Annotated in this window: 117 protein-coding genes and 2 tRNA genes (1 of these 119 running past the window's edge); 34 read left to right on the top strand and 85 right to left on the bottom strand. The window is 69.3% G+C overall.

What is annotated here, in order from left to right; all coding sequences use genetic code 11:
• The 4 genes from AC07F0_RS25780 to AC07F0_RS25765 form a co-directional block, all read right to left on the bottom strand.
• Nucleotides 1-352 carry the 5' portion of a hypothetical protein gene (locus AC07F0_RS25780; RefSeq protein ID WP_478982196.1) on the bottom strand. Its footprint begins 1007 nt before the window's first position, so only the first 352 of its 1359 coding nucleotides appear in the window; the start codon lies at nt 350-352; its stop codon lies beyond the left edge, outside the window.
• Nucleotides 342-905, bottom strand: a complete 564-nt coding sequence (locus tag AC07F0_RS25775) for a DUF6114 domain-containing protein (protein ID WP_243379332.1) — start codon at nt 903-905, stop codon at nt 342-344. Before AC07F0_RS25775 ends, AC07F0_RS25780 begins: the two co-directional genes overlap by 11 nt.
• A 118-nt stretch (nt 906-1023) precedes the next feature.
• The gene (locus AC07F0_RS25770; protein ID WP_478982194.1) at nt 1024-1656 is read right to left on the bottom strand and encodes a DUF6230 family protein; all 633 of its coding nucleotides are present in this window, start codon (nt 1654-1656) and stop codon (nt 1024-1026) included.
• Nucleotides 1657-2278: 622 nt separating this feature from the next.
• Nucleotides 2279-3256 carry a tetratricopeptide repeat protein gene (locus AC07F0_RS25765; protein ID WP_478982192.1) on the bottom strand — a complete coding sequence of 326 codons (978 nt, stop codon included), beginning with the start codon at nt 3254-3256 and terminating at the stop codon, nt 2279-2281.
• A 234-nt stretch (nt 3257-3490) separates the two neighbouring features.
• Between AC07F0_RS25765 and AC07F0_RS25760 the strand changes: the two genes are divergently transcribed.
• Nucleotides 3491-4126 carry a TetR/AcrR family transcriptional regulator gene (locus AC07F0_RS25760; RefSeq protein WP_436730606.1) on the top strand — a complete coding sequence of 212 codons (636 nt, stop codon included), beginning with the start codon at nt 3491-3493 and terminating at the stop codon, nt 4124-4126.
• 28 nt (nt 4127-4154) lie between these two features.
• Here the strand turns inward: AC07F0_RS25760 and AC07F0_RS25755 are convergent, their stop codons facing one another.
• From AC07F0_RS25755 to AC07F0_RS25730, 6 genes are all read right to left on the bottom strand, one after another.
• Nucleotides 4155-4499: a hypothetical protein gene (locus tag AC07F0_RS25755; protein ID WP_478982190.1), complete on the bottom strand. Its 345-nt coding sequence runs from the start codon at nt 4497-4499 to the stop codon at nt 4155-4157.
• Nucleotides 4500-4512: 13 nt separating this feature from the next.
• A complete protein-coding gene (locus AC07F0_RS25750; protein WP_478982188.1) occupies nt 4513-6213 on the bottom strand; it encodes an acyl-CoA mutase large subunit family protein in 1701 nt (566 codons plus the stop codon).
• A gap of 75 nt (nt 6214-6288) precedes the next feature.
• The gene (locus tag AC07F0_RS25745) at nt 6289-6627 is read right to left on the bottom strand and encodes a DUF3817 domain-containing protein (protein ID WP_436730603.1); all 339 of its coding nucleotides are present in this window, start codon (nt 6625-6627) and stop codon (nt 6289-6291) included.
• A gap of 43 nt (nt 6628-6670) precedes the next feature.
• The gene (locus tag AC07F0_RS25740) at nt 6671-7180 is read right to left on the bottom strand and encodes a MarR family winged helix-turn-helix transcriptional regulator (RefSeq protein WP_193502891.1); all 510 of its coding nucleotides are present in this window, start codon (nt 7178-7180) and stop codon (nt 6671-6673) included.
• A gap of 32 nt (nt 7181-7212) precedes the next feature.
• Entirely contained in the window at nt 7213-7524 is a 312-nt protein-coding gene (locus tag AC07F0_RS25735) for an antibiotic biosynthesis monooxygenase family protein (RefSeq protein WP_478982186.1), read from the bottom strand.
• 32 nt (nt 7525-7556) lie between these two features.
• The gene (locus tag AC07F0_RS25730; protein ID WP_478982185.1) at nt 7557-8816 is read right to left on the bottom strand and encodes a cytochrome P450 family protein; all 1260 of its coding nucleotides are present in this window, start codon (nt 8814-8816) and stop codon (nt 7557-7559) included.
• 83 nt (nt 8817-8899) lie between these two features.
• On the opposite strand from AC07F0_RS25730, the gene AC07F0_RS25725 reads away from it, so the two are divergent.
• Nucleotides 8900-10690: an FAD-dependent oxidoreductase gene (locus AC07F0_RS25725; protein WP_478982183.1), complete on the top strand. Its 1791-nt coding sequence runs from the start codon at nt 8900-8902 to the stop codon at nt 10688-10690.
• A 37-nt stretch (nt 10691-10727) separates the two neighbouring features.
• Entirely contained in the window at nt 10728-11705 is a 978-nt protein-coding gene (locus tag AC07F0_RS25720; protein WP_478982181.1) for an amidohydrolase family protein, read from the top strand.
• A 60-nt stretch (nt 11706-11765) separates the two neighbouring features.
• Here AC07F0_RS25720 and AC07F0_RS25715 read toward each other — a convergent pair whose 3' ends face one another.
• From AC07F0_RS25715 to AC07F0_RS25675, 9 genes are all read right to left on the bottom strand, one after another.
• Complete coding sequence (locus tag AC07F0_RS25715) at nt 11766-12107, bottom strand: TcmI family type II polyketide cyclase (protein WP_478982179.1); 342 nt, start codon at nt 12105-12107, stop codon at nt 11766-11768.
• A 26-nt stretch (nt 12108-12133) separates the two neighbouring features.
• The gene (locus AC07F0_RS25710) at nt 12134-12613 is read right to left on the bottom strand and encodes an SRPBCC family protein (RefSeq protein ID WP_478982177.1); all 480 of its coding nucleotides are present in this window, start codon (nt 12611-12613) and stop codon (nt 12134-12136) included.
• 1 nt (nt 12614) lies between these two features.
• The gene (locus AC07F0_RS25705) at nt 12615-12872 is read right to left on the bottom strand and encodes an acyl carrier protein (RefSeq protein WP_478982175.1); all 258 of its coding nucleotides are present in this window, start codon (nt 12870-12872) and stop codon (nt 12615-12617) included.
• A gap of 34 nt (nt 12873-12906) precedes the next feature.
• Nucleotides 12907-14157, bottom strand: a complete 1251-nt coding sequence (locus AC07F0_RS25700; protein WP_478982173.1) for a ketosynthase chain-length factor — start codon at nt 14155-14157, stop codon at nt 12907-12909.
• Nucleotides 14154-15422 (bottom strand): beta-ketoacyl-[acyl-carrier-protein] synthase family protein, encoded by a 1269-nt coding sequence (locus tag AC07F0_RS25695; RefSeq protein ID WP_478982171.1) that lies wholly within the window; start codon nt 15420-15422, stop codon nt 14154-14156. Before AC07F0_RS25695 ends, AC07F0_RS25700 begins: the two co-directional genes overlap by 4 nt.
• The gene (locus tag AC07F0_RS25690; protein WP_478982169.1) at nt 15419-15883 is read right to left on the bottom strand and encodes a cupin domain-containing protein; all 465 of its coding nucleotides are present in this window, start codon (nt 15881-15883) and stop codon (nt 15419-15421) included. Before AC07F0_RS25690 ends, AC07F0_RS25695 begins: the two co-directional genes overlap by 4 nt.
• A 59-nt stretch (nt 15884-15942) precedes the next feature.
• Nucleotides 15943-17061: a SchA/CurD-like domain-containing protein gene (locus tag AC07F0_RS25685; RefSeq protein WP_478982167.1), complete on the bottom strand. Its 1119-nt coding sequence runs from the start codon at nt 17059-17061 to the stop codon at nt 15943-15945.
• Nucleotides 17062-17291: 230 nt separating this feature from the next.
• Complete coding sequence (locus AC07F0_RS25680; RefSeq protein WP_478982165.1) at nt 17292-17585, bottom strand: MTH1187 family thiamine-binding protein; 294 nt, start codon at nt 17583-17585, stop codon at nt 17292-17294.
• Nucleotides 17582-17926 carry a DUF3817 domain-containing protein gene (locus AC07F0_RS25675; RefSeq protein WP_478982163.1) on the bottom strand — a complete coding sequence of 115 codons (345 nt, stop codon included), beginning with the start codon at nt 17924-17926 and terminating at the stop codon, nt 17582-17584. Before AC07F0_RS25675 ends, AC07F0_RS25680 begins: the two co-directional genes overlap by 4 nt.
• 209 nt (nt 17927-18135) lie before the next feature.
• Between AC07F0_RS25675 and AC07F0_RS25670 the strand changes: the two genes are divergently transcribed.
• The 4 genes from AC07F0_RS25670 (at nt 18136) to AC07F0_RS25655 (ending at nt 20810) form a co-directional block, all read left to right on the top strand.
• Nucleotides 18136-18768: an AIM24 family protein gene (locus tag AC07F0_RS25670; protein WP_010048561.1), complete on the top strand. Its 633-nt coding sequence runs from the start codon at nt 18136-18138 to the stop codon at nt 18766-18768.
• 1 nt (nt 18769) lies between these two features.
• Nucleotides 18770-19420 (top strand): AIM24 family protein, encoded by a 651-nt coding sequence (locus AC07F0_RS25665; protein WP_436728398.1) that lies wholly within the window; start codon nt 18770-18772, stop codon nt 19418-19420.
• Nucleotides 19417-20217, top strand: a complete 801-nt coding sequence (locus AC07F0_RS25660; RefSeq protein WP_478982161.1) for an AIM24 family protein — start codon at nt 19417-19419, stop codon at nt 20215-20217. The genes AC07F0_RS25665 and AC07F0_RS25660 overlap by 4 nt, the downstream gene beginning before the upstream one ends.
• 116 nt (nt 20218-20333) lie before the next feature.
• Nucleotides 20334-20810 carry a MarR family winged helix-turn-helix transcriptional regulator gene (locus AC07F0_RS25655; protein ID WP_354741957.1) on the top strand — a complete coding sequence of 159 codons (477 nt, stop codon included), beginning with the start codon at nt 20334-20336 and terminating at the stop codon, nt 20808-20810.
• Nucleotides 20811-21003: 193 nt separating this feature from the next.
• Here AC07F0_RS25655 and AC07F0_RS25650 read toward each other — a convergent pair whose 3' ends face one another.
• Both AC07F0_RS25650 and AC07F0_RS25645 read right to left on the bottom strand, forming a co-directional pair.
• Entirely contained in the window at nt 21004-22413 is a 1410-nt protein-coding gene (locus AC07F0_RS25650) for a sensor histidine kinase (RefSeq protein WP_478982159.1), read from the bottom strand.
• Nucleotides 22410-23078: a response regulator transcription factor gene (locus AC07F0_RS25645; protein ID WP_478982157.1), complete on the bottom strand. Its 669-nt coding sequence runs from the start codon at nt 23076-23078 to the stop codon at nt 22410-22412. Before AC07F0_RS25645 ends, AC07F0_RS25650 begins: the two co-directional genes overlap by 4 nt.
• Before the next feature lie 116 nt (nt 23079-23194).
• Here AC07F0_RS25645 and AC07F0_RS25640 point away from each other — a divergent pair, with 116 nt between their 5' ends.
• The gene (locus tag AC07F0_RS25640; protein ID WP_478982155.1) at nt 23195-23833 is read left to right on the top strand and encodes a PepSY domain-containing protein; all 639 of its coding nucleotides are present in this window, start codon (nt 23195-23197) and stop codon (nt 23831-23833) included.
• Nucleotides 23834-24187: 354 nt separating this feature from the next.
• Here AC07F0_RS25640 and meaB read toward each other — a convergent pair whose 3' ends face one another.
• Together meaB and AC07F0_RS25630 are read right to left on the bottom strand one after the other, a co-directional pair.
• A complete protein-coding gene (gene meaB / locus AC07F0_RS25635) occupies nt 24188-25144 on the bottom strand; it encodes a methylmalonyl Co-A mutase-associated GTPase MeaB (RefSeq protein ID WP_478982153.1) in 957 nt (318 codons plus the stop codon).
• Between the two features lie 56 nt (nt 25145-25200).
• Nucleotides 25201-26400 carry an acetyl-CoA C-acetyltransferase gene (locus AC07F0_RS25630; RefSeq protein WP_478982151.1) on the bottom strand — a complete coding sequence of 400 codons (1200 nt, stop codon included), beginning with the start codon at nt 26398-26400 and terminating at the stop codon, nt 25201-25203.
• 148 nt (nt 26401-26548) lie between these two features.
• Here AC07F0_RS25630 and mce point away from each other — a divergent pair, with 148 nt between their 5' ends.
• From mce to AC07F0_RS25595, 7 genes are all read left to right on the top strand, one after another.
• Nucleotides 26549-26989 carry a methylmalonyl-CoA epimerase gene (gene mce, locus AC07F0_RS25625; RefSeq protein ID WP_059417187.1) on the top strand — a complete coding sequence of 147 codons (441 nt, stop codon included), beginning with the start codon at nt 26549-26551 and terminating at the stop codon, nt 26987-26989.
• A gap of 232 nt (nt 26990-27221) precedes the next feature.
• On the top strand, nt 27222-31202 hold the full coding sequence (gene scy, locus AC07F0_RS25620; protein WP_478982149.1) for a polarized growth protein Scy: 3981 nt from the start codon (nt 27222-27224) through the stop codon (nt 31200-31202).
• 183 nt (nt 31203-31385) lie between these two features.
• Nucleotides 31386-32321, top strand: coding sequence for a coiled-coil domain-containing protein (locus tag AC07F0_RS25615; RefSeq protein ID WP_391088240.1), 936 nt, complete (start codon nt 31386-31388; stop codon nt 32319-32321).
• 86 nt (nt 32322-32407) lie between these two features.
• Nucleotides 32408-33367, top strand: coding sequence for an ABC transporter ATP-binding protein (locus tag AC07F0_RS25610; protein ID WP_436728390.1), 960 nt, complete (start codon nt 32408-32410; stop codon nt 33365-33367).
• Nucleotides 33368-33369: 2 nt separating this feature from the next.
• Nucleotides 33370-34140, top strand: coding sequence for an ABC transporter permease (locus AC07F0_RS25605; RefSeq protein ID WP_478982147.1), 771 nt, complete (start codon nt 33370-33372; stop codon nt 34138-34140).
• Nucleotides 34141-34285: 145 nt separating this feature from the next.
• On the top strand, nt 34286-35683 hold the full coding sequence (locus AC07F0_RS25600; RefSeq protein ID WP_478982146.1) for an ABC transporter ATP-binding protein: 1398 nt from the start codon (nt 34286-34288) through the stop codon (nt 35681-35683).
• A gap of 88 nt (nt 35684-35771) precedes the next feature.
• Nucleotides 35772-36641: an ABC transporter permease gene (locus AC07F0_RS25595; RefSeq protein WP_478982144.1), complete on the top strand. Its 870-nt coding sequence runs from the start codon at nt 35772-35774 to the stop codon at nt 36639-36641.
• Nucleotides 36642-36646: 5 nt separating this feature from the next.
• On the opposite strand, the gene AC07F0_RS25590 is transcribed toward AC07F0_RS25595, so the two are convergent.
• Entirely contained in the window at nt 36647-36979 is a 333-nt protein-coding gene (locus AC07F0_RS25590) for an ATP/GTP-binding protein (protein ID WP_478982142.1), read from the bottom strand.
• 262 nt (nt 36980-37241) lie between these two features.
• Between AC07F0_RS25590 and AC07F0_RS25585 the strand changes: the two genes are divergently transcribed.
• Nucleotides 37242-38270, top strand: a complete 1029-nt coding sequence (locus tag AC07F0_RS25585) for an LLM class flavin-dependent oxidoreductase (RefSeq protein WP_478982140.1) — start codon at nt 37242-37244, stop codon at nt 38268-38270.
• An 83-nt stretch (nt 38271-38353) separates the two neighbouring features.
• Here the strand turns inward: AC07F0_RS25585 and AC07F0_RS25580 are convergent, their stop codons facing one another.
• Nucleotides 38354-38746 (bottom strand): SCO5389 family protein, encoded by a 393-nt coding sequence (locus tag AC07F0_RS25580; RefSeq protein WP_010040113.1) that lies wholly within the window; start codon nt 38744-38746, stop codon nt 38354-38356.
• A 256-nt stretch (nt 38747-39002) separates the two neighbouring features.
• Here AC07F0_RS25580 and nucS point away from each other — a divergent pair, with 256 nt between their 5' ends.
• Complete coding sequence (gene nucS, locus AC07F0_RS25575) at nt 39003-39674, top strand: endonuclease NucS (protein WP_010040116.1); 672 nt, start codon at nt 39003-39005, stop codon at nt 39672-39674.
• Nucleotides 39675-39744: 70 nt separating this feature from the next.
• On the opposite strand, the gene AC07F0_RS25570 is transcribed toward nucS, so the two are convergent.
• The 4 genes from AC07F0_RS25570 to AC07F0_RS25555 all read right to left on the bottom strand — a co-directional run bounded on the left by AC07F0_RS25570 (nt 39745) and on the right by AC07F0_RS25555 (nt 44593).
• A complete protein-coding gene (locus AC07F0_RS25570) occupies nt 39745-42237 on the bottom strand; it encodes an ATP-binding protein (RefSeq protein ID WP_478982138.1) in 2493 nt (830 codons plus the stop codon).
• 266 nt (nt 42238-42503) lie between these two features.
• Nucleotides 42504-42827, bottom strand: coding sequence for an STAS domain-containing protein (locus AC07F0_RS25565; RefSeq protein WP_003993003.1), 324 nt, complete (start codon nt 42825-42827; stop codon nt 42504-42506).
• 149 nt (nt 42828-42976) lie between these two features.
• Nucleotides 42977-43825: a 3-hydroxyacyl-CoA dehydrogenase family protein gene (locus AC07F0_RS25560; RefSeq protein WP_436728384.1), complete on the bottom strand. Its 849-nt coding sequence runs from the start codon at nt 43823-43825 to the stop codon at nt 42977-42979.
• A 126-nt stretch (nt 43826-43951) separates the two neighbouring features.
• Nucleotides 43952-44593, bottom strand: coding sequence for a TetR/AcrR family transcriptional regulator (locus AC07F0_RS25555; RefSeq protein ID WP_478982136.1), 642 nt, complete (start codon nt 44591-44593; stop codon nt 43952-43954).
• A 79-nt stretch (nt 44594-44672) separates the two neighbouring features.
• Between AC07F0_RS25555 and AC07F0_RS25550 the strand changes: the two genes are divergently transcribed.
• Genes AC07F0_RS25550 through AC07F0_RS25540 form a run of 3 tightly spaced genes read left to right on the top strand, consistent with a single transcriptional unit; the run spans nt 44673 to nt 46808 of the window.
• Entirely contained in the window at nt 44673-45455 is a 783-nt protein-coding gene (locus AC07F0_RS25550) for an ABC transporter ATP-binding protein (RefSeq protein WP_478982134.1), read from the top strand.
• A 17-nt stretch (nt 45456-45472) separates the two neighbouring features.
• Complete coding sequence (locus tag AC07F0_RS25545; protein ID WP_478982132.1) at nt 45473-46222, top strand: ABC transporter permease; 750 nt, start codon at nt 45473-45475, stop codon at nt 46220-46222.
• A 13-nt stretch (nt 46223-46235) separates the two neighbouring features.
• On the top strand, nt 46236-46808 hold the full coding sequence (locus AC07F0_RS25540) for a cob(I)yrinic acid a,c-diamide adenosyltransferase (RefSeq protein WP_354741921.1): 573 nt from the start codon (nt 46236-46238) through the stop codon (nt 46806-46808).
• Between the two features lie 3 nt (nt 46809-46811).
• Here the strand turns inward: AC07F0_RS25540 and AC07F0_RS25535 are convergent, their stop codons facing one another.
• Complete coding sequence (locus AC07F0_RS25535; RefSeq protein WP_478982130.1) at nt 46812-47000, bottom strand: DUF5708 family protein; 189 nt, start codon at nt 46998-47000, stop codon at nt 46812-46814.
• Entirely contained in the window at nt 46997-47575 is a 579-nt protein-coding gene (locus AC07F0_RS25530) for a hypothetical protein (RefSeq protein WP_478982128.1), read from the bottom strand. The genes AC07F0_RS25535 and AC07F0_RS25530 overlap by 4 nt, the downstream gene beginning before the upstream one ends.
• Nucleotides 47576-47727: 152 nt before the next feature.
• Here AC07F0_RS25530 and AC07F0_RS25525 point away from each other — a divergent pair, with 152 nt between their 5' ends.
• The 3 genes from AC07F0_RS25525 (at nt 47728) to AC07F0_RS25515 (ending at nt 51516) form a co-directional block, all read left to right on the top strand.
• Nucleotides 47728-48921 (top strand): sensor histidine kinase, encoded by a 1194-nt coding sequence (locus AC07F0_RS25525; RefSeq protein WP_478982126.1) that lies wholly within the window; start codon nt 47728-47730, stop codon nt 48919-48921.
• Entirely contained in the window at nt 48918-49559 is a 642-nt protein-coding gene (locus AC07F0_RS25520) for a response regulator (RefSeq protein WP_436728376.1), read from the top strand. The genes AC07F0_RS25525 and AC07F0_RS25520 overlap by 4 nt, the downstream gene beginning before the upstream one ends.
• Before the next feature lie 133 nt (nt 49560-49692).
• Complete coding sequence (locus AC07F0_RS25515; RefSeq protein WP_478982124.1) at nt 49693-51516, top strand: glycosyl hydrolase family 18 protein; 1824 nt, start codon at nt 49693-49695, stop codon at nt 51514-51516.
• Nucleotides 51517-51526: 10 nt separating this feature from the next.
• On the opposite strand, the gene AC07F0_RS25510 is transcribed toward AC07F0_RS25515, so the two are convergent.
• The 26 genes from AC07F0_RS25510 to AC07F0_RS25385 all read right to left on the bottom strand — a co-directional run bounded on the left by AC07F0_RS25510 (nt 51527) and on the right by AC07F0_RS25385 (nt 79763).
• A complete protein-coding gene (locus AC07F0_RS25510; RefSeq protein ID WP_478982122.1) occupies nt 51527-51973 on the bottom strand; it encodes a DUF2550 domain-containing protein in 447 nt (148 codons plus the stop codon).
• Between the two features lie 130 nt (nt 51974-52103).
• Complete coding sequence (locus tag AC07F0_RS25505) at nt 52104-52481, bottom strand: F0F1 ATP synthase subunit epsilon (protein ID WP_053670581.1); 378 nt, start codon at nt 52479-52481, stop codon at nt 52104-52106.
• Nucleotides 52482-52611: 130 nt separating this feature from the next.
• The gene (gene atpD, locus AC07F0_RS25500; RefSeq protein ID WP_086601185.1) at nt 52612-54048 is read right to left on the bottom strand and encodes a F0F1 ATP synthase subunit beta; all 1437 of its coding nucleotides are present in this window, start codon (nt 54046-54048) and stop codon (nt 52612-52614) included.
• A complete protein-coding gene (locus AC07F0_RS25495) occupies nt 54049-54966 on the bottom strand; it encodes a F0F1 ATP synthase subunit gamma (RefSeq protein WP_478982121.1) in 918 nt (305 codons plus the stop codon). It lies immediately after the preceding gene.
• 21 nt (nt 54967-54987) lie between these two features.
• Nucleotides 54988-56577: a F0F1 ATP synthase subunit alpha gene (atpA, locus tag AC07F0_RS25490; protein WP_150483051.1), complete on the bottom strand. Its 1590-nt coding sequence runs from the start codon at nt 56575-56577 to the stop codon at nt 54988-54990.
• 126 nt (nt 56578-56703) lie between these two features.
• A complete protein-coding gene (locus AC07F0_RS25485; RefSeq protein ID WP_478982119.1) occupies nt 56704-57519 on the bottom strand; it encodes a F0F1 ATP synthase subunit delta in 816 nt (271 codons plus the stop codon).
• Nucleotides 57516-58064 (bottom strand): F0F1 ATP synthase subunit B, encoded by a 549-nt coding sequence (locus AC07F0_RS25480; RefSeq protein ID WP_478982117.1) that lies wholly within the window; start codon nt 58062-58064, stop codon nt 57516-57518. Before AC07F0_RS25480 ends, AC07F0_RS25485 begins: the two co-directional genes overlap by 4 nt.
• Before the next feature lie 44 nt (nt 58065-58108).
• Nucleotides 58109-58339, bottom strand: a complete 231-nt coding sequence (gene atpE / locus AC07F0_RS25475; protein WP_030049631.1) for an ATP synthase F0 subunit C — start codon at nt 58337-58339, stop codon at nt 58109-58111.
• 76 nt (nt 58340-58415) lie between these two features.
• On the bottom strand, nt 58416-59186 hold the full coding sequence (gene atpB / locus AC07F0_RS25470) for a F0F1 ATP synthase subunit A (protein ID WP_478982258.1): 771 nt from the start codon (nt 59184-59186) through the stop codon (nt 58416-58418).
• A 273-nt stretch (nt 59187-59459) separates the two neighbouring features.
• The gene (locus tag AC07F0_RS25465) at nt 59460-59897 is read right to left on the bottom strand and encodes a hypothetical protein (RefSeq protein ID WP_478982115.1); all 438 of its coding nucleotides are present in this window, start codon (nt 59895-59897) and stop codon (nt 59460-59462) included.
• A gap of 315 nt (nt 59898-60212) precedes the next feature.
• Nucleotides 60213-61556 carry an MraY family glycosyltransferase gene (locus AC07F0_RS25460; RefSeq protein WP_478982113.1) on the bottom strand — a complete coding sequence of 448 codons (1344 nt, stop codon included), beginning with the start codon at nt 61554-61556 and terminating at the stop codon, nt 60213-60215.
• Nucleotides 61557-61685: 129 nt separating this feature from the next.
• On the bottom strand, nt 61686-62924 hold the full coding sequence (locus AC07F0_RS25455) for a serine hydroxymethyltransferase (protein WP_478982111.1): 1239 nt from the start codon (nt 62922-62924) through the stop codon (nt 61686-61688).
• 71 nt (nt 62925-62995) lie between these two features.
• A complete protein-coding gene (locus AC07F0_RS25450) occupies nt 62996-63676 on the bottom strand; it encodes an arsenate reductase/protein-tyrosine-phosphatase family protein (RefSeq protein ID WP_478982109.1) in 681 nt (226 codons plus the stop codon).
• On the bottom strand, nt 63673-64320 hold the full coding sequence (locus AC07F0_RS25445; RefSeq protein WP_020272587.1) for an L-threonylcarbamoyladenylate synthase: 648 nt from the start codon (nt 64318-64320) through the stop codon (nt 63673-63675). The genes AC07F0_RS25450 and AC07F0_RS25445 overlap by 4 nt, the downstream gene beginning before the upstream one ends.
• 70 nt (nt 64321-64390) lie before the next feature.
• Nucleotides 64391-65230, bottom strand: coding sequence for a peptide chain release factor N(5)-glutamine methyltransferase (gene prmC / locus AC07F0_RS25440; RefSeq protein ID WP_356924559.1), 840 nt, complete (start codon nt 65228-65230; stop codon nt 64391-64393).
• 77 nt (nt 65231-65307) lie between these two features.
• A complete protein-coding gene (prfA, locus tag AC07F0_RS25435) occupies nt 65308-66384 on the bottom strand; it encodes a peptide chain release factor 1 (protein WP_436730594.1) in 1077 nt (358 codons plus the stop codon).
• A gap of 106 nt (nt 66385-66490) precedes the next feature.
• Nucleotides 66491-66712, bottom strand: coding sequence for a 50S ribosomal protein L31 (gene rpmE / locus AC07F0_RS25430; protein WP_010040182.1), 222 nt, complete (start codon nt 66710-66712; stop codon nt 66491-66493).
• 211 nt (nt 66713-66923) lie between these two features.
• The gene (locus AC07F0_RS25425; RefSeq protein WP_478982108.1) at nt 66924-68060 is read right to left on the bottom strand and encodes an LCP family protein; all 1137 of its coding nucleotides are present in this window, start codon (nt 68058-68060) and stop codon (nt 66924-66926) included.
• 209 nt (nt 68061-68269) lie between these two features.
• Complete coding sequence (locus AC07F0_RS25420; RefSeq protein ID WP_478982256.1) at nt 68270-70063, bottom strand: trypsin-like serine protease; 1794 nt, start codon at nt 70061-70063, stop codon at nt 68270-68272.
• Between the two features lie 125 nt (nt 70064-70188).
• Entirely contained in the window at nt 70189-72270 is a 2082-nt protein-coding gene (gene rho, locus AC07F0_RS25415) for a transcription termination factor Rho (RefSeq protein ID WP_478982106.1), read from the bottom strand.
• A 402-nt stretch (nt 72271-72672) separates the two neighbouring features.
• The gene (gene thrB, locus AC07F0_RS25410) at nt 72673-73602 is read right to left on the bottom strand and encodes a homoserine kinase (RefSeq protein WP_436730590.1); all 930 of its coding nucleotides are present in this window, start codon (nt 73600-73602) and stop codon (nt 72673-72675) included.
• A gap of 293 nt (nt 73603-73895) precedes the next feature.
• Complete coding sequence (gene thrC, locus AC07F0_RS25405; RefSeq protein WP_478982105.1) at nt 73896-74954, bottom strand: threonine synthase; 1059 nt, start codon at nt 74952-74954, stop codon at nt 73896-73898.
• A 6-nt stretch (nt 74955-74960) separates the two neighbouring features.
• Nucleotides 74961-76253: a homoserine dehydrogenase gene (locus tag AC07F0_RS25400; RefSeq protein ID WP_478982103.1), complete on the bottom strand. Its 1293-nt coding sequence runs from the start codon at nt 76251-76253 to the stop codon at nt 74961-74963.
• Nucleotides 76254-76406: 153 nt separating this feature from the next.
• Nucleotides 76407-77798: a diaminopimelate decarboxylase gene (gene lysA / locus AC07F0_RS25395; protein WP_478982101.1), complete on the bottom strand. Its 1392-nt coding sequence runs from the start codon at nt 77796-77798 to the stop codon at nt 76407-76409.
• 13 nt (nt 77799-77811) lie between these two features.
• The gene (nrtL, locus tag AC07F0_RS25390) at nt 77812-79104 is read right to left on the bottom strand and encodes an ArgS-related anticodon-binding protein NrtL (RefSeq protein ID WP_478982100.1); all 1293 of its coding nucleotides are present in this window, start codon (nt 79102-79104) and stop codon (nt 77812-77814) included.
• Between the two features lie 155 nt (nt 79105-79259).
• A complete protein-coding gene (locus AC07F0_RS25385) occupies nt 79260-79763 on the bottom strand; it encodes a response regulator (protein WP_478982254.1) in 504 nt (167 codons plus the stop codon).
• A 184-nt stretch (nt 79764-79947) separates the two neighbouring features.
• Between AC07F0_RS25385 and AC07F0_RS25380 the strand changes: the two genes are divergently transcribed.
• A tRNA-Arg gene (locus AC07F0_RS25380) sits at nt 79948-80019 on the top strand.
• Nucleotides 80020-80251: 232 nt separating this feature from the next.
• Here AC07F0_RS25380 and AC07F0_RS25375 read toward each other — a convergent pair.
• The 10 genes from AC07F0_RS25375 to AC07F0_RS25330 form a co-directional block, all read right to left on the bottom strand.
• Nucleotides 80252-81658: a tyrosine-type recombinase/integrase gene (locus tag AC07F0_RS25375; protein WP_478982252.1), complete on the bottom strand. Its 1407-nt coding sequence runs from the start codon at nt 81656-81658 to the stop codon at nt 80252-80254.
• Complete coding sequence (locus AC07F0_RS25370) at nt 81655-81849, bottom strand: helix-turn-helix transcriptional regulator (protein WP_033314625.1); 195 nt, start codon at nt 81847-81849, stop codon at nt 81655-81657. Before AC07F0_RS25370 ends, AC07F0_RS25375 begins: the two co-directional genes overlap by 4 nt.
• Complete coding sequence (locus AC07F0_RS25365; RefSeq protein WP_478982250.1) at nt 81825-83141, bottom strand: replication initiator; 1317 nt, start codon at nt 83139-83141, stop codon at nt 81825-81827. Before AC07F0_RS25365 ends, AC07F0_RS25370 begins: the two co-directional genes overlap by 25 nt.
• Nucleotides 83142-83283: 142 nt before the next feature.
• Nucleotides 83284-83529, bottom strand: a complete 246-nt coding sequence (locus AC07F0_RS25360; RefSeq protein ID WP_478982098.1) for a SpdD protein — start codon at nt 83527-83529, stop codon at nt 83284-83286.
• Nucleotides 83530-83554: 25 nt separating this feature from the next.
• The gene (locus AC07F0_RS25355) at nt 83555-83749 is read right to left on the bottom strand and encodes a hypothetical protein (protein ID WP_030851899.1); all 195 of its coding nucleotides are present in this window, start codon (nt 83747-83749) and stop codon (nt 83555-83557) included.
• Between the two features lie 14 nt (nt 83750-83763).
• Entirely contained in the window at nt 83764-83955 is a 192-nt protein-coding gene (locus tag AC07F0_RS25350) for a mobile element transfer protein (RefSeq protein ID WP_020274974.1), read from the bottom strand.
• 10 nt (nt 83956-83965) lie between these two features.
• Entirely contained in the window at nt 83966-84634 is a 669-nt protein-coding gene (locus AC07F0_RS25345) for a DUF2637 domain-containing protein (RefSeq protein ID WP_478982096.1), read from the bottom strand.
• Nucleotides 84635-84718: 84 nt separating this feature from the next.
• Nucleotides 84719-86095, bottom strand: coding sequence for an FtsK/SpoIIIE domain-containing protein (locus AC07F0_RS25340; protein ID WP_478982094.1), 1377 nt, complete (start codon nt 86093-86095; stop codon nt 84719-84721).
• The gene (locus AC07F0_RS25335; protein WP_478982092.1) at nt 86095-86451 is read right to left on the bottom strand and encodes an SCO3933 family regulatory protein; all 357 of its coding nucleotides are present in this window, start codon (nt 86449-86451) and stop codon (nt 86095-86097) included. The genes AC07F0_RS25340 and AC07F0_RS25335 overlap by 1 nt, the downstream gene beginning before the upstream one ends.
• A 166-nt stretch (nt 86452-86617) precedes the next feature.
• Nucleotides 86618-87406: a GntR family transcriptional regulator gene (locus tag AC07F0_RS25330; protein ID WP_020274970.1), complete on the bottom strand. Its 789-nt coding sequence runs from the start codon at nt 87404-87406 to the stop codon at nt 86618-86620.
• Between the two features lie 107 nt (nt 87407-87513).
• Here AC07F0_RS25330 and AC07F0_RS25325 point away from each other — a divergent pair, with 107 nt between their 5' ends.
• Genes AC07F0_RS25325 through AC07F0_RS25315 form a run of 3 tightly spaced genes read left to right on the top strand, consistent with a single transcriptional unit; the run spans nt 87514 to nt 88773 of the window.
• Nucleotides 87514-87921, top strand: a complete 408-nt coding sequence (locus AC07F0_RS25325) for an NUDIX hydrolase (protein ID WP_030250141.1) — start codon at nt 87514-87516, stop codon at nt 87919-87921.
• Nucleotides 87922-87967: 46 nt separating this feature from the next.
• Nucleotides 87968-88393 (top strand): ATP-binding protein, encoded by a 426-nt coding sequence (locus tag AC07F0_RS25320; protein WP_478982090.1) that lies wholly within the window; start codon nt 87968-87970, stop codon nt 88391-88393.
• Nucleotides 88387-88773, top strand: coding sequence for a hypothetical protein (locus AC07F0_RS25315; protein ID WP_478982088.1), 387 nt, complete (start codon nt 88387-88389; stop codon nt 88771-88773). Before AC07F0_RS25320 ends, AC07F0_RS25315 begins: the two co-directional genes overlap by 7 nt.
• An 817-nt stretch (nt 88774-89590) precedes the next feature.
• On the opposite strand, the gene AC07F0_RS25310 is transcribed toward AC07F0_RS25315, so the two are convergent.
• The 6 genes from AC07F0_RS25310 to AC07F0_RS25285 all read right to left on the bottom strand — a co-directional run bounded on the left by AC07F0_RS25310 (nt 89591) and on the right by AC07F0_RS25285 (nt 97587).
• Nucleotides 89591-90484: a DUF4231 domain-containing protein gene (locus AC07F0_RS25310; RefSeq protein ID WP_478982086.1), complete on the bottom strand. Its 894-nt coding sequence runs from the start codon at nt 90482-90484 to the stop codon at nt 89591-89593.
• A gap of 726 nt (nt 90485-91210) precedes the next feature.
• A complete protein-coding gene (locus tag AC07F0_RS25305; RefSeq protein ID WP_478982085.1) occupies nt 91211-92650 on the bottom strand; it encodes a hypothetical protein in 1440 nt (479 codons plus the stop codon).
• A 757-nt stretch (nt 92651-93407) separates the two neighbouring features.
• Nucleotides 93408-94631, bottom strand: coding sequence for a DUF4238 domain-containing protein (locus AC07F0_RS25300; RefSeq protein ID WP_478982083.1), 1224 nt, complete (start codon nt 94629-94631; stop codon nt 93408-93410).
• Nucleotides 94632-94961: 330 nt separating this feature from the next.
• A complete protein-coding gene (locus AC07F0_RS25295) occupies nt 94962-95594 on the bottom strand; it encodes a response regulator (protein WP_478982082.1) in 633 nt (210 codons plus the stop codon).
• A gap of 461 nt (nt 95595-96055) precedes the next feature.
• Nucleotides 96056-96379 carry a hypothetical protein gene (locus AC07F0_RS25290; protein ID WP_478982080.1) on the bottom strand — a complete coding sequence of 108 codons (324 nt, stop codon included), beginning with the start codon at nt 96377-96379 and terminating at the stop codon, nt 96056-96058.
• On the bottom strand, nt 96376-97587 hold the full coding sequence (locus AC07F0_RS25285) for a Shedu anti-phage system protein SduA domain-containing protein (RefSeq protein WP_478982078.1): 1212 nt from the start codon (nt 97585-97587) through the stop codon (nt 96376-96378). Before AC07F0_RS25285 ends, AC07F0_RS25290 begins: the two co-directional genes overlap by 4 nt.
• Nucleotides 97588-97821: 234 nt before the next feature.
• Between AC07F0_RS25285 and AC07F0_RS25280 the strand changes: the two genes are divergently transcribed.
• Nucleotides 97822-97880: transfer RNA gene (locus AC07F0_RS25280), tRNA-Ser, on the top strand.
• Nucleotides 97881-98202: 322 nt separating this feature from the next.
• Here the strand turns inward: AC07F0_RS25280 and AC07F0_RS25275 are convergent.
• The 6 genes from AC07F0_RS25275 to AC07F0_RS25250 all read right to left on the bottom strand — a co-directional run bounded on the left by AC07F0_RS25275 (nt 98203) and on the right by AC07F0_RS25250 (nt 101783).
• Nucleotides 98203-98487 carry an XRE family transcriptional regulator gene (locus tag AC07F0_RS25275; protein ID WP_478982076.1) on the bottom strand — a complete coding sequence of 95 codons (285 nt, stop codon included), beginning with the start codon at nt 98485-98487 and terminating at the stop codon, nt 98203-98205.
• A 356-nt stretch (nt 98488-98843) separates the two neighbouring features.
• A complete protein-coding gene (locus AC07F0_RS25270) occupies nt 98844-99329 on the bottom strand; it encodes a DUF3618 domain-containing protein (RefSeq protein WP_478982074.1) in 486 nt (161 codons plus the stop codon).
• Entirely contained in the window at nt 99326-99745 is a 420-nt protein-coding gene (locus AC07F0_RS25265; RefSeq protein WP_478982072.1) for a phage holin family protein, read from the bottom strand. Before AC07F0_RS25265 ends, AC07F0_RS25270 begins: the two co-directional genes overlap by 4 nt.
• A gap of 151 nt (nt 99746-99896) precedes the next feature.
• On the bottom strand, nt 99897-100403 hold the full coding sequence (locus tag AC07F0_RS25260; RefSeq protein ID WP_478982071.1) for a phosphatase PAP2 family protein: 507 nt from the start codon (nt 100401-100403) through the stop codon (nt 99897-99899).
• Between the two features lie 94 nt (nt 100404-100497).
• On the bottom strand, nt 100498-101544 hold the full coding sequence (locus AC07F0_RS25255; protein WP_478982248.1) for a YihY/virulence factor BrkB family protein: 1047 nt from the start codon (nt 101542-101544) through the stop codon (nt 100498-100500).
• Nucleotides 101541-101783: a hypothetical protein gene (locus tag AC07F0_RS25250; RefSeq protein ID WP_478982264.1), complete on the bottom strand. Its 243-nt coding sequence runs from the start codon at nt 101781-101783 to the stop codon at nt 101541-101543. Before AC07F0_RS25250 ends, AC07F0_RS25255 begins: the two co-directional genes overlap by 4 nt.
• A 137-nt stretch (nt 101784-101920) precedes the next feature.
• Between AC07F0_RS25250 and AC07F0_RS25245 the strand changes: the two genes are divergently transcribed.
• The 4 genes from AC07F0_RS25245 (at nt 101921) to AC07F0_RS25230 (ending at nt 105165) form a co-directional block, all read left to right on the top strand.
• Entirely contained in the window at nt 101921-102535 is a 615-nt protein-coding gene (locus tag AC07F0_RS25245) for a hypothetical protein (RefSeq protein WP_478982069.1), read from the top strand.
• Nucleotide 102536: 1 nt separating this feature from the next.
• Nucleotides 102537-102968, top strand: coding sequence for a phage holin family protein (locus AC07F0_RS25240; RefSeq protein ID WP_478982068.1), 432 nt, complete (start codon nt 102537-102539; stop codon nt 102966-102968).
• Nucleotides 102944-103657, top strand: coding sequence for a DUF3618 domain-containing protein (locus AC07F0_RS25235; RefSeq protein ID WP_478982066.1), 714 nt, complete (start codon nt 102944-102946; stop codon nt 103655-103657). Before AC07F0_RS25240 ends, AC07F0_RS25235 begins: the two co-directional genes overlap by 25 nt.
• Before the next feature lie 428 nt (nt 103658-104085).
• Nucleotides 104086-105165 (top strand): YihY/virulence factor BrkB family protein, encoded by a 1080-nt coding sequence (locus tag AC07F0_RS25230; RefSeq protein ID WP_478982064.1) that lies wholly within the window; start codon nt 104086-104088, stop codon nt 105163-105165.
• A gap of 330 nt (nt 105166-105495) precedes the next feature.
• Here AC07F0_RS25230 and AC07F0_RS25225 read toward each other — a convergent pair whose 3' ends face one another.
• Nucleotides 105496-105627: a hypothetical protein gene (locus AC07F0_RS25225; protein WP_256363224.1), complete on the bottom strand. Its 132-nt coding sequence runs from the start codon at nt 105625-105627 to the stop codon at nt 105496-105498.
• A 368-nt stretch (nt 105628-105995) separates the two neighbouring features.
• Entirely contained in the window at nt 105996-106163 is a 168-nt protein-coding gene (locus AC07F0_RS25220; protein WP_399406622.1) for a hypothetical protein, read from the bottom strand.
• Between the two features lie 924 nt (nt 106164-107087).
• Here AC07F0_RS25220 and AC07F0_RS25215 point away from each other — a divergent pair.
• Nucleotides 107088-107729 (top strand): carbonic anhydrase, encoded by a 642-nt coding sequence (locus AC07F0_RS25215; protein ID WP_478982062.1) that lies wholly within the window; start codon nt 107088-107090, stop codon nt 107727-107729.
• A gap of 109 nt (nt 107730-107838) precedes the next feature.
• On the opposite strand, the gene AC07F0_RS25210 is transcribed toward AC07F0_RS25215, so the two are convergent.
• On the bottom strand, nt 107839-108810 hold the full coding sequence (locus AC07F0_RS25210) for an L-threonylcarbamoyladenylate synthase (protein ID WP_478982060.1): 972 nt from the start codon (nt 108808-108810) through the stop codon (nt 107839-107841).
• Between the two features lie 507 nt (nt 108811-109317).
• On the opposite strand from AC07F0_RS25210, the gene AC07F0_RS25205 reads away from it, so the two are divergent.
• On the top strand, nt 109318-109665 hold the full coding sequence (locus tag AC07F0_RS25205) for a helix-turn-helix transcriptional regulator (protein WP_478982058.1): 348 nt from the start codon (nt 109318-109320) through the stop codon (nt 109663-109665).
• Here AC07F0_RS25205 and AC07F0_RS25200 read toward each other — a convergent pair.
• The 3 genes from AC07F0_RS25200 to AC07F0_RS25190 all read right to left on the bottom strand — a co-directional run bounded on the left by AC07F0_RS25200 (nt 109623) and on the right by AC07F0_RS25190 (nt 110954).
• A complete protein-coding gene (locus AC07F0_RS25200) occupies nt 109623-109970 on the bottom strand; it encodes an STAS domain-containing protein (protein ID WP_478982057.1) in 348 nt (115 codons plus the stop codon). The genes AC07F0_RS25205 and AC07F0_RS25200 overlap by 43 nt on opposite strands.
• 376 nt (nt 109971-110346) lie before the next feature.
• Complete coding sequence (locus AC07F0_RS25195) at nt 110347-110478, bottom strand: hypothetical protein (RefSeq protein WP_478982262.1); 132 nt, start codon at nt 110476-110478, stop codon at nt 110347-110349.
• A gap of 65 nt (nt 110479-110543) precedes the next feature.
• Nucleotides 110544-110954, bottom strand: coding sequence for an SDR family NAD(P)-dependent oxidoreductase (locus AC07F0_RS25190; protein ID WP_478982055.1), 411 nt, complete (start codon nt 110952-110954; stop codon nt 110544-110546).
• Nucleotides 110955-110998 lie beyond the last annotated feature (44 nt).

The following is a 110998-nucleotide window of genomic DNA, read 5'->3' as shown; positions in this document are numbered from 1 at the left end:
CGCTGTCGTCCTTCGAGCCGTCGCTCGCCGAGGGGGACGGCGTGGGCGAGGCTGAGTCGTCGTCCTTGGGGTTCTTGGCGTCCTCCAGGGCCGCCACGCACTCCTTGTACTCGTCGGCCGTCAGGCTCTTGGACGTCGGCGTCGCCGGGCTGTCGCTGTCGGCGATGGCGAGCGTGGATGTGAAGCCCATGCCCATGAGGACCGCCGTCGGCATCGCGGCCATGGCTATCGCCTTGCCCGCGGGCCTGTTGAACCTGGTGAACAGCGGCTTCTTGGGTGCCGCGTGGCGCGGCCCGGTTCTCACACGGGACGCCTCCACATCAGCCCCGTGGGTCACCTCGTCAGCCGGCACTGTGCCTCCCGTTCGCCCCGTTGGCCGGGTTCGTTCCTGACAGATCGTTCGGCTCGCCCACCCCGTCCACGGGCCGCAGCACCGTGGTGTCGTGGTCCGTGCCGCCGGGAGCCTCGCCCGTGCCCGTCGTCGCGTGGCCGGCGAGCTGCCCCGCCGGCGGCGGGCCCGGCGCCCAGGCCACGGCCATCGCCCCGCCCACGAGGGCGAGGAGGAAGCCGATGAGGAAGCCGCCGAGGTTGGACACGGGGATGGACACCAGCGCCAGCAGGATCGCCGCGACACCCGCGAAGACGCGGACGTGCTTCTGGAACCAGAGGCTGACGCCCAGCACGACGAGCAGCACGCCGATGATCAGGGAACCGGCACCCGCGGTGGTCGCCATCGCCAGTGTCAGGTGACCGATCTGGAGGTTCGCGTACGGGAAGTAGGCGATGGGCAGTCCGCTGAGCAGGACGAACAGCCCGGCCCAGAACGGCCGCGTACCCCGCCAGGCGCGGAACTGCTGCCTCCGGAGAGTGAACTGGCCGTCTGCGGCAGGAGTCTCGGCGCTCATGGAAAAACAGCTCCCTGGTACGGCGTTGCTGTGGTGGTGATGTGGGCCGTCCGTGAAGGCCCGGCCGGAAGGTGGACGGGCGGGGGCGCCACCGGCTCCCCCGCCCGTCATCGAGTGCTTAGTAGCACTCCTTGACACCCGTCGACAGCGACATCTTCAGGCCGCTGAGCTTGAAGGTTCCGGCGGTGGTCGCCCACGCCGTCTGCTTCACGTCGGACAGGGTCGCCTTGTCGGCCTGCTGGGCGAAGCCGTACGGGTTCGCCGTCTCGCCCTTCCTCATGGCCGGACCCTTGTTGGCGTCCTTGGCGGCCACACCGATGTCGATGTTCTCGAACGTCGCGTCGGCACTGAGGTCGGCGACGTCGATGTAGAGGTTCTGGGCCTCGACCGGCTTCGCACCCTGACCCGCACGCAGGATCAGGCTGACGTTCCCGAGCACCGGAATGTTCGGGGTGACGACCGACTGGCACAGGTTCTTGATCGTCGCCTGCTTGAACGACGAGACCGCGACCGGGTGCACCGACTTCTTGCCGTCGAGCGTGTACCCCTCGTCGAGGGCGCCGTACTGCGAGAAGCCCGTACCGACGAGCTGGTCGGTCGTGACCTTGAACGACTGCCCGGAGACACTGAACGACGCGGCGAGAGCGCCCTGCGCGAGGGCGACACCTATCGCAGCCGTGGCGGCGACGCTGGGCACCATCACCACAGCGAACCGCTTCCATCTGGTCCCGCCACGCACCTGGGACTCCATATTTCCTCCTTCTCGGACGTACATCTCCTGACCTGGCTCGCCCCGAATCGCGGCTCAGCCGTGCAGGGATGGGAGAAGTGCTACGTCCTCGGGAAGGAGAGCGCCTGCACTCGGCGGCGCAACTAGCGCCCGAATCACCGGCGATCACCCCCGAGCGACAACCACTGGTCGCGCCTGACACGCATCACGCACAACCCTGCTGGACAGGCTTCGCCGGGTGGGCGAAGACCCCCCTGTCCAAGAGCCGGCGCCACTGCCGCCGGCTCTGCTCGGTGGGGACCCAGGACGTCCCGCGACCCAACCGGCTGCCGGGGTACGGGAATGGACCGAGCGTGGCCGATCGTGGTGCATTCTCGCCGCCCGCACAAGGGGGTTCGTTACTGGCTAGTAACGGCGCGATAACCGAACAACGACCCCCCGGTCTCGGACGGCGACACAGGGTGGTGCCGAAGGGAGGCACAAAGCTGTTGATCGCTGGACAGAAACCGACAGATCAACGCCCATGACTTACTCGTAGTAACAGCGGCCGCGATTACCAAGTTTTGGTAAAGCGCGGCCGCGGTGACGCTCTGTCGGCGAATCCTTCACATGGGTGCCACAGGCCCGTGCGTTTAACGACTGGTCAGAACAGGGCCCGGGCCAGGGCCCTACGGGCCGCGATCACGCGCGGATCCTCGGGCCCGACCACCTCGAACAGCTCCAGCAGCCGCATCCGTACGGTGTCCCGGTCGTCACCCACCGTGCGTCCCACCGTCTCGATGAGCCGGCCGAAGGCATCCTCCACATGGCCGCCCACCAGATCCAGGTCGGCGGCGGCGATCTGCGCCTGCACGTCGGCCGGCTTCTCGGCCGCGTCCCTGCGCACCTGCTGCGGGTCGACGCCCTGCACGCGCTGGAGCAACTCGGCCTGGGCGAGGCCCAGTTTGGCCTCCTCGTTGCCCGGGTCCTCGCTCAGTACGTTCTTGTAGGCCTGGACGGCACCGCTCAGATCGCCCGAGTCGAGCGCCTGCACGGCGGCTTCGAGGAGCGCGTCGTACGGGCCGGCCGGCCGCTCGGGGGCCGCCTGGGCGCCACCGCCCGGCTCGGCCTCGGGGTCGACGGCGAGGCCGGTCAGGCCGAAGCGCTGCTCGGCGACCTGCACCAGCTGGTCCAGCGTCTGCCGGATCTGCGCCTCGCCGGCGGCCCCCTGGAAGAGCGGCAGCGCCTGCCCCGCGACGACCGCGAACACCGCCGGGATCCCCTGGACGCCGAACTGCTGCATCAGCATCTGGTTGGCGTCGACGTCGATCTTGGCGAGCAGGAAGCGGCCGTTGTACTCGACGGCCAGCCGCTCCAGGACCGGGCTCAGCTGCTTGCAGGGCTGACACCACTCGGCCCAGAAGTCGATGACGACGGGCACCTCGGCGGACCGCTGGAGGACGTCCCTCTCGAATCCCGCCTCGTCGACGTCGATGACGAGATCGGCCGGGGAGATCGCCCCCGTGCCGCCCTCCCGGGCGGCTTGCGCACGCGCCTGCTCCGCCTTCGCCTTGGCCTCCTGGGCCGCCTTCACCGCGGCGAGGTCGACGACTCCGCTCATGGACATGTTCCGTGGCTGCATGCGTCTATCCTCCCCCGTACTGCGCGCGTGTGTGAAAAACGGTGTGAAAGCCGGGCCGGTCGGGTGCCCTTCGGCGCCGGGTCCCCACCCCACGCCAGATCGCTCGAGCCCGTGTACGTCCCTCACGGGCTTTCGCTACGAGTCGTAGCGTAATGCCACACCCGGCAGCCGGAACACCACCCCCCGGTGATCTCCCTCACGGCCGCACGGGAAACGCCGGTTTATGGTCATGTCATGCCGAGTCGCAGCCCAGCCAGCCGCACCGGGCGCCCGCGCAGCGCCACCGCGGACGCCGCGATCCTGGCCGCGACGCGGGCGGCGCTGGTCGAACTGGGCTGGTCCAAGCTCACCTTGGGAGACGTCGCGACGCGCGCCGGGGTTGCGAAGACGACGCTGTACCGCCGCTGGGCGGGCAAGAACGAACTGGTCGTCGACGCGGTCGCGGAGCTCTTCGACGAACTGGAGCTCCCGGACAGCGGCTCACTGGCCGCGGACATCGAGGGCGTCGTCCTTCAGTTCGCCGCCATCCTGGCCCGCCCCGAGGCCAAGAGCGGCCTGATGGCGGTGGTCGCGGAGGCCACCCGCGACGACGCCCTGCGCGAACGCATCCGCGCGTCGGTGGTCGACCGCCAGAAACGCCTGGTCGTGGAGGGCAGGTCCCGAGCCCAGGAAAGAGGCGAACTCCCGCCCGAACCGGACCCCGCCACAGCGTCCCGCACCGCGGACCTGATCTTCGACATGGTGGCGGGAGCGGTGGTCCACCGCACGCTGGTGAGCGGGCAGCCGGTGGACGGGGAGTGGGTCCGCGGCTTCACCCTGGTGCTGCTCAGGGGCCTGGCGGGAGAAGCCGCGCACGCGGCCGCCGGCTGAGCCGCACCCCTCCCCGGTCACCCCCGGGTCACCCTGGCGGCCCGCTCAGGAGAGAACCCCCGCCGAAGGCGATGACGCCGTGGATGTCCCGGCCCTGGATCAGCGTGCCCTGGGTCCCGCCGGAGATCTCGTTGTGCACGTCCCCGGCCCGTGACCCGGCCTCCGCGTCCGCCCGCCGCCGCCACATCTCCAGCGCGGCGGCGAAGTCCGGGTCCTGCCGGGCGCGTTCGCTGAGCAGCTCGGCGAGCTGCCCGGCCCGCCCCTCGGTGCGCGGGGCTCGGCGGGCACCGCCGGTTCCTCCTCCCCCGGGGCGGGACCCCCTCCGGGGGTTCGCGAATCGTCCACTGACGGGTGAGTGCGGACGCTGAACCACGCTGACGCGGGCCTCAGAAGCCGGCCGGCTCGGTGTACACCCCCCACTCGTCCCGCAGCACCCCGCAGATCTCGCCGAGCGTCGCCTCGGCCCGTACCGCCTCCAGCATCGGCTCGATCATGTTCGCGTCCGACCGCGCCGCGGCGACCAGGCCGTCGAGCGCCGCGCGGACCCGCGCGTCGTCCCGCCCGGCCTTCCGCTCGCCGAGCACCCGGACCTGCTCCCGCTCCACCTCGTGACTGACCCGCAGGATCTCCAGGTCCCCGGTCACCGAGCCGGTGTGGACGTTCACCCCGACGACCTTCTTGTCGCCCTTCTCCAGCGCCCGCTGGTACCGGAACGCCGACTCCGCGATCTCCCCGGTGAACCAACCGTCCTCGATGCCCCGCAGGATCCCGGAGGTGATCGGCCCGATCGGGTGCTGTCCGTCGGGGTGCGCCCGCAGTCCCCGCTCCCTGATCTGCTCGAAGATCTTCTCGGCGTCGGCCTCGATCCGGTCCGTGAGCTGCTCGACGTACCAGGAGCCGCCCAGCGGGTCGGCCACGTTGGCGACGCCGGTCTCCTCCATCAGCACCTGCTGCGTCCGCAGGGCGATCTCCGCCGCCTGCTCGCTGGGCAGCGCGAGAGTCTCGTCGAGCGCGTTGGTGTGCAGCGAGTTGGTCCCGCCGAGCACGGCCGCCAGCGCCTCCACGGCCGTCCGTACGACGTTGTTGTAGGGTTGCTGCGCGGTGAGGGAGACGCCCGCGGTCTGCGTGTGGAAGCGCAGCCACTGGGCCTTCTCGGACTGCGCGCCGTACACGTCCCGCATCCAGCGGGCCCAGATCCGCCGGGCCGCCCGGAACTTGGCGATCTCCTCGAAGAAGTCGACGTGCGCGTCGAAGAAGAAGGACAGACCGGGGGCGAAGACGTCGACGTCCAGCCCGCGCGACAGCCCCAGCTCCACGTACCCGAAGCCGTCCGCCAGGGTGTACGCCAGCTCCTGCGCGGCCGTCGCCCCGGCCTCCCGGATGTGGTACCCGGAGACGGACAGCGGCTTGTAGGCGGGGATGCCGGCCGCGCAGTGCTCCATCAGGTCGCCGATGAGCCGCAGATGCGGTTCCGGCTGGAAGAGCCACTCCTTCTGGGCGATGTACTCCTTGAAGATGTCCGTCTGGAGCGTGCCGTTCAGGACGGACGGGTCGACGCCCTGCCGTTCGGCGGCGACCAGGTACATGCAGAAGACGGGCACGGCCGGTCCGCTGATGGTCATGGACGTCGTCACGTCACCCAGCGGGATGTCCTTGAACAGGACCTCCATGTCGGCCGCCGAGTCGATCGCGACCCCGCAGTGCCCGACCTCGCCCAGCGAGCGCGGGTCGTCGGAGTCGCGGCCCATGAGCGTCGGCATGTCGAAGGCGACCGAGAGCCCTCCTCCGCCGTTGCGGAGGATCATCTTGTAGCGCTCGTTGGTCTGCTCGGCGTTGCCGAACCCGGCGAACTGCCGGATGGTCCACGTGCGCCCCCGGTAGCCGGTCGCGTACAGGCCGCGGGTGAAGGGGTACTCCCCGGGCCAGCCGATCCGCTCGAACCCCTCGTACCTGTCACCGGGCCGGGGCCCGTACACCGGCTCCACGGGATCGCCGGAGAGCGTCGTGAAGTCGGCGTCGCGCTTGCGCGCCGCGTCGTACCGGGCCTGCCAGCGGCGGCGGCCTTCCTCTGTGGCGTCAGCGTCCATACCATCGAATTTACTAGGACGTCCAAGTAAGTGTCGATGGCAGACCGCCGTACGTTCCTCCGTACGGCGGTGCGGTTACGCCTTGGCGGTCGCGGGCGAGTCCTCCGCGACCCTGGCCTCGAGCTCGCGGCTGATCCTGCGCTCCACGAAGAACGCGGCCGTCGGAATCGTCCCGGCGAGCAGCACCCAGATCTGCTTGGCGACCGGCCACTTCGCCTTGGAGCCCAGGTCGAAGGCGAAGATCAGGTACACGACGTAGAGCCAGCCGTGCGCGATGCTGACGACGCGCGTGAAGTCGGCCGCGCCGTTCAGGTCGAGCACGTACTTGCCGATCATGCCGAAGGTCAGCAGGACCAGCAGTACGCCGGTGACGTAGGCCATCACGCGATAGCGGGTCAGCACGCTCTTTTTCATGCCGTCGAGCGTAACCACCCGTTCCGGGAGATCTTGGCCCGGGTCACCCCTCCTCGAAGTCGCCCGCGGCGATCCGCAGCGGCCGCAGCATCGCGAAGATCTCGGCGCACTCCTCCGCGTCGTACACCCCGAGCCCGAAGTCCATCGCCATCAGGTCGCGGGTGGCCGCCTCGACCACCTCCCGGCCCTTGCCGGTGATGCTGGCCAGGGTGCCGCGCCCGTCGTTGGGGTTGGGCCGCTTGTCGACGAGGCCCGACTTCACGAGCCGGTCGACGGTGTTCGTCACGGACGTGGGATGCACCATGAGCCGCTCGCCGATCTTGGACATCGGCAGCTCGCCGGACTTGGAGAAGGTGAGCAGCACCAGCGCCTCGTACCGCGCGAACGTCAGCCCGTACGGCTTGACCACCGCGTCGACCTCGGCGAGGAGGATCTGCTGGGCGCGCATGATCGAGGTGATCGCCGCCATGGACGGCACGTTTCCCCAGCGCTGCTTCCAGCGTTCGTCGGCGCGCGCGATCGGATCGAAGGAGAGACTGAGCGGCTTCGGCACGAACCAGACCTTACCGGCCGGTCACATGGTGGTCAGCCCTGTCTCGCGCTTCGGTCAACAGGTGCCTCGGTCATGATCTCGAAGACTCCGGACCACCGGTCGTCGTGCAGACAGGCGTTCATCGGCCTGACCAGGGTGGTGTGATCGGGGTCGGTGCGCCACTGTTCGATCGCTTCGAGGCTGTCCCACTCACTGGTGAGCAACCACCGACCGGGATCGTCGACGGAGCGGCAGAGCTGTTCACGCCGATGTCCGGGAAACCGCATGGCGCCTTCGCGTACGCCTTGGTAGGCATCCATGAAGTCCGCTTCCCTTCCCTCCCGGACGCGCAGCAGGCGAACCACTCTCACCCGTGCCGGCGCCGGCGCCTCCCCCGTCACGACGGGTCGAGAACGACGGGGAGTTCCGCCAGCCCGCGGAAGGCGGGGAACGGCACGGTCAGCCAGCGAACGCTCTCCGGCTCCCCGACCAGAGTCGTGCCGGGGTGGCGCCCGAAGAGGGTGGCGAGGGCGATCTGCATCTCCAGACGCGCCAGAGGCGCGCCGATGCAGTAGTGCGGGCCGAGTCCGAAGGCGAGGTGCGTCGCCTGGACGTTCGGGCGCTCGACGTCCATGCGGTCGGGGTCGGAGAACACCTCCGGGTCCCGGTTGGCCGCCGTGAGCGAGATCTGGACGAGCGCGCCCTTGGGGATGAGTGTGTCGCGGATCTTGATGTCTTCCGTCGCGTAGCGGAACGTCGAGTTCTCCACCGAGGTCTCGAACCGGAAGATCTCTTCGACGGCTGCGGCCGTCGCCTCCGGGTCCCGGAAGGCCAGGCGCTTCTGCTCCGGCTGGCAGAGCAGGTGGTAGACGGCGTTGCCGACCTGGTACGCGGTCGACTTGTGACCCGCGAAGAGCAGCACCCACGCGGTGGAGACGAGTTCGTGGTCGGTGAGCGCGCCGTCCACGTCCTGCGCCGTGACGAGTGCACTGAGCAGGGCGCCGTCCGGCTCCTTCCGCTTCCGCGCGATCAGGTCCACCAGATAGTCGCGCAGGTTTCCCTCGGCGATTTCCAGCGCCTTTCTCGCCTCCGGCCCGAAGCCGGTCTGAGCGACGGTGGCGGACCACTCCTGGGCCTGCCTGCGCTCGTTCTCCGGGACACCGAGAAGCTCACAGATCACATGCAGCGGCAACGGGAAGCAGAACTCCTGGAGGAGGTTCACGGGCTCCGACGCCGGGCAACGGTCCAGCAGGTCGTCAGCGATCTTCTGGACCTTCGGACGCAGCGACTCCACCCTCTTGGGCGTGAAGGTGGTGCCGACGATTCTGCGGAGCCTGGTGTGCTTCGGAGGGTCCGAGAAGAGCATGTTGTCGTCCAGGGCGATCGACGAGTCACCGAAGATCCGGTGATAGGCGTCGATGGCGCCGTACATGTCCTTGCTCAGCCGAGGATCGGCCAGGGCGGCACGGGCGTCGTCGTACCGGGTGATGAGATACGTGTCGACCCCGTGAGGGGGCTTCAGCGGGCATACGGGGGCGGTCGCCCTGAGCGCGGCGTAAACGGGATGCGGGTTGGCGCGAAACTCCCGACTGCATGCCGAGGCCGCGGCAGCGGCCTCTTCGGACGACATTTCCTCGGCTGCGAACGCTTGCGTCATGGCTGGTCCCGGGGGTCGAAATCTCCGTCGGTCGGTCACACGATTTCCCGGCCGGTGCTCTGCCGCAAACACTGCTGGGCCATATGAGTTCGAGCGCCGCAGGATGTCCGCGGAATTGTTCCGGTTACCCGGCCGGCGTACCCCAGGGCGCCCCGGATCGCGCGCGTAAGTCCTGCTTGGTAGACATCGTGGACGGCCAGTCCACGATTCCGGGGCTGGGCAGTCGCCGGAGGACGAGGAAACCAGTGAGCGGACGCGAAGTGGAATCTGTACCAGTTCTCATCGTGGGCGGATCCCTGGTGGGTCTTTCCACCTCTGTGTTCCTGGGGCGTCTCGGAATCGAGCACATGCTCGTGGAGCGGCATGCCGGGACATCGACACACCCACGGGGCCGCGGGAACAACGTGCGCACCATGGAGATCTTCCGGACCGCCGGACTCGAGCAGAGCGTGCGGGAGGCCGCCTTCGCTCTCGCCGGGAACGACGGCGTCCTCCAGGTGGACACCCTCGTCGGGGACCAGCGCCGCTGGATCGTCGAGGACATCGCCGCAGGCATGGACGTCTCCCGGGTCAGCTCCTCGAACTGGTGCCTGTGCAGCCAGAACGATCTGGAGCCGGTCCTGCTGAACCGCGCCCGCCAGGGCGGAGACATCCGCTTCGGCACGGAGCTGCTCTCCTTCACGCAGGACGAAGAGGGGGTCCTGGCGCAGGTCATGCGCCAGGACACCGGCGAGACCCATACCGTGAAAGCTGATTTCCTGGTGGCCGCCGATGGCCCGAGAAGCCCCGTTCGCAAACGTCTGGGAATCGGCCAGTCCGGGCCCGGCGCCCTGTTCCACAACGTCAGTGTCACGTTCCGGAGCAAGACCCTCAAGGAATACGTGGGGCCGAAGCGCTTCATCGTCTGTTACACCACGGATCCACAGGGGGAAGGCGCTCTGCTGCCCGTGGACAACGAGGAACGGTGGGTCATCCATATCCCTTGGTCCCCTGATCGGGGCGAAGCCCTGGAGGACTTCGGAAACGAGCGCTGCGCGGCACATATTCGCGCGGCTGTCGGTGTTCCGGACATTGATGTCGAGATCACGGGGAAGGCACCCTGGCACGCTTCCCAGCGAGTGGCGGACAGCTACGGGCAGGGCCGGGCCTTTCTGGCCGGTGACTCGGCTCATGAAATGCCCCCCAACGGGGCGTTCGGCTCCAACACCGGGATCCAGGACGCCCACAACCTCGCCTGGAAACTCGCCGCGGTACTGCGCGGCTGGGCCGGCCTGCCGCTGCTAGATACGTACGAGTGTGAACGACGCCCTGTCGCCGTCGCGACGAGCGAGCGGGCCTCCCAGCAGGCCGCCGAGGAGCAGCACCCCGCATTCGGCCCGGGGGCGGGACGCAACAACGACGCGGCGGACCTCATGACGGTCGCGCTCTGCTACCGGTACGCCTCGGACGCCGTGGCGGGCGCCTCCCCTCAACGGCCGGTCATCCCGGAGGCCTTCCGGATCGACGGCGAGCCGGGGAGCCGCGCACCCCACATGTGGGTCCGCAGAGCAGGCGCCAGGATCTCCACTCTCGATCTCTACGAGCGTTCCTTCGTCCTGCTCGCCGGGGCCGAAGGCCACAAGTGGCGCCGCGCGGCGGAGCGGGCCGGCGAGAACCTGGGCGTTCCTGTCGAGGTGTATCTCGTGGGGGACGGCCCTGATCACGACCTTGTTCCCGAGCCGGATGCCGACTGGGCGGCGTTGCACGGCACCGCCACTGACGGTGCCGTGCTCGTACGCCCGGACGGTTTCGTCGCCTGGCGCGCGCCCACCCACCCGCCGTCCGCCGATCGTGTGCTGACGGACGTGCTGCGGACCGTGCTCTGCCGCGGCTGAGCACCACCCACCGAAACGACCACGCGAGGACATGCCCATGCCATACGAAGACGGACCCGTAGCGGGCCGAGTGGACGTCCACCACCATTTCACCGCGCCGGCCTGGCTGGACTGGGCGGCGGAACGCGGTGTCGTGAACCGCGAGAAGCTGCCCTGGTGGACACGCTGGGACCTGGACGCGGCCCTGGAGGTCATGGACAAGACGGGCATCAGCACCGCCGTCATGACCGTCGCGATGCTGGGACGGTTCCGCGAGCGCGCGGAGCGCCAGGAGAGCGCGCGGATCGCCCTGCGGGCGGCGGCCGACGTCGTCGAGGACCATCCCGCGCGCTTCGCCTTCTTCACTCCCGTGTTCCTGGACGACCTGGAGCTCTCGCAGTGGAGCCTGCGCTACGGTCTCGACGAGCTCGGGGCCGTCGGCGTGAGCACGAGAACGAGCATGGACGGTGTCTACCTCGGTGACGCCACCCACGACCGCCTCTTGCAGGAGCTGAACGACCGGTCCGCCGTCATCAGCACGCACCCCATGGAGGTGCCGGCCGGAAAGGACGGCGGTTCCGGACTACCGGGGATGCCGCCCTTCGTGTGCGACTTCCTCATGGACACCACACGCGCGGCCATCAACCTGATCCGGAACGGCACCCTGGACCGCTATCCGAATCTCAGCTTCGTCCTCCCCCACGGAGGAGGCTTCCTGCCGTACATGGCCACGCGGCTCGAACTCTTCGGCGGGCATCTCACCCCCGGGATCGAGCCTGGCAGGGTTCGTGACTACCTGCACCGGTTCTACTTCGACACGGCGGGCCCCATGTCTCCCTCCGCCACGCCCACTCTCCTGACCACGGTGGATCCCGGCCGTGTCCTCTTCGGCACGGACTGGCCGCCCACCTCCGCGCAGGTCGTCGCCGACGTCGCGGTGCCCGCCCTGGACGGCGATCCCTTCCTCTCACCGGAGCAGCTCAGGGGCATCAACCGGGAGAACGCCCTGCGTCTGCTGCCGGCACTGGCCCCCTGAGGCCGCAGATGAGAAGGCCGCCGCCCTCACGGGCGGCGGCCTTCTCATCTCTCCTCGGCGTCACCGGGCGGCCGGGGCGGTGTCCCTCTCCCAGTGGTAGAAGCACGTCGCCATCGCGTCCTTCGGACCGCGCCAGGTCTGCGGGTCGTACGGGCTGACGTACGCCTCGAGCTTGCTGCTGATGTCGCGGAACTCGGGGTGCCCGGCCACGCGCGCGATGGCGGGGGCCGGGTCCTGCTCGGCCTCGATGAAGTGCATGTACACATCGCCGAACTGAAAGAGGGAACGCTGGGTCACCCCGACGAGGCGGGGCAGGTCCCCGCGGTCGGAGGCCGCGAAGACCTCGGCGATGTCCGGAGCGGCGTGCGGGGCCATCCGCGCGACGATCAGGGCGTGGTGCATGGAGTCTCCTTACGCGGCGGCGCCGTTCAGGCGGGCGTGACGGGGGAGGTGCGCCGCTCGTCGGCGACCTGCTCGATGCGGTCGCGGATGAGGGCCATCTGGACGGGCGAGTTGCGGTTGATGATGTCCGTCATCCCGGCGTCGTCGACCGGCGCGTCCGGCCGCATGGCGAAGTCCTGGGTCCAGCGCATCCGGACGCCGTCGGGGGTCTCCTCGTACTCCCACCGGATGTTCATGTACTCGAACGGACCCGGTTCGACCCGGCGTGCCGTGACGGTGAGCGTGTCGCGGTCGGTGGTCCGTTCCGACACCCAGCTCCACACCTTGCCGTTCTCGTCGGGGTGCATGGTCAGGCGGAAGGTGACCGTGTCGCCCTGCCGGGACAGCACCTCTGCGGCCGCGTACTCGCTGAACAGCTGCGGCCATCTCTCGACGTCGTTGGTCATGTCCCAGACGAGGTCGAGGGGTGCGGCGATGGTGATCTCGTTCTCGGTGTGCCCTGCCATCTCAGGCTCCTGCCGTCATCGTGCTGTTGACGAAATCGAGGAAGTCGCGGGGGCTCTTGCACTTCTCCGCGTCGGTGGGGAGCGCCCGGGCGTGCCGGTTCTCCAGCTCTCCCACGATGCCCAGGAGGCCGAGTGAATCCAGCCCGAACTCGGCGAAGGGTGTGTCGATCCGGGCTTCGAGGTCGTGCGGGTCGACGGTGACACCGGCGGCCTTCTTCATCAGCGCGGCCAGCTCTTCGATGGTCACTTCACTGCTCATGCGCGTTCTCCTTGTCGTATCGGTGCTGTGGGCTTCACCGGGCGTCCGATCCCGGGTCGCGGCGCAGTACCAGCGCCGCGTTGGAGCCCATGAGTCCACGGCTGAGGACGAGGGCCGTGCTCAGCTCGGCCGGGCGCGCCGTCGACGTCACCAGGTCGATGTCGTGGCAGATGTCGAAGACGTTGGGCGTGGGCGGGATCAGCCCTTCCTCCATGGCCAGCAACGCGGCGGCGACGTCCAGCAGGGGTGCCCCGCAGTAGGACCGCCCGATACCGGTCTTGGGAGCCGTGACGGGCACGCGGGTGCCGTGCGGGCCAAGGGCATCGGCGAGGGCGAGGGCCTCGGCGCGGTCCGCCTCCGGGACACCCAGCGCGTCGGCGAAGACCACGTCGATCTCCTCCGGTGCGCAGCCGGCCTCGTCGAGGGCACTGCGGATGGCGTGGGCGAGTCCCTCCCGTGAGCGGTCCCAGCGCGAGGCGCCGGTGAACGTGGCCGCATGGCCCGCCACCGTGGCGCGGACGTCCGCCGCACGCCGGCGTGCGCGGTCCAGGTCCTCGACGACCAGCACGGCACCGCCCTCGGCCGGCACGAAGCCGCAGGCCCCGGAGGTGAAGGGGCGGTAGGCCCGCGCCGGGTCCTCGACCGTGCTGAGCTCGGGATATCCGAGCTGGCAGACCATCGAGTACGGAGCCAGCGGCGCTTCGGCCGCCCCGGCCACGACCACGTCGGTTCCCCGCCCCACCGTCCGGGCGGCGTGCGCGACGGCGTCCAGGCCGCCGGCCTCGTCGCTCGCGACCACGCCGCAGGGGCCCTTGAAGCCGCTGCGGATCGATATCTGACCCGTGCTGGCCGCGTAGAACCAGGCGATGGACTGGTAGGGACCGACGAAACGGGACCCCTGTCCCCACAGCTTCTGCAGCTCCCGCTGGCCGAACTCACCGCCACCGGATCCGGCGGCGGTGACGACACCTATGGAGTACGGGGAGTCGGCGGCGGCGTCGCCCAGACCCGCGTCTTTCAGGGCCGCACCGGCGGCAGCCATCGCGAAGTGGCTGAAGCGGTCGGTCTGGACTAGGAAGGTCTCCTCGATGAGTGCCGTGGGGTCGAATCCCCGGACCTCGCCGGCGACGCGGAGCGGAAGATGCCCGCAGCCCTCCCGGGTGATCCGGTCGAGTACGGACAGGCCCTCCTTGACGGACTTCCAGTAGGTCTCCGTGTGCAGTCCGTTGGGCGCGACCACACCGATCCCCGTGATGGCGGTGCGGCGGTTCGGATGAGCACTCATCGTTTCCTCCCGGCCGGCCCCGTCAGGAGCACCGCGGACTGGAACCCGCCGAAGCCGCTGCCCACGGACAGCACGTTGGCGAGCTTGCGCTGCCGCGCGGTGCGCGGCACGTAGTCCAGGTCGCACTCGGGGTCCGGAGTCTCGTAGTTCGCCGTCGGCGGGACCACCTGGTGGGCGAGGGCCAGCACACAGGCGACGACCTCGATCGCGCCGATCGCACCGAGCGAGTGGCCCACCATGGACTTGATCGAACTCATGGGCGTGTCATAGGCGTGGGCGCCCAGGGACCGCTTGACCGCGGCGGTCTCGTGACGGTCGTTCTGGCGGGTGCCCGAGCCGTGCGCGTTGACGTAGTCGATGAGTGAGGGATCCAGCCGGGCCTGTCCGAGCGCGGTGTCGATGGCCCTGGCCATCTCCAGGCCCTCGCTGGTCAGTCCTGTCATGTGGTAGGCGTTGCCGAACGTGGCGTAGCCGCCGATCTCGCAGTAGACGTGCGCGCCACGGGCACGGGCGTGTTCGAGCTCTTCCAGGACCAGCACCGCGGAGCCCTCCCCCATGACGAATCCGTCGCGGTGGGCGTCGAAGGGCCGGGAGGCGTGCGCCGGGTCGTCGTTGTTCGGCGACGTCGCCCTGATGGCGTCGAAGCAGGCCATGGTGATCGGGGAGATCGGGGAGTCCGACGCTCCGGCGATACAGATGTCGGCGCGGCCTTCCTCGATCGTGTGGAAGCCGTAGCCCACCGCGTCGAGTCCGGAGGTGCAGCCGGTCGACACCGTCTGCACCGGCCCTTGGGCGCCGAAGTGCTCGGCGACTTCGGAGGCCAGTGTGCTGGGGGAGAACGCCCGGTGCAGCTGCGGGCCGGCGGCACGGTGGTCGACGTCCCAGCGTTGCCCTCGCTCGCTGACCAGGACGTAGTCGTGCTCGAGGCGGGTCGTGCCGCCCACGGCACTGCCGAGCGAGACGGCCACGCGCCACGGGTTCTCGGCGCCGAACTCGATGCCGCAGTCGGCAACCGCCTCCGCCGCGGCGACGAGGGCGAACTGTATGTACCGGTCGGAGCGTTCGACCAGGTCGGGATCGAGCCCGTGCGTGAGCGGGTCGAAGTCGCATTCGGCCGCGATCCGTGATCGCAGTCCCTCGGGATCGAACAGGGTGATGCCGCGCGTCGCGGTGCGGCCGCCCGAGAGAAGGTCCCAGAAGGCCGGCACACCGATGCCGCCCGGGGCGACGACACCGATGCCGGTGACCGCGACCCGCCGGGTCACGAGGGCACCCCGCGTCGCTCGGGCTGCGCTCCGTCCTCCTGCACGGCCGGGTACGGTTCGCCGGTCGCGTTCCCCTCCACGGCCTCCGTGTCGACGTGGCCCATGCTCGGCTTCGGAGCCAGCGGACCCAGGTGGAAGACCATCCTGGCTTCCACGTCACCGACGTTGCGGAAGCGGTGCCGCATGCCGATGGGGACCATGAGGCCCTGGTCGGTGCGGATGGGGTGGGTCTCGTCGTCCAGGTCGACCTCCAGCTCGCCCTGGACGACGTAGACGAACTCCTCCGAGTACGGGTGGTAGTGCTCGCTGATGCGCTCACCGGGCTGCATGATGGCCAGGCCCATGAACCCGCTCGTGGAACCCACCGTGAGGGGCGTGAGCAGAGTGCGCAGGTCGCCGCCACGCTTGCGGTTGGGCTCGGTCTCGCTGAGGTCCACGATGCGCGGGCGCGTCTTGTCCATGGTCCGTCTCCAAGTCGGTCTGTGGGGGTTGTCCGCGGGCGGGCGCCGTCCATGACCGGTCAGGACGGGGCAGCTTTGCGATCGGTGATCAGCGTCATGTCGGTGTGCGCCAGGAGGCGGGTGGCGTCCCGGTCGTCGGACAGCGGCCCTTCGACGCCGAGTTCCGCACCGTCGAGCAGGCGGGCCAGTTCGGCGGCCGCCCCCGTGCCGTGCATGCCGAGCGCCCTGACCGGATCGGTCTCGGGATCCCGCGTATCGATCAGACGGACGACCAGGTCGTCCCGGTGGAAGACGGTGCTGCGGTGAACGGGGCCGGCGGGGTCGGCCGCGGCGGTCTCGTCCTGCTGGGCGAGCAGCCGTGCCAGCGCCAACCCACAGCCCTCGACGGCCGGGTAGTACAGGGCGTGTCGCCGCAGACCGGCCGGCTCCGGTCCGCCCCGCGCCACATGGTGGACGGCCGGCATGGCCGCGCGGATGAAGAAGGCCCGTGCCGACGCCGGGTCGGTGAGATCCCGGCTCTGCTCCAGGTGCGGATTGAGGGCTTCCTCAACGGCCCGCACCTCCGGCTGACGTGATACGTGGCGCAGCGCCGTCTGCAGATCGCCCTCCACCTCGACGGTGCGTACGACCCGGTTGCCGTGCATGAACAGCGTCGTCCGGCGCAGTCGTGTGGAGTCGTCGGCGCGGGCCTGGGGCGGCGCGTATGCGGCGAGGATGTCCGCGACCTTCGACTCGGAGCCGGGCTTGACGGTGAACGTCAGCGCATGGCGCGTCACTCCGTCGCCCACGCGCACCGGCGCCTGGACCTCGTCGGCGGTCCCGGCGGCGGCCGGGCGGGCCCGCCCGGTCTCGCGGACAACGCTGTACCGCATCGACCGGAGGTCCCGGATGCAGTCCTGCATGGGCCTGACGGTCTCGAGGTGCTCCTCGCTGTTCACCCAGGCGAGATACGGCGGCGCAGTCGCCCATTCGCTCGTGATGAGCCACTGGGACGGGTTCTCCGCGGACTGGCACAGCTGGTCACCGAGGTGACCGGGGACCGACGCGACCTGGTTGCGCATGTGCTCGTAGGCGTCGAGGAACCGTTCCTGGGCGCCTTCGTGGACGTCGACGAGCAGGATGACGCGCAGCCTGGAGCCGTCGAACGCCGACTGGGACGTATACGTCGAAGTGTTCACCGGCAGGCCCTTCCTTCGCTGGGCAGACGGCGGCCGCCGTGTCCGGCAGCGGGACGGCGGTCGGCCCTGAGCCCTCATCGTGGGTCGGGGTGTGGGACTTCGCATGCCGCACGGGTCATAAGGGGGAACGGCCCGGTGCGCAGGTCGCGCCGCTCCGGCGCGGATCCGGGCCTCGCCATGGCACAGCAAAGCCCCGGCTCGTCACGAGCCGGGGCTGTGGTCCTCGCGGCCTACTCGGCGAGGTGCCGCTCCACCGTCTCCACCTTGGAGGTGAGCCCGTCCGTCACTCCGGGGCGGATGTCCGCCTTGAGGACCAGGGACACACGCGGAGCCCGCTGCTCGACCGCGGCGACGGCGCGCCTGACGACGTCCATGACCTCGTCCCACTCGCCTTCGATCGAGGTGAACATCGCGTCGGTCCGGTGGGGCAGGCCCGACTCGCGCACCACGCGGACGGCGTCGGCGACGTACTCCCCCACGTCCTCGCCGACCCCCAGCGGCGTCACGGAAAAGGCGACGATCACGCGTTCACGACCCCCTCGTTGCGCGCCCGGGACGCGATGACGGCGTCCTCGGCCTCACGCCGCAGCTTGCGCTCCGCGAAGAACCCGCCGGTCGGCAGCACCGAGAGGACGAAGTACAGCGCGGCGGTCTGCACCGGCCACTTCGTCCGGTTCCACGCGTCGGCCCAGAAGATCACGTACAGGATGAACAGGACACCGTGCACCATGCCCATCACCGGCACGGCGTTGAAGTCCGTGGTCCGCTTCAGCACCGAGCAGATCAGCAGGAGCAGGAACGAGATCGCCTCGGGGGCCGAGACCAGGCGGAGGCGGCGGAGGGCGGTGGCGGTCTTGAGGTCCACGGGTCACCTTCGGTGAGAGAGACGCGGCGGTCTGGACTGTCGGAACGGGCTTGCAACGGTCTGACGGTTTGTGAACGCACGCACAAGCGTCCCGCCCATTGTGACAAACCGCCGCGGGCCCGCACCCCTAGGGGTGCGGTCAGGGTCGTTCTCCACCCACAGGCCCTGTCCGTGGCGCCCGGCCTGCGGCTACCTTCACATGCGTGGCGATGTTCCGACTTCAGAGCAGCAAGGTGCTCGCCGTCGACATGACCGGAGACGCCGTGAAGGCGAAGAACGGCTCGATGGTCGCGTACGACGGCGAGATGGCCTTCAAGAAGCTCAGCGGCGGCGGCGAGGGCATACGGGGCATGGTGACCCGGCGGCTGACCGGCGAGCAGATGACCTTGATGGAGGTGAAGGGGCGGGGGACCTGCTGGTTCGCCGACCGCGCCTCCGAGATCAACCTGGTGGGTCTCCAGGGCGACAAGCTCTACGTGGAGTCCAGCAACCTGCTCGCGACCGACGGCGGGCTGCGCACGGGGACGGAGTTCACCGGCCTGCGCGGCGCCTCTCAGGGCAACGGGCTGTTCACGACGACCGTCGAGGGCCACGGCCAGGCGGCGATCATGTCGGACGGCCCGGCGGTGGTGCTGCGGGTGAGTCCGCAGTATCCGCTGACCGTCGACCCGGGGGCGTATGTGGCGCACCAGGGGAATCTTCGGCAGTCCTTCCAGTCGGGTGTGACGTTCCGCACGCTGCTCGGGGAGGGCGGCGGCGAGGCCTTCCAGATGCGGTTCGAGGGGGACGGGCTGGTGTACGTGCAGCCGAGCGAGCGGAACACGATCGCGGGAGACGTGTGAGATGGCCTTCCGGGAGATCAACGCGAAGATGGTCGAGGCGACGATCGCGCCGGGCCAGCGGCTGTTCAGTCAGCGCGGCGCGATGCTCGCCTACCGGGGCGAGGTGTCCTTCACGCCCAACATGGCCGGCGGCCAGGGCGGGATCATGTCGATGATCGGCCGCCGGGTCGCCGACGAGGACACGCCCCTGATGACCGTCGAGGGCAGCGGCACCGTCCTCTTCGGGCACGGCGGGCACCACGTCCAGGTGATCCGGCTGTCCGGCGACACGCTGTACGTCGAGGCGGACCGCCTCCTGGCCTTCGAGGGCACCCTCCAGCAGGGCACGATGTTCCTGGGCTCGCAGGGCGGCGTCATGGGCATGGTGCGCGGGCAGGTCAGCGGCCAGGGGCTGTTCACCACCACGCTCAAGGGGCACGGTGCCGTCGCGGTCATGGCCCACGGCGGGGTGATCGAGATCCCGGTCACGCCCCAGCGGCCGGTACACGTGGACCCGCAGGCCTACGTCGCCCACCACGGCGACGTCCGCAACAAGCTGTCCACGGCCCTGGGCTGGCGGGACATGGTGGGCCGCGGCTCGGGCGAGGCGTTCCAGCTGGAGCTCAGCGGCAGCGGTGCGGTGTACGTCCAGGCTTCGGAGGAGAAGCTGTGAGCACATACGGAAGCCCCGGCGCCGGCCCCGCGGTCTTCGACCCGGCGACACTGCCGCCCGACGACAACGTCAACGCCTACACCTTCTGCGTGGAGCTCAAGGGGAGCCAGTGGTTCCTCCAGAAGGGGAAGATGGTCGCCTACTACGGCTCGATCGACTTCAACGGCGTCGGGCACGGCCGGCTGGACCGTCTCGTCCGTACGTCCTTCCATTCGCCACTGCACGCGAGCGACTGGGTCGTGGCGGAGGGCTCGGGCAAGATGCTCCTCGCCGACCGGGCGTTCGACGTGAACTCGTACGACCTCGAGGACGGCAATCTGACCATTCGCTCGGGCAATCTCCTCGCTTTTCAGCCAACTCTGTCGCTGAAGCAATCAATCGTGCCGGGTTTCCTCACCCTCATCGGAACCGGAAAGTTCGTGGCCGCGTCGAACGGTCCCGTGGTGTTCATGGAACCCCCGATCCGGGTCGACCCGCAGGCCCTGGTCGGATGGGCCGACTGCCCCTCCCCCTGCCATCACTACGACCATGGGTACATGACCGGTGTAATGGGCGGTCTACGTGCACTGACGGGCCTCGGCGGGGCCTCCGGCGAGGAGCATCAGTTCGAGTTCGTCGGCGCCGGCACAGTCCTGCTCCAGTCGTCAGAGACACTGATGACCGAGCAGGCTACGGGGGCTGTTCCGCACCAGGCCGGCGTGCCCGGCGGCGGGGCTCACGGACCTCAGCCCGGACAGTCCGGCGTACCGCGTCTTCCCGGACAGCTGGGGGACCTCCAGCGTCGCTTCGGGCTGTGAGCGGTAGTCTGCGGAGTGTGACATCGAACGTCTGCGCACCGATGTTCGGCGGGTGCGCTCCGTCACACGAAAACCCTCACTAGTTCGCCTTTCAACTTTTTAGGTAGACTTCATTCATGGAGACCGAGACGGCCACCCGCTGGCTGACCGATGCGGAGCAGTGCGCCTGGCGCACCCACCTGGAGGTCAACAGGCTGTTGACGTACCAGCTCGAAAAGGACCTGCAGCCGTTCGGCCTGACAATGAACGACTACGAGATCCTGGTGAATCTCTCCGAGTCGGAGGACCAGCGGATGCGGATGAGCGACCTCGCCTCCGCGACCCTCCAGTCCAAGAGCCGCCTCTCGCACCAGATCACGCGCATGGAGAACGCGAACCTGGTCCGGCGGGAGAACTGCGAGTCCGACCGCCGGGGGCTCTACGCGGTCCTCACCGACCACGGCATGGCGACGATGCAGAAGGTCGCGCCCCACCATGTGGCGTCCGTGCGGAGGCACTTCATCGACCTGCTGTCCCCCGAGGCCCTGACGGAGCTCGACAAGGCCCTCAAACCCATCGCTGAGCACCTGCGGGTCCAGCGCGGACGGCCGTAACCCCCGGACGGCACATCCACGGCTAGGGCCTGTCGTTTGGATCAGGTCGCAGGAAAGCGACCGTGCTGTTCAGCGCCGGTGAGCGGGGTCTGGTGCGTGCAGCTGCAAGGCGGAGCGTCGGCAACCGACGACAACGCGGCAGATGCGCGTGCCAGACCCCGCGTCTGCGGCGCGATCCAAACGACAGGCCCTACTAGGCGAGCGGCAGGCGGAGCTCGAACAGGGCTCCGCCTGCGGGTCCCTGGCCGGCCGTGAGCGTGCCGCCGTGCCGGACGGCGACGTCCCGGGCGATGGCGAGACCCAGCCCGGCACCGCCGTCGTCGCGGCTGCGGGCGGCGTCCAGCCGCACGAACCGCTCGAAGATCCGCTCCCGGTCGGCCTCGGGCACGCCGTCACCGTCGTCCGCCACCCCGACCACGGCCAGGTCACCCTCCCGCCGCACACTCACGGTGACGGCCGACCGGGCATGCCGCTGGGCGTTGTCGAGCAGATTGGCGAGCACCCGCCCCAACTGCCCGCGCGATCCGGCCACCTTCACCGGCTCCGCGTCCACCGTCACGCCGGTCCTCCCCTCGGCCTCCTCCCGGGCCAGCCCAGCGAGGTCGACCTTCGCGTCATGGGGCCGCTCCCCCGCGTCCAGCCGGGCGAGCAGCAGCAGGTCGGCGGCGAGCCGCTGGAGCCGCACGGTGTCCTCCACGGCCCCGTCGAGGTCCAGCAGTTCGGGATGCGCGGCGGCCACCTCCAACTGCGTGCGCAGCGAGGCGATCGGGCTGCGCAGTTCGTGGGAGGCGTCGGCGACGAAGCGCCGCTGCCGCTCCACGGACGTCTCCAGGGCCGCGAGCGTCTCGTTCGTCGTCAGGGCGAGCCGGGCGACCTCGTCGTGCGTCTGCGGCTCCGGGACACGCCGCGCGAGGTCCTGGGAAGCGGTGATCGCGGCCATCTCGCTGCGGATGCCCTCCACCGGCCGCAGCGCCCGCCGGGTGACCAGCCAGGTCACACCCGCGACGACGCCGAGCAGCAGCGGGAACCCGATCAGCATCACCGTCGTCGCGCTCCGCACGGCCCCGTGCTCGGCGGCCAGCGGGGCACCGGCGTAGACCTTCAGCCGCCCCCGGTCATGCGTCTCGACCTCGACGGCGGCGAACCGGTAGTCCTCCGTCTCACCGTCGATCGTCGCGGACCCGTTCCGGAAGGTGCTCTCCCCGGCGATCTCCCCGGGTTCGAGGGACTCCTCGTGATCATCGGAGTCGTCGTCATCGTCCCCCTTGGCCGCCGTCGGCGGCAGCGGCTTCACCCGGTCGGAGTCGGTGCCGCTGATCTTCTCCAGATCCTCGCTGACCGCGACCACCCGCTTCTTCCCGTCGAGCACCTGGACCGGCCCGTCGTCGCCGTCCAGCCCGGACAGCTTGTCGTACGGCCTCCCGGCGGCGAGCTCGGCGGCGACCGCCCGGGCGGAGCGCTCGGCCCGGGTTCCGGCCTCGCCCATCAGGTTCGACTTCAGGGACAGCAGAACGGCCGCCCCGGCGGCGACGAGCGCCACCGCGACCACGAGCGTGGCTCCCAGCGTGGCCCGCGCCCGGACGGACCCGAACAGCCGCCTCATGGCGACGTCTCCAGCCGGTACCCGGCACCGCGCACGGTCCGGATCAGCCCCGCCCGCAGCTTCCGCCGCAGGGTGCTGACGTACACCTCGACGATGTTGGGGTCGCCCTCGTACGCGAAGTCCCACACGTGTTCGAGGATGTCGGACTTGGACACGACCTCCCCGGCTCGCAGCACGAGGTGCTCCAGCACGGAGAACTCCTTGGCGGTCAGGGCGACCTCGTCCTCCCCCAGGAACACCCGCCGGGCCGCGGTGTCCACCTTCAGGTCCCCGTGCACATGCACGGGCGAGGCCCCGGCACCCACCCCGCGCCGCCGCAACAGCGCCTTGACCCGGGCGACGAGCACGACGTACGAGAAGGGCTTGGTCAGGTAGTCGTCCGCGCCGGTGTCGAGCCCCTCGGCCTCGTCGTACTCGCCGTCCTTGGCGGTGAGCATCAGGATCGGCACCTCGTGCCCCGCGGCGCGCAGGGCGGCGCAGACCCGGTAGCCGTTGAGGCCGGGCAGCATGATGTCGAGGATCACCAGGTCGTACGTGCCCTCCGAGGCCTGGTGCAGCCCCTCCCGTCCGTCGTGGACGACGTCCACGGCGTACCCCTCGGCCGTCAGGCCCCTGGCGAGCGACAGGGCCAGCCGCTTCTCGTCCTCCACGATCAACAGGCGCATGGGTAAAGAGTGGCAAAGCCAACCTGAAGATCCCTTCAGGGGCCTTCAGGTTCCTCTCAGCCTCGATCGGCCAGATTGGAACACGTCGAAAACGAAACGACTCGGGAGGAATCCGCATGAAGCGCAACATCGTGATCGCCGCTGTGACCGCTGCCGCTCTGGTCGGAGGCGGTACGGCCACGGCTCTCGCGACCACGGGAGACGACCAGGGCTCGGCGCGGCAGGCGGCGAACACCCGGCTGTCGGACGACGACGGCCGCGGCGACCAGGACGGCGCGGACGCGCAGGACGAGCGCGACGACGACGCGCGCGCTGTTTCCGCCGACGTGTCGGCGCCCGAGGCCATAGCGTCCGCGCTGAAGCACACGTCCGGCACGGCCGTGTCCGCCGAGTTGGACGACGAGGACGACAGCAAGGTGATCTGGAAGGTCGACGTCCTGTCCGGCGACAACAGCTGGCACAGCGTGAGCGTCGACCCGTCGAACGGCAAGGTGCTCGGCTCGCACACCGACGACGAGGACGACACGGCGCAGGTGCGGGCGGCGCTGAAGGGTGCGTCCGTGACGGCCGAGGAGGCCGCGAAGGCCGCCGGCGGCAAGGGCACGGTGACGTCCGTGGACCTGGACGAGGACGGCAAGAACAAGTCCTGGGAGGCCGAGACGCACAAGTCCGGCGGCGCCGAGCAGGACTGGAAGATCGACCTCCACACGGGCAAGGTCACGGCGGACCACGAGCAGGACGACGACCAGGACTGATCGGGTACTGCCGCATTCCTACCGCCCCGGCGTCGCTGCTGACGCCGGGGCGTCGCGCAGCCCGGCGCAGCGGGGTACCGCTGCGCCCACCCGTGCCGCCCCAGCGGCACGACTGCCCGCAGCTGAGGCGAGACGCGCCCGCACCCGCCGACGCACGGAAGGGGACGTGTCGGGGGGTGTCCGCCCGCAGCGGTTGGCGCGTCGACGGACAGTCAGTCGGTACGCAACCCCATCGCGCCGTTCCGAGGACGGACACCCCCCGGCGCGGCCCCGACCCACCGCACCCCGGCAGGCGCCACGCGCACCCCCACCACACCCGCGCAGGCCGCCGCAGGCACCCGCGGGCACAGCCGCTCAGCCCTCCGTCAACCCCGCGACCAGTTCGTCAGCCGCACGGTACGGATCCAGTTCACCCGCCACGATCCGCTCCGCCAGCGCCCCCAGCCGCCGGTCCCCGTGCAGATCCCCGATCCGCTCCCGCAGCGCCGTCACCGCGATCGTCTCGACCTCCCGCGCCGCACGGGCCATGCGCCGCTCCGCGAGCACCCCCCGCTCCTCCATCCAGGCGCGATGCTTCTCCAGGGCCTCGACGACCTCGTCCATGCCCTCCGCCCGCGCGGCGACCGTCTTCACGATCGGCGGACGCCAGTCCCCGGGCGCCCGGGCCTCCCCCAGCCCCAGCATGTGGTTCAGCTCGCGAGCCGTCGCATCCGCCCCGTCCCGGTCGGCCTTGTTCACCACGTACACGTCACCGATCTCCAGGATCCCGGCCTTGGCCGCCTGGATGCCGTCCCCCATCCCGGGGGCCAGCAGCACCACGGACGTGTCCGCCTGCGAGGCGATCTCCACCTCCGACTGCCCGACCCCCACCGTCTCGACGAGGATCACGTCGCACCCCGCCGCGTCCAGCACCCGGATCGCCTGGGGCGCGGCCCACGCGAGCCCGCCCAGGTGCCCGCGCGTGGCCATCGAGCGGATGTACACGCCCGGGTCCGACGCGTGCTCCGACATCCGCACCCGGTCCCCGAGCAGCGCACCCCCGGAGAACGGGGACGACGGGTCGACGGCGAGCACGCCGACCCGCTTGCCCTGCTTGCGGTACGCGGTCACCAGCGCCGAGGTCGACGTGGACTTGCCGACCCCCGGCGACCCGGTCAACCCGACCACGTACGCCTTGCCGGCCAACGGCGCCAGCGCCGCCATGACCTCCCGCAGCTGCGGGGACACCCCCTCCACCAGGGAGATCAGCCGGGCCACGGCCCGCGGCCGGCCCTCCCTGGCCTGGGCGACCAGCGTGGAGACGTCCTGCATCACAGCTCCGTTCAGATCGTTCGGCTGAGGAAGGCCGGAAGAGAAGAACCGGTTGCTCAGGCCTTCGGTACCCGCACGATCAGCGCGTCACCCTGACCACCGCCACCGCACAGCGCGGCCGCGCCCACGCCACCACCACGCCGCTTCAGCTCCAGCGCGAGGTGCAGCACGAGCCTCGCACCGGACATCCCGATCGGGTGACCCAGGGCAATGGCACCGCCGTTGACATTCACCTTTTCGGTGGACACCCCGAGGTCCTTCATCGACTGCACGGCCACCGCCGCGAACGCCTCGTTGATCTCGATGAGGTCGAGGTCCTCGACGCCCAGCCCCTCCTTCTTCAGCGCGTGCTGGATCGCGTTGGACGGCTGGGACTGGAGCGAGTTGTCCGGCCCGGCCACGTTCCCGTGCGCGCCGATCTCCGCGATCCACTCCAGGCCGAGCTCCTGCGCCTTGGCCTTGCTCATCACCACGACGGCGGCGGCACCGTCGGAGATCTGCGAGGCGGAACCGGCCGTGATCGTGCCGTCCTTGGCGAAGGCGGGACGGAGCTTGCCCAGGGACTCGGCGGTGGTGTCACCGCGAATGCCCTCGTCCTTGCTGAACAGCACCGGGTCGCCCTTGCGCTGCGGGATCTCGACGGGCGTGATCTCGGCCTCGAACAGGCCGTTCTTCTGCGCGGCGGCGGCCCGCTGGTGGGACAGCGCGGCGATCTCGTCCTGCTCGGCCCGCCCGATGCCGAGGCGCGTGTTGTACTTCTCCGTCGACTCGCCCATGGCGACGCCGTCGAAGGAGTCCGTCAGCCCGTCGTGGGCCATGGCGTCGAGCATCTCGACGGCGCCGTACTTGAAGCCCTCGCGGGACTTGGGCAGCAGGTGCGGGGCGTTGGTCATGGACTCCTGGCCGCCCGCGACGATCACGTCGAACTCACCCGCACGGATCAGCTGGTCGGCCAGAGCGATGGCGTCGAGGCCCGACAGACACACCTTGTTGATGGTCAGCGCCGGCACGTTCATCGGGATGCCGGCCTTGACCGCGGCCTGGCGCGCGGGAATCTGCCCCGCCCCGGCCTGGAGCACCTGGCCCATGATCACGTACTGCACCTGGTCGCCGCCGATCCCCGCACGGTCGAGGGCGGCCTTGATCGCGAAGCCGCCGAGGTCGGCTCCGGAGAAGGACTTCAGTGAACCGAGCAACCGCCCCATGGGCGTGCGCGCCCCCGAGACGATCACCGAGCTGGTCGTAGCAGAAGACATGAGCTGCGATCCCCTTACCGGCTGCACAGCCGAGGAGTGAACGAGGGTTTACTTCGAATGTACTGACCGGTACGCCACCCCGTCATCGGGCTGTCGGTGTGATCGCGCGCACGTTGCGTAACCACCTCCGGAGCGCTGCACTGAATCCATGCTGACGCGAATCGACCACATCGGAATCGCCTGTTTCGACCTCGACAAGACCGTCGAGTTCTACCGTGCCACCTACGGCTTCGAGGTGTTCCACTCCGAGGTCAACGAGGAGCAGGGCGTGCGCGAGGCCATGCTCAAGATCAACGATACGTCCGACGGCGGCGCCTCGTACCTGCAGCTCCTGGAGCCGACCCGCGAGGACTCCACCGTCGCGAAGTGGCTGGCGAAGAACGGGGAGGGCGTCCACCACATCGCTTTCGGTACGGCGGACGTGGACGCCGAGGCCGCGGACATCAAGGACAAGGGCGTACGCGTGCTGTACGAAGAGCCGCGACGCGGTTCCATGGGGTCACGGATCACCTTCCTGCACCCGAAGGACTGTCATGGCGTCCTGACAGAACTGGTCACTTCGGCGGCCGTTGAGTCACCTGAGCACTGACCCTCGTACATAGGGGCCGGTAGGGTTGGGGGCGGTCGCCGCTCAGCCAGGGTGACCGCGGTCCCGCCGTGCGACGGCAGGACCACCGGGGTCCGGGTTTCGGGGGACGAGCGTCGGGGCAGCAGCCTCTGCTCCGCCGATGATCTGACACCATTCCCCGGGGGCCCCGTTCGGCGGATGGACGGAGCTCGTTTGGAGAGAGTTGCGACCAGGGGACGGATGGGACCGCGCAGTGCGGGGCTACGAGAGCCAGGAGCGAGAGCCGGCGGCTGACGTCGACCACCTCTCTCGGTTCGAAGCCGAGATGAAGCGGCTGAAGACCGAGCGGGAAAAGGCGATCCAGCACGCCGAGGACCTCGGCTACCAGGTCGAGGTGCTGCGCGCCAAGCTGCACGAGGCGCGGCGCACCATCATGTCCCGGCCCTCCTTCGACGGCGGCGACATCGGCTGGCAGGCCGAGCAGTTGCTGCGCAACGCGCAGATGCAGGCCGACCAGATCCGGGCGGACGCCGACCGTGAGCTGAGTGAGGCCCGGGCCCAGACCCAGCGGATCCTCCAGGAGCACGCCGAGCAGGCGGCCCGGCTCCAGGCGGAGCTGCACCAGGAGGCCGTGACCCGGCGCCAGCAGCTCGACCAGGAGCTGGCCGAGCGCCGCCAGACGGTCGAGTCGCACGTCAACGAGAACGTGGCGTGGGCCGAGCAGCTGCGGGCCCGCACCGAGCAGCAGGCCCGCCGGCTGCTGGAGGAGTCCCGCGCCGAGGCCGAGCAGGCCCTGGCGACCGCCCGCGCGGAGGCCGAGCGGCTGACGACCGAGGCCCGGCAGCGGCTGACGGGCGCGGCCGAGGAGGCCCGCGCGGAGGCCGAGCAGATCCTGCGGCGTGCCCGGGCGGACGCCGAGCGGCTGCTCAACGCCGCCTCCACCCAGGCCCAGGAGGCCACCGACCACGCCGAGCAGCTGCGGACGTCCACGGCCTCGGAGTCGGAGTCCGCGCGCCGCCAGGCCCAGGAGCTGAGCAAGGCCGCCGAGCAGCGGATGGCGGAGGCCGAGGAGGCGCTGCGCAAGGCGCAGGCCGAGTCGGAGAAGCTGGTCGCGGAGGCCAAGGAGGCCGCCGCCAAGGCCCTGGCGAGCGCGGAGTCCGCGAACGAGACGCGTACGCGCACCGCCAAGGAGCAGGTCGCCCGGCTGGTCGAGGAGGCCACGAAGGAGGCCGAGAACACCAAGTCCGAGGCCGAGCAGCTCGTCGCGGACGCCCGCGCCGAGGCGGAGAAGATCGTCGCGGAGGCCGCCGAGAAGGCCCGCACGCTCACGGCTGAGGAGACGGCGACCCAGCTCTCCAAGGCGGCCAAGACCGCCGAGGAGGTCCTCACCAAGGCGTCGGACGACGCCAAGAAGACCACCAAGGCCGCGGCCGAGGAGGCCGAGCGGATCCGCAGGGAGGCCGAGGCCGAGGCGGACCGGCTGCGCGCGGAGGCGCATGACATCGCCGAGCAGCTCAAGGGCGCGGCGAAGGACGACACCAAGGAGTACCGCGCCAAGACGGTCGAGCTCCAGGAGGAGGCCCGTCGGCTGCGCGGCGAGGCCGAGCAGCTGCGCTCGGACGCGGTCGAAGAGGGCGAGAAGATCCGCGCCGAGGCCCGCAAGGAGGCCGTGGCGCAGATCGAGGAGGCCGCGCGGTCCGCCGAGGAGCTGCTCGCCAAGGCGAAGGCGGACGCGGACGAGCTGCGCACGACCGCCCAGACGGACAGCGAGAGGGTCCGCACCGAGGCCATCGAGCGGGCGACGACGCTGCGCCGGCAGGCCGAGGAGACCCTTCAGCGCACCCGGCAGGAGGCCGAGCGGCACCGCGAGGAGGTCGTCGAGCAGGCCGAGGCCCTCAAGGCGGAAGCCGAGCGTGCGGCGCGGGAGCTGCACGAGGAGACCGAGCGGGCCATGGAGGCCCGCCGCGCGGAGGCCGCCCAGGAGCTGACGCGGCTCCAGACGGAGGCGGAGGAGCGGCTGGCGGCCGCCGAGCAGGCGCTGTCCGATGCCCGTGAGGAGGCCGCGCGGATCCGCCGCGAGGCCGCCGAGGAGAACGAACGGCTGCGTGCCGAGGCCGCCGAGCGGATCCGTACGCTCCAGCAGCAGGCCGAGGCGGAGGCCGAACGGCTGCGCGACGAGGCCGCGTCCGACGCGTCGGCCGCGCGCGCCGAGGGCGAGGCCGTCGCCGTCCGCCTGCGGTCGGAGGCCGCGAGCGAGGCCGAGCGGCTGAAGTCGGAGGCGCAGGAGAGCGCCGACCGGGTCCGCGCGGAGGCGCAGGCCGCCGCCGAGCGGCTGGCCACGGAGGCGTCCGAGACGCTGACCGCCGCCCAGGAGGAGGCCAACCGGCGCCGCCGGGAGGCCGAGGAACTCCTCGGCAGTGCCCGGCAGGAGGCCGACCAGGAGCGCGAGCGGGCCCGCGAGCAGAGCGAGGAGCTGCTGGCTTCCGCGCGCAAGCGCGTGGAGGAGGCGCAGACCGAGGCCGTCCGGCTGGTCGAGGAGGCCGACCGGCGTGCCACGGAGATGGTGTCGGCTGCCGAGCAGCACGCGCAGCAGGTCCGGGACTCCGTCGCGGGGCTGCACGAGCAGGCGCAGGAGGAGATCGCCGGGCTGCGCAGCGCCGCCGAGCACGCGGCGGACCGTACGCGGCGGGAGGCGCAGGAGGAGGCGGACCGGGTCCGCTCCGACGCCTACGCCGAGCGGGAGCGGGCGAGCGAGGACGCCGGCCGGCTGCGGCGCGAGGCGCACGAGGAGTCCGAGGCCGCCAAGGCGCTCGCCGAGCGGACGATGTCCGAGGCGATCGCGGAGGCGGAGCGGATCCGCGCGGACGTCGCCGAGCACGCCCAGCGGGTGCGCACGGAGGCGTCGGACGCCATCGCGGAGGCCGAGCAGAGCGCCTCGCGCACCCGGGCGGACGCCCGCGAGGACGCCAACCGCATCCGCTCGGACGCGGCGACGCAGGCGGACACCCTCATCACCGAGGCGCGCAACGAGGCGGAGCGGCTCACGACCGAGACGGTCCAGGAGACCGACCGGCTGCGGATGGAGACGGTCGCCGAGGCGGAGCGGGTCCGTACGGAAGCCGTATCCGAGGCGGAGCGGGTCCGTACGGAAGCCGTATCCGAGGCGGAGCGCCTGCGTTCCGAGGCGGCCGCGGAGGCCGAGCGGGTGCGGGCCGAGTCGGTCGCCAAGGCCGACCAGCTGGTCGGGGAGGCCACGGACGAGGCGGAGCGGCTGCGGGCCGAGGCCGCGGAGACGGTCGGCTCGGCGCAGCAGCACGCCGAGCGGGTCCGCAGCGAGGCCGAGCGCGTCAAGGCGGACGCCGAGGCGGAGGCGGAGCGGCTCGTCAACTCCGCGCGCGAGGAGGCCGACCGGACGCTGGACGAGGCCCGCAAGGACGCCAACAAGCGGCGTTCCGAGGCGGCCGAGCAGGTCGACAAGCTCATCTCGGAGACCACGGCGGAGGCCGACAAGCTGCTCACCCAGGCGCAGCAGCAGGCGCACAAGACCACCGCGGAGGCCGAGTCGCAGGCCGACACGATGGTGGGCGCGGCCCGCAAGGAGGCCGACCGGCTCGTGTCCGAGGCGACGGTCGAGGGCAACTCGCTGGTGGAGAAGGCCCGTACGGACGCCGACGAGCTGCTGGTCGGTGCGCGCCGCGACGCCACGCAGATCCGGGAGCGTGCCGAGGAGCTGCGCGACCGCATCACGGCGGAGATCGAGGAGCTGCACGAGCGGGCCCGCCGGGAGTCGGCCGAGACGATGAAGTCGGCGGGCGACCGCTGCGACGCGCTCGTCAAGGCCGCGGAGGAGCAGCTCGCCAAGGCGCAGGCGAAGGCCAAGGAGATCGTGTCGGAGGCCAACTCCGAGGCGGGCAAGGTCCGTATCGCCGCGGTGAAGAAGGCGGAGGGGCTGCTCAAGGAGGCCGAGCAGAAGAAGTCCACACTGGTCCGGGAGGCCGAGGAGCTCAAGGCCGAGGCGATCCGCGAGGCCAAGCGCACGGTCGAGGAGGGCAAGCGCGAGCTGGAGGTCCTGGTCCGCCGCCGCGAGGACATCAACGCCGAGATCTCCCGTGTCCAGGACGTCCTGGAGGCGTTGGAATCCTTCGAGGCCCCGTCCCCGGCCAAGGACAACGGAGTCAAGGCAGGCGCAACAGTCGGCGCACCCCGTTCGGGTGGCAAGTCCTCAGATAGTTAGCGAATCGGGCGAAACTGGTGTGTGCTGGAGCCTTTGGACCACGTCTTTGGCAAGCGGTCCTGGGGTCAGCCACTCAAAAGGGGTCTCATTTTGCAGACCAAACGCGCATCCGCTCGATGACACACCGTTCCGGCCCCTAGGATTCCACCTATCACCTCACCGGTCTCATTCGACAGGAACCCCATGAGCGACACTTCCCCCTACGGCTTCGAGCTTGTGCGGCGTGGATACGACCGCGCTCAGGTGGACGAACGTATTTCCAAGCTCGTCTCCGACCGTGACAGCGCTCTCGCCCGCATCACCGCTCTGGAGAAGCGCATCGAGGAGCTCCACCTCGAGACGCAGAACGCCCAGGCTCAGATCACCGACTCCGAGCCGTCGTACGCGGGTCTCGGCGCGCGGGTCGAGAAGATCCTCCGCCTCGCCGAGGAAGAGGCGAAGGACCTGCGCGAGGAGGCCCGGCGCGCGGCCGAGCAGCACCGCGAGCTCGCCGAGTCGGCGGCCCAGCAGGTGCGCAACGACGCCGAGTCGTACTCGGCGGAGCGCAAGGCCAAGGCCGAGGACGAGGGCCTGCGGATCGTCGAGAAGGCCAAGAGCGACGCCGCCCAGCTGCGTTCCGAGGCGCAGAAGGACGCGCAGTCCAAGCGCGAGGAGGCCGACGCCCTCTTCGAGGAGACCCGCGCCAAGGCCGCGCAGGCCGCCGCCGACTTCGAGACGAACCTCGCCAAGCGCCGCGAGCAGTCCGAGCGCGACCTGGCGTCCCGTCAGGCCAAGGCCGAGAAGCGCCTGGCCGAGATCGAGCACCGCGCCGAGCAGCTCCGCCTGGAGGCGGAGAAGCTGCGCACGGACGCCGAGCGCCGCGCCCGCCAGACGGTGGAGACGGCCCAGCGTCAGGCCGAGGACATCGTGGCCGACGCCAACGCCAAGGCCGACCGCATCCGTTCGGAATCCGAGCGCGAGCTCGCGGCCCTCACCAACCGCCGCGACAGCATCAACGCCCAGCTGACGAACGTCCGCGAGATGCTCGCCACGCTCACGGGCGCCGCGGTGGCCGCCGCCGGCACGCCGGCCGAGGACGAGCCGATCTCCCGTGGGGTTCCGGCCCAGCAGTCCCGGTAACGACCCGGCATACGGAGTCTGAATCTCCGCAAAGCCCTCTGCCGCTCGGGTGGCAGAGGGCTTTGTCCCGTTCTAGCGTGGCGGGCATGATTGAGCTCGAGGGGCTGACCAAGCGGTACGGCGAGAAGGTGGCGGTCAACAACCTGTCCTTCACCGTCAGACCGGGCATCGTCACCGGCTTCCTCGGGCCGAACGGCGCGGGCAAGTCCACGACCATGCGGATGATCCTGGGTCTCGACCACCCGACCGCCGGCGACGTCCGTATCGACGGCAAGCACTACCAGCAGCTCAAGGATCCGCTGACGTACATCGGCGCGCTGCTGGAGGCCAAGGCCTGGCACGGCGGGCGCAGCGCCTACAACCACCTGCTGTGCCTCGCGCAGAGCAACGGCATTCCGCGCAGCCGGGTCCGGGAGGTGCTGGAGACGGTCGGGCTGACGGCGGTCGCGAAGAAGAAGACCAAGGGCTTCTCGATGGGCATGGGGCAGCGGCTCGGCATCGCGGCCGCGCTGCTCGGTGATCCGCGGATCCTGATGTTCGACGAACCGGTCAACGGCCTCGACCCCGAGGGCATCCACTGGATCCGCACCCTGATGAAGTCCCTGGCGGCACAGGGCCGGACCGTGTTCGTCTCCTCCCATCTGATGAGCGAGATGGCGCTGACCGCCGACCACCTCGTCGTCATCGGGCAGGGGCGGCTGCTCGCGGACACCTCCATGGCCGACTTCATCGCGCGCAACTCACGGTCGTACGTCCGGGTCCGCAGCCCGCAGCGGGAGCGGCTGCTCGACGTGCTGCACCAGGCCGGGATCGTGGCCGTCGAGAGCGGTGACGGGGTGCTGGAGGTGGACGGCGGCAAAGCCGAGCACGTCGGCGAGCTGGCAGCGCAGCACGGGGTGACACTGCACGAGCTGAGTCCGCAACAGGCGTCGCTGGAGGAGGCGTTCATGCAGCTGACCGCGGAGTCGGTGGAGTACCACGCGCACAGCGGGCCGAGTCCCGAGCCACCGGGGCAGCAGTGGGGCGACGGCTGGAAGAGGGGCTGAGCATGGCGACGACGCAGGTCGTACGGTCGGAGTGGACGAAGATCCGGTCGGTGGCGTCCACGGTGTGGACCCTGTCGCTGGTGGTGGTCGTGACGGTCGCCCTCGGCATGCTGATCTCGGCCCTGTCCAGGAACGAGTTCGACTCCATGGGCGCGCAACAGCGGGCGGAGTTCGATCCGACGTTCATCAGTTTCGCGGGGATGAGCCTCGGCCAGCTCGCGATGATCGTGTTCGGTGTGCTGGTGGTGTCGAACGAGTACAGCACCGGCATGATCCGCACCTCGCTGGCCGCGGTGCCGCAGCGCGGCTCCTTCCTGTTCAGCAAGATCGCGGTGGCCGGCGGTCTCGCTCTCCTGGTCGGTCTCGTCACCAGCTTCGCCGCCTTCTTCCTGGGACAGGCGATGCTGGGTGAGCACCGGGCGGAGATCGGCGACCCGGGGGTGCTGCGGGCCGTGTTCGGCGGGGGCCTCTACATGGCCCTCATCGCGATGTTCTCGATGGGCGTCGCCGCGATGCTGCGCTCGCCGATGCTGTCGCTGGGCATCCTGATGCCGTTCTTCTTCCTGATCTCCAACATCCTGGGCAATGTCGACGCGACGAAGAAGGTCGGCCGGTTCCTGCCCGACCAGGCCGGCAGCCGGATCATGCAGGTGGTCACGCCCGTCGACGACGACGTCCCGTACGGGCCGTGGGGCGGACTCGGGATCATGGGGTTGTGGGTGCTCGCGGCGCTGGTCGGGGGGTACGTGCTGCTGAAGAAGCGCGACGCCTAGGCAGGCGCGCCCCGGGGGCTGCCGGGGGCGCGTCACGCTCTCCCCTTTACTTTCATTTGAGCGGAACCGTCAGCGCCTCGATATCCTCCTAACCCTTACGGGGGCGTGTGCCCCGCTGTCCTGAACCTTGCGATGGGTGCGGAGCATGATCGAAGCAGTCGGCCTGACGAAGCGCTACGGCGACAAGACCGCTGTGTACAACCTTTCCTTCCAGGTGCGGCCGGGGGCCGTCACGGGCTTCCTCGGACCGAACGGCTCAGGCAAGTCGACGACGATGCGGATGATCCTCGGCCTGGACAACCCGACGGCCGGGCACGTGACGATCGGCGGCTACCCGTATCGCAAGCTGCCCAACGCCCCCCGTCAGGTCGGTGCCCTGCTGGACGCCAAGGCCGTGCACGGGGGCCGGGCCGCCCGCAACCACCTGCTGTGCCTGGCCCAGCTGTCGGGCATCCCGGCCAGACGGGTGGACGAGGTGCTCGGGGTCGTCGGCCTCCAGGACGTGGCCAAGAAGCGGTCCAAGGGCTTCTCCCTCGGCATGGGACAGCGGCTGGGCATCGCTGCCGCGCTGCTCGGCGACCCGCAGGTGCTGCTGTTCGACGAGCCGGTCAACGGCCTCGACCCCGAGGGCATCCACTGGGTGCGCAACCTGATGAAGACGCTCGCGGCGGAGGGCCGTACGGTCTTCGTCTCCTCCCATCTGATGAGCGAGATGGCGCTGACCGCCGACCATCTCATCGTCATCGGCCGCGGGCAGCTCCTGGCCGACATGAGCGTGACGGCGTTCATCTCCGCGAACTCCGCCGACTTCGCACGGGTCCGTACGCCGGACACCGAGCCCCAGCAGCGCGAGAAGCTGTCGGCCGCGCTCACCGAGTCGGGCGGGCACGTGCTGCCCGAGCAGGACGGCGCACTGCGCGTGACCGGACTGCCGCTCCCCCGCATCAGCGACATCGCGCACGACCACGACGTCCGGCTGTGGGAACTGTCCCCGCACCAGGCCTCGCTGGAGGAGGCGTACATGCGGATGACGCAGGGCGCCGTCGACTACCGCTCGACCATCGACCAGAAGGAAGGCCTGCAGCAGCCGCTGCCGCCCGGGGCACAGCCCCCGATGCCGGTCCCCGGCCAGGGCCAGCCCGGCTGGTACGCCCCGCCGCCGCCCCAGCCGGGCGCACACCCGTTCCCGACGCCGCCGCAGGGAGCACCTGGGGCCCCGGGAGCCCCCGGCCCCACTGCCGCCTCCGGCCCGGGAACCCCGAACCCGTACGCCCAGCCGGCGCAGCCCGCAGTGCAGATGCCGCCGATGCCCGCGCAGGGCGCACCGCAGGCGTCACAGCCCTCCGGCCAGACGCCGCCCCAAGCCCCGGCCATACCCGCCGCGCAGGCACCGCAGGCGAGCGCCGGGCCCGCGCAGCCCGCAGGCCGGGCACCGCAGGGCAGCCCCGAGGCCCCGGCAGGGCCCGCGGCCCAGGCGGGCGCGCCCACGCCGTCGGCCTCCGCACCGGCCCCCGACCTGACCAAGCCGGAGGACCCCCGATGAGCAGCCCCGCGGCATCACCGGCCCCCGCCACGTACACCGCGCCGGTCTCCTGCCCGGCCTCCGACCTGACCAAGCCCGAGGACCCCCGATGAGCAGCCCTCAGCCTCAGATGCCGCCGGCCGCGCCCACCTGGGAGGCGGCGCCCGGTTCTTCGTACTCCGGTTACACCTCGCCGATTCCGGTCGTGCGGACGCACCTCGGGAATGCCATCGCCTCGGAGTGGACGAAGATCAGGTCGGTGCGCTCCACGATGTGGACGCTCGGCGTGTTCGTCCTGCTCGTCATCGGCATCGGCACGCTGACCGGCGTGGTGGTGGCGAACTCCGACCCGGCCCTGTCCGGTGAGAGCCCGCTGGGCCTGGGCTTCTTCGGCCTGCTGCTCGGCAGCATGTGCATCATCACGCTGGGGGTGCTGACCACGGCCTCGGAGTACGGCACGGGCATGGTCCGCACCACGATGGTCGCGTGCCCGAGCCGGGGCCGGGTGCTCGCGGCGAAGGGCATCGTGTTCTTCCTGGTCGCGTTCGTGGTGACGCTGGTGTCCGCGTCCCTCGTCGCCTTCCTGCACGTGGCCATGCTGGAGGGCGAGGGCTCCAAGGACCCGTCCGGCGGGGAGTGGCTGAGGGGTACGGTCGGCATCTCCGCGTACGTCGCGCTGCTGGGCCTGCTCTCGCTCGCCGTCGGCTCGATCATCCGGCACTCGGCGGGCGCCATCACCATCATGATCGGCGCCGTGCTCGCCCCGCTGGTGATCGCGCTGTTCATGTTCTCGCAGTCCCTTGAGGACCTGCGCCAGGCCCTGTTCGAGTACTCCATCCCGAACCAGCTCAGCGTCTTCTACTCCAACTCCCTGAGCGAGTCGGGTCCGTCCGGCTGGGATCCGCTGTGGATCATCCTCGGCGCGACGGCCGTCGTGTTCGCCGCCGCCTTCGCACTGCTGGAGAAGCGGGACGTCTGAGTCCCTCAGAACCTCGGCGCGTTACGGGACCGCTGCACCCCGGGGGTGCGGCGGTCCCGCGCGTTCCAGCAGGCCTTGTGCCAGTGCCGACGGTCGTCGACGCCTGTGTGCTCGGACCAGGCCACCACGTGGGGCACACCGTCCGGGATCAGCTGGTCGCAGCCGGGACAGCGGTAGGACTTGCCCTGCGCGCTCGCGCCGGCCACATGCCGCACGCTCCAGTTCTCGCCCTGCCAGTTCTCCGAGGACTGCCAGCTGCCGTAACGGCCGGGGCGGTCGTCCTCGGCGCTCCGGCCGGACGTAGCGGCGCCCTTGGGTCGGTTTCGACGCGGGGACACGGGACACCTCTCGGGGCTATACAGGACACGGGATGTGTCCAGCCTACGCGGCGCGGACGGGGGTACACGTACGCCACCAATCGTCGCAAGTCCCTCGCCGGGCGGGGCGGGCCCCCGCCGGGGTCTCTCCCCGGGCTCCCGCGGAACGGCCCATTCTGCAGACAATCCGCAAATTGCCCCGACCAGCCGTGTCCTCGGCACGTGTCAGACGGTTATGCCCTGTGGGGGAGCTCCGTGTCGGAGCCAAGGAAGCAGGAAAGCAATGCGCGTTGGAAGTTTCGTGTTGGCGGCCCAGTTCCCCGGTCAGGGCGAGGGAGAGGCGCTGCATCGCGCGGTCCGCTCGGCCGAGGTGGCCGAGGAGGCCGGGCTCGACACGGTCTGGCTGGCCGAGCACCACTTCGTGCCGTACGGCACGTGCCCGTCGGCCATCACCCTGGCCGCCTTACTGCTCGGCCGCACCCGCCGCATCCGGGTCGGTACGGCGGTCAGCGTGCTGCCCACCGCCCACCCCGTGGCCCTCGGCGAACAGGCCGCGCTGCTGCACCACACGAGCGACGGCCGTTTCACGCTCGGCGTCGGGCGTGGCGGCCCGTGGGTCGACCTGGAGGTGTTCGGCGCGGGCCTGGAGGCGTACGAGAAGGGGTTCCCAGAGTCCCTGGACGTCCTGGTGCGCTGGCTGCGCGACGCGTCCGTGGCGGCCGACGGGGAGCGCTTCCGCTTCCGTGAAGTCCCGGTGGTTCCCCGGCCGTCGGAGGCCCTGACCGCGGCCGAGGGCCCCGAGCTGGTCGTCGCGTGCACGTCCCCGGCGAGCGTGCGACTGGCGGCCGAGCGCGGACTGTCGATGCTCCTCGGAATGCACGTGGGGGACGAGGAGAAGGCCGAGATGGTCGCCCTGTGGCGACAGCACGCGCGGGCGTGCGGCCGGCCGGCGGAGGAGATCCACCGCGCGTCCCACGTGTCGGCGGGCGTCTGCCAGATCGCGGACCGGCGGGTCGACGCGGCGGAGACGCTGCTGAAGGCGATGCCGGGCTGGCTGAAGCAGGGCCTGGAGGCGCATGTCACGGTCGACGGGCGCACGCGCCGGATGCGCGACCCGCTGGCGTACACCGAACTGCTCTGCGGGCTGCACCCGGTGGGCACCCCGCGACTGTGCGCCGACCGGCTGGCGGCGACCAGCGAGCGGACCGGCATCTCCCGCTTCGCCCTGCTCGTCGAGGGCTCCGGGGACCTGGCGGCGACGGAGGAGAACGTGCGGCGGCTGGGGGCCGAGGTGCTCCCCCAACTCGCCTGACGGCGCGGTGGGATCCTGGGGCTTGCCGCTCCGGTACTGAACCGCACCTCCCGCGTACGGAGCGGCAAGCAGACGGCGCCGCGTCAGCAGTCCCGGAACTCGGGCGACTGGTTGAGCACCTGGCTGCGGACCGACGTGAAGCGGCCCAGCGTCTCGTCGACCGAGGAGTCAAGCGGGAACACGGCCACCCGGTGGCAGTTCTGGAAGGCCAGTCGCACACCGAAGTGCCGCTGCAGCGCGCCGCGTATCGCGTCACTCGCAAGCGCACGCAGCAACTGACCGCGTGCCTGCTCGTCCGGCGGAGGCGTCTGGTTGTCGGCGAACGCACCGCCGTCCACCTTCAGCTGGGCCACCAGGGAGCTGATCATCTCCCACGCGTAGGGCAGGGAGGTCCGGACGCAGTCGACGAATTCCGCTTCGTCGACCTCGCCTCGCTCGGCCTGTTCGAGTAGGGCCGGTGAGACGTCGAGCGACATGAGTTCTCCTCTCGCACCCCCGCCCGGCGGGCAGGGGTTGCCGGACAGATAAGGGAGTTCGCGATACCGGACACGCTGCGTACACACATCGCGACCTCCCGCTCATACCGTAAGCAACCGACGGTGACGGCACCAGGAGAATGCGCAGATGAGACACTCTCAATGAACACACCCTGCACACAATCGGCCAATACCGAACACGTGTTTTCCAGGGCGAATCGCGTCGACACCCGCCTGTCGAGTAGCGTTGCCGACCATGCGTCTCGTCATTGCCCGCTGCTCCGTGGACTACGCCGGGCGGCTCACCGCCCACCTTCCCTCGGCCCCGCGCCTGATCCTGGTGAAGGCGGACGGCAGCGTCTCGATCCACGCCGACGACCGGGCCTACAAGCCCCTGAACTGGATGTCGCCGCCCTGCACGCTGAAGGAGGGCACCGGCGAGGACGAGGGCGTCTGGACCGTCGTCAACAAGGCGGGCGAGAAGCTCATCATCACGATGGAGGAAGTCCTCCACGACTCCTCGCACGAACTGGGCGTCGATCCCGGTCTGATCAAGGACGGCGTGGAAGCGCACCTCCAGGAACTGCTCGCCGACCGCATCGAGACACTCGGCGACGGCTACACCCTCATCCGCCGCGAGTACCCGACGGCCATCGGGCCGGTCGACATCCTGTGCCGGGACGCCGACGGCAAGACCGTCGCGGTGGAGATCAAGCGGCGCGGTGAGATCGACGGCGTGGAGCAGCTGACGCGTTATCTGGAGCTGCTGAACCGCGATCCCCATCTCGCCCCGGTCCGCGGCATCTTCGCCGCCCAGGAGATCAAGCCCCAGGCCCGCGTCCTCGCGACCGACCGCGGCATCGGCTGCCAGGTGCTCGACTACGACGCGCTGCGGGGCATCGAGGACGACAAGCTACGGCTCTTCTGACACACCGCGCGTACACGACCAACAGGGCCGGGTCCGGGCAACGGACCCGGCCCCGCTGTCTGTACGGCTGTCAGATCACCGGGTCGGGGCTGCTCTGCGACGCGCTCGCCGTGGTACTCGTGGGAGCGCTCGGCGCCGGGCCGCTGGCCGTGTCGGAGGTGGACGGCTGCGAGGTCGGCGCCTCGGACGTCGGCGGCTGGGAAGTGGGCGGCTGAGACGTGGGCGGCTGCGTGGTCGGCGGCTTGGAGGTCGTCGGCGGCTTCGACGTCGTGGGGGGCTTGGACGTCGTCGGCGGCCTGGACGTGGCCGGCGGCTTGGAGGTCGTCGGCGGCTTCGACGTCGGCCCGGAGTCGCTGGGGCTCGGTGAACCACTGGGACTGCCCGTCGGCGTCGGATCGTCCGGGGTGCCCGGCGTGCCGTCCGGACCCGGGTCGGTCGGGCGGCTCGTCGCCGCGCCCGAGTCGCCGTTGCTGTCGTTCGCCGGCCGGTCGGCGCCCAGGCTGCCGTCGTCGACCCCCTGGCTGGCCGAGGGGTTGACGCCGACCTGGTCGGACGGCGGGTTCGCCTCCTTGTCGGATGTGGCGCCGAGGGTCACCACCGTGCCGAGCACGGCGACGAGCAGGGCACCGGCTCCGGCGGCGACGAGGTTGCGCCGGGCCAGGCCCTTGAGTCCGCCCCGGGCCTTGTGCGAGGGCGCGGGCGGGCCCTGACGGGTGACCAGGGTCGGCGAGGGCGGCTGCTGGAGGGTCGGGAAGGCCGCCGGCACCCCACCGGCCGGGGACGGCGACTCCTCGTACCGGGCGTCGGGCACCTCCTCCCCCGCGGTCGGTCCGAGTCCGATCGGCGTGCCCGAGCGGTCGGCGACCAGGGCGAGGGCCCGACGCCCGGCGACGGTGCCGCGCTTGTCGGAGAGGGAACCGCGCAGGCCGATCGAGGTCTCCAGTTCGGCCCGGGCCCGGTCGAGCTGTCCGCCGCACAGGGCGAGGATGCCGAGCTCGTGGTGGAAGTAGGCCTGTTCGGCGACGTCGTCGGCGAGCCGGGCGGCCTCGGCGCCGATGTGCAGGGCGCGTTCCCAGGCGCCCCAGTGCAGTCCGGCGGCGAACGCCGGCGCGGCGGTGCGCGCCAGGTGCACGGCCGGGCTCTCCTCGCCCTCGGCGGCCGGGCCGGTGCGCGGCCCGAGCACGGCCAGGGCGGCGAGGAGGGCGTCGGCCTCGGCGCACACGCGTTCCGGGGTGACCGAGGGGTGACCGGCCCACCAGGAGTAGTGCTGGGCGGCGCTGCGGGCACCGGCCTCGGCCTCGTCGGCGTAGCCGGCGGCCTCCAGCTGGGTCAGGACACCGGCGGCGAGCCGGTACCGGGAGCCGACCGGGGAGACCAGGCCGCAGGAGGCCAGTTCGCCGAGGGCGGCGTCCGCGTGGGTGTCGCCGACCAGGGCGGGCAGATGCGCCTGGTGGGGCACCTCGCCGCCGAGGGCGACGGCGAACCGCAGGGTGGCGCGCGCGGAGGCGCTCAGCCGGGAGGCGAGCAGCGGCGCGGGCGCGGCGGCCTCGCCGAGCGAGGGCAGCGGTACGTCGTCCCCGTCGGCGTCGTACGCGTCGGAGGCGTCGGCCGGGGGTGCGTCCTCGAAGACGCCGAACGCGTCGACGGCGCTGGTCCCGGCGCGCAGCCGGTCGCGCTGCCGCAGCAGGGCGCCGGCCTGCACGAAGCGCAGCGGCAGGCCCTCGGACTCGAACCAGAGGTCGCCCGCCCAGTTGGACTCCTCGTCGGTGAGGGACCGTCCGACGGCGTGTTCCAGCAGGTCGAGGCCGGCGGCGCGCTCCAGGCCGCCGAGGAGGACCTCCTCGACGCCGGAGTCGGCGGAAGGGGCCGGCACGTCCGGCGTGACGCCGAGCAGGAAGGCGCACTCGGGGGTGGCCTCCAGCAACTCGTCGAGCGCGGCGCCGCCGAACTCCAGGTCGTCGACGACGACGACCGCGCCGATCTCCCGGACAAAGGTGAGCAGTTCGTCCCGTTCCGGGCGGTGCAGGGGGGCGTTGTACACCGCGTAGAAGAGGTCGTACAGCAGGTCGCCGGAGCTGCGGCCGAAGCCGTTCAGGCGGACGACGCCGTCGGGGGCGAGGTCGGCACAGTCCTCGCTCACGAGGTCGAGGAGGCGGGTGCGGCCGCAGCCGGCGGGGCCGGTGAGGCGGACCGAGCGGCCGCGGGCGAGCAGGCGCACCAGTCGCTCGCGTTCGTCCTGGCGGGCCAGCAGCGGCAGGCTGGGCTGCGCGGGGCCGGGCGGGACGGGCGGCCGGGCCGCGCGCTCGGCCTCGGCGCGCTCCGCCGCCGTGAGCTTCACGGGCCGGGCGGGCCGTTCGGCGGGCGGGCAGGCTTCTATCTCGCTGCCGTCGACGGGGTTGACGGTCAGCAGGAAGTCGCCGGAGACGAGCTGCACCGTGCGGGCGAGCGCGGGCGCGTGCTGACTGAAGTCGGGTGTGAGGGATTCCCTGGGCGGGCGCTGGCGCGGCGACTCAGTGTCGCCGTCGTGGCCGTACTCCTCGGGTCCCCGGCTGTTCGGGTCCATAGGTCAAAGCCCCCCAAAAGCGTGTGTGTGCTCTGAAAAGCCCCTCCCGGCCTTGCTGCACACCGCGCTGTCGCTTCTGGTCCGGGCCCGCAGATAGGGTTTCAAGGCAGCGGGCAGCCGAACCCTAAACCTTCGCACAGTATCTACGACAGTCCGGGGTACCGCGCCGTCCGAGACGTCACGGTCTCGTGAGGATTGTGCGCGTCGCACTTCGGCGATGTCCGTCCGGGTCTCCCCGGTCACCCGGTTCACACCCGCACAGAACGTCACACGCGAGGCAATGTCTCCACCCCGATGCCCCCCTCGATCGCCAGGATCCGGTGCAGGCGGGTGGCCACCAGCAGGCGCTGCATCTGCGGCGGCACGCCGCGCAGGACCAGGCGCCGGCCGCAGCGGCCGGCCCGCCGGTGAGCCCCCATGATCACACCGAGTCCGGTGGCGTCCCAGGAGTCCAGTTCGGACAGGTCCAGCACCAGGTCGCCGACTCCGTCGTCGACGGCCGAGTGCAGGACCGTACGGGCGTCCGCCGCGCTCCGGACGTCGAGGCGGCCCCCGACGACCAGCTCGGCGTGGTCGCCCCTGATGTGCATATGCGCTCCCCGTGCGTGCGTCTCGTGCTCCGCGTTCTGATGCCGGTGATGCAACCTCTGACTGCGTGAGGGGGGCAGAGGTTGCTTCTTGTAAGCGAACCGATACCGAATTCACCCGGGGGTGTGATGATCCCGGGGCATGTGCGGTTTCAGTGCTTGTAGAAGCCCTGCCCGCTCTTACGTCCGATGTCACCGGCGTCAACCATCCGGCGCATCGACTCGGGAGCCGCGAACTTCTCGTCCTGGGACTCGGTGTAGATGTTGCTCGTGGCGTGCAGCAGGATGTCGACGCCCGTCAGGTCCGCCGTCGCCAGCGGGCCCATGGCGTGGCCGAAGCCCAGCTTGCAGGCGAGGTCGATGTCCTCGGCGGTCGCGACGCCCGACTCGTGCAGCTTCGCGGCCTCGACGACCAGGGCGCAGATGAGACGGGTCGTCACGAAGCCGGCGACGTCGCGGTTGACGACGATGCAGGTCTTGCCGACCGACTCGGCGAACTCGCGGGCCGTGGCGAGGGTTTCGTCACTGGTCTTGTAGCCGCGGACCAGTTCGCACAGCTGCATCATCGGCACGGGCGAGAAGAAGTGCGTGCCGACGACCCGCTCGGGGCGCTCCGTCGCGGCCGCGATCTTGGTGATCGGGATGGCGGAGGTGTTGGAGGCGAGGATGGCCTCGTCCTTCACGAGCTTGTCGAGCGCCCGGAAGATCTCGTGCTTGACCTCGAGCTTCTCGAACACGGCCTCGACGACGACGTCCGCGTCGGCCACGGCGTCCAGGTCGGTGGTCGCGGTGATCCGGGCGAGGGCGGCGTCGGCGTCGTGCGCCTCCAGCTTGCCCTTGGCGACGAACTTGTCGTAGGACGCCTTGATGCCGTCGGTGCCCCGGGTCAGTGCCTCGTCGGTGACGTCGCGCAGGACCACGTCCCAGCCTGCCTGTGCGGAGACCTGGGCGATGCCGGATCCCATGAGGCCGGCTCCGATGACGGCGAGCTTCCGTGCCACTGTGCGACTCCCCTGACGCGCTGTTTATGTCTGCCTCTCGGGCGGACACTAGCGTTCGTGAGGGCCTGTGTGACCAGTAAGTAATGCGCGTCACGTCTCACATGACGGACATCACACCGGCAGGTGTCACCCCGCGCCCCGGACGGCGTAGTTGAGCACCTTCTCGCTCAACAGCTCCTCGATGTCGTCGAGGAGGACGAGCACCTCCCGTGACACTTCGTCCGGGTTGCGCCCCTTGGCCATCTCGCGGCCGATCGCGACGAAGACGGTGCCGTGGACCCAGCAGATCTGACCGGCGATCAGCCTGGGCAGCGGGTCGGCGTCCTCGGCGTCCGTCTCCTCGCGGAGGGTCGCCTCCAGGTTGTCCTGGACCTCCTGCTGGATGCTCCACAGCCGGGAGCGCAGCGGCGGCGCCTCCTCGATGCAGCGCATGAAACGGTCGTAGCCCTCGACGAGGCCCATCCGGGGCGAGACGGCCTCGATCTCGGCGCGCAGCTCGCGCAGCACCGCCCGGGCGGCCGACTCCCCCGCGTCCCGGCCGCGCACCCAGCGCGAGAGCCGGTCGACGACCCCCTGGGAGCGGTCGAAGAAGAGGTCCTCCTTGGCCGGGAAGTAGTTGTAGACGGTGTTCACGGAGACGTCGGCCGCCTCCGCCACGTCCGCGATCGTCACGGTCACGAACCCGCGCTCCAGGAACAGACCGGTGGCGATGTCCGAGATGCGCTGCCTGGTCTCGCGCTTCTTCCGCTCCCTGAGCCCCTCTGCCATGCATGAATCCTAGCTTCCTTGGGCTCGGTGAAAACTTGGTGTCATTGCAAATTTTGAGGGACTCTGTTTTTCTGGGGACATGGCAATCATCAGTACGTCCGCCCTGGCGCGTACCTTCCAGACCAAACGCGGCCCGGTCCAGGCCGTGCGCGGCATCGACCTGACCGTCCGCGAGAGCGAGATCCTCGGCTTCCTCGGCCCGAACGGGGCCGGCAAGACGACCACCCTTCGCATGCTGACGACCCTGCTGGAACCGACCGGCGGCACCGCCACCGTCGCGGGCTGCGACCTGGCGACCGACCCGGCCGGGGTGCGGCGGGCCTGCGGCTACGTGGCGCAGTCCGGCGGGGTCGACCCCCAGATCAGCGTGCGGGAGGAGCTGGTCACCCAGGGGCGTCTGTACCGGCTGAGCAAGGCGCGGGCCGCCGAGCGCGCCGGGGAACTGGCCCATGACCTGGGCCTCACCGAATTCCTCGACCGCAAGTGCGCGGCGCTCTCCGGCGGGCAGCGGCGCCGCCTGGACATCGCGATGGCGCTCACCCACCGCCCCGACGTGCTGTTCCTCGACGAGCCGACGACCGGTCTCGACCCGGGCAGCCGGGCCGACCTGTGGGACCTGGTGCGCCGGCTGCGCGACGAGCACGGCACGACCGTCTTCCTGACCACGCACTACCTCGACGAGGCCGACGCCCTCTCCGACCGGCTGGTCGTCGTCGATCAGGGGGTGGTCGTCGCCGAGGGCACCCCGAGCGCGCTGAAGCTCCGGTACGGCGGCTCGATCGACGCCTCGCTCCAGGACACCTTCCTCGCCATCACCGGCCGCAGTGCCGCGCCGGCCGACCAGACCCCCGTCGCCGTCTAGGACGCAGAGGACTCCTGATGCTGCTGCACGACACCGCGCTCGTCTACGGGCGCTATCTCCGCCAGTCCCTGCGCTCCCGCTTCGCGCTGCTCTTCGGTGTGCTGATGCCGCTGCTGTACCTGCTGTTCTTCGGTCCCCTACTGACGGATCTGCCGCTCGGCGGGCGGGGCAGCTCCTGGCAGCTGCTCGTGCCCGGCCTGCTGCTGCAACTGGGCCTGTTCGGAGCCTCCTTCGCGGGCTTCTCGATCCTCATCGAGAAGGGCCAGGGGGTGGTCGAGCGGATGCGCGTCACCCCCGTCAGCCGACTGGCCCTGCTGCTCGGCCGGGTGCTCAGGGACGCCACGGTGTTCGTCTTCCAGGCCGTGCTGCTGGTGCTCGCGGCGGTGGCGATGGGCCTGCGGGCCCCGCTGCCCGGCGTCCTCATCGGGTTCGGCTTCGTCGCCCTGCTCTCGCTCTCGCTGGCCTCGCTGTCGTACGCGCTGGCCATGAAGCTGCACACCCCGCAGACCTTCGGCCCGGCGATCAACGCGCTGACCATGCCGTCGATGCTGCTGTCCGGGCTGATGCTCCCCATGAGCCTGGGCCCGGCCTGGCTGGACGTGCTGTCGCACCTGATGCCGTTCCGCTATCTGGTCGACGCCGTCCGCGACGCCTTCGTCGGCTCCTACGCCACGGCGCACATGCTGTACGGCGTGCTGGTGGCCGTCGGTTTCACGGCCCTGTCCGTGACAGTGGGCACACGCGTGTTCCGAACGGCCGGAGCCTAACTACGCTGGCCACATGGTCAATCTGACGCGCATCTACACCAGGACCGGCGACCAGGGCACCACCGCCCTCGGCGACATGAGCCGGGTCGCCAAGACCGACCTGCGGATCGCCGCATACGCCGACGCCAACGAGGCGAACGCGGTGATCGGCACGGCGATCGCGCTGGGCGGCCTGGACGAGGAGGTCGTCAAGGTCCTCACCCGCGTGCAGAACGACCTGTTCGACGTGGGCGCGGACCTGTCGACGCCGGTGGTGGAGAACCCGGAGTTCCCGCCCCTGCGGGTCGAGCAGTCCTACGTCGACAAGCTGGAGGCGGACTGCGACCGCTTCCTGGAGGGCCTGGAGAAGCTCCGCTCCTTCATCCTCCCCGGCGGTACCCCGGGCGCGGCCCTGCTCCACCAGGCGTGCACGGTGGTCCGTCGGGCGGAGCGCTCGACCTGGGCGGCCCTGGAGGCCCACGGAGAGGTCATGAACCCGCTGACGGCCACCTACCTCAACCGGCTCTCCGACCTCCTGTTCATCCTCGCGAGGACGGCGAACAAGGAGGTCGGGGACGTGCTGTGGGTGCCGGGCGGGGAGCGCTGACCCTCAGGTCCTGCGCCGCGCCCCCTGCCACAGCCCGGCGGCGACCAGCACGCCGCCGACGCACATCATCACGGCGCCGACCTTCGTGAGGGTGAGGACGGGGATCTCCACGTCGCCGGTGAACAGCCACAGCCCCAGGCCGATCACGAAGGTGACGGCGCCTTCCACCAGGTTTCCGCGGGCCTTGCTCATCGCTGCACCTTCTCCTTCTCCAGCGTCATCTCGGACTCCCCCGCGGGCGCCTTCCGCGGCCAGATCGCATAGCTCAGGGCGATCAGGCCGTGGATCCCGGCCGCGCGCCAGGCCACATAGCGCCACCCCTCCAGGGACGTGACACGGCTCGGGTCGTCCACGTACCAGATGGCCAGCTGGAGCAGCCCCGTCGCCACGGCGGCGCCGATCAGGGTGCCCGTCCAGACCTTGCCCTCGTGACGGGCCCGGGCCATGCCGTAGCGCGGGGGCTTCGGTGGCGGCGGGGCACCGCCGAGGCGGTGGGCCGCGTGGCCGTCGAGCCACTGCACGGTGCGATGGCCGTGCCCCACGGTGTAGCCGATGTACAGCGCGGCCAGCCCGTGCGTCCAGTTCGGCTCGGCCCCGTTCTTCAGGTCCAGCGCGGTGACGACCAGCAGGACGACCTCCAGCAGCGGCTCGCACAGCAGCAGCGCCAGTCCCGTACGCCGCATGCGCAGCAGGTAGCGGAAGGCCAGTCCGGCCGCCAGCAGCACCCAGAAGCCGATCTCACAGGCGGCGATCAAGGCGACGATCACGATGCGCTCCTCTCGGTCACCCTTCCAGGCTCCCGGCCGGCGCGGCCGGAATCGTCGTCGCGACTGACGAACCCGCGGTACATCGAAAGATGCAGTCGGGGACCCTTCGTGGGGATCACGCGTGGGGCCCGGTGCCCGTGTTGGATGGGGCCATGGCCGTACGACTCACCCGCCCCCGCCGCTTCGACGTGTACGTCGCGCTGGGCGGTCTGCTCGGCGGGCTGCTGCTCTGGGGGCTCGGCCTGGCCACACGCCCGCACACCGAGGTGTACGTACTGCTGCCGGGCCGCTGGCCGATCCTGCTGCCGCTGTTGGTCATGGCCGGCTGCGAGCTGCTGCGCCGCACCGCCCCGCGCACCGCCCTGCTGATCGGCACGGCCGCGATCGTCCTGGACGTCGTCACGCAGGGCAACCTGGTCACGGTCCTGATGTACACGGACCTCATGTACGCGGCCGTCCTGTACGGCCCGCCCGCCTCGGCCCACCGCATCCCCAGGATCACCGGGCTGCTGTCGGTGGCCGGGACGGTGCTGCCGTTCGCGTTGTGGCGCGAGCCCGAGGCGCTGCTGATCGGCGTGGTCACCGGCGTTGTGGCCTTCGGGCCCGCCGCAACCGGCCTGATCGTCCGCAACCACCGCGACGCCGCCGAGGCGGCCCGGCTGCGCGCAGAGCAGACCGCGCTGCTCGCCGAGATGGACCGCACCCAGGCGGTCACCGCCGAACGCGCCCGGATGGCCCGCGAACTGCACGACATGGTCGCCAACCACCTGTCCGCGATCGCCATCCACTCCACGGCCGCGCTCTCCCTGGACGACCCGAAGACCTCCCAGGAGGCTCTGACCGTCATCCGTGAGAACAGCGTGGCGGGACTCGCGGAGATGCGGCGGCTCATCGGGATCCTGCGGGACTCCGCCGGCGATGTCGCCCCGGCCGCCGCCCCCACCCTCGACGGGCTCGGCGCGCTGGTCGCGGGCGCCCGCACCAACGGCCTCGACGTCACGCTCGACGCCGCTCACGACACGGTCCCCGCGCCCGTCGAGCTCGCCGCCTACCGCATCGTCCAGGAGTCCCTCACCAACGCCCTGAAGCACGCCGGACCCGGCCGGGTCGCGGTGTCCCTCACCCAGCGGGACGGCCTGCTCACCGTCGCGGTGACCAGCCCCTACGGCGACCGGGACGGGCCGAGCGCCCCCGGCTCGGGGGCCGGTCTGGTCGGCATGCGGGAACGCGCCGCGCTGCTGGACGGCACGTTCGAGGCCGGCCCGGAGGACTCGCCGGACGGCAAGATCTGGGCCGTACGCGCCACCCTGCCCGTCCACGACACCGTCGAAGGAGAACCCGAATGATCCGCGTCCTGGTCGCCGAGGACCAGTCCGCCGTCCGCGCGGGCCTGGTCCTCATCCTGCGCAGCGCGCCCGACATCGAGGTGGTCGGCGAGGCGGCGGACGGCGAACAGGCGGTGGCGCTGGCCCGTGACCTGCGGCCGGACCTGGTGCTGATGGACGTTCAGATGCCGCGGCTGGACGGAGTGTCGGCGACCCGGCAGGTGGTGGCACAGCGGCTCGCCGACGTGCTGGTGCTGACCACCTTCGACCTCGACGAGTACGTCTTCGGGGCGCTGCGGGCGGGCGCGTCCGGCTTCCTGCTCAAGAACACCGAGGCGAAGGACCTGCTGGAGGCGGTACGGACGGTGGCGCGCGGGGAGGGGCTGATCGCCCCGGCGGTCACGCGGCGGCTGATCGCGGAGTTCGCGGCGAAGCCCGCCCGGGAGCCCGCGGCCGATCCGGCCGTCCTCGACCGGCTGACCCGGCGCGAGCGCGAGGTGCTGTCCTGTCTCGGCGAGGGGCTGTCCAACGCGGGGATCGCCGAGCGGCTCGACATGGCCGAGGCGACCGTGAAGACGCATGTCAGCCGCCTGCTGGGGAAGCTGGAGCTGCGCAGCCGGGTGCAAGCGGCGGTGCTCGCCCAGGAGTTGGGGATCTGACGGGCCGCGGACCGCCCCAGGTCGTGGTGGTCCAGTCCTATTGACCGGTGGTCCAGACCTTTCTATTCTCACCGCACCATCAGTGGGCGTGAGGCTCAGTCACGCCCCCACAACTCCATCAAGGAGGCGCAGCATGCGCTTCAGACACAGAGCCGCGGCAGGGTTCGCGACCCTGTTGCTCCCGCTGGCCGGTCTCGTCGGCCTCGCGAGCCCGGCCCAGGCCGCGACATCCGCCACCGCGAGCTACACCAAGACGCAGGACTGGGGCTCCGGCTTCGAAGGCAAGTGGACGGTGAAGAACACCGGAACCACGACCCTCAGCTCCTGGACCGTCGAGTGGGACTTCCCCTCCGGCACGTCCGTCACCTCCGCCTGGGACGCCGACGTCACCTCCTCGGGCACCCACTGGACCGCGAAGAACAAGTCCTGGAACGGGACCCTCGCCCCCGGTGCCTCCGTCTCCTTCGGCTTCAACGGCAGCGGCACCGGCTCCCCCGCGAACTGCAAGCTCAACGGTGGCAGTTGCGACGGCGGCACCACCGAACCGGGCGACAGCGCGCCCAGCGCCCCCGGCACCCCCACCGCCTCCGACATCACCGACACCTCGGTGAAGCTGACCTGGTCCGCGGCCACCGACGACAAGGGCGTCAAGAACTACGACGTCCTGCGCGACGGCACCAAGGTCGCCACCGTGACGGGCACGTCGTACACCGACACGGGCCTGACCAAGGGCACCGACTACTCCTACTCCGTCCGGGCGCGTGACACCGCCGACCAGACCGGCCCGGTCAGCGGCGCCCGCGCGGTGCGCACCACCGGCGGCACGACCGAGCCGCCCAAGGGCGACAAGGTCAAACTCGGCTACTTCACCGAGTGGGGCGTCTACGGCCGCAACTACCACGTCAAGAACCTGGTGACCTCGGGCTCGGCGTCGAAGATCACGCACATCAACTACGCCTTCGGCAACGTCAAGAACGGCCAGTGCACGGTCGACGACACCTACGCCGCGTACGACAAGGCGTACACCGCCGACCAGTCCGTCAGCGGCACCGCCGACACCTGGGACCAGCCGCTGCGCGGCAACTTCAACCAGCTGCGCCAGCTCAAGGCGAAGTACCCGCACATCAAGGTGCTGTACTCGTTCGGCGGCTGGACCTACTCGGGCGGCTTCGGCCAGGCCGCGGCGAACGCCGCCGCGTTCGCCAAGTCCTGCAAGGCCGTCGTGGAGGACCCGCGCTGGGCCGACGTCTTCGACGGCATCGACATCGACTGGGAGTACCCGAACGCCTGCGGCCTGACCTGCGACACCTCGGGCCCGGCGGCCTTCAGGAACCTGATGTCCGCGCTGCGCACCGAGTTCGGTCCGGACTACCTGGTCACCGCGGCCATCACCGCCGACGGCTCCTCCGGCGGCAAGATCGACGCGGCCGACTACGGCGGTGCCGCGCAGTACCTCGACTGGTACAACGTGATGACGTACGACTACTTCGGCGCCTTCGACAAGGACGGCCCGACCGCCCCGCACTCCCCGCTCACCTCGTACCCCGGCATCCCCCAGGCCGGGTTCAACTCGGCCGACGCGATCGCCAAGCTCAAGGCGAAGGGCGTGCCGTCCGCCAAGCTCCTGCTCGGCATCGGCTTCTACGGCCGCGGCTGGACCGGCGTCACCCAGTCCGCCCCGGGCGGATCGGCGACCGGCGCGGCACCGGGCACGTACGAGGCGGGCATCGAGGACTACAAGGTCCTGAAGAACTCCTGCCCGGCCACCGGCACGATCGCCGGCACGGCGTACGCGCACTGCGGCAGCAACTGGTGGTCCTACGACACCCCGGCGACGATCGCCGGGAAGATGTCCTGGGCCAAGAACCAGGGGCTGGGCGGCGCCTTCTTCTGGGAGTTCAGCGGCGACACCGGCAACGGTGAGCTGGTGACCGCCATCGACAACGGGCTCGACTGACCGGGCGAACCTAGGCGACGTTCACGCGCTGACCGGGCGGGGCTGCCTCAAGCCACGCGAGGAAACCGGTCAGCGCGTCCTCGCTCATGGCCAGCTCCAGCCGGGTCCCCCGGTGCAGACACGCCAGGATCACGTGGTCGGAGAGGAGCGCCAGCTCCTCCTCGCCCTCCGGGACCCGGCGGCCGGCCACCTCGATCGCGGAACGCTCCAGGATCCGGCGCGGGCGCGGCGAGTAGGAGAAGACCCGGAACCACTCGACGCGGTCGCCGTTGTAGCGGGCCACCCCGTACGCCCAGCCCTTGCCGCTGGTGTCGCCCTGCTCCGGGGTGTCCCAGCGCAGGCTGGCGTCGAAGGTGCCGCCCGAGCGCTGGATGAGCCGGCGGCGCAGACCGAAGACGAACAGTCCCACCACCACGAGGGCCACGACAATTCCGCACACAGTCAGAGCGAGGACCATCGACACCGACCTCCTCGTCTCCTAGGTAACGGAACGTAAAAAACACCCACATCCGCCTCAGCCGCGGCTGGGTCCGGATCTCTCCGGTACCCAGCCGCGGCTGAGTGACGTCATCACACGACGGGCTAAGTCAGCGCGCCGCCGTGGCCGCACGCAGACGGACGTCCGCGCGGCGCTGGGCCTCCGCGTCGTCCTCCGCCTTCGCGCGCTCCAGCTCCTGCTCCGCGCGCTGGACATCGATCTCGTCCGACAGCTCCGCGACTTCGGCCAGCAGCGAGAGCTTGTCGTCCGCGAACGAGATGAAACCGCCGTGGACCGCGGCGACGACCGTCCCGCCATCACTCGTACGGATGGTCACCGGGCCCGACTCCAGCACACCGAGCAGCGGCTGGTGACCGGGCATGACGCCGATGTCGCCGGACGTGGTGCGCGCGACGACCAGGGTGGCCTGGCCGGACCAGACCTCACGGTCGGCCGCGACCAGCGCGACGTGCAGCTCAGCAGCCAAGGGTGGCTCCTCGGGTCACCACCCGGCGGGAGTGCCGGGTGTTGGTTACAAGTCTAATGGGCGTGCCAGAGGGGGCGGGACGAACCCCGCCCCCTCCGCCGTGAGCACAGGCTCACATCGAGCGCGAGGCTCAGGAGACGCCCAGCTCCTTCGCGTTCTTCTTCAGGTCCTCGAGACCACCGCACATGAAGAACGCCTGCTCCGGGAAGTGGTCGTACTCGCCGTCGCAGATCGCGTTGAACGCGGCGATCGACTCGTCCAGCGGCACGTCCGAACCGTCCACGCCGGTGAACTGCTTGGCGGCGTGGGTGTTCTGGGACAGGAAGCGCTCCACGCGACGGGCGCGGTGGACGACGAGCTTGTCCTCCTCGCCGAGCTCGTCGATACCGAGGATCGCGATGATGTCCTGGAGGTCCTTGTACTTCTGCAGGATGTTCTTCACGCGCATCGCGGCGTTGTAGTGGTCCGCCGAGATGTACCGCGGGTCGAGGATCCGGGACGTGGAGTCCAGCGGGTCCACGGCCGGGTAGATGCCCTTCTCGGAGATCGGACGGGACAGCACCGTCGTCGCGTCGAGGTGGGCGAAGGTGGTGGCCGGGGCCGGGTCGGTCAGGTCGTCCGCAGGGACGTAGATCGCCTGCATCGAGGTGATCGAGTGACCACGGGTCGAGGTGATGCGCTCCTGGAGGACACCCATCTCGTCGGCCAGGTTCGGCTGGTAGCCCACCGCGGAGGGCATACGGCCGAGCAGGGTCGACACCTCGGAACCGGCCTGGGTGAAGCGGAAGATGTTGTCGATGAAGAACAGCACGTCCTGCTTCTGGACGTCACGGAAGTACTCCGCCATCGTCAGGCCGGCCAGGGCCACGCGCAGACGGGTGCCCGGGGGCTCGTCCATCTGACCGAAGACCAGGGCGGTCTTGTCCAGAACGCCGGACTCTTCCATCTCCGCGATGAGGTCGTTGCCCTCACGGGTGCGCTCGCCGACGCCCGCGAAGACGGAGACGCCCTCGTGGAGGTTGGCGACACGCATGATCATTTCCTGGATCAGCACGGTCTTGCCGACACCGGCGCCACCGAACAGACCGATCTTGCCGCCCTTGACGTACGGGGTGAGAAGGTCGACGACCTTCAGGCCCGTCTCGAACATCTCGGTCTTCGACTCGAGCTGGTCGAACGCGGGGGCCTTGCGGTGGATGGACCAGCGCTCGCCCTCGTAGGTCTCGTCGCTGTTCAGCACCTCACCGAGGGTGTTGAACACCTTGCCCTTGGTGAAGTCACCGACCGGGACGGAGATGCCCGCGCCGGTGTCGACCACCGGGGCCTGGCGGACCAGGCCGTCGGTGGGCTGCATGGAGATCGCGCGGACCAGGCCGTCACCCAGGTGCTGGGCGACCTCCAGGGTCAGCGTCTTCTTCTCGCCCGCGAGCGCCGGGTCGGCGACCTCGACGTGCAGGGCGTTGTAGATCTCGGGCATCGCGTCGACGGGGAACTCCACGTCGACGACCGGGCCGATGACCCGGGCGACGCGGCCCGTAGCCGTCGCGGTCTCAACAGTGGTGGTCATTTATCGGTCACTCCCCGCGGTCGCGTCGGCCAGGGCACTGGCGCCACCGACGATCTCGCTGATTTCCTGGGTGATTTCGGCCTGGCGGGCCTGGTTGGCAAGCCGGGTGAGCGTCTCGATGAGCTCACCGGCGTTGTCGGTGGCCGACTTCATCGCGCGCCGCGTGGCGGCGTGCTTGGAGGCGGCCGACTGGAGCAGCGCGTTGTAGATCCGGCTCTCCACGTAGCGCGGCAGCAGGGCGTCCAGGACGTCCTCCGCCGAGGGCTCGAAGTCGAACAGCGGGAGGATCTCGCCCTTGGGCTTCGCCTCCTGCGCGACCTCGTCGAGGCTGAGCGGCAGCAGCCGGGCCTCGATCGCCGTCTGCGTCATCATCGACACGAACTCGGTGTAGACGATGTGGAGCTCGTCCACGCCGCCCTCGGCCGTCTCCGTCTCGATGGCCTCGATCAGCGGGGCCGCGACCTTCTTGGCGTCCGCGTACGACGGGTCGTCGGTGAAGCCCGTGAACGACTCCACGATCTTGCGCTCGCGGAAGTTGTAGTGGGCGACACCACGGCGGCCGACGATGTAGATGTCGACCTCCTTGCCCTCACCTTCGAGCTTCGCCGTGAGCCTCTCCGCGGCCTTGATGGCGTTGGAGTTGAAGGCGCCGGCCAGACCGCGGTCGCTCGTGAGGAGCAGGACCGCGGCACGGGTCGGGCTCTCCGCCTCCGTCGTCAGCGGGTGCTTGGTGTTCGATCCGGTGGCGACCGCCGTGACCGCCCGGGTGAGCTCGGTCGCGTACGGCGTCGACGCCGCCACCTTGCGCTGCGCCTTGACGACGCGCGAGGCGGCGATCATCTCCATCGCCTTCGTGATCTTCTTGGTCGCGGTGACGGAACGGATGCGACGCTTGTAGACCCGGAGCTGGGCTCCCATGAGTCAGGTCCCTTCCTTACGTCACTTGCCGGCAGCCGGGGCGTCCTCGCCGAGCAGCTTGCCGTCGGAGGTCTCGAACTGCTTCTTGAACTCCGCGATGGCGTCGGCCATGGCCTGGAGGGTGTCGTCCGACATCTTCCCGCCCTCGCGGATGGAGGTCAGCAGGCCCTGCTCCTTGCGGTGCAGGTACTCCAGCAGCTCCTTCTCGAAGCGGCGGATGTCGGCGACCGGAACCTCGTCCATCTTGCCGGTGGTGCCGGCCCAGATGGAGACGACCTGGTCCTCGGTGGCCATCGGCTGGTACTGCGGCTGCTTCAGCAGCTCGACCATGCGCTGACCACGCTCCAGCTGCGCCTTGGACGCGGCGTCCAGGTCGGAACCGAAGGCGGCGAACGCCTCCAGCTCACGGAACTGGGCGAGGTCCACACGCAGACGGCCCGAGACCTGGCGGATCGCCTTGTGCTGGGCGGAGCCACCGACTCGGGAGACCGAGATACCGACGTTCAGCGCGGGGCGCTGACCGGCGTTGAACAGGTCCGACTCCAGGAAGCACTGGCCGTCGGTGATGGAGATGACGTTGGTCGGGATGAACGCCGAGACGTCGTTGGCCTTGGTCTCGACGATCGGCAGACCGGTCATCGAGCCGGCGCCCATCTCGTCGGAGAGCTTCGCGCAGCGCTCCAGCAGACGGGAGTGCAGGTAGAAGACGTCACCCGGGTAGGCCTCACGGCCCGGCGGGCGGCGCAGCAGCAGCGACACGGCGCGGTAGGCGTCGGCCTGCTTCGACAGGTCGTCGAAGATGATCAGGACGTGCTTGCCCTGGTACATCCAGTGCTGGCCGATGGCCGAACCGGTGTACGGCGCCAGGTACTTGAAGCCGGCCGGGTCGGACGCCGGGGCGGCGACGATGGTCGTGTACTCCAGCGCGCCGGCCTCCTCCAGAGCGCCGCGCACACCGGCGATGGTGGAGCCCTTCTGGCCGATGGCGACGTAGATGCAGCGGACCTGCTTGTTCGGGTCGCCCGAGCGCCAGTTGTCGCGCTGGTTGATGATCGTGTCGACGGCCAGGGCGGTCTTGCCGGTCTGGCGGTCACCGATGATCAGCTGACGCTGGCCACGGCCGATCGGGGTCATGGTGTCGACGGCCTTGTAGCCCGTCTCCATCGGCTCGTGCACCGACTTGCGGACCATGACGCCCGGAGCCTGCAGCTCCAGGGCTCGACGGCTGTCGGTCTCGATCTCGCCGAGGCCGTCGATCGGGTTGCCGAGGGGGTCCACCACGCGGCCGAGGTAGCCCTCGCCGACCGCGACGGACAGGACCTCGCCGGTACGGCTGACCGGCTGCCCCTCCTCGATGCCGCTGAACTCACCGAGGACGACGCAGCCGATCTCGCGCTCCTCGAGGTTGAGGGCGAGACCGAGGCTGCCGTCCTCGAACTTCAGCAGCTCGTTGGCCATGACCGAGGGCAGACCCTCGACCTTCGCGATGCCGTCACCGGCGAAGGTGACCGTACCGACCTCCTCGCGCGAGGCCGCGTCCGGCTTGTACGCCTGGACGAAGTTCTCCAGCGCGTCCCGGATCTCCTCCGGCCGGATCGTGAGCTCCGCCATCTGGGTTCCCTGCTCTCCTTGTTGGGCCCGAAGTTTCACTTTGGGGGTCTGGGGGCGACCCCCAGGATTCTTCTGCACGGCCCAACCAGGGCCGTCGTAAGTACGTACTGCCTATTGAGTTGCTGCTCAGCCCGCGAGCCGGCGGCTGGCGTCCTCGATGCGGTCCGCGAGGGAGCCGTTGATGACCTCGTCACCGACCTGCACCCGGATTCCGCCGATGACCTCGGGGTCCACGTCCAGGTTGAGGTGCATCTTGCGGCCGTAGAGCTTCGCGAGGGCGGCGCCCAGGCGCTGCTTCTGCGCGTCGCTCAGCGGTACCGCCGAGGTGACGGTGGCGACCATGCGGTCCCGGCGCTCGGCGGCGAGCTTGGACAGGGACTCCAGTCCCGACTCCAGGCTACGTCCCCGCGGCGCGGTCACAAGGCGCGTCACCAGACGCTCGGTGGCCGCCTGCGCCCTGCCGCCGAGCAGGCCGCGCAGCAGCTCGCCCTTGGCCGAGGTGGTGGCCTTGCGGTCGGTCAGCGCGGCACGCAGCTCGATGCTGCCGGAGACGATCCGCCCGAAGCGGAACAGCTCGTCCTCGACGTCGTCGAGCTTGCCCGCCTTCTGCGCGGCGGTGAGGTCGGCGGTGTCGGCCAGCGTCTCCAGGGCGTCCACCAGGTCGCGCGACTGCGACCAGCGGGAGCGCACCATTCCGGCGACCAGGTCGGCGGCCGGGCCGCTGACCTGCGTGCCGAGCAGGCGCTGGGCCAGTTCGGCCTTGGCCTCACCGGCCTGCGCCGGGTCGGTGAGGACCCGACGCAGCGACACCTCGCGGTCGAGCAGCGCGGTGACGGCGGCCAGTTCGTCGGCGAGCGCGCCGGCGTCCACGGCCGTGGAGTCCGTCAGCGCGTCGAGACGCTCTCGTGCGGCTGCCAGGGCCTCGCGGCTCGCTCCGTTCATCGGCCGGCCTCGGCCTTCTCCTCGAGGTCGTCGAGGAACCGGTCGATCACGCGGCTCTGGCGGGCGTGGTCCTCGAGGGACTCGCCGACGAGCTTGCCGGCCAGGTCGGTGGCGAGCTTGCCGACGTCCTGACGGAGCGCGGACGACGCGGCCTTGCGGTCGGCCTCGAGCTGGGCGTGGCCGGCGGCGACGATCTCCTCGCGCTGACGCTGGCCCTCGGCCCGCATCTCGGCGATGAGCGCGGCACCCTGCTCCTGCGCCTCCTGGCGCAGGCGCGCGGCCTCGTGCCGGGCCTCGGCGAGCTGTGCCTTGTACTGCTCAAGGACGCTCTGGGCCTCGACCTTCATGGTCTCGGCCTCTTCGATACCGCCTTCGATCGCCGCGCGGCGCTCCTCCAGAACCTTGTTGATGTTCGGAAGCAGCTTCTTCCAGAAGAAGAAGAACACGATGGCGAAGGCGATGGTGCCGACGAGCAGCTCGGGGCCCGGAGGAATAAGCGGGTTCTGCTTCTCCTCGGCCGCCAGCTGCACCAGGTTGGCGATCACATCAGTGCCTTCCGTTGAAAGGTTTCGATCGTCCGGAACGTCTTTTAGTAGACGAACGGCATGACGATGCCGATGAGGGCGAGCGCCTCACAGAACGCGAAACCGAGGATCTGGTTGGCGCGGATCAGACCGGCAGCCTCGGGCTGGCGGGCCAGGGCCTGGGTGCCGTTGCCGAAGATGATGCCGACGCCGACGCCGGGGCCGATAGCGGCAAGGCCGTAACCGATGGAGCCGAGGTTGCCTTCGACGGCGGCGAGGGTCTCAAGGGCAGCCATGCTGAATCTTCCTTCTCTTTCAGGACCGATGGGGGTTGGCCACCGGACGTTCTGGGGGCGGAGAGTGGTTGGGGGCTCAGTGGTGCTCGGCGAGAGCGCCCTGGACGTAGGTGCAGGCGAGGAGTACGAAAACGTACGCCTGGACGGCCTGCACGAAAAGCTCGAAGACGATCATGACCGTGGCCATGACGAAGGAGACGCCGGCCGCCGGGACCATCCAGCTGTTCAGCAGGTACCAGGAAGCGACGGTGAACATGACCAGCATCAGGTGGCCGGCGAACATGTTGGCGAACAGTCGCACCGCGTGCGTGAACGGCCGGACGAGCAGGTTCGAGAAGAACTCGATGACCATCACGAGCGGCAGCACCGGGCCGAGCGACTTGTCGTAGCCGGTGATGTTCTTGAAGAACCCGACGAAGCCGTGTCGCTTGAAGGTCAGGCTGACCCATGTCACGTACACCACCGCGGCCAGAACGGCCGGGTACGCGATGATCGACGACACCGGGAACTGCGCCAGCGGGATCACGGACCAGATGTTCATGATCCAGATGAAGAAGAACAGCGAGACCATCAGGGGGACGTACTTCTCGCCCTCCTTCTTACCGAGGGTCTCGTAGACGATGCCGCGGCGGACGAAGTCGTAGCCCGCCTCACCGACCATCTGCAGCTTGCCCGGCACCACCTTGGCCTTGCCGAAGGCGGCGTAGAAGAAGCCGATGACGAGGACGGTGGTGATGATGGCGAGCAGCATCACCTTGTTGAACTCGAACCCCCCGACCGTGGCAATCGGCTTGAAGAGGAACGAGTGCAGGCCCGGAGCCGGAAAACCACACCCGTTGTCGGACATGATCCGACAGCTCCAGTCAAAGGCGAGCTGGGTCTGGTCAGCACTCACCACGGGCTCCTTCGGCGTGACGCATGGGTACGGCAACCTCGTTGTGTCGGCGCGGCACAGGGCCGCAGTTCGGCACGGGACTGGTGTTACGGATGTGGGGGCGGCTGTGGGGCATCTCGCCTCGCGATGGAGCAGGCGTCAGCTCAGATGCCCGCGCCCGCGATGCCGCAGTTGGCACCGGACGATAGCAGGAGATCTCATGCCTCTTTATCCCGGCCCTATCCCTCACGACGGGTGCCCCGACTTTTCGGGCTTCTCGCCCTTCGTCGAATCGGGCTCGACGTAAAGGATCTTGGCCTTCATGTGGGCACGCGTCTGCGCGGCGATCCAGGCAAGGGTGCCGACAACGAGCGCGACGGCAAAGGCCCTGGGGTTGAACAGCGTTGTGTTCTTGAACGCGGCGACGAAGACGAACAGCAGAAGAATCTGCGCCGCGTAGAGCATCAGGCCCATCGCCTGGAACAGGTGCGGAAGCGATTTGGCAGTGCGCTGCAAGACATAGAGGCCGATCCCCATGAAGAGGATCACGATGAGCGTCGCGACAACCGCCCCGATCGCCCCCTTGCCACCGGCCACCACACCACTGACGACGGCGGCAACAGCACCGGCGGCGGCCGTGGGCACGGCAGCCTGGGCCAGGATCCGGGCGTCATTGGACGGCATGGCGGCAACTCCGCTTTCGCAGGGGGCAGGGGTGTCGTCATGGACGAGCGTAGTCCCGGGCTGAGTGGAGACCTCACACCAAGGGACCGTCGCACTACGGTCCTTCGGCTCTATCCGGGGGGTTCTCGTGAACCGTATCACAAACTATTTGATGCAGTCTTTACCTGAGGGTGTGCGGGCTGTCACACATGAGAGTGAAGCCGCGCGTCTGTGCAGGAACGGCGCCGACTTGTCTGGTATTGGGGTGCTTCGCACCCCCATCACAACGCCACGACTTGGCAATGCTCTAGTCAGATTCTTACCTTGCCCCGGCTCTTACCTGGTACCGGCCTTGCGCCGGTCCGCCAGACGCGAGCGAGCGCCTATGGCCGTGGCTCCGTTGACTCCGGAGACGCCGGACACCACCGGGGCGCGGTCCTCGGGCGCGACCGGTGCGGCCGGCTCGGTGGCGGACGCCGGAGTCGAGGCCTCGGGCGCCAGCGCCGGGACCCCGCGGCGCCGGTAGCGCGGCGGCACGAACCGCTCCATCCAGCGCGGGGCACGCGGCGTGAAGCGCGGCAGCAGGAGCAGCGCCAGGCCGATCGCGCTGAGGAACACGACACCGAGCACGATCCACATGGACGCCGAGTTGACCGAGTAGGCCAGCGCGCCGAAGGCGATCAGCGCCGACCAAAAGTACATGATCAGCACCGCCCGGCTGTGCGAGTGCCCGATCTCCAGCAGCCGGTGGTGCAGGTGGCCGCGGTCGGCGGCGAACGGCGACTGGCCTCGCCAGGTGCGGCGCACGATGGCCAGGATCAGGTCGGCGGCGGGGACCGCGATGATCGTCAGCGGCAGCAGCAGCGGGATGTAGACGGGGACCGTCTGGTGCACGGCCTCCTTCTCCGACCCGACGTACAGGTTGAGCGCGTCCGGGTCGACCTGCCCCGTGACGGAGATCGCGCCCGCGGCCAGGACCAGGCCGATCAGCATCGAGCCCGAGTCGCCCATGAAGATCCGCGCCGGATGCATGTTGTGCGGCAGGAAACCCAGGCACATGCCCATCAGGATCGCCGAGAAGAGCGTGGCGGGGGCCGCGGCCTCGACGCCGTACGAGTACCAGATCCGGTAGGCGTACAGGAAGAACGCGGTGGCAGCGATGCAGACCATGCCGGCCGCGAGGCCGTCCAGGCCGTCGACGAAGTTGACCGCGTTGATCGTGATGACGACCAGCGCCACCGTCAGCAGAGTGCCCTGCCACTGGGTGAGCGCCACCGAGCCGATGCCCGGGATGGGCAGCCACAGGATCGTCAGACCCTGCACGACCATCACGCCCGCGGCGATCATCTGGCCGCCCAGCTTGATCAGGGCGTCGATCTCGAACTTGTCGTCCAGCACACCGATCAGCCAGATCAGGGCCGCCCCGGACAGCAGCGCCCGGGGTTCGTTCGAGGCCTGGAAGACCTGGTTGAGGTTGGTCAGGTGGTCGGCGACCAGCAGGCCCGCGCACAGGCCGAAGAACATCGCGATCCCGCCGAGCCGCGGAGTGGGTTCCCGGTGCACGTCACGTGCCCGGATCTCCGGCATCGCTCCGGCCACGATCGCGAACTTCCGTACCGGCCCTGTCAGCAGATACGTCACCGCGGCCGTGATGCAGAGCGTCAGCAGGTATTCACGCACGGGCTTCCCCACAGGTCTCGCTGGCCATCACAGCCCCACACCCTAGCGATGCGCGCATATGAGTGGGGACTTCCGGGTAGCGACGATGGTTGCACGAGTAGCTGTGCACCCTGGTGCGCTTACCCCGTCTCAGCGGGGATACGGCGGAAATCCACCGGCCAGCTCCCGCACTTCTTCACGGGCCCTCGCGGTCTTGGTCACGCCCCTGAGCACCCCCGCGAGCAGCGTGGCGATCCGCTCCATCTCCGCCTCGCCCATGCCCTGCGTGGTGACGGCGGCCGTGCCCAGCCTGAGTCCCCGGGCGTCGCCGTGCGGCAGCGCGCAACAGTCCATGACCAGGGCCGCCGCGGCGAGACGGCCCCGCGCGGTGCGCCCGTCGACGCCGAGCGGCGCCGGGTCGGCGGTGATCAGATGGGTGTCCGTGCCGCCCGTGGTGACGACCAGGCCCTCGGCGGCCAGCCGGGCCGCGAGAACCCTCGCATTGGCGACCACCTGATGGGCGTACACGGCGAACGCCGGAGTTGCCGCCTCCCCGAACGCGACCGCCTTGGCGGCGATGGTGTGCATCTGCGCACCGCCCTGTGTGAAAGGGAACACGGCCCGGTCGACCCGCTCGGCCAGCTCCGCGCGGCACAGGATCATGCCGCCGCGCGGGCCCCGCAGCACCTTGTGCGTCGTCGCACAGACGATGTCCGCGTACGGCACCGGGTTCGGCGCCGCTCCCCCGGCGACGAGCCCGATGGGATGCGCGGCGTCCGCGACGAGGTACGCGCCCACCTCGTCCGCGACCTCGCGGAAGAACGCGTAGTCGATGTGCCGGGGGTAGGCGATCGAGCCGCACACGATCGCCTTGGGCCGGCGCGTGCGCGCCAGGGTGCGCACCTGCTCGTGGTCCATCAGCCCGGACTCGGCCTCCACGCCGTATCCGACGAAGTCGAACCAGCGGCCGGAGAAGTTCGCCGGCGACCCGTGCGTGAGATGGCCGCCGTAGGGCAGGCCGAGGGCGAGGACGGTGTCGCCGGGGCGCAGCAGGGCGGCGTAGGCGGCCAGGACGGCCGAAGAGCCGGAGTGGGACTGGACGTTGGCGTGCTCGGCGCCGAACAGCGCCCTGGCCCGGTCCACGGCGACGCGTTCGGCGACGTCGGCGATCTCGCAGCCGCCGTGGTGCCGCGCTCCGGGGTAGCCCTCGGCGTACTTGTTGGCGAGCGGCGAGCCGAGGGCGGCCAGGACGGCCGGCGAGCTGAAGTTCTCGGCGGCGATCAGCTGGAGCGTGGTCGCCTGCCGCTCCCGCTCGCCGAGCAGGATGTCGGCGAGTTCGGGGTCCTGGCGGCGCAGGAGGTCGGCCTCGATGGCAGGGGTGACCGTCATGGTGGGCTCCGGGCGGCGTCGACGGTGACGTACGTCCAATGTAGGCCCGGGGCCCCCGGCGCGCTCGGCCGTTACGTCTTTGCGGGGACGCCCGTGAGGGCCGTGACGACCGGATCGAGTGCCTGGTGTATCTCGTCCCCGATGGACCGGAAGAACGGAAGGGGCGCCCCGTACGGGTCGTACACCTCGTCCGCCTCGGCGTTCGGGGCCAGCAGCCACCCGCGTAGAGCCGCCGCGGCACGCACCAGCGCACGCGCGCGGGTGACCACGCCCTCCTCCAGGGGCGGCAGGGTCGCCGGGTCGATGGCCTTCACCAGGCGGGTGAACTCCTTGAGCGTGAAGGTCCGCAGGCCCGCCGAGTGCCCCATGGAGATGACCTGCGCCCGGTGGTCGCGGGTGGCGGTCAGCACCAGGTCGGCGCGGATCACGTGCTCGTCGAGGAGTTCGCGCCCGGTGAAGCCGGAGGCGTCCGCGCCGAAGTCGGCCAGCACGGTCTCCGCGTTGGCCTCCATGGGGGCTCCCTCGTGACCCCAGGTGCCCGCGCTCTCCACGATCAGCCCGCCGCCCAGGATCCCGAGCCGCTCCCGCACGAAATGGCGGGTCAGCCGCTCGGTGATGGGCGAGCGGCACACGTTGCCGGTGCTGACGTGGAGGATGCGGAAGCTGTCGCGCGGAAGACCCACGAACGTCGTCGTGATCTCCGCCGCGCTTTCCCCGTTGCCTATGCCACGCCCCGCTCCAGGGGCCGTCAATTCGCCACCTCGAGGTCGGGTACGACCTTTCGCAGCTCTTCCGCGGAGAGCGCGCCGGCGCGCAGCAGCAGCGGCACCTCACGGGTCACGTCGACGATCGACGACGGGACGTTGCCGGGGGTCGGGCCGCCGTCCAGGTAGACGGAGACGGAGTCGCCGAGCATCTCCTGCGCGGCGTCGCAGTCCTCCGGCGCCGGGTGGCCGGTCAGGTTGGCGGAGGAGACGGCCATCGGGCCCACCTCCGTCAGCAGCTCGATGGCGACGGGGTGCAGCGGCATGCGCACGGCGACCGTGCCACGGGTGTCGCCCAGGTCCCACTGGAGGGACGGCTGGTGCTTGGCGACGAGCGTCAGCGCGCCCGGCCAGAAGGCGTCGACCAGCTCCCAGGCCAGCTCCGAGAAGTCCGTGACGAGCCCGTGCAGCGTGTTCGGGGAGCCGATCAGCACGGGAGTGGGCATGTTGCGGCCCCGGCCCTTGGCCTCCAGCAGGTCGGCGACCGCCTCCGAGGAGAACGCGTCGGCGCCGATGCCGTACACCGTGTCCGTCGGCAGTACCACGAGCTCGCCACGGCGGACGGCGGACGCTGCCTCACGCAGACCGGTCACACGGTCGGTCGCGTCGTTGGTGTCGTATCGCCGTGCCATCTTTAGCTGGCCTCCTCGTACACGTGCTGCTGGAATGAAGTCCACGAAGACTGGGGTGTGCCCGGTGTGCTCACGGCAGCGCCTTGCGGGCCGTGGCGAAACGCGGGCGGTTGTTCAGGTCCGGGTGGTCGGCGGCGTCCGTCCAGCCCCGGTCCTCGGCGAAGATCCACGGCACCTGGCCGCCCTGGGTGTCGGCGTGCTCCACGACCACCACACCGCCGGGGCGCAGCAGCCGGTGCGCGGTGCGCTCCAGGCCGCGGATGAGGTCGAGGCCGTCCTCGCCGGAGAACAGGGCCAGTTCCGGGTCGTGGTCCCGCGCCTCGGGGGCGACGTACTCCCACTCGGTGAGCGGGATGTACGGCGGGTTGGAGATGACGAGGTCGACCTGGCCGTCGAGGTCCGGGAAGGCCGTCAGGGCGTCTCCCTGGCGCAGTTCGACCCTGGACCCCTCCACGTTCTTGCGGGTCCACTTCAGGGCGTCCTCGGACAGCTCCACGGCGTGCACGCGCGAGCGCGGCACCTCCTGGGCGAGGGCGAGCGCGATGGCGCCGGAGCCGGTGCACAGGTCGACGATGCACGGCTCGACGACGTCCATGGCCCGTACGGCGTCTATGGCCCAGCCGACCACGGACTCCGTCTCCGGCCGGGGCACGAACACCCCGGGGCCGACCTGGAGTTCCAGGTACCGGAAGTAGGCGCGCCCGGTGATGTGCTGGAGCGGCTCGCGGGCCTCGCGGCGGGCGATGACCTCCCAGTAGCGGGCGTCGAAGTCGGAGTCCTTGACGGAGTGCAGCTCGCCGCGCTTGACGCCGTGCACGAACGCGGCGAGCTCCTCCGCGTCGGTGCGCGGCGAGGGCACGCCGGCGTCGGCGAGCCGCTGGGTGGCCTGGGCCACCTCCGCGAGCAGCACGCTGCGGGGGCTTGGGGGTCGCCCCCCAAATGACTGCTGCACGCAAGTCCTCCGGTGTTCGGTACTCCTATGTGTCCTTACGCGGCGGCCAGCTTGGCGGCCGAGTCCGCGTCGACACAGGCCTGGATCACCGCGTCGAGGTCGCCGTCCAGGACCTGGTCCAGGTTGTACGCCTTGAAGCCGACACGGTGGTCCGAGATGCGGTTCTCCGGGTAGTTGTACGTACGGATCTTCTCGGAGCGGTCGACGGTGCGGACCTGGCTGCGGCGGGCGTCGGCGGCCTCCCTCTCCGCCTCCTCCTGCGCCATGGCGAGCAGCCTGGAGCGCAGGATACGCAGTGCCTGCTCCTTGTTCTGCAACTGGCTCTTCTCGTTCTGGCAGGAGGCGACGACTCCGGTCGGGACGTGCGTGATGCGCACGGCGGAGTCGGTGGTGTTGACGGACTGCCCGCCCGGCCCGGAGGAGCGGTAGACGTCGATGCGGAGATCGTTCGGGTTGATCTCGACGTCGATCTCCTCGGCCTCGGGGGTGACGAGGACACCGGCGGCGGAGGTGTGGATACGGCCCTGGGACTCGGTGGCCGGGACGCGCTGCACGCGATGCACGCCGCCCTCGTACTTCAGGCGGGCCCACACGCCCTGTCCGGGCTCCGTGGCGCCCTGGCCGCCCTTGGTCTTCACGGCCACCTGGACGTCCTTGTAGCCGCCCAGCTCGGACTCCGTGGCGTCGATGATCTCGGTCTTCCAGCCGACGCGCTCGGCGTACCGCAGGTACATGCGCAGCAGGTCACCGGCGAACAGGGCCGACTCGTCGCCGCCCGCGCCCGCCTTGATCTCGAGGATGACGTCCTTGTCGTCGCTGGGGTCGCGCGGGACGAGGAGCAGGCGCAGCTTCTCGGTCAGCTCCTCGCGCCGCTGCTCCAGCTCCTTGACCTCGGCCACGAAGTCGGGGTCGTCGGCGGCGAACTCGCGCGCGGTCTCGATGTCGTCGCCCGTCTGCGTCCAGGAGCGGTACGTGGCGACGATCGGGGTGAGCTCGGCGTAACGCTTGTTCATCTTGCGCGCGTTGGCCTGGTCGGCGTGGACCGACGGGTCGGCGAGCTTCTTTTCCAGGTCGGCGTGCTCGGCGACGAGTTCCTCGACGGCCTCGAACATCTTGGGCTCCTGTGCAGGGACGGGGGTGAAGGGCGGGCGACCAAAAACGCCGGTCCCGGAGCGCCCGGTGAGGGGGCGCGTCCGCGGACCGGCGAAATGGGGCTCGCTACTTCTTGGAGCCGGCGGCCTTGCCGAAGCGGGCCTCGAAGCGGGCCACGCGGCCACCGGTGTCGAGGATCTTCTGCTTGCCCGTGTAGAACGGGTGGCACTCGGAGCACACGTCGGCACGGATCGCGCCGGACTCGATGGTGCTGCGGGTGGTGAACGACGCGCCGCAGGTGCAGCTGACCTGCGTCTCGACGTACGCGGGGTGGATGTCGCGCTTCAAGGTGTCTCCTAGGTTTCGGGAGGGCTCCGGGTCGCTGCCGCGGGGTGCGGGAGCGTGAACCGGGGCCGACGTACCAGTCTGCCAGGACTGGCGCCATCCCCCAAAACCGGGGGCTGCCGTTGTTTGTTCCCCGCGGGTCGTCGGGGGGTGCTCGCGCCCGCGCGGCGGAGCCGCATATCGATACAGCCCCGCGCCCCTTTGGGCGCGGCCCTCAGGTACCGCTCACGACACCCTTGGCCTCACCCGTCGCCGTGCCCTTCGTCGCGCTCTTCGGGATCGGCTTGTCGTCCTGCAGGGCCTTCCAGATCTCGTCGGCCTTCTTCTTCTGGAGGAGGACACGGTTGGGGTCGGCCGGGTCGTAGGCCACCGGCATCGTGACCATGTGCATGTGGGACGGGGTGATGCCCTTGAGGCCGCCCGCGAAGGACGCGAGCTTGTTGACCGAGCCGAGGTCGGAGTCGGCCGTCACCGTCTTGGTCGCGGTCTCCGCGAGGTCGAGCAGCTTCTTGGGGTTCGTGAAGACGCCGACGTCCTTGACCTGGTTGACCAGGGCCTTGATGAAGGCCTGCTGGAGCTGGATGCGGCCGAGGTCGGAGCCGTCGCCGACGCCGTGCCGGGTGCGGACCAGGCCGAGGGCCTGCTCGCCGTCGAGTCTGTGGGTGCCGGCCTTCAGCTTCAGGTGGCTGTCGGGGTCGTCGATGCTCTTGGTCGTGGTGACCTCGACGCCGCCGAGGTCGTCGATGAGCCTCTGGAAGCCGGCGAAGTCGACCTCCAGGTAGTGGTCCATGCGCAGGTCGGTGATCGACTCGACGGTCTTCACGGCGCAGGCGGCCCCGCCGGTGGAGTACGCGGAGTTGAACATCACGCCGTTCGCGGCGGGGTACTCCTTGCCCTTGGTGTCCGTGCACGCGGGCCGGTCGATGAGGGTGTCGCGCGGGATGGAGACCACGCTTGCCTTCTTGTGCCCCTTGTAGACGTGCACGATCATCGCCGTGTCGGAGCGGGCGCTGCCGTCGTCGCTGCCGCCGCCGAGCTTCTTGTTGCCGCCGGCGCGGGTGTCGGAGCCGAGGACGAGGATGTTCTCCGAGCCGTTGTCGGCCTTCTTGGGCCGGTCCGCGCCGAGGGCCTGGTCGATGTCGACGCTCTTGAGGTTGCCGTTGAGCTTGAAGTAGACGTAGCCCGCCCCGGCGCCGCCCACGGCGACGATGCCCGCAGCGGTCCAGGCCGTCACCATCAGGGCCTTGTGGCGCTTACGGGGCTTGCGGCGTCGGCCCTTGGCGCGGTGGCGCGGCCCGGTGATGCCGGTATCGCCCGGTATACCCGGACCCGGCGTGCTCTCGGCAGACATGTGCTCCTCAGCTCGTCTACGGTCGGTTACCCCCTGCGGTCAGTGCCAGGCGTGCACGGTCGGGGACTTCCTCCTGGCACCATCGTCACTCCGCCTGGTCAGACGGAGAAACTCGGGAAAGGGTTGCACAACGGACTGTGCCCACCGCGTGGGGCGGTGGGCACAGGGTGTGTTCGTGTCAGCGAGGGGTACCTCGCTCACCTGCGGTTTCAGCCGAAGATGTCGTACTGCTTGAAATCGGTACCGACGGAGATCCTTGTGGCGAAGATCTCGCTGGTCGCCTTGCCGGTGCCCGGGTACAGGTAGAGCGTCCCGCCGGGGGTGCGGGCCAGGAAGTCGGCCTTGCCGTCGCCGGTGATGTCGCCGGTGGCGTCGAAGGCGTTGTAGCCGCTCCAGGTGCGCACCTTGACCCGGGCCGAGAAGGCGCCCGAGCCGGCCTTGCCGGTGCCCTTGTAGAGGTACACGTAGCTGCCCGAGGCGCTGCGGGCGATCAGGTCGGTCTTGCCGTCGCCGGTGAAGTCGCCGTGGCCGCGCACGGAGTTGTACTGGTTCCAGCCGGAGCTCACCTTGACGCGGGGCGAGAAGGTGCCGTTGCCCTGGCCCGGGTAGATCCACATCACGCCCGCCGAGTCGACCGAGAGCAGATCGGGCAGGTAGTCGCCGGTGACGTCACCGGGGGTGATGATGCGGGTGCGGGTTTTCCAGTTGTCGGCGATCTGCTTGGTGGACCAGGTGCCGGTGGAGATCACGTAGTGGGCCCAGAAGACGTCGCCGTCGCTGCTGCGCCGGTAGACCAGGTCCTGGTAGCCGTCGCGGTCGAGGTCCGTCTGGAGGACGGTGTTGAAGCCGTTCCAGTTGCCCCAGGACTCACGGGCGGCGAACGACGTGCCCTTGGAGTCCTTGGAGTAGCCCGTCTTGGTGGAGGCGTTGCGCACCCACAGGTCGGCCTTGTGGTCGCCGCTGATGTTGGTGTCGTCGAGGCGCGGGTAGGCGGCGCCGACGTAGGTGCTGACCTTGCTGAAGACGCTGTAGGCGCCCTTGGCGACGCAGTCCGTCACACCCCAGGAGACGACACCGACGATCCGGTTGTTCACGACCAGGGGGCCGCCGGAGTCGCCGTTGCAGGCGGTGGTGGTTCCGCTGTCACTGCCGGTGGCGGGCTGGCCCGCGCAGACCATGTGGCCCTTGATGAAGTCGCTGCCGTACGCGCCGGCGCAGGTGGTGTCCGACTGGACGGGCAGCGTGGCCGTCTTCAGCGTCTCGGAGATGTCGTCGCTGGTGGAGCTGGTGCGGCCCCAGCCGTAGACCTTGGCGCTGGTGCCGGCCTGGTACGACGTGGTGTCGCCGGACGTCGTCATGCGGATCGGCGTGGCCTTCACCGGGACGGGCAGGGTGAGCACCGCGATGTCGTTGTCGATGGTCGTCGCGTTGTACGACGGGTGGTTCCACTGCCGCCAGACGCCGGTGACGGTACCGCCGTGCAGGTCGGTGCCGTCGGCCGAGGGCAGCTGGGAGGTGCCGGTGACGATGGCGCCGTTGGCGTGCCAGTCGTAGCCCTTGACGCAGTGCGCGGCGGTGAGGATCTTCGTCGGCGCGACGACGGCGCCGCCGCAGAAGAAGCCGATGTCGTCGCTGGTGGTCGAGGTGCCCCGGTCGTCGTAGTAGTGCAGCTGCGCCATCCACGGGGCCGTGGTGATGGTCGTCTCGCTGCCGCCGATGATCTTCGGGTCGATGGTGGAAGGGCTCGTGTCCGAGCTCGCGCTCAGCGACGCCTTGCTCGTCTTGCCCGCGATGTCGTCACCGGCCATGGCCCCCGCGACGCGCTTCTCCAGCTCGGCGAGCGACGGCGAGCTGGTGGCGGGCTTGACCGTCGGCTGCGGCAGCGGCGTGGCCGCGCCGGCGGACGTCGTCATCAGCGCGGCGGCCACGGCGGCGGCCACACCGGCCGCGGCGACGGGAAGGGCGATGCGTATCCGGCGTCTGTGCCGACCGCCCCCAGGCATGGTTCTACCCACGAATGTCCCCCCTCGGGATCACATGTTCGAAGAGAGCGTGATCCTACCCTTACGGGAACAGCACAAGGGGCCGCCCCCGTTTCCGGGAGCGGCCCTCTTACGCAGTGCTTACCTCAGTCGCCGTTGCCCGGCGTCGGAGTGGTCTTCTGGATCTGCATCAGGAACTCGGCGTTCGACTTCGTCTGCTTCATCTTGTCGAGGAGCAGTTCGACGGCCTGCTGCTGGTCCAGGGCGTGCAGCACCCGGCGCAGCTTCCAGACGATGGACAGCTCGTCGCTGGCGAGCAGGATCTCTTCCTTGCGGGTGCCGGACGCGTCGACGTCCACCGCCGGGAAGATGCGCTTGTCGGCGAGCTTCCGGTCGAGCTTGAGCTCGGCGTTGCCGGTGCCCTTGAACTCCTCGAAGATGACCTCGTCCATGCGGGAGCCGGTGTCCACCAGGGCGGTGGCGAGGATGGTCAGCGAACCGCCGTCCTCGATGTTGCGGGCCGCACCGAAGAAGCGCTTCGGCGGGTACAGGGCGGTCGAGTCGACACCACCGGACAGGATGCGGCCGGAGGCCGGGGCGGCGAGGTTGTACGCACGGCCCAGACGCGTGATGGAGTCCAACAGGACGACCACGTCGTGACCGAGCTCGACCAGCCGCTTGGCGCGCTCGATGGCGAGCTCCGCGACCGTCGTGTGGTCCTCGGCCGGGCGGTCGAAGGTCGAGGAGATGACCTCGCCCTTGACCGACCGCTGCATGTCGGTGACCTCTTCCGGACGCTCGTCGACGAGGACGACCATCAGGTGGCACTCGGGGTTGTTGTGCGTGATCGCGTTGGCGATCGCCTGCATGATCATGGTCTTGCCGGTCTTCGGCGGGGCCACGATCAGACCGCGCTGGCCCTTACCGATGGGCGAGACCAGGTCGATGATGCGGGTGGTGAGAACGCCCGGGTCCGTCTCCAGACGGAGGCGGTCCTGCGGGTACAGCGGCGTCAGCTTGTTGAACTCCGGGCGGCCACGGCCGTGTTCGGGCGCCATACCGTTGACGGAGTCCAGGCGCACCAGCGCGTTGAACTTCTCGCGGCGCTCGCCTTCCTTCGGCTGACGGACCGCACCAGTGATGTGGTCACCCTTGCGCAGGCCGTTCTTGCGGACCTGGGCCAGGGAGACGTACACGTCGTTCGGGCCGGGCAGGTAGCCGGACGTACGGATGAAGGCGTAGTTGTCGAGGATGTCCAGGATGCCCGCGACGGGGATCAGGACGTCGTCCTCGGCGATCTGCGGCTCGGAGGCGATGTCGTCACGGCCACGGCGGCCCCGGCGGTCGCGGTAACGCCCGCGACGGCCACGCCGGCCGCCCTCGAAGTCGTCCCCGTCCTCATCGGCCCGCTGGCGGTCACGGTCCTGGCGGCCGCCGCCCTGCTGCTGGTTCTGCTGGCCGCGCTGGCCGCCCTGCTGGTCGTCGCCCTTGTTGCCCCGGCGGTCGCGGCCGCCGTCGCGGTCCCTGTCCCGGCCGCGGTCACGGCGGTCGCGACGACGGCCCTCGCCGCCCTCGCCCCCGTCGGACCTGGCGTCGTTCTGGGACTGCTGCTGCGGCTGCGACTCGCCCCGGGACTCGTTCTTCGCCTCGGTGGCGACCGTCTCGGGAGCGGCGGCGTCCGGCGAACCGGCGTCGGCGGTGGCCCGGCGACGGCGGCGCTCGGAGGGCGCGTCATCTCCCCCACGCTCGGCCGCGCTCGCGCGGGAGGGGCCCCCAGCCGGCTGGCCGGGAATGTCGATCTGCTGCTGGGCCACGGCCTTCTGGGCCTTGTCGGCCTTGTCGGCCTTGTCGGCGGGGGCCTCGGAGGCCTGCTTCGCGTCCGCCGTCTTCTCCGCCTTCTCGGCGTTGTCCCCCGTACGGGTCCGGGAGGTGGCGCGGCGCTTCGGCTTGGTCTCGGCGGGGGCGTCGGCCTTCGCAGCCGGAGCGGCGCCGCCGGACGCCTGCGCCTCCTTGATGACCTCGATCAGCTGGCTCTTGCGCATACGCGCGGTGCCCCTGATACCGAGGCCGGATGCGACCTGTTGCAGCTCGGCCAGCACCATGCCCTCGAGGCCGGTACCGCGGCGCCGCCGGGAGCCGGCACCGGTGGCAGGCGCGGAGGCGTCCGTGGCGGGCGCGGCAGCGGTCTCCTCGACACGTGCGCCCATCAGATCGGTGGTGTCGCTCACGAAGGGTCCTTCCCTGGAGCGGACGTCGGCCTGTCTGGCTCGGCGACCGGTTGTGCTGTCCGGCTTCGGTCCGTGTGGTGTGAACCGTGCCGGGGCGGTGGTCCGCCTCAGCGGCGGAGGAATCTGGTGATGGCGCTTCCATGTGCCGTGACACCCAGTGTCAGTGTCACGCGGCGTGGTCGCACCGGTTCCGGAGCGTGCCCTGCGCCCCGCTCAGTGTCCGTGTACGGCGTACGGTCCGACGTACGGAACACAGTGCGGCTTGGGGGGCTCCCGGAAGAATGTCTGTCCCGGACGGGGACACGAGGCACCTCGCCATGGTGGGGTCGGGTGCAGACTTGAGGTTAACACTACCGGATCCAACAAACATTCCCCCTCTCGAAATCCGGCAACCGTGCGCTTTTAAATGTCACTGGACGTCGCGAGCGGCAGGACGATCGCGCCCTGCGCATCGAGACTCAGCCGATTGGCGGCCCAGTCCGCGCCCGCCAGGGCCTCGACCTTGTCGGCGGTGCCCGCGTCGGCCAGCGCCATGACCGTCGGGCCGGCGCCGGAGATCACCGCGGGGACGCCCTCGGCCCGCAGCCGCTCCACCAGCGCCGCGCTCTCGGGCATGGCCGGGGCGCGGTACTCCTGGTGCAGGCGGTCCTCGGTGGCGGGCAGCAGCAGCTCGGGGCGCCGCGTCATGGCCTCGACGAGCAGGGCGGCCCGGCCCGCGTTGGTGGCTGCGTCGACGTGCGGCACGGTGCGCGGCAGCAGGCCGCGCGCTGTTTCGGTGAGTACAGGCTTTCCGGGCACGAAAACCACCGGAACGATGGAATCGGCGGGCTCCATCCTGATCGCCCGGGCCGCGCCGCCCTCCATCCAGGACAGGGTGAAGCCGCCCAGCAGACACGCGGCGACGTTGTCGGGGTGGCCCTCGATCTCGGTGGCGAGCTCCAGCAGCGCCGTGTCGTCGAGCTTGGCCTCGGCACCTATGGTCACGGCGCGGGCGGCGACGATGCCGGCGCAGATGGCGGCCGAGGAGGAGCCCAGGCCCCGGCCGTGCGGAATGCGGTTGGCGCAGACGATCTCCAGGCCGCGCGGCTGTCCGCCCAGCAGATCGAAGGCGGTGCGCAGGGAACGTACGAGAAGGTGCCGCTCGTCACGCGGGAGTGTCTCGCTGCCCTCACCCGCGATGTCGATGTGCAGCCCGGAGTCGGCCACCCGGACGACCACGTCGTCGTACAACCCCAGCGCGAGGCCGAGGGCGTCGAAGCCCGGGCCGAGGTTGGCGCTGGTGGCGGGGACGCGCACCCGGACGGCGGCGGCTCGGAACGCTGGACCGGCCATCGCTCGATGACTCTCCTTGAGCTGCGTGATGTCGAATGACGTGGGATGGACATTCGATGGTGTACGAGAACCCTGGGGGCCGCGGAGACGGCGTGGCTCCGCGGCATATGCGGCGGGCGGGTTCAGTACAGCCTATCGAAGGAAGGTTCTGTGGCGACATAGGGCGCACAGGAGGCGCACGATGCGTGTCGTAAGCCCCCTGTGCACCCCCCGTAGGGAACCTCCCCGGTCAAGCGCCGTCTTACGCCGGACCGTGTCGGACGTTACACCGGCGCTCGGTGCGTCGGCGCACGTCAGACCAGTCCGAGGCGCTCCGCCGCGGCCGCCGAGTCGACGGGTACGGTGACCGGCTGCGGGGCACCGGCGACGGCCCAGTCGGGGTCCTTCAGGCCGTTGCCCGTGACGGTGCACACGATCCGCTGCCCCGGGTCGACCTTGCCCTGCTCGGCGGCCTTCAGCAGACCGGCGACGGACGCGGCGGACGCGGGCTCGACGAAGACACCCTCCTGCGAGGCCAACAGCCGGTAGGCGCGCAGGATCTCACGGTCCGTCACCTCGTCGATGAAGCCGCCCGACTCGTCCCGCGCGGCGAGCGCGTACTGCCAGGAAGCCGGGTTGCCGATGCGGATGGCGGTGGCGATCGTCGACGGGTCCTTGACGACCTCGCCGCGCACGATCGGGGCGCTGCCGGAGGCCTGGAAGCCCCACATGCGGGGGGTCCGGGCGGCGACGCCGTCGGCGGCGTACTCCTGGTAGCCCTTCCAATAGGCCGTGATGTTGCCCGCGTTGCCCACCGGCAGCACGTGGATGTCGGGCGCGTCGCCCAGCATGTCCACGATCTCGAACGCGGCGGTCTTCTGGCCCTCGATACGTACCGGGTTGACCGAATTGACCAGCGCCACGGGGTAGTTGTCGCTCAGGCCGCGCGCGAGCGTGAGGCAGTCGTCGAAGTTGCCGTCGACCTGGAGGATCTTCGCGCCGTGCACGAGGGCCTGGCCCATCTTGCCGAGCGCGATCTTGCCCTGCGGCACGAGCACGGCGCAGACCATCCCGGCCCGCACGGCGTACGCGGCGGCGGAGGCCGACGTGTTGCCGGTGGAGGCGCAGATGACGGCCTTGGCGCCCTCCTCCTTGGCCCGCGTGATGGCCATGGTCATACCGCGGTCCTTGAAGGACCCGGTCGGATTCGCGCCCTCCACCTTGAGGTGGACCTCGCAGCCCGTGCGCTCGGAGAGCACCTGCGCGGGCACGAGCGGCGTGCCGCCCTCGCGGAGCGTCACGACCGGCGTGGTGTCGGATACCGGAAGCCGGTCCCGGTACTCCTCGATGATTCCGCGCCACTGGTGGGTCATTGCTGGTTACTCTCCTTCAACCCGCATGATGCTGGCGACACCACGCACGGTGTCGAGCTTGCGCAACGCCTCGACGGTCCCGGTGAGGGCGGCGTCGGACGCGCGGTGCGTGACGACGACGAGGGAGGCCTCGCCGTCCTTCCCCGACTGGCGAACCGTATCGATCGAGACTCCGTGCTCGGCGAAGACGGTCGCGACCTGGGCGAGAACACCCGGTTTGTCGGCCACGTCGAGGCTGATGTGGTAGCGCGTGACCACGTCGCCCATGGGCGACACCGGCAGCGCGGCATAGGCGGACTCGCCCGGTCCGGTCGCGCCGCCGATCCGGTTGCGGCAGACGGCGACGAGGTCGCCGAGCACGGCCGAGGCCGTGGGGGAACCGCCCGCTCCGGGGCCGTAGAACATGAGCTGCCCGGCGGCGTCGGACTCGACGAACACGGCGTTGTAGGCGCCGCGCACGGAGGCCAGCGGGTGGCTCAGCGGGATCATCGCGGGGTGCACGCGCGCGGTGACGGACGCCCCGTCCGCGGCCCGCTCGCAGATGGCGAGCAGTTTGATGGTGCAGCCCATCTCCTTCGCGGAGGCGAAGTCGGCCGCCGTCACCTCGGTCATGCCCTCGCGGTAGACGTCGTCGAGGCGCACGCGCGTGTGGAACGCGATGCCGGCGAGGATGGCGGCCTTGGCGGCGGCGTCGAAGCCCTCGACGTCGGCGGTCGGGTCGGCCTCGGCGTATCCGAGGGCGGTGGCCTCGTCCAGGGCCTCCTGATACCCGGCGCCGGTCGAGTCCATCTTGTCCAGGATGAAGTTGGTCGTGCCGTTGACGATGCCCATCACCCGGTTGATCTTGTCGCCGGCGAGGGACTCGCGCAGCGGACGGATCAGCGGGATGGCACCGGCGACGGCGGCCTCGTAGTAGAGGTCCCTGCCGTGCTCGTCGGCGGCGGCGTGCAGGGCCGCTCCGTCCTGGGCGAGCAGCGCCTTGTTGGCGGAGACGACGGAGGCGCCGTGCTCGAAGGCGGTGGTGATGAGGGTCCGCGCGGGCTCGATGCCGCCGATCACCTCCACGACGACGTCGATGTCGCCGCGTTTGACGAGGGCGGTGGCGTCGGTGGTGACGAGGGCCGGGTCGATGCCTTCCCTGACCCTGTCGGGCCGCCGCACGGCCACGCCCGCCAGCTCCACCGGGGCCCCGATCCGGGCCGTGAGGTCGTCGGCGTGCGTCGTCATGATGCGCGCCACCTCTGAGCCGACCACTCCACAGCCCAGCAGCACCACCTTCAGCGGACGCGTACGCATCATCCGACCTCGTTTCCTCTTTACCGTCTACGGTGCAACCAGTCTCACTCACCGGACGGGAGTTTCTGCCCCCGGTCCGGATCGTGAGATGTCTATTTCATTTGTACGAGGGCGGAAGACAGGAGATCTTCCGCCCCGTGCCCTTCGGCCCCTCGCTCAGCCGACGTCGAGACGCAGCAGGTCCTCCTCCGTCTCACGGCGGACGATCACCCGGGCCTCACCGTCCCGCACGCTGACGACCGGCGGCCGCAGCACATGGTTGTAGTTGCTGGCCATGGACCGGCAGTAGGCGCCCGTGGCCGGTACGGCGATGAGGTCGCCCGGTGCCACGTCGGCCGGCAGGAACGCGTCCTTGACCACGATGTCCCCGCTCTCGCAGTGCTTGCCGACGACCCGGGCCAGCATCGGCTCGGCGTCGGAGGTACGGGAGACCAGCGCGACGCTGTACTCGGCGTCGTACAGCGCGGTGCGGATGTTGTCCGACATGCCGCCGTCGACGGAGACGTAGGTGCGCAGCCCGTCGAGGGGCTTGGTGGTGCCGACCTCGTAGAGCGTGAAGGCGGTCGGGCCGACGATGGCGCGGCCCGGCTCGACGGAGATGCGCGGCGTGCGCAGCCTGGCGGCCTCGCACTCACGGCTGACGATCTCGCTGAGGGACTTGGCGATCTCGTGCGGCTCGCGCGGGTCGTCGTCACTCGTGTACGCGATCCCGAGCCCGCCGCCGAGGTCGATCTCGGGCAGCTCGACACCGTGCTCGTCGCGGATGTCCTTCAGCAGCATGACGACCCGGTGCGCGGCGACCTCGAACCCGGACAGGTCGAAGATCTGCGAACCGATGTGGCTGTGCAGGCCGACGAGTTCGAGCCCGTCGAGCGCGAGGGCACGGCGTACGGCCTCGGCGGCCTGCCCACCGGCCAGCGGGATGCCGAACTTCTGGTCCTCGTGGGCCGTGGCGATGAACTCGTGGGTGTGGGCCTCGACGCCGACGGTGATCCGGATCAGGACCTTCTGCCGCTTCCCGAGGCCCTGCGCGATGTGGGCGACGCGGGCGATCTCCTGGAAGGAGTCGAGCACGATGTGCCCCACACCGACCTCGACGGCCCTGGTGATCTCGTCGACGGACTTGTTGTTGCCGTGGAAGGCGATGCGGTCGGCGGGCATGCCGGCCGACAGGGCGGTGGTCAGCTCGCCGCCGGAGCAGACGTCGACGTTCAGCCCTTCCTCGTGCAGCCAGCGCACGACGGCACGGGACAGGAACGCCTTGCCGGCGTAGTAGACGTCGGCGCCGGTCCCGAACGCGGTGCGCCAGGCACGCGCGCGGGCCCGGAAGTCGGCCTCGTCGAGGATGTAGGCCGGGGTGCCGAACTCCTCGGCGAGCCGCGTGACGGGGATCCCTCCGACGGTGGCGACACCGCGCTCGTCACGCGTCACGGTCTGCGCCCAGACCTTCGGGTCCAGGACATTGAGGTCGGCGGGCGGGGCCGAGTAGTGGCCCTCGGGGAGGACGTCGGCGTGACGGGGCCCGGCGGGGTGGGCGGAACGGCTCATGATCGGTCGTCTTTCAGAGATGGTCGGGTGCGTCGATGCCGAGCAGGGACAGGCCACCGGCCAGCACCGCCCCGGCGGCTTCGGCGAGGGCGAGCCGGGCACGGTGGGCGGCCGAGGGTTTCTCGTCGCCGAGGGGCAGCACGGCCGGGAGCAGCGGCAGCGTGGCGTCGGCGACGCTGACGAGGTGCCGGGCCAGGCGGTCGGGGCAGCGGTGGGCGGCGGTGGCGGCGAGGATACGGGGGTGGTCGCCGAGTGCGGCGAGCAATGCCTCCGCGTCGCTCACGGGGCCGGGCTCGGGGTGGAAGCCCAGGTCGGCGGCATTGCGCCGGAGCGCCCGGGTGCGGGCGTGGGCGTACCGGACGCGGAAGAGGGGGTTGGCCTCCCGCTGGACCAGATGATCGCCGGTGATCCGGGGCCGGTCGTGCGCGGCCGGGTGCAGCAGCGCCCAGCGGGCGGCGTCGCGGCCGAGGGGCAGAGGGTCGGCCGGGGCGGGGACGGCGTGGAGGGTGACGTCGAGGTCGGGGAGGGAGCGGGGGCCGGAGCTCGCGGAGGGGCTCCGGGGGTGGCTGCCGGGGCCACTGCCTGAATGGCTGCCGGGGTCAGTGGCTGAATGGCTTTCGGGACCACGGCCGGAATGACTGCCGGGGCCACGGCCGGAATGACTGCCGGGGCCACGGCCGGAATGACTGCCGGGGCCACGGCCGGGATGGCTGCCGAGGCGACTGTCTGAATGACTGCCGGGACCACTGCCGAGGCCACGGCAGGAATGGCTGTCGAGGCGACTGTCTGAATGACTGCCGTCGACTCCGAGGACGGTCTCCCACTCCGGCGCGGGCCGACCGTCGCACGTGACGCGTACGACGTCGCCCTGGCTGCGCAGCACGCGGGCCAGGGCATCCGCGACGACGACGGCACGGACCTCCGCCGGGCACCGGAGCCGCACGATGGTCCCGTTGCTCCCCTCCGCGTGGCCGTACCGCCGCCCGCGCCGCAGGATCTCCTCGACGAGGAGTGCGGAGGCGTCGCGTTCCAGGCTGAAGTTGAGGAATCCGGGACCCGTGACGACGACATCGTCGATGAAGGCCTCACCGGCGAGCCGCGCCCTGAGGATCTCGGCCACGCGCCGCGGCGGCTGCTCTGCCGCGCAGGCCAGCTGGAGGGCGATGCCGGTGGCGTAGTCGCCACAGCCCCCGGGCCCCGGCGGAGTGACCACGGCCCGCTCCGGCACGGTCACGCTGAGCTCACCCTCGTCGACAGCGCGGCGCACGGCGTGCAGCACGGTGCGGGAGAGCTCGACGGGGGTCACGGGGACAAGCGTATGGGAGGAGGGGGGTGGAGAGGCGAGCCGGTTTTGAGGAGGGTCCGGGATGTGGACGCGGGGCGATGCCGCGGCCCGGCCCGCGGGGCTGTGCGCAGCTGCCTGCCCAGCCATGGACCGACGATCCCCACGCGGCCGAGGGATCACCCGCCGGCGCTCCCGGCCCGCTCTGCCTCCCCCGCACCGAGGACGGACCCATAAGCGGCCGCACCACCGCCGCCGACGCCACCACTGCCACCGACGCCGACCCCGCCACTGACGCCGGCACCACCCCCCGGCCGACCCTCACTCCGCTCCCGCTCGATCAACTGCCGCACCATCCCGACGAGTTCGGCGGGCTCGAACGGCTTGGCGAGGAAGGCGTCGACGCCCACTTCCAACCCGGCCTCGACCTCGTACTGGGTGCAGGCACTGATGATGGCGAGGGGCACGTCACGGGTCCGCGGATCGGCTCGCAGGCGGGCGGCGGTCCGGATCCCGTCCAGCCGGGGCATGACGACGTCGAGGGTCACTGCATCGGGCCGCACCTGATGAACGACATCAAGACACTCGGCACCATCGGCCGCGGTCACGACCTCCAGCCCCTCCAGCTCGAGGTTGACCCTGATCAACTGCCGGATGACCTTGTTGTCGTCCACAACAAGCACCCGGCCCGACGCGCCTGGCACAACTCGAGAGTAGGTCGACCCCGGCCACCGCGTCCGGGTTTTCCCCACTTCCACCCCGACCGGGCGACCCGCAACCCCGCCCCCGACAGCGGAAACCCGTTCATGACCACCCCGGGGGAGCTGGTAGTGTTCTACCCGTCGCCGCGAGCAACGCGACGGACACGCCCCCGTAGCTCAGGGGATAGAGCAACGGCCTCCGGAGCCGTGTGCGCAGGTTCGAATCCTGCCGGGGGCACCTTGGATTAGGTGCCCAAAGACCCCGCCATCAGCGCATTCGCTGAGACGGGGTCTTCGCGTATGTGCAGGGGTGTGCCGGTCGGAGCGGCTGTATGTCGGGGGCCGTGGACTATGCGTGGACTGGCCGCAGGGTAGGAATCCGCAGGTCAGGACCGGAAAACGCCGAGGCCCCCGGACCGTAGTCCAGGGGCCATCATGCCGCAGGTGCGCGCGTCGAAGGTGTGCTGGGATCAGTTCCCGTCGCCGGGCTCGTCCTCCTGGCCGTCGTCCTCACCGAGCAGCTCGGCGATCCGGCGGTTGGCGATGTCCTGGCGACCGTCCAGGCACTTCGCGTACCGGCTCAGCAGCACTTCGACGCTGTTGCCCGCACGCTCCGCAACCTCAGTGGGGTCGACGCCGGCATTGAGCCAGGAGGAGAGCGCGGCGTGCCTCAGGTCGTACGGCCGAGCGGCCAGCGGCGAGGTCACCTGTTCCGGCGTGAGCGCCAGATGCCGAGCCTCGTCCCAGACGCGCCAGTACGTGGTGGACGCGACCACTCCCCCACGTTCGTTGGCGAACAGCCGCCCATCCTCGGCGGTGCCGAACTCCTCGATGTGGGCCAGGAGCATGCGGACGAGGCGAGGCGGGATCGGGACGATGCGGGTTTCGTTCGCGGGGCGATTCTTGAGGCCGCGGTTGTCGTGAACCTCCCCGGTTCCGGTCCAGCGCTTCCCCACGGTCGGGCGGGTCTTCTCCAGGATCAGCGAGCCCCACCCGGTCTCCGGCAGCGTGCAGTCCGGACGACGCAGCGCCACAGCTTCCGCCGGCCGAAGCCCACCGAAGTACATGCAGGCGAAGAGCGCGACCATGCGCCGCCCACGGGCTCTGCGGTAGCCGCCGACGTAAGAGACTGCGGCCAGGAGTTCGCGTGCCTGCCGAGGGTTCACCACCACCCTGCGGTCGACTTCCTTGGTCACCTTCGGCGGCTTCCACTTCACGAGCGTGACCGGGTTCTCCGGGAGCTCCCCCAGTTCGACCGCGTAGGCGAGGGCGTTGAAGAGGACCGCGCGCTTGCGCCGTACCGTCTCGGCGGCTGCTGGAGCGCCGGACAGCTTGAGCTTGAGCGAGTCGAGGACGCGGCGGATGTCTGCCGGATTCTTGAGTGTCGCCAACGGCAGCGAGGCCTTGGCCACCCAGCGAAGAGCGTTCGCGATATCGACCGGCGGAGCTTCCTCGTCCGAGGCTTGGACGACGAAAGCCCAGCCCCGCAACGCACGGCGCAAGACGTCGTCAGCTGGCCGCCCCGGGCGATCACCCAAAAGCTGAGTTGTGACGAGCGTCATCGTCTCGTTCAGGCTGTCGCGGGAGTTCGGAGCCGCGTGCGGCCACTTCATGGCGACGTAGGCCCGTGCGAAGTCGTACCAGGTGCGAGACACCTTGGCGGGTGCCATGGAGTCCGGCAGACCAGTTTCCGTGTCGAATGCCTCCCCCTTCTGGGCAGCCCGAAGAAGCTTGGCTCGGAAGTTGTCGGCGAGCGCCTTCGTCCGGAAGGTCTCGGAGAACGGTGGGGCATCGCCGACCTTCCATCGCACGTCATACGACGGCGTCTTGTACGGCCGCTTGCGGATGCCCCACACCCTCACGTCATGCGACTTCACGCCGCCTCCGCGAGCCCGTGGAGCCACGCGTCGAAGTCGCTGCGCCAAACGCGGAGCTCACCGTTCGGAAGCTTGATCGCTTCCGGAGCCTGCCCCAGCTCGCGCCAGCGGTAGAAGGTTCGGCGGGACACCCCGCCGAGCTCGGCGAGGATCTGCGGGACAGTCATCAGTTCGTCCCGTCGGCGGTCCATGTCGGTTCTCCTTCCGTTCCGGGGGCGGGTTCGAGGGATGCGGCCAGCCAGGCTTCGGTGTCGGACAGGCCGGTACCGGCGAAGACCCAGTGGGCGAGGACGTACGTCGTCTCGGGCTCGGGGCCGGTGGCTGCTGCGGTTTGTGCGCGGCGCCATGTAGCGCGGGCGTCTCGGAGGGCGCCGAGGGTGGTGGAGTAGCGGCGGGACTTGGTGGAGAAGTGGCCGCGGAAGCCGAGCATGTGGGCCCAGGCGCGCAGGCGGAGGTGTTCGAGGTCCTTGCGGGCGCCGAGGAACCAGGCGGTGCGGATCATGCGGCGGGCGTGGTCGCTGATGTCGAGTTGAGCGAGTTCGGCGGCGAACTTGAGTGGGCGGTCGAGAGCTCCCGTTGCTGTCTCGGCACCCTTGGTGGCGTACTTGGCGATGTAGGCGGCGACGGCTCGTTCGGTGAGTTCCTGGCCGTCGTTGAAGTCGGCGGAGCGGATGGTGCGGACGTCGAGTTGGCGGCCGAAGGTGAAGGTGTGGGTGCGGCCGTCGATGGTCGGGCCGTCGACGCGGACCTTGGCGGTGGCAGCGCGGATGGCGTCTGTGAGCAGTTCGGCCGTGGCCCAAGTAGGGGGTGGCGTGTCGCCGCCGCTGGGGCCGTCGACGCGGATGACGGCGTGGAAGTGGACCGCGCCGCGCTTCTGGTACTCGGCGACCTTGGCGAAGCTCACGCGGGCGTGCTCGCGGAAGCGCCGCTGGGACAGGCCGGCGCGCTTGGCAACCTCCCGGCGCAGGTAGGTCGAGAAGCGCCGCCAGAGCGGACCGGCGTGGGCGTTCCAGAGCACGGCGGCTTCGTAGTCGTAGGTGTCCGGGTCGAGCGCGGTGCCGAGTACGTCGTCGTCCTGGTCGTGGTGGGTGCCGCAGCGGCAGGGGCGCCCACTGGAGGGGCGGTTGTGGACCGGGCCGAAGCTCGGCGCCGTGAAGGTGGCGAACACGCGCGGGTGCATGGCGACGTGTTCGGGGGTGCCCTTGCCGCCGCGCAGGCCGGAGGTGATCAGATGGAAGGTGTCGCGGCGGTAGACCTCGGCGCAGGCCGCGCAGCGCGACGTGCGGCGGTTGTTGCAGCGGACGAGGAGCTGTCCGGCCGGGAGGCTGGTCGAGTCGAGGCGGTGGAGGACATTGCCGATCTCGCCGGTGCGGGTGTCGACGTCGTACTCGGTGCGGTGGCCGTCGAGGCGGATCGGGTGGGTGCAGCCGCCGAGTCCGGAGAGCTGGCGGAGGATACCCGGCAGCGTGCCCTGCGCGGCCAGGTTCACGAGTTCCGGAAGTGGGGGCGGTGTGGTGCGGGTGAAGATGGCTTTTCCCCTTCTGGCTGGGCTCGGTCGGGAGGAACAGGCCCCGGGGCGGCGAAATGCTTGGTCGTGTGCCGCCGCCCCGGAGGCCAGCGCGGTTTCAGCGGCGCTGGTGATCGCGGAGCATGGAGCGCAGGACGACGGCGGCCACGGCAACGGAGATGGCGGTGACGGCGACGGCCGCCAGGAGCGCGGTGAGGACGACTCCGCCGACGACCAGGGCCACGACGGTCTTCTGATCGATGGAGACCGACGGGAGCGAGCGCCGTACGGGTGAAGGCTCGGTCGGGGTGTGGGTGTGCGCGGGCGGCGGGGTCGGGCTGTCGGGGTACTTCGGGAGGAACACGGGCGCGATCTCCTTATCTGCTCGTCTATACGTGTGAGCCGTTTATGACGGTCACGCCTGAGCGCGTGCCGGACTCGATGGCGGGTGCGAGGAAGGTGCGGGAGAGCCAGAAGCCGAAGAGGGCGATCAGGACGACGATCCAGACGCGGACGCCGAGGAACCTGACTGCTCCCCAGGCGAAGAACCCGAGGATGACGACGAGCGGCAGGCTGACGGTCACGGGCGAGAGTCCTTTCAGCGGACAGGGCAGCGGTGGGTGCGGGCGGCCAGCTCGGCGGCAGCGCGGCCGTCGTAGTCGGTGGAGAAGCCGCAGCGCGGGGCGGTGCAAGCGGCGGTGTGCTTCTCCTGGCCCCGGCCGTCGTAGTACGTGCCTACCCGGACGGGGCCGATGCGGACGACGTTGCGGAAGCGGCGGTTGGCGGTCACGAGGTCTCCTTCAGAGGTGGGTGGCGATGGCTTCGGCCATGGGTGCGGGGACACCGAGGCGGGCTCGGAGGGTCGGGGTGTCGATGGGTGTTCCGGTGCGGGTGTGGTGTTCGGCGGCGACCTTGCGTGCGTGGGCGACCAGGGCGGCCGGGACGGGCAAGGCGGGGGGCTCGGGCGGCTCCTGCTCGGCGGCCGGTTGGGGCGGGGCTTGTTCGGCGACCGGGTGTGCAAGCGACTCGGGACGTGGTTCTGGTGCCTCCGCGCGGTTGTGGACCTCGTTGTCCTTGTCGGGGTCGGCGGCCTGGTCGAGGGTTGTCGGCGCGGAGTGCGCGAGTAGCGTGCCGCCGAGGAAGGCGACCGCGGGCCAGCCCGCGACGAGGATGCGCAGCCAGGCCGGTACGTGGTTCATGTCGAGGAGGCCGGCGGTTGCGACGTTGGCTCCGAGGGAGGCGGTGAGCGCGATGACGAACCAGCACCACCCGGCCGCTTTGGCTTCCCCGGACCGCAGTCGGCGCCAGGCGGCGACGAGCAACAGGTCGACGCTGATCGGGTAGGCCCACGCTTTCCATCCGTCCTGCCCGGCCGCCGAGGCGATGTCGTGCAGGTGGGCGAAGGACAGCGCGGCGGCGATGACGGCTTGGATGAGCACCGCGTCAACGCGGGCCAGTTGGGCGCGCATGATGCGGCTCCTTCCGGATTCAGGCATGGGAGGGGTAGGGACTTGGCGTGAGGCGGTCACGCCGACCGGGGTTGGTGGAGGATGTCAGCCGGTAGCCGGGCGAGGCTCGACGACCGGGGCCGGAGATGCGATCGGCCGTACGGCCGCCTCTGGCAGGAAGGGCTTGAGCGCGGGCACGTCCGGCACCAGGTGTACGGACTCTCGGCAGGCCGCCGCCGCATCACTGAGGGACAGGTACGGCGTGCGGATGCGAGACCAGCCACCGGAGGTGTCACCCGCGACGGCCAGGCCGGGGCGTTCAGGTGCGATGGCACAGGCAGCCGAGACCGCCTCGGGGGCGATATCGCCGAGCGCCATCTTCGCGGAGGCTTCGTCGTTCACTCGGTGGCAGACGCGGCCGGTCAACTGGGCCCGCAGCATGGTCGCGCCCTTGCCCAACTCGGCGCCGAAGCGCTGCCCGCAGACCTCCAGGTAGATGCCGGCCGCGCGGCCGAGCTGGGCGAGGCGAACGAGCTGGGTGACCATCTCGTCCCGGCGTTCCTCGTCCCTCCTGGTGGCGACGAGGAAGAGTTCGGCCACCTCGTCCACGAACAGCACCAGGGGAACCGGGCGTTCAGACTCGGGCAGTCCCCAGATGTCGGAGGTGATCTCTTCGGCCGGGGTGTCCGGGGCGATGCCCTGCCGGGCCTTGATCAAGTCGTATCGGTCCTCCATCTCCTTCACGAGCACGGGCAGCAGCTCGGCTGCCTGCTCCGGGTCGGTCGCCAGCGCGGAGAGGCGGGAGGCGAACGGCGCCAGCTCCACACCGCGCTTGCAGTCGATCCCGACCAGGGCGACCGCCTGAGGGGCGAGTCCGGCGATCAGGTGCCGCAGATACATGGACTTGCCCGACAGAGTGGCGCCGAGGGTGAGTTGGTGGGGTACGGCCCGGTAGTCGCGTACGAAGGGCATGGCGTCCTCCCGCAGGGCCACCGGCACCTGAAGGAACCCGGCGTCCACCTTGCGAGGCATCCGCACCTGCCTCAGCACGTCGAAGCCGACCAGCCGCAGTTCGACCACACCGGGCTTGATCGCGGTCACGTACACGGCGTGGACGCCCCAGGCGTGCCGCAGCCGTTCGGCCGAGGCGGCGACGTCGGCTGGTTCCTGCCCCGGAGCGAGCCGGAGCCGCAGCCGCAGCCCGGTCGAGGTGGGCCGGATGATGCCCCGGCGCGGCGGTACGGGACGAACCTCACGGCGGGTGGTGGCCTTGACCGCCAGCATCCGCAGCCGGGACGGCGCCACGGTCAGGCCGCAGGCCTCCATGACCGAGCCGTAGGAGCCGAGGAGCCGGGCCGTGGATATCGGCAGGCCGACTGTGGACCAGTACACCCCGGGATGCTTGGCCCGGGCGTAGGCGGCCCCGCCGCCGAGTGCGGCGACAGGACCACCCACTTCCAGGAGTGTCGTCAGGTCGGTCATCAGGCAGCGGCCCCGGTGGCGGCCGGGAAGGCGGCCGGTGTCACGGCGGCGGCGCGGTAGGCGATGCCGTGGCGCTGCTGCCCGTTGAAGACGCTCTCCCACGGTCGGGCCACCAGCCCCGGCAGCGAGACCGGAGCCCCGAGCGTCAGCCCCTCGGATATGCCGCTCTCGGGAACGGTGACCTTGATCAGCGACGACTCGCCGTCTTCCAGGTAGACGACGCCGATCGTCATCAGGGCCTCTCCGCTGGTGGCGTCCTTGGCGATCTCGCCCGTCTGCCGGTCGCGGACCTTGGGCTCGGGCGCCTCGGTCAGCAGGATCGTTGCGGCGGAGGTCTCTACACGGATGGTACGCAAGGTTTCTTCCCATCTACTCGTCTATACAAGGTGCAGTGTTCGAACCCGATCTCTCGGGAACGGCAACCACCTTGCCACACAACTTGCCCACTCGTCTATACGAGTAAGCCTGTTGGGGTGTACGAGTTCGGAGAAGCCTCCCCGCGCACCACCACCGGTCAGGCGCTCACGTCGCCGGGAGCTGGTACGACAGGACGTAGGCGTCGGCCGCCATGACCGTGTCGCAGACCTCCACGGCCCGTCCCTCCTGGTCGAACGCGGTACGGATCAAGTGAATGACCGGCACGCCGGAAGCCAGCCGCAGCGTGCGCACCTCATCGGGCGAGGGCATCCGGGCACGGATCTCTTCCTCGAAGTGGTCGAGGCGGTGCCCCAGCTCCTCAAGCCGGGCGTAGATGCCACCGGGCCCGGGGTTCGGCTCGGCAATCGGCGTGCCCCGTGCGATGTCGAGCGGCAGATACGAGGTGGCGAACTCCACCGGCCGCCCGTCCAGGAGATACCGGCGACGCCGGGCCAGCACTCGCCGCACGGACCCGAGCCGGGTGGAGACGTCCTGGCTGGCCTTCTCTTCCTTGACCTCCAGGCTGTCCACCTGCGGGTGACTGCCGGCGGCGTCTGCCTCGACGATGAACGCGGACTTCCCCTGCTCGCGGTGGCGCCGGGCGAACCGGTCGGAGGCGAGCCGTCGTACAGGCGGTCGTGGTCGTACGAAGACGCCCTTGCCGTGCTCGGCGTGGACCAGGCCCTCGCCCTGGAGGACGGAGAAGGAGTTTCGAACCGTCATACGGGAAACCCCGTAATGCTCGACGAGTTCGGCCTCGGAGGGCAGCTTTTCGCCCTCCTTGAATCGCCCACGGTCGATGGCCTCGCGCAGCTGGTCGGCGATCTGCCGGAAGACCGCACGATCGCTCGTGGGGTCGAGATCGCCGAGGAGGCCGGAGGAAAGAGAGGGCACGTGTACTCCTTTAGGTATCTAGACGAGTGGGCGAGCTTTTTTGCTACGGTGGAGAGCCTAGCCATCCGAGAGGGCAGAGGAACGTGAGCACCGACCGTCCGCACTCCGTGAGCGTCGCCGGAGTCATCGTCGACGACCAGGGCCGCGCCCTCTTGATCAAGCGCCGCGACAACGGCCACTGGGAACCCCCGGGCGGAGTCCTCGAACGCGAGGAAACCATCCCCGAGGCCCTCCAGCGCGAAGTTCTCGAAGAGACCGGCATCAAGATCGCGCTTCCCGCGACGCTGACCGGGATCTACAAGAACATGAAGGGCTTGATCGTCTCCATGGTCTTCCGCTGCGAGGCCGCCGACGGCACGCCCACCACCGGGGACGAGACCCGCGCACTGCGCTGGGCCACCCGCGAAGAAGTCATCGAACTCGCCGACGAGGCATACGCGATCCGCGTCCTGGACGCACTCGACGCGGTATCCCCGCCAGCCATCCGCGCCCACGACGGCGTGAAACTCGTCTAGCCCGAACCCGCTGCACATGGCGGCCTACCAGCACGAAGGAACTTGTATGCACGAGTATACGAGCATCGCCCGGGTCTGGGGACTCACTTGCCCAGGTTTTCCGGAAGAGGTCAGCCGGGCTCGCCGCTGGACACGGGACATCCTGCGCGGATCTCCCCTGGCCGACGACGCCGAACTGATCGTGAGCGAGCTCAGCGCGAACGCGATCCTCCACACCGCGAGCGGCGGACTCGGCAGCTTCCACCTGGCCCTCGCGGTCTCCCCCAAGGTGGTCGCCTTGTCGGTCACCGACGAGGGAGGAACGGGCACCGCCCCGAAGGTCGAGCAGCCAAGCGAGGACGCGGTACACGGCCGCGGCTTGGGCATGGTCAGCGTCATCGCACACCGGGTCGTCGTCCACGGCAGCCACAGCGGCTACACCGTCACCGCCGAACTCTTCACGGACGCTCAGCCCGGAGGACACCCATGCTGATGGACAAGCCCCAGCGGGGATTCTGGTGCGAGTGCTGGACGCAGGACGTCAACGACGAGACGGGGTGGCCGGCACTCCGGGCATCCTTCGACGCCTACTCAGCACCACAGGCAGACAGATGGGTAGCAGTCGCCCTGCGCACCATCTCACCAGCACTCGACCCGGACGCCTCCGACGAGGCCTGGGCCTGGCTCTACGACGGCCGCATCGATACGCGACGAGCCCTCTTACGCATGGAACCCTGCACGGTCTCTCTGACACACGCCAACACCCGCATCACTTGGACGATTCGGCCAGTGGTCTTCCTGCCGATGGCCCACCGCCAGGGCGTCGATCTCCCAGCCTGCGCATACGGCTTCACGCCCCGCACCACAGACTGAGTTACAACTTTCTCTACTGGTTCAAGGCGGCTCGCTCCGCTCACCGTGCGCGGCCCGGCCCCCGGCCGGGCCTGCGCTCCTGTCTCCGCCCCGCTCCAGCCCGCCCGGCGCCCGTGCCGCGCACACAGCAATCAGTCACCTGAGGCCAGAGAAGGGAAACGTCGTGGCTGGGGCGGTCGCCTCCACGGCTTTAGGCAGCCACTTTGGCGCGAGCCTCGAAGATCATGGCCCCAACGTCGTGCTTTACCGGGCAGGTCCACAGACTGCCCGACGCGCCGGAAGCTTACGGGGCCATGATCACTCGCGCCAAAGCAGCTCCAGCCCAAAGCCGCTCCACCGACCTCGTACGAGTTCGAGGGCCTATTCGCCTGGTCACTCAGATCAGCACCCTCGCTGCTGCACCACGATAGAGGCGGCCTGAAAACCCGGGGGTAAGGACCACTCAACAACGAGCAGCTCCCCCAGCTCGATCACCTCTTCCGTGATTCCTAATTTATGTAAGGGCGTCTCCGAGTGACGCTTCAACCACTTGACGCGTCTACTTTGCTCGGACCGGCTCAATTGAACCCAGACATCTACGAGCACACCCGCTCGCCTAGGTTCATGTCGATCCTTAAGGGATAAGCGGCGCACGTAGGGCAGAGATGCCGGATCACGCGCCAGCAGCACTAAGCACCAAGCCGTTTCATAGTTCAGCGAGGGGCCATGATGTGCCACTAAACGATGGGCTCTCCACTGGCTTATCGGCGCCAGGAACCACCGCCACATTGCAGTCACGAACTTCCCCGTTAGTTCGATAGCAGCTTCAGGACGGGCTTCAGCTGGCCCTTTCCTCGCGAGCCGAACTAGACTGCTCAAGTTGCAGCTCACGCTTTCGCTGCTCTTCCTTGAGTCGCTCGACGTACCTAGCAAACAGGCGCAAGCGATCAGCCTCAGGCAAAGCAACCCCGTCCTGATTGGCGTAGTCATCAAGCATGAATTGAGAAGCGTTGTAATGCTTTTCAATCTCATCAGCAGTGGATTGAAGGTTGTAACCACGCTCCCGGAACTTGAAGTAACCGGTGACACCTGCCGAGATACCGACCAAAGCACTCAGCGCCGAGGTACTGATAGCTAGAGCCTTGTTACTCCCCTGATTCATGGCCGTGAGAGTGGACGTAACGATAGAGCCACTGATGATCACCAGCTGGAACACGTTATGCACTCTTCTGTTCTTACTGGCCCCGTTACGGTACTGAGTAATTAGATCTAGGGATGCCTCACGATAGATTCGGAGGGCGGACGGCGAATCCAGGGGCAAGTGCGCAGCAGCCGTCTGCCGATCCTGCAAGGCGTTGCGAAGCAAGCCTGTGTGAGTAACGATCTTCTTGCGATTTTTCCAAATAACCCAAGTCAGAGCGACCCATAATCCTAAAACAATGATCAGTCCGGCCCAGCGCGTGAAATCGGGTTTAGATTCCCAGAGTCCTACGATTACGGTGTACCCCAACAGGAACGCTAGGGCGATGGAACCAAACAGGCACAGAATGAAAATCCGTTGGAAGGTCCTAGATGCGCGCAGATCGTCTTCGATCTCGTCATACGCTTTGACGCGCTGGCGATACTCCTCCTGTAAGCGCCGCTCTTGCTCTTCTGTGAGTGCGGGAAGGGTGTTCCCCCCTTGCCCAACAGAGCCTCCACGTCCCCCTGCGCTGCCCTGCCCGCTGGTCACAGCACCCCCGCATTCCCCCTAGCTAATACAACGAGATGGGAGAGTACGGATGGTTCTTGTTGCCGACAATGCCGCGTTGTCACCCAAGAGAAAATGGTGAACTCTAGTTACCACTGTTTCGTGAGTTACAAGATGAATCTAGAATTTCCAGCCACGTCAAGTAACTATTTCACCAAAACCCGAGAGACACTCGTTGCACCGAACGCGTCACTGGGCCACTGCGCCTGAGGTCGACACAGCAGGTCGAGGATCCACTCCTGCAAGCCACGAGCCATGCCTCCACCGCACAAGCGCCCTCCCGCGCCGTTCTCGGGCCGTGGAAGGGCGCTCAGTGATGACCACGTCGACAACGGCCGACAGCTCATAAGCAGGTCAGGGCATTGATTTATAACGTAGCCGTAGGTCACGGCCGCCAATGATCAGTTGTGGCTGCATAGCAGCTCAGCCTGAGCGAACCGCTGGCGTCACGCCCTATGGTCTTCAAGCGATCGGAGCTATGGGCCGGCCGGACACGATGGGCATCCGTCGGTCAGGCGTTTCCGGAAGGTCACAGGTGGCCGTCGACGACGGGCTGTTCAGTCGTCGTCACAAGCCGGGCTGCCGGTTCCCCCTTGACCACGAGCCATCGCGCCACGGCCACGCCCTACACACAGACGGCAACAGACTCGGCTACACCCACACGGGAGGTAATTCGGCCGCCCGTCGATGCCAAATGCGGCGACGGATTCAGGCGTTGTCTCCACCAGAGCGAGCTTCCTCTGCTGCCGCTCGCAGATCCAGTAGCTCAAAGATAACCCGATCATTATCAATCTTCGAAATCAGGTCAGGCTCTTTCAACATGACAGCCAGAATCTCTCTCAGGAGAAACTGCGCGATGTGAGTCGCGAGATATTTTTCATCTCCAATTACCACAAATCTCTTTTTCTCGTACTTAACTTGCCCGTGCACAATGTTCGACCTATAGGCGTACACTTTCTTGATAAGTTGAGCCACCTTTTCCGAGTCTTCAAACTTGGCTCGTATCAAGACAGCGGCCCCCCGAAGCCCAAGCTTGTATGTTGTATCTCCAGCGGTAGTTCCTCCGAGGAGAGCCTCGATTCCGACGCACAGATCAACTATCTCGTCCAGTTCATCGTCACGAAGACTGGCAAGCTGAAGTCGACGCGCAGCGAGAGAGACCTGGGGGTGAGCAACCTCAAGAGCCCTGTATAGCTCCGCAACGCGTCTCGCCTGGTCTGATGACAAAGTCACCGTAGGCGAGAAACTACCAATCGGAATGTGTCGATCATAGCGCTTAGCAGAAAAGGAGTTCGTGACCGTCGGAAGCGTTCGCACGTATCCATGAGTCCATCCATCCGGAATGAAGCAAACTTGATCATATCCGGTTGGCTCAGAGGTCACGACCGAGACCGCCTGTATCGCACGATCAACTTGATCGTGCGGAAATACGTCCCACTGTTCACGCCCCATAGCGAATGGCCATTCGATAGAAGCAGCATTGCGAACTACTAGCGCATGAGTACATGCTCTGACGAGCCAATCGTCTCTCTCATAAGCCTTCAAGCCGATGACCCTAGCCAGATGCTGCTCGTCACTGATTCGCTCGATGCTAATCGAATCTGACAGCTTAACCCGATCGTCCACGAAGGAGACATTCACGATTGGTATGAAAACATCAACAGGGAGTTGATCCTGCCGCCACCATGCCTCCAATTCCAGGTACCTCGACAGTGCGTACTCTTCGTCCCATACAAATCCCCGGTCGTCTGCATGCCGTGCAGCTACCTCGACAATTAGCTTTCTGGCTCCAAACTCAGCCACCTCTACCAATAGATCTTCTGACTTTACATGTCCGGCACCGTGAAAGGACGCGTAATCGCTCTGGCCTGCAACGTAGGAGACAACATCCCCGAATCCCTTGATGCCTTCATAGGTGAAGGGCCTTGACTGGAAACCCTTCTCCCATCCAAAAACTTTTCGGAGATCAGGCACGCGATGTTGAGTCTTAAAAGCCGGAAAGACTTCCCCGTCTTTCATATCGATGGCTGGATAGGAGTCATAGCTCTCGATACTTTTCCTTTCTGTCATCGCTCTGCCGATCTTTTCAAGGGCGTCCTGCATTGCTGGCTTGGCCAGACCCCACAGCGTTTGGTCCATAACAGGCATGTGTTCCTCTCAGCATCACCGGTTGCGGCCCTGCACCGCATAACGCCCTGCTCCACCATAGAGATCTGCACCGCCTTGTGACATCACATTTTGACGGTGGGTGCGCGTAGAGTGCTTGCTCCACATTTTTTGGGAACGAATGCCTTCATCGCTCTGGCGTCACCGGACTGCAGGCCGACGCAGCGCGCGGAGCCAACCGGCGAGCGTGGAGAAGTCGGCGTCTGCGAGGCCTTTGGACGGGCCGACGCCATGAAGCAGCGGCGGTCCAGGATGCTGGGCAGCGGCCCAGATGCGGCCCATGGCGCTCGTGCTGGTAGATCAGCTGGGCCCGCTCCGAGGGCTGGACCACGCGGACCATGAGGTCCTGCAGCTTGGCACACACCATCGTGGCTGGTTGTCGTCGGCTGAGGTTCGTGCCACAACCGTGCCAGAGGCAGGGGCCAGCCACGGTCAGCATCGGTGCCTGCGGTCGAGTGGCCCTCCACTTCCTCGGTCGGCGAAGCCGCAGCTCAGGTCCGAGATCACCCAGCCTCTCTCCTAAAGCGGTGTCAGCCAGCCGTGGACTGTCCGTGGACTCGTCCCGCCTAATCTGGCACGTGCAGGACCGTGACCTGCCGCGTTGACCGGCTCTCAAGGGGCCTCCGCAGCCGCTTAGCCTGATCTAGCGGCATGGTGCCCCCGGGTTCGCCTGTCCGATTCGAACGCTTGCCGCCTGCTTTGCCTTGGCGGCCTGGAGCGGAGCAATCGCGGCTGTGCACTATCCAGGCGCGTACTCAAAGATCGTATGAGTGACGCCCTTGATCACTATGGTCTCGCTTGTGCGGCGGTAGCGCTCGTTCGCGCCGGTCGCGCTATTCAGGAACCACAGGTAATCCTGGTCGTCGTCGACCGGGAATTCGGCATTCAGCCCGTTGTTGGGCCCGTTTCGGAAATGCAGGGCAGCCTTAGGCCCCTGGCCAGTGTCCGGCCGGCCGTCACTCGGGGGATGCGAGACGTCGCTCATCGTCCTTTTGAAAGCGTCAGAGGGTCCGTCCTGCATCAGGTAGCTCTGTGGCGGCTGACTGACCTGCGTCTCGCGCTCTCGGACCCCGGGCAGTTCCACTCCATCCAGCGGGTTGTCATCGGGGTGGTGGAACAGTTCATTGCGCGCATTGTCTGCGAAGCGCTGATTCAGCTCTTTGACTAGCTTGGTGAAGGTCCGTACGAAGAAGTCATCGTGCCCCGGCGACGCCATGATGATGGCTGCCCGTCGATCGATAGGTACGAGAATAGCGGCTGCGTTACCAATCCCGACTCCGAACCAGCGCGGCACATCGTCGCCACGCACAAGCGTCACCGGATGGTCAGGGATAAGCAGTGCGCGGCGCTCGAATTTGATCAAACCCCAGGAACGTGCCATGAACACTTCGTAGGCCGTCTTCATGGACTGGCCCATCAACGCCATGTGGTCGTTCACCGACATCTCGGCATAATAGCCGTCGAAGTCCGTCAGCTCCTCCCACAAAGCGTCGACGTCTTGGTCCGACACAGGCTCCGTGGTGTTCTCTGCAAGGCGCCTTCGGATCTCAGGTTTTCCGCCCATGGCGATCAATACCTTGCCCAGGTGGTCCGCCATCTCATTGTGTGCCTTACGGGCGGCGGGAATCCGGGCATGCTGCGCCGCAATGCACTCGGCAAGGACAGCACGCTCTCCGGTCGGCAGTGGCCACACCCCGTCGACAACCCTGCGGATGACCCTCGCCGCCTTGCCCTCCAACTCTGCGAACAGGTCTTCCACAGTGTCGTCGAGTTGCCCAGATCCATCCCGCATTGAGTAGAAGTCGCGGCGGACAGTGACGTCAGCGATCCCAACCGAGCGCCGCCGTCCCCCATCAAGGGGAACGCGGATGATCTGCTCGCCGTCGGCGAAGCGCCGCAGGAGCAGACGCGGCACGGTGTGGTGGCGGCGCTTCAACTTCTGATTGCCGGAGGAATCGCTCATGCCATGACGATAAGGGCACCCCTCTGTGATCGTCCTGGCCTTTTCAGCAGCGCGTGGAGCTTCGCCGTGGCCCTCTCAGTTGTGGCCTCCACAGGGAACGGCTGCGGGTGGCGCCCCCGCCTCTAGAGCACCCCCGATGCTGGGCCGTCCCTGGGCCGTGCCAGGGGCACCCGCGGCCGCCCGACGGCGACCGACGTTGACAGTCGAGCGAGAGCCACCAACAGCGAAACCCCAGGTCAGGGGCCCCGGCCCATACGCGTTTCGCCCAAGGGTAGCTGTCGGGCAAGATGGGGTGTTTCTCGCCAGTGCCCAGGGACACCAACCGCGAGGTCAGAGTGACCCCAGACGCGCCCTCTCCATGAGATCAATTACGTAGTGGACCAGTTCGACAGGCGCGGTAGTGGCCGCGAAGATCCTGCGATCAACGCCCCTCTCTGGATCGAACCGGCCTGTGTAGATCAGTACGGGAACGTCGATCTTGTACTGCTCCAGCAGGCGCAGCATCTTGATCCCTGCCTGCCGATCGCCGTCCCGGTCAATGTCGCTCACGATGATGTCGTACGGCCTGCGGCGAAACAGGGGTGTGGCCTCCTCAGTCGACAGGGTCACATCGATGTGCATGCCGGCGGTGCGAAAGAGCTCAACTAGTGGGGCATTGCCCTCAGGGCGGTCATCAACCCACAGCAACTTGCCGCCTCTCAGAACGTCGGCGGCATGCTCCAGCCTGCCCAACGCCGTACGCCTGGCAGTCGCAGTGACAGTCGTCGTGCTCTCATCCTGAGCGCGATCGAGCAACTCGCCAGCGAGCTCGACTTCAACTCCGAGTGCGCGTACGGCGGTCAACCGCGGCACCATGCGTTGAACGATCGTCCCTCGCAGAGTGAAGTACACGGTGGCGGCGAAGGCCACCCAGAGTACTGAGGGAACCGTTCCGATGAGCTTGCTCCACAACGCGTCGGACATCCCAACATCATCAGAGTAGGGGACGCTCTGTGTGACCACTTCACGGAACATCATGAACTGACATCCAGTGGGCGCACGCGACGATCGGCGAACGGCCCCGTGGCGGCCGTCAGCATCAACACTGACGGGCCAGAAGCGTGCCAGATACAGCGGGGAATCACGGGGAAAACCAGGGTATCGAGCGACGGCCAGCCAATCACTGCGAGTACTCCGCCGCAGGTCAGCGCCACAGCGGGCCCTAGATCACCTTAGCTTCCCGAGCTGAGAGCGCGAGTTCGATTCTCGTCACCCGCTCCATAAATAACCCGTCAAAGACCCGGGGTCTCCTTGTTTTCCGAGCCAGTGGTGCGGCTGCGCCACCGCAACCGCACCAGAACGGTGTGACCAACCGCTGACGGGTTTCTGCGGTATCACAGGAGATGCCGCCGCCGCGTCGATGGGCGTTAAGCAACAGGAAGTGGTCAGGCGCGCCCCTGCCGCAGGTGGCGGGAGGCGGCAAGACAGGAGGACAACCATGTCGCCTCCTCGCGGTTGATGATCAGGCCAGCGACAGTGATCATCCCGTCCATCGGGCCGTCGAGTCGAATCGAGCGGTCACCAACTAGGAACATCTCCCAGTCCGCGTCGCTGTGCCAGAGCCGGGCGGTCTTCTCACCCCGGCTCTGGGCGAACACAAGTTCCTCTCCGTGCTCGTTCATTAAGTATCCGACGTAGTCCTTGTCGGTGATCTCACCGCCGCACAGGCGGGCCAGGAGCGGTTCGATCGCGGTCGGCGCGTCAGTCATGCGGCAGGCTCCTCGTCCGGGTCAGCGTCCTGTCGTGCCGACGACAGGGCCAGCATGCGGGAGGCTGAATTCAGCAGGGTCTCGTATGTGATCACTTCAATGCGTGTCTGGTGCGCGTTGTAGGTGCGCAGCGTCTCCGCGATCTCCCGAGAGGTCACGCCGCCGGTCACGTACGGCGGGTGTCCGATCACGACCGTCGCCGAGGCCCGGCGAGTGTCGACGCCGTGCTCGACCAGGATGCTCGGACGGTTCTCGTCCATGGCCCTGAGGTAGTTCTGCGCCTGGGAGACCGCGCGGTGCGCCGCGGCACCCAGCATGAGGTGGCCGGAGCGCCGTATGACCAGGTCCTTGATGTTGGCGCGCTTGAGCTCCACCACATGGAGAGAGCCGTCGCCGCGCAGGAGCGGGATGTCGAGGATTGCTTCCGGGGTGTATTGCCGGCGTGCCAACTCGGCCACGTAAGCCCCGCCGAAGATCCATTCCTGGTTCTTCAGGCAGGCATGGAGGGCGCTCTCGGGACTGTCCGGGTCCTCCACCACGCTACGCAGGGCCGCCAGGCCGGCCTGTCTCGCCCTCAGTTCGAGCAACTGTGCCAGCGTGCCTGCGTCGACATCGGCCAGGACGTCGTTCATCATCCGTGCGGCCCCGGCGGAGGCGGGCCGAGGCAGGTTGCGGAGGACTATCTCCATGTGCCCGTACTGCTGAAGTCGCCTCACCTCCCGGGTTGATAGCCGGATCCCGCCCTCGCCGTCCCCAAGGCTCAGGTAGTCGGCGGATCGGGCAATGCCGCGGAAGAGGTCACGAGCGTCTGCTGCGGTCGCGTCGGGTCGGTCGCGGCACAGAACGTCCAGGGCGGCGACCGCCCTGTCAGCACCCATGGCAGCCATCCTCCGCATGTGTTCCTCGCTGCGCTGCCGGGCTTCGTCGTCGTAGTAGTTCTCCAGGATTTCAAGGAACAGGTCGCCTCTTGCATAGGCGGCGAAGCGCTGAAAGCGCTGAGCGAGCGCGAAGTCTCCGTGCAGAATCGCCTCTTGGGCCACATCCTCCAAGGCATCCACCAGGGACCTGCCCTTGCCATACGTTCCACCGAGGCCGCCCATGATTTGCAGCACCGTGTCAACACGCTCCCGGACGCGCTCATCAGCGGTGAGCTCACGTGCCGTCCGGACCATCTGCCAGAGCGTGAAGCCGGATCGAAATGTCGTCACGTGGGCACCCTAGGGCCGGTCACTGACAACCATCCTTGGCGGGAGTTTCGGCCGGTCCCTGGCGACAGGGCCGAGCGGATGGTGCCGCATCATTGCGCGTGGTCGCGGACGCAGCCAAGGCCCTTGGCACAAGTACCGAGAAGGATACGGTGAAGAAGTACTCAACCAGCCGTGGACTATCCGTGGACTCGTCCGTCCTGAACTGCCGCGTGAAAGGTTGTGACCTGCCGCGTCGCCCAGGTCCCAAGCGGCCTCCGGAGCCGTGTGCGCAGGTTCGAATCCTGCCGGGGGCACTCCGGGAAAACCTCCTGGCCTGCAGAAATACAGGTCGGGAGTTTTTGCGTACACGACAAAACGCACACGGTCTTTTGACCGTTGCCCTTTTCGGCACGGGCATCGCTCCACACCTTGCGGATAACCTCTTTCGCTGAGAGATTTCCGCAGCTCAAAGGCCCGCGCGGGGCGTTATTGCGGTCTCGCCCACCGACACATATTGACCGCACCTCGTCGTGGGCATCGGAGCGCGACTCTTCCGCGCACACCGCCGTGACCTGCATTGATGTAGCTGACGTCACACAGAAACGTAAGCGGTCTGGTGGGTCGCTCTTTCCGCGCTTACGACCTCCTCAAGGGCCGCGCGAGGCTCTCGGCTCGGCACAGCGTTGTACGCGGCGCGGCTCCGATGCTGCGGGTCACTTCGAGCACTTCCGTCTGCGGCAGAGTCAGGAGCGCGACGGGTTCCTCGAGTTCTTCCCGTGTCGGGTGAATGGGCCCTGCGGCCCCGTCTTGGAGGAAGGTACTGATACGAGGAGTGCGGATGCCTGTGGCATCGGCGACGGTTTCCGCACTCATGTGGCGCCGGTCCATCGCCTCTTCCAGAAGGTGGGCCAGATCGTGCATTGGTGAGTCTCCCTGCCCGCGGATGGGTCAGGATCAGTGCCGAGCAGTGCCTGGCACATGGGGCCGGACCAGCGTCAGGTGCCCCCATCCTGTTTCGTTTGCGCCTTCTGCGTGGCGGCATGGCTCACTCCGGTGCACACTGCCGCGCCGGCCTCGTTGATCCACATCCATAGCGGGTGGACGGGTCGGCATGGCTGACGTCGTACAGGCTGGATTTTGGGGGCTGGTGGCGGGCTCGGCGCTGCTGCTCGGTGCCGCGCTCGCACCTGCTTGAACAGGCCACCGGCGACCCCCGCCGCCGAGCGCGCCGAGTGCCATGCCGACCGGCTTGTAGGCGACTTTCGATGCCTTCAGGGCTACCTCCCGCCCCGGCGGCGCAGCAGCAGCCAAGCGGCCACCGCCACGCCGCCGGCCAGGATCAGCGCAGTGCGGTTGTCGCGGGCGGCCTGGGCACTCTGCTGGGCTTTGACGCGGACCGGTTCGGGTGCCTTGTCCTGCCACACCTGACCCGCCTGTCCGGCCTTGGCCTTCACCTGCTCGGCAGCTGCGGTGGCCTTGTCCTTGACCGGCTCGGGCAGCTTGTCCTGCACCAGGTGCGCGGCCTCGGCCGCCTTCACCTTGACCTGCCCGGTCAGTTCTGCGGCCTTGGCGCCCGCCTGCTCCGTCAGCACGCCCACCTGTTCCTGGACAGCGGTCGCCTTCTCCTGTGCGCGGGACTTGACGTCCGTCTTGGCGGCCAGGTCCTCGACCGTCTCCCCGAGCTCATGGCGGGTCTGCTCAACCTGCTCCCGCAGCTCTTCGCTGCCGGAGGCGGTGGACTCGTCGTGGGGCGGCTGGGTCATCGCTGTGCACTCTCCTTGATCTCGGCCACATCGGCCTTGACGCTGTCGATGGTCTGCTCGGGTGCCGGCGGTGCGGCCTGGCTGACCTCCTTCTTGCCCGTCACGGCCAGCACCGCGGTGATCATGCCGAGAACGGCGGTGACGATCAGGGCCGCGGCCCACACCGGGAGGGGAACAGCCAAGGCTGCGGTGACGGTGGCGACCAGGGCCTGCGCTGTCAGGAAGCCGACCAGACCGGCCCCGCCGAACAGGCCCCCGCCCTTGCCGTACCGCTTGCCCTTCTCCTTCATCTCCGCCTGAGCCAGCCGCATCTCCCCGCGAACCAACTCCGTCAGCTGCTGGGAGGCCCGCTGGACCAGATCACCCACCGGCTCCTGCGAACCGCTGGGGTCATGGTGGGAATGCTGCGTACTCATGACGGATCGCCACCTTTCTCAGCTGCCGGCGTCGCCGGGATGCAGGCGACAACTTGTGCCTTGAACGGCCCACGCCCGCCTCACCGGGTCCCGGGTACCCGGACGCGGGTGCACCATCCGGCGGACCTGCGGTTTCGGTGGCTTGTGGCTGTCATCGCAGCAAGCGCACGGCCAGGCGGGGAGCACGACTTACCAAGGCGGCTGCGGCCAGGCCGATCGTGGCACCGACAGCGACGTCGGAGGGGTAGTGGGCGCCCGTATGTACGCGCTCGGTGGCCACCATGACGGCCGGCACCGCACACACCGCGCCCGCCCATGGCCACACCAGTGCCACCGCGGCACTGAACGCCGTCCCTGCGGCGGTGTGCCCGGAGGGGAAGGACGAGGAATCGGGGCGGTCATGGACCTCCTCGTGCGAGATCCATTCCTTCGGCGGCCGACACCGATGCCACACGCGCTTGAGGACACAGTTCGAGGCCAGTTCCGCCACGGCCATGCTCGCCAGGCCGACGGCCGCGGCCCTGCGTCCCCGCCACCCGGCGGCGGAGAGGGCCACGGCCGCGCCCCACCACAGCTTGGTGTGCTCGGCACTCTCCTCCACCGCCGGCAGGACCCGCCGTACACAGGCCGACCGCCACGACGCCACCCATCGCGTCATCCGGTGATCACCCTCACGAAGATCCGCCAGCACTCTCATGACCTGCGACTTCCCTACCAGAGCAGCACCTAACTCAATGACCTCGGCGACTACTTCATTCGAGACGGCGCCGGTCTTCGTCGCTCCACGCCCGGGTGTCGCGGGGTGGGACATAGGGCTCTTCTTCCTCGGGCAGACCGCCGGCGACGGCGCGCTGGCGGGCCATCTCCGCGTCGAACTCCAGGCCGAGCAGGATCGCGATGTTGCTGATCCACAGCCACACCAGGAAGACGATCACCCCGGCGAGGGTGCCGTAGGTCTTGTTGTAGGAGGCGAAGTTCGCCACGTAGAACGCGAACCCGGCCGACGCGATCACCCAGATCACGAGGGCCAGGAAACTGCCGGGCGTGACCCACCTGAAGCCGCGGCCCTTCACGTTCGGTGTCGCCCAGAAGAGAATCGCGATCATGATCGTGACCAGCGCGACCAGTACCGGCCACTTCGCGACCGACCACACTGTCAGCGCCGTGCCCCCGACGCCTAGAGCAGTACCTGCCTGTCGGGCCAGGCCGCCAGTGAACACCACGATCAGCGCGCTGACGACCGCCAGGATGAGCAGCGCCACCGTCACGCCCAGTCGAACCGGCAGCACCTTCCACGCCGGGCGTCCCTCCGGCGTGTCGTACACGGCGTTGGCGGTACGGATGAAGGCCGCGACGTAGCCGGATGCCGACCACACCGCCAGCGCCAGGCCCACGATCGCCATGACCGAGCCGATACCCCCGTTGCCCTGCAGCTGCGTGACGGCATCGCGGATGACGTCACGGGCCGATCCAGGGGTGAGTTTCTGGAGGTTGTCCAGCACCTGCTGCGTCGCCGACTGTCCGGCGATCCCGAGCAGGGAGACGAGCACCAGCAGCGCGGGGAAGAGGGAGAGCACCCCGTAGTAGGTCAGCGCCGCAGCCCGGTCGGCCAGCTCATCGTCCTCGAACTCTTTGACGGTGCCCTTCAGCACCGCCCGCCAGGAGCGCCCAGGCAGCTGAGTGGGCTCATCCGGGGCTCGCCGCTCCACCTGTTCACCCGGTCCGACCCCGCTCTCGCGCCGGGCTTCGGTGTCCCGGCCGGTCCTGTCGTGCCGGCCCGGCCTCCGCATTGTGATCATCCGTGCCATGACGGACGGGTATCCGCGCGCCCACCCGGCATGTTCCACGCTCTACATCCGCCCGAATTGATCCATTTAGCCAGTTTCATGATTTTTGTGAGAGTTAGCCGGAAGGCCAGCAGAAGGAGTATCGCGGCGATCACCCGCGAGCAGATTCCGACCGTGCTGGACCAGTACAGGATCGCGATCATGATCGTGACCAGACCGACGAGCACCGGCCACTTCGCGATCGACCACACACCGGCCTCCCGAAGGCATAGCGGATTGCACCCTTTTTGACTGTTCTGTGTGGATATGTGGGGTACCCGCTCATGGACGCGGATCCGGAGGCGCCGAGTCCGTCGGCCGCCTCGGAGCACCGAGGGAGGAATGGCTCATGAGTGAAGATGCCGGTCGCGTTCAGCAGACGGGGCAGAAGGCGAAGGAACAGACGTCGGCCGTGGCCGCGCAGACCGGGCAGGCGGCCGGCGAGGTCGCCGGGACGGCTGCCGAGCAGGCAAAGGCCGTCGCGGGCGAAGTACGCGCCCAGGCAGGCGGTGCGATACGCGACCTCAGGGAGCGGGTTGCGGGGGAGAGCCAGGGACAGGTGGAACGGCTGGCCGGGACGGTGCGGCAGTGGGCGGATGATCTCGCGGGCATGGCGGAGAACGCCTCGGGTGATTCGCCCGCCAGGAGTCTGACGGTCCAGGCAGCCGATCAGGGCCACCGCGCGGCGGACTACCTGGACAAGCACGGCGTGGAGGGCCTGGTAGGCGACCTGCAGAACTTCGCGCGCCGCCGGCCGGGGGCGTTCTTGGGCGGGGCGGTGCTGGCCGGTCTGGTGGTGGGCCGCCTGGCCAAGGCCGGCACCAAGGCCGCGCAGGCCCCGTCGGCTTCGTCTCAGGACGTTCGGCGGCAGGGGCTGGAGCGCGAGGAGAGCAGCCCGCTGCCTGCGGGCACACCGGTGCCGCCGCCGGAGCTGTCCGGTTATCCGGCGCATCCGGGGGTGTGAGATGTCGTCGATCTATCCGCAGTCGCCGGCAGCCGGTGGACAGCCAGAGGCGGGTCCGGACCGCTCGGCGGGCGAGTTGCTGTCGGCGGTGACGTCGGATCTGCAGACGCTGTTCCGTCAGGAGGTGGAGCTGGCGAAGACGGAGATCCGCGAGGAGGCCACCAAGGCGGGCAAGGCCGCCGGGATGTACGGGGGTGCCGGGTTCGGCGGATACATGGTGGCGCTCTTGTTGTCGCTCGCGGCCGTTTTCGGTCTGGCCAACGTGATGGACGCCGGCTGGGCGGCACTGATCGTCGCCGCCGTGTGGGCGGTGATCGCGGCTGTGCTGTACGTCATGGGCCGCTCCCGGATGCGGGAGGTGTCCCCCAAGCCGGAACAGACGGCGCAAACCCTGAAGGAGAACGCACAATGGGCACGGCACCCGACCAAATAAGGTCCGAGATCGACACCACCCGGGAACGCCTGTCGGAGAACGTCAACCGGCTGGCCGACCGAGCCCGACCCAGGCAGATGGTGCGCCGCCGCACCCGGCGGGTGCGAGGCGCGGTGTCCGGGCTTCGTGACCGCGTCATGGGCACCGTCGCCGAATCGGCGGGGACGGCGCGGGACCGTACGGCGCAAGCCACGGAGTCGGTGAAGGAAGGCACCGGCGGGGCCGCGGACACGGTGCGCCAGACAGCCGGGCAGGCCGCCGGTCAGGTCGGCGAGGCGGCCGGACAGGCCCGTGAGGCGGTGAGCCGGGCGCCGGAGCAGGCGGTGCGACAGACGCAGGGCAACCCGCTGGCGGCCGGGCTGATCGCCTTCGGCGCCGGACTGCTGACCGCCTCTCTCCTGCCGACGTCCCAGGCCGAGGAACAAGCAGCCTCCCGGATCACCGAGCAGGCCGGCGAAACGCTCGAGCCGGTCAAGGAGGCAGCCGTCGAGTCCGCGCAGCGGCTGAAGCAGGACGCCACCGAGGCCGCCCAGCAGGCAGCCCAGGACGTGAAGGACACCGCCGCGGAGGCCGCGAAGACCACCAAGGAGGAGGCCCGCGACCAGGCAGGCCAAGTGTCCGGGCAGGCCCGCGACTCCGGGCAGCAGGTGGCCGACGAAGCCCGCGGGCAGAGCTCCGGCCCTGTCTGACCCTTGCACCTCGCCGACCCGGCAGAGACTGTCGCGCACAGTCGGTCGGCGCCTTCTGCCCGGCTCTGTGCGGCACCACGGGGACTGCCGCGCAGGCTGGGTCCTCCTACCTCCTTCCCGCCCTGCTGCTGGCCCTTGCCGCGAGCGCAACCGTCACAGGCGAAGTGCGCAAGGAGCGCATCGAGGCCGACGAGACCGGGGAGCGCGGCAAGCGCCGCCGCCCTTGGTCTCCTCGCACCCCGGGCGCCCGGACCGGGAGTGACGGCCCGCCCGGGCGCCCGGACCAGGTGGTGGCCCGGCTGGGAGGGCAGCCTGGGAACCCGGGGGCAAGGCAGTTGTCCGGCCGACAGCGCCCACCAATCTGCCCAAGAAGTCCTGGCAGAACGCGAGCGCCGGGCCCGCGTCTTCCGTCCGTAAGGAGCTGTGTCATGAAACTGCGACACAGGCGTGACGACACTCGCCATGATCGGGGCCACGAAACCCGCGAGCAGCGGCAGGCCACGGCGTACGGCCGCGACGAGAAGCCGGAGAGATTTGGTCCGGATACGGAGGTCGAACAGCATGCGCCGGACACTCCGACGGACCTGCCCAAACGCTCCTGGGGAACGGTGCTGAAAGGCACCCTGAAGGAGTTCAAGAAGGATGAGCTGGCCGACCGGGCCGCGGCGCTGACCTACTACGGGATCCTGGCGCTGTTCCCGGCCCTGCTGGCGCTGATCTCGCTGATCGGGATCGTCGGGCAGTCGGCGACGCAGCAGGTGCTGGACAACATCCAGAAGCTCGCCCCGGGCGCGGCGCGCGATGTCCTCAGCAACGCGGTAAAGCAGATGCAGGGCAACAGCGGGCTCGGCTCGATCATGGCGATCGTCGGTCTGGCCCTCGCCGTCTGGTCGGCGTCCGGCTATGTCGCGGCGTTCATCAGGAGCGCGAACGCGGTCTACGACGTCCCCGAGGGCCGCCCGGTGTGGAAGGTGCTGCCGGTCCGCGTCGGCGTGACGGTGGTGCTGATGATCATGGCTGTGGTCAGCGCGCTGATCGTCGTCCTCACCGGCGGCCTGGCCCGGCAGGTCGGCACCGCGCTGGGCATCGGGGACACGTTCCTGACCGTGTGGTCGATCGCGAAGTGGCCGGTGCTCGTCATCCTGGTCACGATCATGATCGCGATCCTGTACTGGGCGACACCCAACGTGAAGGGCCGCGGCCTCAAATGGGTCACGCCGGGCAGTTTCCTGGCGCTGGTGATCTGGATGATCGCCTCGGCCGGGTTCGCGCTGTACGTGGCGAACTTCGCCTCCTACAACAAGACCTACGGCGCCCTCGCCGGCGTGATCATCTTCCTGGTGTGGCTGTGGATCACGAACCTGGCGATCCTGCTCGGCCTGGAGTTCGACGCGGAGATGGCCCGCCAGCGCGCCGTCGCAGGGGGGCATCCGGCCGGCGAGGAGCCGTACCTCGAGCCGCGCGACACCCGGAAGTGGGACGAGGAGGACCGCCGACGTTTTGAATGATGCGACCGCCCCGGTACCGGGCCCGCTGGTGGGCTACTGCAAGCGGGCCCGTACCAGCGCCTGGCACGGCCCGTCTGGCGGGGAGCCGGGCGGCTGACCACACCGTTGCTGCCGGACGACTTCCATCACCGTGCGGGCGATCCCGGACGGACGGGTGCCGCCGTACCTGGCCCACCGGGTCCGGCCCGGGCAGACCCTGCGTCTCGGCCCTTGTCCAGGGGACTTCGTCCTCGCAGGGTGACGACGCAAGCTTGCGTAAGGGAGCACCCGGGAACCCGAGCGAGCGCGTGCCCAACACGTTCGGGCCGCCACCCACAGCCGGGCTACCGGTCACCGGTGCCGGTGCCGACGCTCCTGGAGCTTCTTCATCTGCTCCTCGATGAGCTTGCTGCGCCCCTGGGTCTTGTGTCGCGACTTGCTCTTCTGACCACCCTGGCCCTTCTGCCGCAACTTGTCAGCCATGTCCTTGGCTCGCTGCCTCATCCCTTCCGCGCCCATGACCGCACCTCCCGGATAGCCTTTGCTCCTTGTGACCAGGCTGGCATCCGGTCCGGATCCTCGCATCTGGCAGCGCCGTCGCACCGCGGCAACCTGCCGGGGAACCACCCCGTCGCTTTGTCAGTGAGGCTGCCTTCCGGATGTAGGTTGCGACGGTGTCCGGCTTTCTCGTCAGCTCCGATCGAGGACCGGAGAGGCGATGCTTACGCTCGCCGCAACCCCCCTCTTCGGGATAGCCCCGAAGAACGTCGGGTACGTTGACGCCAACGAGGTGTCGACCAGGCCTGCGCTTACCGCGCACTGCACCCAGTAAGCGATAAGGGGTGCGCTTGTCACGCTCCATCCGGCCCGTCACCCGCCGGATCGAGGGCCTGTGCCAACCGCACCAGCCGCGCCTCCCAGCAGATGGCAACAATCGCCTCGGCCAGCTGGTCACGCAGCACCCGGCAGCCACCGGATCCCGCCACCGGAGTCCAGGACCGTCTCTGCGGATCGCTCATACTCACCTCAACCCGGCGCCCGCGCCACACTGAACACCTTCACCTGCGCCAGAGCGGCGACGACCGCCACCGCCGAACAGACGACCACCCCGTACAACGTGTGATCACCGGTCAAAACAACGGCACCTCCGAACGGCATCACACCATCGGCCCAGCCTGCGGCCCGTGGAACAGCGCCCAGCCACTGAGGCCACGGCCTGACGGAGCCGGGGTGGCTGTGCTAGCGCGGTCAACGGGCGAGCCTGGCCCCGCTGACCGATCAGGCGCCACGGGCATGCGTAAGGCTTCGACGGCAGCGGGCCCAAGAGGACGCGGGCAAAAGAAGGCTCTGCCCGAGGCCGCATCACCGTGCTGGAGCCGGCCCGCCTGCTCGATGAAGCCGGATAGCCCCATCGGGCGGAGGAAAGTTCCCTGACCGAGGCATGCCACTGAGCCGGACACAGCCGCGCCCGGGCAGGCCGCCCCGGAGGAATCCACCGTGGCCGTCGCCCGGCAGATCAGTCGGCCTCTGCTGTACCGCGTCCTCGCCGAAGACGCTGACGGCGCGAGTGAGGTCGGACGTACGAAAGTCGTCCCGATGATCCCGGCCTGCGGGCAGCGGACCGGGCGGCCCCACCGCCGCGGTCGAAGCATGCCCGTTCCCTCATCTGGTCTACGGCGGGTCCACGTCCCTGTTCGTTGTGCGTGGTGTGACGGCGGGCGGTGAGGAGCGCGGCGACGAGCGCGGTGGGGCCGAACCGGCCCCCGATGTGGGCCGGCCGTACCGGGCCGACCAGCTTCGCCGCGCGCTGAGGTCCCGGGCAGAAGACGCCATCGCCCAGCGGCTGGGGGTGCCGCCGCCCCTGTTCCTGACCTCGTCCAACGCCTCGGTTACGGCCAGACCTGGCAGAGCCGTGCCCGGGGCCTGGTCGTAGTCTGCTTCCCATGGCCGACAATCAGACTCTTACGCCCCGTGAAGCCTTCGAATTGCTGCTGGACGGCAACCAGCGGTTCGTCGCCGGTGCGCCCGAGCACCCGAACCAGGACGCCGCCCGCCGTGCCGAGGTCGTCCCGGCCCAGAGCCCCTTCGGCGTGCTCTTCGGCTGTTCCGACTCCCGCCTGGCCGCCGAGATCATCTTCGACCGCGGGCTGGGCGACCTGTTCGTGGTCCGCACCGCCGGACACGTCGCGGGACCGGAGGTGCTGGGCAGCATCGAGTACGGGGTGAGCGTGCTCGGCGCCCCGCTCGTCGTGGTGCTCGGCCACGACGCGTGCGGCGCGGTCGCGGCCACCCGCTCCGCCGTCGAGGACGGCACGCCGGCGGGCGGTTACGTGCGGGACGTGATCGAGCGGGTGACCCCCAGCGTGCTCGCCGCCCGCGCCGCCGGGCGCACCGAGGACGCCGATTTCATCGCCGAGCACATCCGGCACACCGTCGGCCTGCTGCTGGACCGCTCCCGCGTCCTGGCGCAGGCGGTCGAGGCCGGACAGGCCGCCGTGGTGGGGCTGTCGTACCGGCTGGCCGACGGAACGGCCCGCCTGGTCACCGCCCACGGCCTTGAGGTACCTGCAGACTTGGTGTCGTGACGCGGGGTGTTCGGCGTTCCGATGGTCCGGCACGACCGTGCGCCATCGGCTTCGGCGCGCATCGTGGGAGCCGTGGCAGGATCATCGGACGGCGTCGGTGCTGGTCATTTCAAGAGGGCCGGGGCCCTGCGGCGCGGCGGAGCCGGTTGGCGATAGCCAGTCCCAGCCCCTCCTCCACCGGCAACGACGCGACGATGAGGTCGCACCCTTGCTGGTCGAGCTCGCGCAGGAACCCATACAGCCCGTGCGCGTAGGCGGCCATCGAACCGGGGACCGCCACCACGGTGTGCGCCTTCACCGGGGCATCGGCGAGGGAGGGGGGAAGAAAAACGCCGACCTGGTGTCCCAGCTCCTGAGCGAGCTCCGCTTCGGCGACGACCTTCTCGGGCTCGACGAGGACGACCCGCGCCCGCGGCGCGTAGTGGGACGGATGCTGGCCCGGCACCCGGACGGGGCTCGTCGAAGGGACGGCAAGCGGGCGCCCCAGCACCGCTTCGAGGTCCTCGCGGGTCACCCCTCCGGGCCGAAGGACGCTCAAGGCATTGCCCGTGGCGTCGACGATGGTCGACTCGACCCCGACCTCGCAGGGGCCTCCGTCCAGCACGAAGTCGACGGCATCACCAAGCTCCGCACGGACGTGGTCCGCCGTGGTGGGGCTGACCGAGCCGAAACGGTTGGCGGACGGGGCCGCCACACCACCGCCGAAAGCCGACAGCAGCGCGAGTGCCACCGGGTGGTCGGGCATACGCACGGCCACCGTCTCCAGCCCACCCGTCGCCTCCAGGGGCACCCGGCGACCGCGCCGCAGGACCAGCGTCAGCGGTCCTGGCCAGAAGCGTTCGGCCAACAGGCGCGCAGTCGCAGGCACGTCCTCGACCCAGTCACCCAGCTGCTCCGCGCCGCCGATGTGGACGATCAGCGGGTGGGAGGGCGGACGCCCCTTGACCTGGAAGACGCGCGCGACTGCGGCGGGATCCTCGGCGTTGGCGCCCAGGCCGTAAACGGTTTCGGTCGGGAGAGCCACCAGGCCCCCGGCGCGCAGTACACCGGCCGCCTTCTCGATGTCACTGGTTCTTGCCATCACCCTCGCAATCCTCCCACTACTGCGCTCCCCCACGTTCCGTGCTCCCGTCGGCGCATAACGACGAACCAACGGTCCCGATATCACAGCCGTTCGGCCCGCCGCACCACCGGCAGCGCCGCTTTCACCCGTGCCCGTGCCGCTCCGCCTGTCCTGGCACGATGCTCCTCATGCAGCCGCTGCCAGCCCCCTGCCCTTCCGACCTCATCCCCGACGCCACGGGCATGGACGCCTTCAAGCCGCGCACAGGCAGGCCAAGCAGCAGCGCGCTGTCTTCGGTGCCGTGGAGCGCCAGGGCGATCGATGGACGGTGAAGGCCGACGTCATGACCCGTCGACGACCCGGTGTACGACGCCATCCGCACCGCAGTCATCCGGCTGATCCGCTCCCGCGAGATCCGACCGGACTCCTCCCCAGGGCCGGCTCCCCTCATGTTCGTGCGTGCAAAATAGGTGATGGGGTTTTCCGGCATTTTTCATCGCACATAAGGCGGGAGACGGGGCGGGGATGGCTGCTGATGCCATGGATCACCAAGACCGCCGGTGGACGTTCCTGACCAACCACGCGAGGGTGCTGCTGGCCATCGCACGGGACTCGGGTGCACGGCTGCGAACCATTGCCGCCGCCTGCCTCATCACCGAACGAGCAGTCCAGGCCATCATCACCGACCTCGAACAGGCCGGCTATCTGCGCCGGCAACGGGCCGGACGGCGCAACCCGTACACCCTCAACCTCGACCAGCCGTTGCGGCACCCGGCGGAAGCCGGCCTCTGCGTCCGCGACCTCGTTGCACTCGCTGCAGACAGTGCGGCTCAGCCGGCGAAGACGGCTTCTGCATCGGTGACGGTGTCATAGACCCGCAGGAGCTGATCCACCCCGGTCATCTCAAGGATCCGCCGCAACGGCTCGGGCACACACGCCAGCACCAGCACCGTCCCCCTCGCATCCGCCTGCCGCCAGACTCCGAGCAACACGTTCAGCCCGGCTGAGTCACAGAACGAGACATCGGACAGGTCCAGCACGATGAAGCGGTCGCCCCGCGAAAGCAGTTCCTTGAACTGCGGGCGCAACACCGGGTCGGTCACGTAATCCATCTCGCCGCTGACCCTCGCTACCAGGCAGCGGCCGGAGGCGATCCTCTCGACCGAGGGGTCAGCCACAACACTCTCCCAACCGTCTCGTCAGGAGACAACGCGGCGGAATCTCGACAGGAGCCTACCGGCCCCTGCCCCGCCCTGGGCGCCCGACTCAGATTCCACCCCACGGGGGACACGCTCGCGTTGACGATCAGCCTGCGGCGTCAATTCCCACCGATATGGATCAGGCCGAAGCACGACAGGTGGCGGCATCGGCCGCGTTCCCGCACCGTAGGTGTGCTGATCGCGGACGCTGCCGCAGATGCCGGAGGCGTGCACCGGACCAGGGCCTTGCCGGCCTCCGGCTGCCTGGGCTCGTGCGCGCCAGCCGGTGCTCGCCCGGAGCCTCGATGACGACGGCGGTGCTCACTGGTCCCCCTGGTACCGGGACGGCAGGCACTCACTGGGCGCCCTTGGGCTTGCGCCGCTCCCAGCCCTCGGCCCCCAGGTCGAAGCGGGCCTGCTGCTGCGGCAACTCCGCCGCCGCGTCCACGTCCAGCGGGGTGCCGGTCTGGCAGCTGCTGGGCGGCAAGCTGTGGCCGGCGTGGACGCCAAGCTCAGGGGTTGGTGTCGTCGTGGCCGAGGTTGCCGCCCAGCTCACGAGAGGCTTCGACCTGGGGCGTGGGCGAGCTTGGCGGGGTCGCCGGGCTGCTGACCGTTGATGCTCTTCCAGGCTTCGACCGTGGCGGTGGTGCGCTCGGCGTAGTCGTCGATGGTGGGCTCGGGCCAGGTGCTGGAGGCGTCCACGAGCAGCTCGGTGCGGAAGTGGCCGGGCTCCACGATCGTGGTACGGATGCCGTACGGCTTGATGTCGTGGTGCTGGGCTTCCATCCAGCCCTCGACGGCGAACTTGGAGGCGGCGTAGACGGAGGTGAACTCCGTGCCGATCTGCCCGATGCCGCACGAGGACTCGTCAAAGGCATCACGGTTCTGGATGCGTCGGCCATCTCTGGCGGTGCCCGTCCCGTTCGTTACGGTGTAGCAGTCCTGGGCCCGTGAGACACACACGAAGGGTTGCTCGGCACCTTGACCTGTGATACTGGATCATGGCC

Source organism: Streptomyces sp. NPDC045955, assembly GCF_056430805.1.
Note: the sequence above shows the minus strand (reverse complement) of the source record. Positions and strands in the feature narration are given on the sequence as shown.

Bases quoted from the DNA above. Each gene is read 5' to 3' on its own strand.
- AC07F0_RS25550 (WP_478982134.1), top strand. From the start codon at position 44,673: ATGGCAATCATCAGTACGTCCGCCCTGGCGCGTACCTTCCAGACCAAA.
- AC07F0_RS25265 (WP_478982072.1), bottom strand. From the start codon at position 99,745: ATGAGTACGCAGCATTCCCACCATGACCCCAGCGGTTCGCAGGAGCCG.
- AC07F0_RS25605 (WP_478982147.1), top strand. From the start codon at position 33,370: ATGGCGACGACGCAGGTCGTACGGTCGGAGTGGACGAAGATCCGGTCG.
- AC07F0_RS25775 (WP_243379332.1), bottom strand. From the start codon at position 905: ATGAGCGCCGAGACTCCTGCCGCAGACGGCCAGTTCACTCTCCGGAGG.
- AC07F0_RS25670 (WP_010048561.1), top strand. From the start codon at position 18,136: ATGTTCCGACTTCAGAGCAGCAAGGTGCTCGCCGTCGACATGACCGGA.
- AC07F0_RS25540 (WP_354741921.1), top strand. From the start codon at position 46,236: ATGGTCAATCTGACGCGCATCTACACCAGGACCGGCGACCAGGGCACC.
- AC07F0_RS25570 (WP_478982138.1), bottom strand. From the start codon at position 42,237: ATGGACCCGAACAGCCGGGGACCCGAGGAGTACGGCCACGACGGCGAC.
- AC07F0_RS25725 (WP_478982183.1), top strand. From the start codon at position 8,900: ATGAGTTCGAGCGCCGCAGGATGTCCGCGGAATTGTTCCGGTTACCCG.
- AC07F0_RS25245 (WP_478982069.1), top strand. From the start codon at position 101,921: ATGAGTGAAGATGCCGGTCGCGTTCAGCAGACGGGGCAGAAGGCGAAG.
- thrC (WP_478982105.1), bottom strand. From the start codon at position 74,954: ATGACCCACCAGTGGCGCGGAATCATCGAGGAGTACCGGGACCGGCTT.
- AC07F0_RS25585 (WP_478982140.1), top strand. From the start codon at position 37,242: ATGCGCGTTGGAAGTTTCGTGTTGGCGGCCCAGTTCCCCGGTCAGGGC.
- mce (WP_059417187.1), top strand. From the start codon at position 26,549: ATGCTGACGCGAATCGACCACATCGGAATCGCCTGTTTCGACCTCGAC.
- atpB (WP_478982258.1), bottom strand. From the start codon at position 59,186: ATGTCCGACAACGGGTGTGGTTTTCCGGCTCCGGGCCTGCACTCGTTC.
- AC07F0_RS25465 (WP_478982115.1), bottom strand. From the start codon at position 59,897: ATGCCGTCCAATGACGCCCGGATCCTGGCCCAGGCTGCCGTGCCCACG.
- AC07F0_RS25230 (WP_478982064.1), top strand. From the start codon at position 104,086: ATGAAACTGCGACACAGGCGTGACGACACTCGCCATGATCGGGGCCAC.
- AC07F0_RS25650 (WP_478982159.1), bottom strand. From the start codon at position 22,413: ATGAGGCGGCTGTTCGGGTCCGTCCGGGCGCGGGCCACGCTGGGAGCC.
- AC07F0_RS25315 (WP_478982088.1), top strand. From the start codon at position 88,387: ATGCTGATGGACAAGCCCCAGCGGGGATTCTGGTGCGAGTGCTGGACG.
- AC07F0_RS25240 (WP_478982068.1), top strand. From the start codon at position 102,537: ATGTCGTCGATCTATCCGCAGTCGCCGGCAGCCGGTGGACAGCCAGAG.
- AC07F0_RS25710 (WP_478982177.1), bottom strand. From the start codon at position 12,613: ATGGCAGGGCACACCGAGAACGAGATCACCATCGCCGCACCCCTCGAC.
- AC07F0_RS25640 (WP_478982155.1), top strand. From the start codon at position 23,195: ATGAAGCGCAACATCGTGATCGCCGCTGTGACCGCTGCCGCTCTGGTC.
- AC07F0_RS25510 (WP_478982122.1), bottom strand. From the start codon at position 51,973: ATGGTCCTCGCTCTGACTGTGTGCGGAATTGTCGTGGCCCTCGTGGTG.
- AC07F0_RS25730 (WP_478982185.1), bottom strand. From the start codon at position 8,816: ATGACGCAAGCGTTCGCAGCCGAGGAAATGTCGTCCGAAGAGGCCGCT.
- AC07F0_RS25515 (WP_478982124.1), top strand. From the start codon at position 49,693: ATGCGCTTCAGACACAGAGCCGCGGCAGGGTTCGCGACCCTGTTGCTC.
- AC07F0_RS25760 (WP_436730606.1), top strand. From the start codon at position 3,491: ATGCCGAGTCGCAGCCCAGCCAGCCGCACCGGGCGCCCGCGCAGCGCC.
- atpD (WP_086601185.1), bottom strand. From the start codon at position 54,048: ATGACCACCACTGTTGAGACCGCGACGGCTACGGGCCGCGTCGCCCGG.
- AC07F0_RS25320 (WP_478982090.1), top strand. From the start codon at position 87,968: ATGCACGAGTATACGAGCATCGCCCGGGTCTGGGGACTCACTTGCCCA.
- AC07F0_RS25525 (WP_478982126.1), top strand. From the start codon at position 47,728: ATGGCCGTACGACTCACCCGCCCCCGCCGCTTCGACGTGTACGTCGCG.
- AC07F0_RS25255 (WP_478982248.1), bottom strand. From the start codon at position 101,544: ATGATCACAATGCGGAGGCCGGGCCGGCACGACAGGACCGGCCGGGAC.
- AC07F0_RS25565 (WP_003993003.1), bottom strand. From the start codon at position 42,827: ATGCACATCAGGGGCGACCACGCCGAGCTGGTCGTCGGGGGCCGCCTC.
- AC07F0_RS25485 (WP_478982119.1), bottom strand. From the start codon at position 57,519: ATGAACGGAGCGAGCCGCGAGGCCCTGGCAGCCGCACGAGAGCGTCTC.
- AC07F0_RS25345 (WP_478982096.1), bottom strand. From the start codon at position 84,634: ATGCGCGCCCAACTGGCCCGCGTTGACGCGGTGCTCATCCAAGCCGTC.
- AC07F0_RS25300 (WP_478982083.1), bottom strand. From the start codon at position 94,631: ATGAGCGATTCCTCCGGCAATCAGAAGTTGAAGCGCCGCCACCACACC.
- AC07F0_RS25295 (WP_478982082.1), bottom strand. From the start codon at position 95,594: ATGTCCGACGCGTTGTGGAGCAAGCTCATCGGAACGGTTCCCTCAGTA.
- AC07F0_RS25615 (WP_391088240.1), top strand. From the start codon at position 31,386: ATGAGCGACACTTCCCCCTACGGCTTCGAGCTTGTGCGGCGTGGATAC.
- AC07F0_RS25700 (WP_478982173.1), bottom strand. From the start codon at position 14,157: ATGAGTGCTCATCCGAACCGCCGCACCGCCATCACGGGGATCGGTGTG.
- atpA (WP_150483051.1), bottom strand. From the start codon at position 56,577: ATGGCGGAGCTCACGATCCGGCCGGAGGAGATCCGGGACGCGCTGGAG.
- AC07F0_RS25765 (WP_478982192.1), bottom strand. From the start codon at position 3,256: ATGCAGCCACGGAACATGTCCATGAGCGGAGTCGTCGACCTCGCCGCG.
- AC07F0_RS25495 (WP_478982121.1), bottom strand. From the start codon at position 54,966: ATGGGAGCCCAGCTCCGGGTCTACAAGCGTCGCATCCGTTCCGTCACC.
- AC07F0_RS25455 (WP_478982111.1), bottom strand. From the start codon at position 62,924: ATGACGGTCACCCCTGCCATCGAGGCCGACCTCCTGCGCCGCCAGGAC.
- meaB (WP_478982153.1), bottom strand. From the start codon at position 25,144: ATGCAGGACGTCTCCACGCTGGTCGCCCAGGCCAGGGAGGGCCGGCCG.
- AC07F0_RS25600 (WP_478982146.1), top strand. From the start codon at position 34,286: ATGATCGAAGCAGTCGGCCTGACGAAGCGCTACGGCGACAAGACCGCT.
- AC07F0_RS25555 (WP_478982136.1), bottom strand. From the start codon at position 44,593: ATGGCAGAGGGGCTCAGGGAGCGGAAGAAGCGCGAGACCAGGCAGCGC.
- AC07F0_RS25400 (WP_478982103.1), bottom strand. From the start codon at position 76,253: ATGATGCGTACGCGTCCGCTGAAGGTGGTGCTGCTGGGCTGTGGAGTG.
- AC07F0_RS25270 (WP_478982074.1), bottom strand. From the start codon at position 99,329: ATGACCCAGCCGCCCCACGACGAGTCCACCGCCTCCGGCAGCGAAGAG.
- nucS (WP_010040116.1), top strand. From the start codon at position 39,003: ATGCGTCTCGTCATTGCCCGCTGCTCCGTGGACTACGCCGGGCGGCTC.
- AC07F0_RS25215 (WP_478982062.1), top strand. From the start codon at position 107,088: ATGGCCGACAATCAGACTCTTACGCCCCGTGAAGCCTTCGAATTGCTG.
- AC07F0_RS25235 (WP_478982066.1), top strand. From the start codon at position 102,944: ATGGGCACGGCACCCGACCAAATAAGGTCCGAGATCGACACCACCCGG.
- AC07F0_RS25750 (WP_478982188.1), bottom strand. From the start codon at position 6,213: ATGGACGCTGACGCCACAGAGGAAGGCCGCCGCCGCTGGCAGGCCCGG.
- atpE (WP_030049631.1), bottom strand. From the start codon at position 58,339: ATGGCTGCCCTTGAGACCCTCGCCGCCGTCGAAGGCAACCTCGGCTCC.
- AC07F0_RS25535 (WP_478982130.1), bottom strand. From the start codon at position 47,000: ATGAGCAAGGCCCGCGGAAACCTGGTGGAAGGCGCCGTCACCTTCGTG.
- lysA (WP_478982101.1), bottom strand. From the start codon at position 77,798: ATGAGCCGTTCCGCCCACCCCGCCGGGCCCCGTCACGCCGACGTCCTC.
- AC07F0_RS25715 (WP_478982179.1), bottom strand. From the start codon at position 12,107: ATGCACCACGCCCTGATCGTCGCGCGGATGGCCCCGCACGCCGCTCCG.
- AC07F0_RS25770 (WP_478982194.1), bottom strand. From the start codon at position 1,656: ATGGAGTCCCAGGTGCGTGGCGGGACCAGATGGAAGCGGTTCGCTGTG.
- AC07F0_RS25225 (WP_256363224.1), bottom strand. From the start codon at position 105,627: ATGGCTGACAAGTTGCGGCAGAAGGGCCAGGGTGGTCAGAAGAGCAAG.
- AC07F0_RS25690 (WP_478982169.1), bottom strand. From the start codon at position 15,883: ATGGACAAGACGCGCCCGCGCATCGTGGACCTCAGCGAGACCGAGCCC.
- AC07F0_RS25305 (WP_478982085.1), bottom strand. From the start codon at position 92,650: ATGCCTGTTATGGACCAAACGCTGTGGGGTCTGGCCAAGCCAGCAATG.
- AC07F0_RS25595 (WP_478982144.1), top strand. From the start codon at position 35,772: ATGAGCAGCCCTCAGCCTCAGATGCCGCCGGCCGCGCCCACCTGGGAG.
- AC07F0_RS25445 (WP_020272587.1), bottom strand. From the start codon at position 64,320: ATGGCACGGCGATACGACACCAACGACGCGACCGACCGTGTGACCGGT.
- AC07F0_RS25520 (WP_436728376.1), top strand. From the start codon at position 48,918: ATGATCCGCGTCCTGGTCGCCGAGGACCAGTCCGCCGTCCGCGCGGGC.
- AC07F0_RS25370 (WP_033314625.1), bottom strand. From the start codon at position 81,849: ATGGACCGCCGACGGGACGAACTGATGACTGTCCCGCAGATCCTCGCC.
- AC07F0_RS25420 (WP_478982256.1), bottom strand. From the start codon at position 70,063: ATGCCTGGGGGCGGTCGGCACAGACGCCGGATACGCATCGCCCTTCCC.
- AC07F0_RS25580 (WP_010040113.1), bottom strand. From the start codon at position 38,746: ATGTCGCTCGACGTCTCACCGGCCCTACTCGAACAGGCCGAGCGAGGC.
- AC07F0_RS25545 (WP_478982132.1), top strand. From the start codon at position 45,473: ATGCTGCTGCACGACACCGCGCTCGTCTACGGGCGCTATCTCCGCCAG.
- AC07F0_RS25630 (WP_478982151.1), bottom strand. From the start codon at position 26,400: ATGTCTTCTGCTACGACCAGCTCGGTGATCGTCTCGGGGGCGCGCACG.
- AC07F0_RS25220 (WP_399406622.1), bottom strand. From the start codon at position 106,163: ATGAGCGATCCGCAGAGACGGTCCTGGACTCCGGTGGCGGGATCCGGT.
- thrB (WP_436730590.1), bottom strand. From the start codon at position 73,602: ATGGCCGGTCCAGCGTTCCGAGCCGCCGCCGTCCGGGTGCGCGTCCCC.
- AC07F0_RS25425 (WP_478982108.1), bottom strand. From the start codon at position 68,060: ATGTCTGCCGAGAGCACGCCGGGTCCGGGTATACCGGGCGATACCGGC.
- AC07F0_RS25260 (WP_478982071.1), bottom strand. From the start codon at position 100,403: ATGACGCGATGGGTGGCGTCGTGGCGGTCGGCCTGTGTACGGCGGGTC.
- AC07F0_RS25205 (WP_478982058.1), top strand. From the start codon at position 109,318: ATGGCTGCTGATGCCATGGATCACCAAGACCGCCGGTGGACGTTCCTG.
- AC07F0_RS25610 (WP_436728390.1), top strand. From the start codon at position 32,408: ATGATTGAGCTCGAGGGGCTGACCAAGCGGTACGGCGAGAAGGTGGCG.
- AC07F0_RS25210 (WP_478982060.1), bottom strand. From the start codon at position 108,810: ATGGCAAGAACCAGTGACATCGAGAAGGCGGCCGGTGTACTGCGCGCC.
- AC07F0_RS25645 (WP_478982157.1), bottom strand. From the start codon at position 23,078: ATGCGCCTGTTGATCGTGGAGGACGAGAAGCGGCTGGCCCTGTCGCTC.
- AC07F0_RS25665 (WP_436728398.1), top strand. From the start codon at position 18,770: ATGGCCTTCCGGGAGATCAACGCGAAGATGGTCGAGGCGACGATCGCG.
- AC07F0_RS25705 (WP_478982175.1), bottom strand. From the start codon at position 12,872: ATGAGCAGTGAAGTGACCATCGAAGAGCTGGCCGCGCTGATGAAGAAG.
- AC07F0_RS25720 (WP_478982181.1), top strand. From the start codon at position 10,728: ATGCCATACGAAGACGGACCCGTAGCGGGCCGAGTGGACGTCCACCAC.
- AC07F0_RS25290 (WP_478982080.1), bottom strand. From the start codon at position 96,379: ATGACTGACGCGCCGACCGCGATCGAACCGCTCCTGGCCCGCCTGTGC.
- AC07F0_RS25655 (WP_354741957.1), top strand. From the start codon at position 20,334: ATGGAGACCGAGACGGCCACCCGCTGGCTGACCGATGCGGAGCAGTGC.
- AC07F0_RS25275 (WP_478982076.1), bottom strand. From the start codon at position 98,487: ATGCACGATCTGGCCCACCTTCTGGAAGAGGCGATGGACCGGCGCCAC.
- AC07F0_RS25745 (WP_436730603.1), bottom strand. From the start codon at position 6,627: ATGAAAAAGAGCGTGCTGACCCGCTATCGCGTGATGGCCTACGTCACC.
- AC07F0_RS25340 (WP_478982094.1), bottom strand. From the start codon at position 86,095: ATGACCGACCTGACGACACTCCTGGAAGTGGGTGGTCCTGTCGCCGCA.
- prfA (WP_436730594.1), bottom strand. From the start codon at position 66,384: ATGTTCGAGGCCGTCGAGGAACTCGTCGCCGAGCACGCCGACCTGGAA.